80 protein-coding genes (1 of these 80 only partly in view) are annotated in these 88994 nt (G+C 69.0%); 33 read left to right on the top strand and 47 right to left on the bottom strand.

What is annotated here, in order from left to right:
- The first annotated feature begins 319 nt into the window (after positions 1-319).
- From ehuB to ABNF93_RS23370, 6 genes are all read left to right on the top strand, one after another.
- Entirely contained in the window at positions 320-1234 is a 915-nt protein-coding gene (ehuB, locus tag ABNF93_RS23395; protein ID WP_349330294.1) for an ectoine/hydroxyectoine ABC transporter substrate-binding protein EhuB, read from the top strand.
- 14 nt (positions 1235-1248) lie between these two features.
- Entirely contained in the window at positions 1249-1962 is a 714-nt protein-coding gene (gene ehuC, locus ABNF93_RS23390) for an ectoine/hydroxyectoine ABC transporter permease subunit EhuC (RefSeq protein ID WP_349330293.1), read from the top strand.
- Positions 1963-2023: 61 nt separating this feature from the next.
- Complete coding sequence (gene ehuD / locus ABNF93_RS23385; RefSeq protein WP_349330292.1) at positions 2024-2674, top strand: ectoine/hydroxyectoine ABC transporter permease subunit EhuD; 651 nt, start codon at positions 2024-2026, stop codon at positions 2672-2674.
- The gene (gene ehuA, locus ABNF93_RS23380) at positions 2664-3497 is read left to right on the top strand and encodes an ectoine/hydroxyectoine ABC transporter ATP-binding protein EhuA (protein WP_349330291.1); all 834 of its coding nucleotides are present in this window, start codon (positions 2664-2666) and stop codon (positions 3495-3497) included. Before ehuD ends, ehuA begins: the two co-directional genes overlap by 11 nt.
- A gap of 47 nt (positions 3498-3544) precedes the next feature.
- The gene (locus tag ABNF93_RS23375; protein WP_349330290.1) at positions 3545-4543 is read left to right on the top strand and encodes a D-2-hydroxyacid dehydrogenase; all 999 of its coding nucleotides are present in this window, start codon (positions 3545-3547) and stop codon (positions 4541-4543) included.
- A complete protein-coding gene (locus ABNF93_RS23370) occupies positions 4540-6075 on the top strand; it encodes an amidase (protein ID WP_349330289.1) in 1536 nt (511 codons plus the stop codon). The genes ABNF93_RS23375 and ABNF93_RS23370 overlap by 4 nt, the downstream gene beginning before the upstream one ends.
- Positions 6076-6459: 384 nt before the next feature.
- Here ABNF93_RS23370 and ABNF93_RS23365 read toward each other — a convergent pair whose 3' ends face one another.
- From ABNF93_RS23365 to ABNF93_RS23335, 7 genes are all read right to left on the bottom strand, one after another.
- The gene (locus tag ABNF93_RS23365; protein ID WP_349330288.1) at positions 6460-7722 is read right to left on the bottom strand and encodes a cellulase-like family protein; all 1263 of its coding nucleotides are present in this window, start codon (positions 7720-7722) and stop codon (positions 6460-6462) included.
- A gap of 10 nt (positions 7723-7732) precedes the next feature.
- A complete protein-coding gene (locus ABNF93_RS23360) occupies positions 7733-8569 on the bottom strand; it encodes a carbohydrate ABC transporter permease (RefSeq protein ID WP_349330287.1) in 837 nt (278 codons plus the stop codon).
- A 17-nt stretch (positions 8570-8586) separates the two neighbouring features.
- Complete coding sequence (locus ABNF93_RS23355; RefSeq protein ID WP_349330286.1) at positions 8587-9552, bottom strand: carbohydrate ABC transporter permease; 966 nt, start codon at positions 9550-9552, stop codon at positions 8587-8589.
- Positions 9553-9560: 8 nt separating this feature from the next.
- Entirely contained in the window at positions 9561-10028 is a 468-nt protein-coding gene (locus ABNF93_RS23350) for a hypothetical protein (protein WP_349330285.1), read from the bottom strand.
- 54 nt (positions 10029-10082) lie between these two features.
- Positions 10083-11414, bottom strand: a complete 1332-nt coding sequence (locus ABNF93_RS23345) for an ABC transporter substrate-binding protein (protein WP_349330284.1) — start codon at positions 11412-11414, stop codon at positions 10083-10085.
- A gap of 68 nt (positions 11415-11482) precedes the next feature.
- A complete protein-coding gene (gene dgoD / locus ABNF93_RS23340; protein ID WP_349330283.1) occupies positions 11483-12628 on the bottom strand; it encodes a galactonate dehydratase in 1146 nt (381 codons plus the stop codon).
- On the bottom strand, positions 12625-13452 hold the full coding sequence (locus ABNF93_RS23335; protein WP_349330282.1) for a FadR/GntR family transcriptional regulator: 828 nt from the start codon (positions 13450-13452) through the stop codon (positions 12625-12627). The genes dgoD and ABNF93_RS23335 overlap by 4 nt, the downstream gene beginning before the upstream one ends.
- Before the next feature lie 213 nt (positions 13453-13665).
- On the opposite strand from ABNF93_RS23335, the gene ABNF93_RS23330 reads away from it, so the two are divergent.
- Positions 13666-15699: a glycoside hydrolase family 2 protein gene (locus tag ABNF93_RS23330; RefSeq protein WP_349330281.1), complete on the top strand. Its 2034-nt coding sequence runs from the start codon at positions 13666-13668 to the stop codon at positions 15697-15699.
- Positions 15696-18647 (top strand): discoidin domain-containing protein, encoded by a 2952-nt coding sequence (locus tag ABNF93_RS23325; RefSeq protein WP_349330280.1) that lies wholly within the window; start codon positions 15696-15698, stop codon positions 18645-18647. The genes ABNF93_RS23330 and ABNF93_RS23325 overlap by 4 nt, the downstream gene beginning before the upstream one ends.
- Positions 18648-18704: 57 nt before the next feature.
- Here ABNF93_RS23325 and ABNF93_RS23320 read toward each other — a convergent pair whose 3' ends face one another.
- The 4 genes from ABNF93_RS23320 to ABNF93_RS23310 are packed head-to-tail and all read right to left on the bottom strand — an operon-like array spanning position 18705 to position 20108.
- Complete coding sequence (locus tag ABNF93_RS23320; protein WP_349330279.1) at positions 18705-19097, bottom strand: Scr1 family TA system antitoxin-like transcriptional regulator; 393 nt, start codon at positions 19095-19097, stop codon at positions 18705-18707.
- On the bottom strand, positions 19019-19318 hold the full coding sequence (locus ABNF93_RS35000; protein ID WP_502877612.1) for a helix-turn-helix domain-containing protein: 300 nt from the start codon (positions 19316-19318) through the stop codon (positions 19019-19021). The genes ABNF93_RS23320 and ABNF93_RS35000 overlap by 79 nt, the downstream gene beginning before the upstream one ends.
- A gap of 47 nt (positions 19319-19365) precedes the next feature.
- Positions 19366-19902 (bottom strand): DUF6879 family protein, encoded by a 537-nt coding sequence (locus ABNF93_RS23315; RefSeq protein WP_349330278.1) that lies wholly within the window; start codon positions 19900-19902, stop codon positions 19366-19368.
- A gap of 2 nt (positions 19903-19904) precedes the next feature.
- Positions 19905-20108, bottom strand: a complete 204-nt coding sequence (locus ABNF93_RS23310; protein WP_349330277.1) for a hypothetical protein — start codon at positions 20106-20108, stop codon at positions 19905-19907.
- Between the two features lie 93 nt (positions 20109-20201).
- On the opposite strand from ABNF93_RS23310, the gene ABNF93_RS34995 reads away from it, so the two are divergent.
- Positions 20202-20678 carry a zinc finger domain-containing protein gene (locus tag ABNF93_RS34995; protein ID WP_502877611.1) on the top strand — a complete coding sequence of 159 codons (477 nt, stop codon included), beginning with the start codon at positions 20202-20204 and terminating at the stop codon, positions 20676-20678.
- A 22-nt stretch (positions 20679-20700) separates the two neighbouring features.
- Here ABNF93_RS34995 and ABNF93_RS23305 read toward each other — a convergent pair whose 3' ends face one another.
- The 4 genes from ABNF93_RS23305 to ABNF93_RS23290 form a co-directional block, all read right to left on the bottom strand.
- The gene (locus ABNF93_RS23305) at positions 20701-23064 is read right to left on the bottom strand and encodes a glycoside hydrolase family 65 protein (RefSeq protein WP_349330276.1); all 2364 of its coding nucleotides are present in this window, start codon (positions 23062-23064) and stop codon (positions 20701-20703) included.
- The gene (locus ABNF93_RS23300; RefSeq protein ID WP_349330275.1) at positions 23061-23840 is read right to left on the bottom strand and encodes an HAD family hydrolase; all 780 of its coding nucleotides are present in this window, start codon (positions 23838-23840) and stop codon (positions 23061-23063) included. Before ABNF93_RS23300 ends, ABNF93_RS23305 begins: the two co-directional genes overlap by 4 nt.
- Positions 23841-23942: 102 nt before the next feature.
- Entirely contained in the window at positions 23943-25355 is a 1413-nt protein-coding gene (locus tag ABNF93_RS23295) for an acetamidase/formamidase family protein (protein WP_349330274.1), read from the bottom strand.
- A gap of 257 nt (positions 25356-25612) precedes the next feature.
- A complete protein-coding gene (locus ABNF93_RS23290; RefSeq protein ID WP_349330273.1) occupies positions 25613-26215 on the bottom strand; it encodes a TetR/AcrR family transcriptional regulator in 603 nt (200 codons plus the stop codon).
- Between the two features lie 104 nt (positions 26216-26319).
- On the opposite strand from ABNF93_RS23290, the gene ABNF93_RS23285 reads away from it, so the two are divergent.
- On the top strand, positions 26320-26898 hold the full coding sequence (locus ABNF93_RS23285) for a DUF1330 domain-containing protein (RefSeq protein ID WP_349330272.1): 579 nt from the start codon (positions 26320-26322) through the stop codon (positions 26896-26898).
- A gap of 52 nt (positions 26899-26950) precedes the next feature.
- Here the strand turns inward: ABNF93_RS23285 and ABNF93_RS23280 are convergent, their stop codons facing one another.
- From ABNF93_RS23280 to ABNF93_RS23270, 3 genes are read right to left on the bottom strand one after another with little or no spacing between them, the layout of a single operon-like run.
- Positions 26951-28465, bottom strand: a complete 1515-nt coding sequence (locus tag ABNF93_RS23280; RefSeq protein ID WP_349330271.1) for a xylulokinase — start codon at positions 28463-28465, stop codon at positions 26951-26953.
- A gap of 19 nt (positions 28466-28484) precedes the next feature.
- A complete protein-coding gene (locus ABNF93_RS23275) occupies positions 28485-29528 on the bottom strand; it encodes an NAD(P)H-dependent glycerol-3-phosphate dehydrogenase (protein ID WP_349330270.1) in 1044 nt (347 codons plus the stop codon).
- The gene (locus ABNF93_RS23270; protein ID WP_349330269.1) at positions 29528-30022 is read right to left on the bottom strand and encodes an RpiB/LacA/LacB family sugar-phosphate isomerase; all 495 of its coding nucleotides are present in this window, start codon (positions 30020-30022) and stop codon (positions 29528-29530) included. Before ABNF93_RS23270 ends, ABNF93_RS23275 begins: the two co-directional genes overlap by 1 nt.
- 160 nt (positions 30023-30182) lie before the next feature.
- Here ABNF93_RS23270 and ABNF93_RS23265 point away from each other — a divergent pair, with 160 nt between their 5' ends.
- Entirely contained in the window at positions 30183-31007 is an 825-nt protein-coding gene (locus ABNF93_RS23265; RefSeq protein WP_349330268.1) for a DeoR/GlpR family DNA-binding transcription regulator, read from the top strand.
- Complete coding sequence (locus ABNF93_RS23260) at positions 31004-31840, top strand: hypothetical protein (protein WP_349330267.1); 837 nt, start codon at positions 31004-31006, stop codon at positions 31838-31840. Before ABNF93_RS23265 ends, ABNF93_RS23260 begins: the two co-directional genes overlap by 4 nt.
- Positions 31841-31897: 57 nt before the next feature.
- On the opposite strand, the gene ABNF93_RS23255 is transcribed toward ABNF93_RS23260, so the two are convergent.
- Both ABNF93_RS23255 and ABNF93_RS23250 read right to left on the bottom strand, forming a co-directional pair.
- Positions 31898-32296 (bottom strand): SRPBCC family protein, encoded by a 399-nt coding sequence (locus ABNF93_RS23255; RefSeq protein WP_349330266.1) that lies wholly within the window; start codon positions 32294-32296, stop codon positions 31898-31900.
- A gap of 30 nt (positions 32297-32326) precedes the next feature.
- Positions 32327-32872 (bottom strand): dihydrofolate reductase family protein, encoded by a 546-nt coding sequence (locus ABNF93_RS23250; RefSeq protein WP_349330265.1) that lies wholly within the window; start codon positions 32870-32872, stop codon positions 32327-32329.
- 98 nt (positions 32873-32970) lie between these two features.
- Here ABNF93_RS23250 and pdxR point away from each other — a divergent pair, with 98 nt between their 5' ends.
- Together pdxR and ABNF93_RS23240 are read left to right on the top strand one after the other, a co-directional pair.
- Positions 32971-34428: a MocR-like pyridoxine biosynthesis transcription factor PdxR gene (gene pdxR / locus ABNF93_RS23245; protein ID WP_349330264.1), complete on the top strand. Its 1458-nt coding sequence runs from the start codon at positions 32971-32973 to the stop codon at positions 34426-34428.
- Positions 34429-34620: 192 nt separating this feature from the next.
- The gene (locus ABNF93_RS23240; protein ID WP_349330263.1) at positions 34621-35910 is read left to right on the top strand and encodes an enolase C-terminal domain-like protein; all 1290 of its coding nucleotides are present in this window, start codon (positions 34621-34623) and stop codon (positions 35908-35910) included.
- Positions 35911-35991: 81 nt separating this feature from the next.
- Here the strand turns inward: ABNF93_RS23240 and ABNF93_RS23235 are convergent, their stop codons facing one another.
- Together ABNF93_RS23235 and ABNF93_RS23230 are read right to left on the bottom strand one after the other, a co-directional pair.
- Positions 35992-36789, bottom strand: coding sequence for a GntR family transcriptional regulator (locus ABNF93_RS23235; RefSeq protein WP_349330262.1), 798 nt, complete (start codon positions 36787-36789; stop codon positions 35992-35994).
- A 230-nt stretch (positions 36790-37019) separates the two neighbouring features.
- Complete coding sequence (locus ABNF93_RS23230) at positions 37020-37874, bottom strand: SDR family NAD(P)-dependent oxidoreductase (RefSeq protein ID WP_349330261.1); 855 nt, start codon at positions 37872-37874, stop codon at positions 37020-37022.
- Positions 37875-38060: 186 nt separating this feature from the next.
- Between ABNF93_RS23230 and ABNF93_RS23225 the strand changes: the two genes are divergently transcribed.
- The 9 genes from ABNF93_RS23225 (at position 38061) to ABNF93_RS23185 (ending at position 48723) form a co-directional block, all read left to right on the top strand.
- Complete coding sequence (locus ABNF93_RS23225) at positions 38061-39098, top strand: phosphotransferase enzyme family protein (protein WP_349330260.1); 1038 nt, start codon at positions 38061-38063, stop codon at positions 39096-39098.
- Between the two features lie 76 nt (positions 39099-39174).
- Positions 39175-42396, top strand: a complete 3222-nt coding sequence (locus ABNF93_RS23220) for an AfsR/SARP family transcriptional regulator (RefSeq protein WP_349330259.1) — start codon at positions 39175-39177, stop codon at positions 42394-42396.
- A gap of 147 nt (positions 42397-42543) precedes the next feature.
- Complete coding sequence (gene mscL, locus ABNF93_RS23215) at positions 42544-42948, top strand: large conductance mechanosensitive channel protein MscL (protein WP_349330258.1); 405 nt, start codon at positions 42544-42546, stop codon at positions 42946-42948.
- A gap of 183 nt (positions 42949-43131) precedes the next feature.
- The gene (locus ABNF93_RS23210) at positions 43132-44094 is read left to right on the top strand and encodes an AraC-like ligand-binding domain-containing protein (protein ID WP_349330257.1); all 963 of its coding nucleotides are present in this window, start codon (positions 43132-43134) and stop codon (positions 44092-44094) included.
- A gap of 109 nt (positions 44095-44203) precedes the next feature.
- Positions 44204-44806, top strand: a complete 603-nt coding sequence (locus ABNF93_RS23205; RefSeq protein WP_349330256.1) for a hemerythrin domain-containing protein — start codon at positions 44204-44206, stop codon at positions 44804-44806.
- A 111-nt stretch (positions 44807-44917) separates the two neighbouring features.
- A complete protein-coding gene (locus tag ABNF93_RS23200) occupies positions 44918-45301 on the top strand; it encodes a VOC family protein (RefSeq protein WP_349330255.1) in 384 nt (127 codons plus the stop codon).
- Positions 45298-46197 carry a Rid family hydrolase gene (locus ABNF93_RS23195; protein WP_349330254.1) on the top strand — a complete coding sequence of 300 codons (900 nt, stop codon included), beginning with the start codon at positions 45298-45300 and terminating at the stop codon, positions 46195-46197. Before ABNF93_RS23200 ends, ABNF93_RS23195 begins: the two co-directional genes overlap by 4 nt.
- Before the next feature lie 949 nt (positions 46198-47146).
- Positions 47147-48304, top strand: a complete 1158-nt coding sequence (locus ABNF93_RS23190) for a DUF222 domain-containing protein (RefSeq protein ID WP_349330253.1) — start codon at positions 47147-47149, stop codon at positions 48302-48304.
- Positions 48301-48723, top strand: coding sequence for an HNH endonuclease signature motif containing protein (locus ABNF93_RS23185; RefSeq protein WP_349330252.1), 423 nt, complete (start codon positions 48301-48303; stop codon positions 48721-48723). Before ABNF93_RS23190 ends, ABNF93_RS23185 begins: the two co-directional genes overlap by 4 nt.
- Before the next feature lie 42 nt (positions 48724-48765).
- Here the strand turns inward: ABNF93_RS23185 and ABNF93_RS23180 are convergent, their stop codons facing one another.
- On the bottom strand, positions 48766-49935 hold the full coding sequence (locus ABNF93_RS23180) for a GAF domain-containing sensor histidine kinase (RefSeq protein ID WP_349330251.1): 1170 nt from the start codon (positions 49933-49935) through the stop codon (positions 48766-48768).
- On the bottom strand, positions 49932-50594 hold the full coding sequence (locus ABNF93_RS23175; RefSeq protein ID WP_349330250.1) for a response regulator: 663 nt from the start codon (positions 50592-50594) through the stop codon (positions 49932-49934). The genes ABNF93_RS23180 and ABNF93_RS23175 overlap by 4 nt, the downstream gene beginning before the upstream one ends.
- Before the next feature lie 251 nt (positions 50595-50845).
- Here ABNF93_RS23175 and ABNF93_RS23170 point away from each other — a divergent pair, with 251 nt between their 5' ends.
- Both ABNF93_RS23170 and ABNF93_RS23165 read left to right on the top strand, forming a co-directional pair.
- Positions 50846-51793, top strand: coding sequence for a phosphoribulokinase (locus ABNF93_RS23170; RefSeq protein ID WP_349330249.1), 948 nt, complete (start codon positions 50846-50848; stop codon positions 51791-51793).
- 16 nt (positions 51794-51809) lie between these two features.
- Positions 51810-53399 carry an SDR family oxidoreductase gene (locus tag ABNF93_RS23165; protein WP_349330248.1) on the top strand — a complete coding sequence of 530 codons (1590 nt, stop codon included), beginning with the start codon at positions 51810-51812 and terminating at the stop codon, positions 53397-53399.
- Here ABNF93_RS23165 and cbbX read toward each other — a convergent pair.
- The 7 genes from cbbX to ABNF93_RS23130 all read right to left on the bottom strand — a co-directional run bounded on the left by cbbX (position 53380) and on the right by ABNF93_RS23130 (position 61045).
- Positions 53380-54375: a CbbX protein gene (gene cbbX / locus ABNF93_RS23160; protein ID WP_349330247.1), complete on the bottom strand. Its 996-nt coding sequence runs from the start codon at positions 54373-54375 to the stop codon at positions 53380-53382. The genes ABNF93_RS23165 and cbbX overlap by 20 nt on opposite strands.
- Entirely contained in the window at positions 54375-54842 is a 468-nt protein-coding gene (locus tag ABNF93_RS23155; protein ID WP_349330246.1) for a ribulose bisphosphate carboxylase small subunit, read from the bottom strand. Before ABNF93_RS23155 ends, cbbX begins: the two co-directional genes overlap by 1 nt.
- Positions 54843-54856: 14 nt before the next feature.
- Positions 54857-56302, bottom strand: a complete 1446-nt coding sequence (locus tag ABNF93_RS23150; RefSeq protein ID WP_349330245.1) for a form I ribulose bisphosphate carboxylase large subunit — start codon at positions 56300-56302, stop codon at positions 54857-54859.
- A gap of 54 nt (positions 56303-56356) precedes the next feature.
- Positions 56357-56509, bottom strand: coding sequence for a hypothetical protein (locus ABNF93_RS23145; RefSeq protein ID WP_349330244.1), 153 nt, complete (start codon positions 56507-56509; stop codon positions 56357-56359).
- 40 nt (positions 56510-56549) lie between these two features.
- Entirely contained in the window at positions 56550-57518 is a 969-nt protein-coding gene (locus ABNF93_RS23140; RefSeq protein ID WP_349330243.1) for a hypothetical protein, read from the bottom strand.
- A 251-nt stretch (positions 57519-57769) separates the two neighbouring features.
- Positions 57770-58954, bottom strand: coding sequence for a mandelate racemase/muconate lactonizing enzyme family protein (locus ABNF93_RS23135; protein WP_349330242.1), 1185 nt, complete (start codon positions 58952-58954; stop codon positions 57770-57772).
- A 3-nt stretch (positions 58955-58957) separates the two neighbouring features.
- Complete coding sequence (locus ABNF93_RS23130; protein WP_349330241.1) at positions 58958-61045, bottom strand: alpha-galactosidase; 2088 nt, start codon at positions 61043-61045, stop codon at positions 58958-58960.
- A 170-nt stretch (positions 61046-61215) separates the two neighbouring features.
- Between ABNF93_RS23130 and ABNF93_RS23125 the strand changes: the two genes are divergently transcribed.
- Positions 61216-64089: a hypothetical protein gene (locus tag ABNF93_RS23125; RefSeq protein WP_349330240.1), complete on the top strand. Its 2874-nt coding sequence runs from the start codon at positions 61216-61218 to the stop codon at positions 64087-64089.
- A gap of 17 nt (positions 64090-64106) precedes the next feature.
- Here the strand turns inward: ABNF93_RS23125 and ABNF93_RS23120 are convergent, their stop codons facing one another.
- Both ABNF93_RS23120 and ABNF93_RS23115 read right to left on the bottom strand, forming a co-directional pair.
- A complete protein-coding gene (locus ABNF93_RS23120) occupies positions 64107-67076 on the bottom strand; it encodes an FAD-binding and (Fe-S)-binding domain-containing protein (protein WP_349330239.1) in 2970 nt (989 codons plus the stop codon).
- Complete coding sequence (locus tag ABNF93_RS23115) at positions 67073-68233, bottom strand: pyridoxal-phosphate-dependent aminotransferase family protein (RefSeq protein ID WP_349330238.1); 1161 nt, start codon at positions 68231-68233, stop codon at positions 67073-67075. Before ABNF93_RS23115 ends, ABNF93_RS23120 begins: the two co-directional genes overlap by 4 nt.
- A gap of 140 nt (positions 68234-68373) precedes the next feature.
- Here ABNF93_RS23115 and ABNF93_RS23110 point away from each other — a divergent pair, with 140 nt between their 5' ends.
- Both ABNF93_RS23110 and ABNF93_RS23105 read left to right on the top strand, forming a co-directional pair.
- Complete coding sequence (locus tag ABNF93_RS23110) at positions 68374-69744, top strand: SLC13 family permease (RefSeq protein WP_349330237.1); 1371 nt, start codon at positions 68374-68376, stop codon at positions 69742-69744.
- A 36-nt stretch (positions 69745-69780) separates the two neighbouring features.
- Entirely contained in the window at positions 69781-70551 is a 771-nt protein-coding gene (locus ABNF93_RS23105) for a class I SAM-dependent methyltransferase (RefSeq protein WP_349330236.1), read from the top strand.
- A 30-nt stretch (positions 70552-70581) separates the two neighbouring features.
- On the opposite strand, the gene ABNF93_RS23100 is transcribed toward ABNF93_RS23105, so the two are convergent.
- The 3 genes from ABNF93_RS23100 to ABNF93_RS23090 are packed head-to-tail and all read right to left on the bottom strand — an operon-like array spanning position 70582 to position 71952.
- Complete coding sequence (locus ABNF93_RS23100; protein ID WP_349330235.1) at positions 70582-71049, bottom strand: CBS domain-containing protein; 468 nt, start codon at positions 71047-71049, stop codon at positions 70582-70584.
- A 35-nt stretch (positions 71050-71084) separates the two neighbouring features.
- A complete protein-coding gene (locus tag ABNF93_RS23095) occupies positions 71085-71504 on the bottom strand; it encodes a CBS domain-containing protein (RefSeq protein WP_349330234.1) in 420 nt (139 codons plus the stop codon).
- A 16-nt stretch (positions 71505-71520) separates the two neighbouring features.
- The gene (locus ABNF93_RS23090) at positions 71521-71952 is read right to left on the bottom strand and encodes an Hsp20/alpha crystallin family protein (protein ID WP_349330233.1); all 432 of its coding nucleotides are present in this window, start codon (positions 71950-71952) and stop codon (positions 71521-71523) included.
- A 426-nt stretch (positions 71953-72378) separates the two neighbouring features.
- Between ABNF93_RS23090 and ABNF93_RS23085 the strand changes: the two genes are divergently transcribed.
- From ABNF93_RS23085 to ABNF93_RS23070, 4 genes are all read left to right on the top strand, one after another.
- Complete coding sequence (locus ABNF93_RS23085) at positions 72379-74634, top strand: FdhF/YdeP family oxidoreductase (protein ID WP_349330232.1); 2256 nt, start codon at positions 72379-72381, stop codon at positions 74632-74634.
- Positions 74621-75574, top strand: coding sequence for a helix-turn-helix transcriptional regulator (locus tag ABNF93_RS23080; RefSeq protein WP_349330231.1), 954 nt, complete (start codon positions 74621-74623; stop codon positions 75572-75574). Before ABNF93_RS23085 ends, ABNF93_RS23080 begins: the two co-directional genes overlap by 14 nt.
- Before the next feature lie 200 nt (positions 75575-75774).
- Entirely contained in the window at positions 75775-75930 is a 156-nt protein-coding gene (locus ABNF93_RS23075; RefSeq protein ID WP_349330230.1) for a DUF6131 family protein, read from the top strand.
- Positions 75931-76037: 107 nt separating this feature from the next.
- Positions 76038-76850, top strand: coding sequence for an Fpg/Nei family DNA glycosylase (locus ABNF93_RS23070; protein WP_349330229.1), 813 nt, complete (start codon positions 76038-76040; stop codon positions 76848-76850).
- 104 nt (positions 76851-76954) lie between these two features.
- Here the strand turns inward: ABNF93_RS23070 and ABNF93_RS23065 are convergent, their stop codons facing one another.
- Positions 76955-77587, bottom strand: a complete 633-nt coding sequence (locus ABNF93_RS23065) for a flavodoxin family protein (protein WP_349330298.1) — start codon at positions 77585-77587, stop codon at positions 76955-76957.
- Between the two features lie 57 nt (positions 77588-77644).
- On the opposite strand from ABNF93_RS23065, the gene ABNF93_RS23060 reads away from it, so the two are divergent.
- Entirely contained in the window at positions 77645-78952 is a 1308-nt protein-coding gene (locus ABNF93_RS23060; RefSeq protein ID WP_349330228.1) for an FAD-dependent oxidoreductase, read from the top strand.
- 324 nt (positions 78953-79276) lie between these two features.
- Here the strand turns inward: ABNF93_RS23060 and ABNF93_RS23055 are convergent, their stop codons facing one another.
- From ABNF93_RS23055 to ABNF93_RS23010, 10 genes are all read right to left on the bottom strand, one after another.
- The gene (locus ABNF93_RS23055; protein WP_349330227.1) at positions 79277-81394 is read right to left on the bottom strand and encodes an iron ABC transporter permease; all 2118 of its coding nucleotides are present in this window, start codon (positions 81392-81394) and stop codon (positions 79277-79279) included.
- A gap of 5 nt (positions 81395-81399) precedes the next feature.
- Positions 81400-82395, bottom strand: coding sequence for an ABC transporter substrate-binding protein (locus ABNF93_RS23050; RefSeq protein WP_349330226.1), 996 nt, complete (start codon positions 82393-82395; stop codon positions 81400-81402).
- A gap of 28 nt (positions 82396-82423) precedes the next feature.
- Positions 82424-83269, bottom strand: coding sequence for an ABC transporter ATP-binding protein (locus ABNF93_RS23045; RefSeq protein WP_349330225.1), 846 nt, complete (start codon positions 83267-83269; stop codon positions 82424-82426).
- A 79-nt stretch (positions 83270-83348) separates the two neighbouring features.
- Complete coding sequence (locus ABNF93_RS23040) at positions 83349-84143, bottom strand: IclR family transcriptional regulator (RefSeq protein ID WP_349330224.1); 795 nt, start codon at positions 84141-84143, stop codon at positions 83349-83351.
- Entirely contained in the window at positions 84140-84565 is a 426-nt protein-coding gene (gene pcaC / locus ABNF93_RS23035) for a 4-carboxymuconolactone decarboxylase (protein ID WP_349330223.1), read from the bottom strand. The genes ABNF93_RS23040 and pcaC overlap by 4 nt, the downstream gene beginning before the upstream one ends.
- The gene (gene pcaB, locus ABNF93_RS23030; RefSeq protein WP_349330222.1) at positions 84562-85905 is read right to left on the bottom strand and encodes a 3-carboxy-cis,cis-muconate cycloisomerase; all 1344 of its coding nucleotides are present in this window, start codon (positions 85903-85905) and stop codon (positions 84562-84564) included. The genes pcaC and pcaB overlap by 4 nt, the downstream gene beginning before the upstream one ends.
- Positions 85906-85915: 10 nt before the next feature.
- Positions 85916-86506: a protocatechuate 3,4-dioxygenase subunit alpha gene (pcaG, locus tag ABNF93_RS23025; RefSeq protein WP_349330221.1), complete on the bottom strand. Its 591-nt coding sequence runs from the start codon at positions 86504-86506 to the stop codon at positions 85916-85918.
- Positions 86496-87236, bottom strand: coding sequence for a protocatechuate 3,4-dioxygenase subunit beta (pcaH, locus tag ABNF93_RS23020; RefSeq protein WP_349330220.1), 741 nt, complete (start codon positions 87234-87236; stop codon positions 86496-86498). The genes pcaG and pcaH overlap by 11 nt, the downstream gene beginning before the upstream one ends.
- Positions 87237-87303: 67 nt before the next feature.
- Positions 87304-88488 carry a thiolase family protein gene (locus ABNF93_RS23015; RefSeq protein ID WP_349330219.1) on the bottom strand — a complete coding sequence of 395 codons (1185 nt, stop codon included), beginning with the start codon at positions 88486-88488 and terminating at the stop codon, positions 87304-87306.
- Positions 88485-88994, bottom strand: partial view of a CoA-transferase subunit beta gene (locus tag ABNF93_RS23010; RefSeq protein WP_502877610.1) — the 3' portion only. Its footprint extends 357 nt past the window's final position; only the last 510 of its 867 coding nucleotides appear in the window; the start codon falls outside the window, past its right edge — the gene reads right to left on this strand; it ends in the stop codon at positions 88485-88487. The genes ABNF93_RS23015 and ABNF93_RS23010 overlap by 4 nt, the downstream gene beginning before the upstream one ends.

Below are 88994 nucleotides of genomic sequence, written 5' to 3'. Positions count from 1 at the left end.
GCATCCCGCCTGGCTGCGTTCTCGTCGATCGGCGCACAAGACCAGTGCGCCTTCCTCCTCGGCCTTGCCAGCCGGGCGCGGATACGCCGCTCACTGATCGATCGTGATCCATCAGACACCCCCTAGCAGATTCTCTGCATGGCGATGATCGGATTGTTGACAACAGTACGGTACGCCGATAACTTCCTTCGCACCACAGAGGCCCCGGCGGTGACCCGGGCGGCTGAGCCGGTCGCAGGGTTTGCACTGCGCCTCGCCGAGGAACACCCGGATGTCCAGCTCGTGCCGATTCCCCTCACCACCACAGGGAGAGGCTCACGTGGTCCAGGAACCGTTGCCCAACAATCCGTTACCGCGTCTTGGCCGGCGCGGGTTTCTCCGGCATGCGCTGTTTGCGGGGGCAGCGTCTGTCGCCGTCGCCGGATGCGGGCGCTCACTGGCCGGGACAAACGCCGGTGCCGGCGACACGCTGGCGAGGATCAAGCGCGAAGGTGCGATCAAGGTTGCGTTCGCCAACGAAGCGCCCTACGGCTTCAAGAACACCGGAGGCGACCTGGTCGGTGAGGCCCCCGCCGTGGCGAGGGAGGTCTTCACCCGGATGGGTGTTCCCACCCTGGAAGGGAAACTGGTCGAGTTCGGGTCGCTGATCCCGGCGTTGCAGGCGGGCGCGGTCGACGTGATCGCCGCGGGAATGTACATCACCCCCGAGCGGTGCGGCCAGATCGCCTTCTCCGAACCCGACTACTGCGGCAAGAGCGCTTTCCTTGTCCGCAAGGGAAATCCGGACGGGATCAAGACCTACGACGATGTGGCGAAGGCCGGGATCCGGCTCGGAGTCGTCGGTGGCGCGATCGAGGTGACCTACGCCGAAGGTGCCGGGGTGAAAAACCTCGTGTCCTTCACCGACTCCGCCAGCGGCTTCGAAGGCCTGACGGCCAACCGGATCGACGCGTTCTCCCTCACCAGCATCACGCTACGTTTCCTGCTCGACAACCGGGAGGGGCTCGACCTGGAGGTCACCGAGCCATTCGTTCCGGTGGTCGACGGCAAACCCCAGACCGGCTGTGGGGGTTACGGTTTCCGCCCCGCAGACGCCGACCTGCTGGAGGAGTTCAACAGTCATCTCGGTGACTTGAAGGACAGCGGTGACCTGCTCGAGATCATCGAGCCCTACGGATTCAGCAAGGCCGAGCTTCCGACCGACCAGACGACCAAGAGCCTCTGCTCGGGCTGACAGGACGGATACCCATGCTGTCGACGATGCTCGACTATCTCCCGACGTTGCTGCGCGGTGCGCTCGTCGCGCTCGAGATCACGGCCGGCGCCGCGGCGATCGGACTGGTGATGGCCGTGCTCGCCGGGCTGATGGCCCGGGCGCGGCAGCGAGCGGTCCGGGCGATCGCCCGGGTCTACGTGGAGTTCTTCCGCGGCACCTCGGCACTCGTGCAGCTCTTCTGGCTGTTCTTCGCACTGCCCTTGCTGGGTTGGGAGATGCACCCGATGTTCGCCGGCATAGTCGCGCTCGGCCTGAACATCGGCGCCTACGGTGCCGAGGTGGTGCGCGGTGCGGTCAACGCAGTATCGCCGGGGCAGTACGAAGCGGCGATCGCGTTGAGCTTCTCACCGGCCCAACGGATGCGGCGGATCATCTTCCCGCAGGCGGTCGTGGGCATGATCCCGCCGTTCGGCAACCTGTTGATCGAGTTGCTGAAGGGGACCGCGCTGGTCTCACTCATCACGATCAACGACCTCACGTTCAACGCACAGGTGCTGCGCCAGCTGACCGGCCACACGGTGCTGATCTTCTCGATGGTGCTCGTTCTCTACTTCGTGATGGCCTACCTCATGACGCTCGGCATGCGCTGGCTGGAACGCAGAGCCAAGGCGTCCATCGGCCAGGTACCGGTCGCCACCACGCAACCGGCCGTCAAGACCGTTGTCCGCAAGGAGGTGCCGGCATGAGCGAACGAAGTGAGCGAAGCACGGACACAGCGTGTGGGTTCTCGGCGAAGCGAGAACACGCATGAACTGGGACTGGGGTTTCGTCGCCGAGAACCTGCCGCTGCTGCTGGACGGCCTCAAGATCACCGTGTTCGCCACGATCCTTGGCTCGCTGGTGGCACTCGTGGTCGGTCTGGTCCTCGCGTTGCTGCGCCGGTCCAATGTCCGTGCGGTCCAGCTGTCGGCGACCGCGGTGGTCGAGTTCATCCGGAGCACTCCGCTGCTGGTGCAGCTCTACTTCCTGTTCTTCGTACTCCCCGCCCTCGGTCTCACGCTGCCTGCTCTCGCGACTGGTGTGATCGGCCTCGGGCTCCACTATGCGGCGTACATGTCCGAGGTCTATCGAGCCGGCATCGACGGCGTCCCTCGCGGTCAGTGGGAGGCATGCACCGCGCTGAGCCTGCCGCGCCGGAAGGTCTGGGCCGACGTCATCCTGCCGCAGGCCATTCCGCGGGTCCTGCCCGCTCTCGGCAACTACATCATCGCGATGTTCAAGGACACGCCCCTGCTGTCGGCGATCACCGTCGGAGAAATGCTCCTGGCCGCGAAGACGGTCGGCTCGGAGACCTTCCGTTACCTCGAACCCATCACGATGGTCGGCTTGCTGTTCCTCGTGGTCAGCATCCTGGCCGCCGTTCCCCTGAGGGTATTGGAGCGTCGCTTTGGCCACTGAGACTGCCCACAAACCGGATCAGGCCGCCGGCCGGCACGCCGAGCCATCGAGTGATCCCCTGGTCCGTTTCGACAAGATCATGAAGAGCTACGGCGACAATGTCGTCCTCAACGAACTCGACTTCGACGTCGCGGCTGGTGAGCGGGTGACGCTGATCGGGCCGAGCGGATCGGGCAAGACGACGATCCTGCGGCTGCTGATGACGTTGGAAAAGCCCAACAGCGGCACGATCACGGTCGACGGGGAATGCCTGACCCACATGGAGAAGGGCGGCAGGCTGGTGCCGTCCGACGACCGCTACTGCCGGTCGGTACGCAGGAAGATCGGCATGGTCTTCCAGCAGTTCAATCTCTTCCCGAACATGAAGGTCCTCCGCAACGTCACCGAGGCGCCGTGTCAGGTCCTCGGCCTGTCGACCGAGGAGGCGACCGAACGCGCCAAGGGCCTGCTCGAGCTTGTCGGCATGGGTGACAAGTGCGACTCCTATCCGTCGCAGCTGTCCGGCGGGCAGCAGCAGCGGGTGGCGATCGCGCGCGCCCTGGCGATGCAGCCCAAGGTCCTGCTCCTCGACGAGGTGACCTCCGCACTCGACCCGGAGCTTGTCGCCGACGTGCTCAACGTCCTGCGTGACATCGCCGCGACCACCGACATCACCATGTTGTGTGTCACGCATGAGATGGGATTCGCCCGCGACGTGTCCAACCGGGTCATGATGTTCGACCGTGGTCACGTGATCGAGCAGGGGCCACCGGCGAAGATCTTCTCCGAACCCGAGAACGACCGGACCAAGACCTTCCTGCGTGCCGTCCTGGATGAGCGTTGAGCCACCCCCGCCGGCCGGGACGCCGCAACGCAGGATAATCGCAGGCGATGAGCAGGTCTGCCGCGCCCGTCGTCACGGTGTTGTGTGACACGCATCGTCCGCCGGGCATGGCGGCGGTGGAGGATCGCGCGGACGTGCGGTACGTCCGCGCCGATGAGCTTCGTGACGCCCTGCGCGGCGCGGACGTCTTCTTCTGTTGGGATTTCCTTTCCCCTGCCCTGCGTACGGCATGGCCGGGCGCGGATTCGCTGCGGTGGGTGCAGATCGCGTCGGCGGGGGTCGACCGGTTGCTGTTCTCCGAGCTGGTCGAGAGCTCGGTGGTGGTCACCAACTCGCGCGGGATCTTCGACCGGCCGATCGCGGAATGGGTGCTCGCGGTCGTCCTTGCCTGGGCCAAGGATCTACCGACGACCTGGCGGTTGCAGGAACGCCGGGAGTGGCGGCACCGGGACGCCGAACGCATCGAGGGGCGGTCCGTGCTGGTGGTCGGCACGGGCGGAATCGGCCGGGCGATCGCCCGCCAGCTCCGCGCGGCCGGGATGGTGGTGAGTGGAGCCGGTCGTACGCCGAAACCGGAGGATCCGGACTTCGGCGTGGTCTTCGCGAGCGATGACCTGCGCGAAGTCGTTGGCGGAGTTGACTTTCTCGTCGTCGCGGCACCACTGACCACGAAGACGCAAGGTTTGGTTGACGCCGACGTGCTCGCCCGGATGCGACCCACAGCGCGGCTGATCAACGTCGGTCGGGGGCCGATCGTCGACGAGGAGGCGCTGGTGACCGCGCTGCGGGCGGGGACGATCGCGGGTGCGGCGCTCGACGTGTTCAGTGTGGAGCCGTTGCCTGCGGACAGCCCGCTGTGGAGTGCTCCCGGAACCCTCGTGTCTCCACACATGGCCGGCGACACGGTGGGCTGGCTCGACGATCTCGCGGCGCTCTTCGTGACGAACTTCGAGCGGTGGATGGACGGCGAGCCATTGCGGAATGTCGTGGACAAGCGCCTCGGCTACGTCCCTGGAGCGGACCGGCCACCAGGGGAGGGGACGTGACCGACGACGAGTTGGCCATGAGCAGCGCCACCGAACTCGTGAAGCTGTTCCGTACCCGCAAGGCGTCACCGGTGGACGCCGTCGACGCGGCACTCGCCCGGATCGAGCGGCTCGACACCGCGGTCCATGCGTACTGTCTGGTCGATCCGGACCTCGCCCGGGCGCAGGCGAAGGAGTCCGAGCGGCGGTGGCGCCACGGAGCGCCGGCCGGACTGCTCGACGGCGTACCGGCGTCGGTCAAGGATCTGCTCCTCACCGCCGGCTGGCCGACCCTGCGCGGATCGCAGATCCTCTCCGCCGACGCCGACGGACCGTGGACGGTCGACGCGCCGGTCGCCGCACGCATGCGCGAGCACGGTGCGGTGCTGCTGGGCAAGACGACGACGCCGGAGTTCGGGTGGAAGGGGGTCACCGACAGCCTGCGCTACGGCGCGACAGGCAACCCGTGGGATCCCACGCGGACCGCCGGTGGGTCCAGCGGGGGCAGCGCGGCGGCGGTGGCGCTCGGCATGGGTGTCGTTTCCGTGGGCACTGACGGCGGCGGGTCGATCCGCATTCCGTCCGGTTTCACCGGGACCTTCGGGCTCAAACCGACGTACGGCCGGGTGCCGCTCCATCCCGCGAGCCCGTTCGGGACCCTGGCGCATGCCGGGCCGATGACCCGCACGGTGGCCGACGCGGCGGTGCTGCTGGACGTGCTGTCCGGGCCCGACTCGCGGGACTGGTCGGCGCTGGACCGGCCGTATGACGTGTTCCACTCCTCCCTCGACGGCGGGGTCGCGGGGATGCGGATCGCGTTCAGTTCCGACCTCGGGTACGCCCGGGTTGACGCGGAGGTCGCGGCGGCGGTGCGCCAGGCGGTAGAGGTGTTCGCCGCTCTCGGCGCGGAGGTCGTGGAGGAGGACCCAGGCTTCGCCGACCCGATCGAGGCGTACCACGTGTTGTGGTTCGCCGGTGCCGCCAAGGTCGTGCAGGCCTACGGCGGTGACGACGTGGTGGGCCGGATCGACCCGGGGCTCGCCGAGGTGGTCGAGGAGGGCCGGTCGTTCAGCGCGCTGGACTATCTTGACGCGACAGCCGTACGCATGGATCTCGGCGTTCGGATGGGGCGGTTCCACGAGCGCTACGACCTACTGCTGACGCCGACCTTGCCGATCCCCGCGTTCGCGGCCGGATGCGAGGTGCCGCCGGGCTCGGGCATGCGGCGGTGGACCGAGTGGACGCCGTTCACGTATCCGTTCAACCTCACCCAACAGCCGGCGGCGACCCTCATGTGCGGGTTGACCAGCGACCAGCTGCCGATCGGCCTCCAGGTCGTCGGCCCTCGGCACGCCGACGCGCGGGTCCTGCGGGCCTGCCATGCGTACGAGTCCGCAACGTCATGGCCTCAGCCCCCGCTCACGTCGCCGCCACCCTCCACCCCGCCACCCTCCACCCCGCCACCCCGCCGGCCGCCCCCTCAGCCGGCCGCCCCCTCAGCCACGCCCACCCCTCGTGATCATGGACCGCCCGTAGAGATGCTGGCCCCGTGATCATGATGGTGATCATGAAACTCCGTGGGGCGTATGGCCCCGCCTTCTTTCATGGAACGGTTTCGCTTCATGACCATGAAAGCGGCGGCGTTCGCCGACGAGCCGCAGTCTCACGACGTATCCAGGCCTACGCCCAGCGCAGGGACTGCGCCAGCTGGGCCTGTGCCTGCGGCGGGGCTGGGCCTGTGCCTGCGGCGGGGCTGGGCCCGTGCCTGGGCTGGGCCTGTGCCAGGCTGCGCCTGGGCGGCGCCGGCGCCGGGACCGCGGTCATGATCACGAAGCCGTACGGGACCGTGAAGCCTGACGGGGCTATAGCTCCGCACGGAATTCATGATCACGATCATGATCACGGAACTGGGCCCATGACCGGGGGCGTACGCGGGGTCAGACGTCGGTGATCCAGGAGTTGACCTCGCGCTGCCAGGCGACGTCGGCCCAGAACGGATGGTGCGGCGCGGCGTTGCTGCACAGGATCGTGCCCCAGTATCCGAGCCGCTTGGCCTCGAGCACCGCGAACTCGCAGATGTCCTTGCCCACCGGCCCCTCCTCGAACGTCGTGTGCAGCGGCGTGTAGCCGACGTAACCCTCGCCGATCACCGCCGGTGCGCCGAGCCGCGCGCCGAAGTCGGCGTACGCCTCGAGCCGGCTCCGGATCATCTCTCGCATCGACTCGCGGTAGCGGTGGTAGTGCTCGTAGAGGTAGAGGTCCCACTTCACCGGGTCGGTCCAGTCGTGGGTGTAGACGAGCCGCCGTTGTACGCCGGTGGCCGCGAGCCGCCACTCCTCGTCCGGGAGCCAGTCGTCGTAGGCCGGAGCGTCAGAACGCAGCAGCCGCGTGACGAGTGGCGTCGGGAACTCCGCGTCCGACCACAGGCCCGCCTCGTCGAAGAGTTGCCGCAGGACGCCGTACGCATAGATGTGGAAGTGCGCGACCTGCAGATTGCCGGCGAGGTCGTCCAACCGGTGCAGTGCAGGCTCGGAGTAGCACGCCGTGTGCAGCAGGTCTGGGTGGCGTTTGCGCAGCAGGTCGACCGCGCTCTCGATCAGCGCCCGCTGAGCCGCCACCACGCTCTCGCCCTCCGCGGCGACCTCGGTGAGGCTCGTGCCGGCGTTGTCGACCTCGTTGTGCAGTTCGACGTAGGCGATCCGGTCGGCGAGGCCGTTGTCCTTCACGAAGTCGAGCAGCGCGCTCATCGACTCGGCCAGCGCCGCGCAGCGCCGCGCCGGGGGAATTGCGACAAGCGCTTCGTACTGTGCCGGCGTGGCGAAGAAGCTCGGCGTCTGCTGGTACTCCCAACTCGACACGATGAGGTGGCAGCCGTGGCGTTCCGCTGCCCGGAAGAGCTCCAACAGGTGGGCGCGACCGTCGATCAGCGCGCCACCGGCGTTGTTGTACCAACGCGTACCCTTCCCGAATCCCCTTCCCAGGTTGGCGATCCGCAGCGGCTCCGGCGGGATGTCGCCGCCGAAGAGGGTGTAGGGCATCGCGCAGATGCGGACGGTGTTGTAGCCGCGTTCGACCGCCTCGGCGAATGCCCGGTCGAGGTCCTCGAACGGCTCACCCGGCATCGTCTGGGTGAACCAGCTGAAGTCCCACAGCGAGATCGTCAGCCGTGCTGGCAGGTGGGAGGGAATATCGACGGTCATGAGCCCTTCCTCACTTCACGGTTCCGGCGGTGAGGCCGGCGATGAACTGCTTGGTGGCGAACGCGAACGCGACGAACACCGGGAGTACGCCGATCGTCGTGCCGAGCATCACGGCGGCGACGTCGGCACCTCCGGCGGCGGTGTTGAGCTGGGTCAGCGCCAGTGGCAACGTGAACTTCTCCGAGTCGTTGAGGATGATGAGCGGCATCAGGAAGTTGTTCCAGCTCATCATGAAACTCCACACGGCAAGGGCGGCGAGCCCTGGGCGGATGATCGGCAGCACCACCCGCCAGTAGATCCACAGGTCGCCGGCGCCGTCCATCCGTGCTGCGTCGTAGAGATCGGCCGGCACGGTGCTGTCGACAACCTGCCGCATCCAGAAGACGCCGAAGCCGGTGGCGGCACCGGTGAGGATGAGCGGCCAGTACGTGTTGATCCAGCCGAACTCCTTCATCTCCACGAACCACGGGATGAGCCCAGCCGCAGGTGGGATGAAGAGCGTGAGGAGCACTGAGCCATACAGCACCCGGTGCCCCGGCGCCTCCCGGAAGCGGGAGAACCCGTAGCCGGCAAGGGAACTCACGAGCAGCACCAGCACCGTGTGCGCCACCGAGACGTACGCCGTGTTGCCCAGCGCCCGCACGATGTCAAGGCTGGACTGCAGCCGGCCGAAGTTGTCGATCAGCGCCGTGCCGGGCAGGAGCGGCGGAGGGAACTGGAACACCTCCGAGGTCCTCCGGGTGGCGAGAACTCCCATCCAGTACAGCGGAAACACGAAGAGCAGGGTGGTCATGGCGACCGCGACGGTGATCACGACCCGTGGTGTCCGGTGGCCGACATCGTTCACGAGTGCTCTCCCTCCCTTCAGACCTGTCGCCGCAGCATGCGGGCGTTGATGGCGGAGAACACCAGGATGAGGGCGAAGATGACGTACGACGTGGCCGATGCCAGCCCGAACTTGAACTCCTGGAACGCCGCCTGGTAGAGGTACGTGCCCATCACCTGCGCGGAGTTCGCGGTTCCGTACGTACCACCGGTGAGGACGTACGGCTCGTCGAAGAGTTGGAAGGCGCCGACGGTCGAGGAGATCGCGCTGTAGAGCACGAACGGAATCATCAGCGGCAGCGTGATCCGGAAGAACAGTTGGCTCTCGCCGGCACCGTCGACCCGCGCGGCGCTGTAGAGATCGCGCGGAATCGCCTGCAGCCCGGCCAGGAAGATGATCAGATGCCAGCCGGTCCACCGCCACGCGATGAGCAGGATGATGAGCGGCTTGATCCATCCGGTCGACTGCAGCCACTCGAAGGTGACCCGGTCGCCGGTGAGCGCGCTGAGTGCTGCGTTGACGACGCCGGCGTGGGAGGAGAACATCACGCTCGCGATGATGCCCGTCACAGCCGGAGCGACGAGCAGCGGAAACAGGAACACGACCCGGAAGAATCCCTTGCCCACCAGGACGTACTCGTTGATGAGGTAGGCAAGGAAAAACGCCAGGCCCATCGTCACGACCGTCGAACCGATCCAGATGTAGACCGTGTTGACCATCGCCTTCCGGAACACCGGGTCCTGGAAGAGGATGGCGTAGTTCTGCAGCCAGACGAACTCCGGTGTGCTCAGCCCGTCCCAGCGCACGAAGCTGATCACCAGTGAGGCGAGGATCGGAAACGCGCCGAAGATCGCGAAGAGGACGAAGAACGGCGCGATGCAGAGATAGAACGCGCGGTTAGCGCCCACGCTCGCCCGCAGCCCCCGGCCGCCACGCGGGTCGGGGGCTCGAGACGGTGGTCCGCTGGCCCGGGGGAGTGTGGCTGTCTGGCTGTCAGCTGGCATGGTGACTCTCAACCTGACCGGTTCTCGACCCGACGGTTCGCGTCGCGCAGTGCATCGTCGGCTTTGGCCTTGCCCTTCATGACATCGGTGACCGCATCGGACAAGGCCTGCTGGGCGGCGAAGTCATCGGGGTGCGTGATCGGTGTCTTCATCTCGTTGGACACCACGGAGAAGATCTCGTTGACGTTCTGGCCGGAATAGAACTCGTCGGGCTCGTTCATCCACGGCTCCTCCGTGGCCGACTTCCAGGCGGGATACAGGTCGTTCCGCGCGTCGAGGTTGACGAAGCCTGGTTTCGCCTTGTATTTCGCGACGTTGGTGATCTCGACGCCGGCGACGTCCGGCCCGGCACCGGGCACGAGTGTCGCGAGCAGCTTGTTGTCGTACTGCTCGGTGAGGACGAACGAACCCAACCCAACGCCGGCCGAAAGGCCGAGGAAACGCCGCCGGTCGACCCCTCGAGCCGTCCCGGTCACAGCGCTCACCTCGGACCTACGTGTGGACTGCACTGGCACGGGTGTCACGCCCTCTCAGCCGGAACGCTTCTCGACGCGGGCCCGCGCCGCGGACAGGGCTGACCCGGTCTCGGCCTTGCCCTTCATGACATCGGTGACCGCGTCGGTCAGCGCGTCCTGTGCCGCCTGGTCGTCGGGATGGGTGATCGGCGTCTCCATCGACTCCGAAACCTGCGCGAAGACCTCGTTGACGTTCTGCCCGGCATAGAAGTCGTCGGGCTCGTTCATCCAGTCCTCTTCCAGGGCTGGCGTCCAGGCGGGGTAGAGGTCGTTCTCGCGGTACATCGTCCGCAGGCTGTCGGGGTCCTGGGTGACGAACTTGACGAACTCCCACGCGGTCGCCTTGTTCTCACTGGTTTCGAGGATGCCGATGAAGTCGCCGCCGGAGTTGAACGCGGCATTGCCGTCGTACTCCGGTGCGAGCGTCACGCCCCACGAGCCTGCCGACTCCGGCGCGTAGACGCTCTTGACGAGCCCGCCGAACCAGTTGCCGATGAGGAACGTCGCGACCGTGCCGTTCTTGATCGCGGCTCCCCATTCCTGGCTCCACTGCTCGAACGGCGCGACCAGCCCCGCATCGTAGGCCTGCTTGGCGTAGTCGACGGCGGCCACCATGACGTCCGACGTCAGCTGGGACGCCCCGGACTCGTCGAACATCGAGACACCAGCCTGGGCGCGGATCGCTCCCACGATCGACATCGGCGTGTCGATCAGCCAGCGTTCGTCCTTGACGGCCAGCGCCTTGCCCTCGGCGAGATAGTCGTCCCAGGTCTTGAATGCGTCGTTCACGTCGTCGGGCTCGGTCGGCAGGCCGGCCTTCTCCAGCACGTCGCGGCGGTAGAAGAGCCCGCCCGGGCCGGTGTTCTTCGGCAGGACGAAGGCCCGGTCCTCCTCCTTGTCGAACACGTAGTCCCAGGAGAAGTTCGCGTAGTCGCCGGCGCTCTTCGTCGCGTGGTACGGACCCTCGGCGAGGTTGACGAAGCCCGGCTTTCCCTTGTATTTCGCGACGTTGGTGATCTCCACCATGGCGACGTCGGGACCGGTGCCGGACACCAGCGTGGCGAGCAGCTTGCTGTCGTACTGGTCCGAGGCGAACGCCTGCACCTTGACCTTCGTTCCCGGGTTCTTCTTCTCGAAGATCGGGATGGTCTTCTCGAACGTCTTGTCGTTGTCGGGCCAGGTCCACACGGTGATCTCGCCCCCGACCTCACCGGCGGACTCGCCGCCTCCGCCGCACGCCCCCAGCATCAACGCCCCCGCCCCGATGCCGGCGCTCGCCGACAGGAACCGTCGCCGGCTGAGCCCGTGCGCGGCTCCCGACATCCTGTCCACTGGCCGTTTCCGCATGGTGCCACTCCTTTGTGTGTGAAGCATGTGTGCCTGGCTCATGTGTGGGTGGTGCTCAGGGAAAGGGGTCACCATTCCGCGAGCGAACCGTCGTCGCGGCGCCAGATCGGCGTCCGCCAGTCGGTCGCGTGTTGTGTCGCGCGCTCAACGGTCCGCTCGTCGATCTCGATGCCGAGCCCGGGTCTGTCGAGCCGGTCGATGAAACCGTCCCGGTGGGTCAGCACGGAACGGTCGACGAGGTAGTCGAGCAGGTCGAAGCCTTCCCCGTAGTGCAGGCCGATGCTCTGCTCCTGGATCAGGTAGTTCGGTGTCGCGAAGCCGATCTGCAGGCTGGCCGCCAGGGCGATCGGCCCGAGCGGGCAGTGCGGCGCGACGGCGACGTCGTAGGCCTCCGCCATCGCGGCGATCCGGCGTACTTCGGAAATGCCGCCGGCGTGGGAGAGGTCGGGTTGGATGACGGCGACTCCGGATCCGAGGACTGGCCGGAAGTCCCAGCGGGAGTAGAGCCGTTCGCCGGTGGCGATCGGCACGCTCGTTGCCGCGGCCACCTCGCCGATCCGGTCACTCACCTCCGGCACGACCGGTTCCTCGACGAACATCGGGAGGTACGGCTCCAGCAGGGGCAGCACCCGCCGCGACATGGGCACCGTCAACCGGCCATGGAAGTCCACCGCGATGTCGACCTCGGGACCGACGGTCTCGCGGACGGTCGCGACCCGCTCGACGATCGCCTGGACCTCGGCAGCGGTGTCGATGAGCCGCAGCTGGGCCGAGGCGTTCATCTTGACTGCTGTCATGCCGTCGTCGAGGCGGCGCTTCGCGGCCTCGGCGAGGCTGGTCGGTTCGTCGCCACCGATCCAGCCGTAGACCCGGACGCGGTCGCGCACAGGTCCGCCGAGCAGGGCGTGGACGGGTACGCCGTGCACCTTGCCGGCGATGTCCCACAGGGCCTGGTCGATCCCGGCGACCGCGCTGGAGAGGACCACACCGCCGCGGTAGAAGGCACCCTTCGTGAGCACCTGCCAGTGGTCCTCGATGCACAGCGGGTCCTTGCCGACGAGGTATTCGGCGAGTTCCTCGACGGCGGTCGCGACCGTGCGCGCCCTGCCCTCGACCACCGGTTCGCCCCACCCGGTGACGCCTTCGTCGGTGTCGATGCGGAGAAAGAGCCACCGAGGCGGGACGGGATAGGTACGCAGGGCGGTGATCCTCACCCGGCACCCCCGTCGCCTACGTTCCGGCGCCGTGGCCGTTTCGCTGCCTGCCGATCTCGCCGGCGCTCGCTCCGCTGGCTGCCCCGCTGACTTGCCCGCTTCGCCTCAGGCTGGCCTTCGCGCTGGCCCCCGAGTCGGGTGGAGTCGAGGTCCTGCCGGGCCTTCTCCAGCAGGGCCCGGACGGCCTTCTCCGCGGCGTCGGGATCGCCGTCTCTGACCGCCTCGGCGACGGCACGGTGCGCCGGCACCGGGTCGTCGGCGGGTTTGGCCTCGTGGACCAACTCGTCGCGGGTGGCGAGCCCGGCCTCGATGACGACCTCCATCCGGAGCAGGAGTTCGTTGTGGGTGGCCGTGAGCAGTGCCCGGTGGAACGCGAGGTCGGCGCGTACCTCCTCCGCCGGGACGCCGACGGCCGCGGCCATCTCGTCCAGTGCCGCGTCGAGTGCGGCGAGGTCGTCCTCGGTACGGCGGACCGCCGCGAGCCGGGCACCCGCCGGCTCCACCACCTCGCGTACCTCGTGCAGGTTGTCGAGGAACGCGTCATCGCCCCGGTCGGCGTACTGCCAGCGGATCATGTCGCCGTCGAGCAGGTTCCAGTCCGAGCGGGGACGTACGAACGTGCCGCGCTTCTGCCGCGCGTCCACCAGCCCCTTGGCGGCGAGCACTTTCAGAGCTTCGCGCAGGACCGTACGGCTCACCTCGAGCTCGGTCTCCAGGGCGGCGAGATCGATCGTCTCCCCTTCGGCGAGCTCCCCCGACAAGATGCGACGCGCCATCTCCCGCACGGTCTGCCCGTGCAGGCCTCGGCGCGAGTAGACGGCCACGGTTCTCCCTTGTGAGCGTTGGTTCTGTCGTGCACTTCTGTGGTGTGGAGGCCAGCCTAGAACAAGACATTAATTATGACTACATCTTGACAAGCCCGGTCGGGTTGGCCATGCTCACGGCGCAACATCGACGAAAGCGTTGGTGCCAGCCCCCAGCGAGCTCCGCTCGCCGAGGCCCCGCCCCGCCACGCGCCCGCCCGCAGGAGGCCCGTCATGCGTCCGATCCGCCGACGTTCCATGCTTCAAGCCGCCGCGTTGACCCCGATCGCGGCCTCCATGGTGGCAGGCGCCGCGCCGGCGGCCGCCGCTCCCGCCCTTGACGCGGCTGCGGCAGCGGGGTCCGGTAACCAACCGCCGCCACACGGTGACAGGGAGCCGGCGGGTACCGAGCTTCGTACCATCGCCGGCACCGGGGTGGTGTTCCAGTACGACGCGGTCGTCCCGGCGTTCGACGGCTGGCGTACGCACGAACCCACCAGGAGCTACCGCGACCTCGACCGCACATGGCGGTTCCGCTTCGACCCGGACGGCGTCGGCGAGAGCGAAGAGTGGCAGGGCGCCGGCCACGACGACTCCGGCTGGGACTCGATCGCCGTCCCGTCGGCGTGGGATCTCAAGGACACGCCGGGCTTCGGCGGGTACGACGGCAGCCGGTTCGGCGAGGGCACGGCCTTCGCCGACGGCTACGCGTGGTACCGCACCTCGATCTCGGTCCCGGGCGACTGGGCGGCACGCCACGTCCGGCTCGCGTTCCTCGCCGTCAACTACCGCGCCGACGTCTGGCTCAACGGCCAGCACCTCGGCGCGCATGAAGGCGGGTACGCACCGTTCGCGCTGCCGACAGGTGACGCCCTCCGCCCGGGCCGGGTCAACGTCATCGCGGTCCGGGTGCACCGGCTCGCCTCGTGGGAGGACTACACCCAGCCCAGCCCTTCGATCACCGACCCGTACGCCATCCCCTGGAAGCCGGTCGACTACTGGCCGTACGCCGGGATCACCCGCTCGGTCTGGCTGGAGGCGGTGCCAACCATCACCGTCGCGAAGGTCCTCCTCGCGGCCGCTGACGGCGAGCTGGAGGTCCGTGCGGTGGTGGAGAACCGGCGCGACGAGGCGTTCACCGGCCGGGTCGTCCTCGACGCAGGTAAGGGGACCGGCGCGAAGCCGGTCAGTGTCCCGGTGGACGTCCCAGCGGGCGGCGTGGCGGTCACGCGCATCCAGACCGGCATCCCGGACGCCCCGGCCTGGAGCGCGGAGCGTCCCGCCGTCCTGACCGCGACGACCAAGCTTCTCGCGGCGTCGGGAACGAGTCTCGTCGACCAGCTGAGCGATCGCTACGGCATGCGGGCGGTCGAGGTCAGCGACGCCAAGCTGCTCGTCAACGGCAAGCCCGCGTTCCTCAAGGCGCTCAACTGGCACGAGGAGACCGCGGCACACGGACGGGCGATGACCCGCACCGACTACGACCGCGAGCTCGGCCATGTCCTCGCCACGAACTCCAACGCGGTCCGCAACACGGTCTACACGCGCCACCCCTACGCCTACGACTGGACCGACGCGCACGGCGTCTACGTCATGGACGACATCGACAACATGTGGGTCAACGCCGCGCAGGAGAAGCTGCAGACCGAGCAGTACGGACTGTCCAGGGCGATGGCACTCACGATGGCGTGGAACAACCACAACCACCCGTCGGTCGTCTGCTGGTGCCTGCAGAACGAGTCCGAGATCGACGGCAACGGTGCGCCGATCTACCGCGCCTGGCTCGCCGACATGAAGGCGGCGGTCAAGGCCGTCGACCTCACCGCGCGCCCCGTCACGTGGGCGTCGCACACCACCAACGACCCGGCGTTCGACATCGCCGACATCGTGGGCTTCAACGAGTACTTCGGCTACTTCTACGGCAAGAACGAGGACCTCGGTCCCGCGATCGACGCCGTACACGCGAGGTATCCCGACAAACCGATCATGATCACCGAGAACGGCTCGTGGTCGTTCTTCGGCCACCACGGCCCGGAGACCGAGGTCGGCACCGAGGAATGGCAGGCGATGAACTTCCGCTCGCACTGGGCACAGGTGGCGGAACGTAAGGACTACGTCGCAGGCTACTTCTTCTGGGTACTGAAGGACTACAAGACCCGTGCCGGCTACAACCAGGAATACAACGGGATCTCGGAGATGGGTGCACTCGCCTTCGACGGGACGACGAAACGCCTTGTCTACCACAACATCAAGGACGCAGAGCTGTGAGCCTCACATCGCGGGTCCAGTCGCTACGGTTGGTCGTCGGTGTCGTCTCGCTGGCGGTCGCCGCGCTCTCCATGCCCCTGACGGGCGTGTCGGCAGGGGTCGGCGCCGCATCGGCCGCACGGTCGGCGAACGCCGCCGCGCCGCAGACCATCAGCCTCGACGGTGAGGATCTCGGTCGGGCCTTCGACGGTGTGGGTGGGGTCAGCGCAGGCGGATCGTCGCGCCTGCTGATCGACTACCCGAAGAAGGAACGGGACGAGATCCTCGACTACCTCTTCACCCCCAACTACGGAGCCGCCCTCGACCTCCTCAAGGTCGAGATCGGCGGTGACGTCGACGCCACCGTGGGCGCCGAGGCCAGTCACATGCGGACGGCCGACGAGGTGGACTGCACCCGCGGCTACGAATGGTGGCTGATGCGGGAGGCCGCGAAACGCAATCCCGACATCAAGTTCTACGGCCTGCCATGGGGGGCGCCCGGCTGGTTCGACGGAGGTTACTGGTCGCCGGACCGAGTCGACTACCTCGTCGCATGGGTGGAGTGCGCGCAGGAGAACGGCTTCACGATCGACTACCTCGGCGGCGCCAACGAGAGCGGCTTCAACCGCGACGTCTACGTACGACTCGCAGAAGCCCTTGCGGAGAAGGGTTTCGGTGACATCAAGATCGCCGCCACCGACAACCACAATCCACCGAACTACTGGTTCGCCGCGCCGGAGATCGCCGCTGACCCCGAGTTGAACGCCGCCATCGACATCCTGGGCGAGCACGACGTGTGTGAGTGGCGGACGCTCCAGCGCCAGTGTCACGTCAGCGACGCGGCCCGCGCGCTCGAGAGGCCCTTGTGGGACAGCGAGAACAGCACTCAGGACTACGACGTCGGCGCGGAACCACTCGCCCGGGCGATGAACCGGCACTACATCGATGCCGACGTCACCGGAAACCTCAACTGGGCGTTGATCTCCGCGTGGTACGACAACTTCCCGATCGGCGGGACCGGCCTGATGCTGGCCGAGCGCCCGTGGTCGGGCTTCTACGAGGTCGGCCCCAGCATCTGGGTCGACGCGCACACCACACAGTTCACCGAGCCCGGGTGGCACTATCTCGACAGTGCGAGCGGCTACAGCGCGGAAGGTGCGAGCCACGTGGCGCTGCGGTCGGCCGACACCGACGACTACAGCGTGGTGATCGAGACACTCGACTCCGGTGAGGCCGAGACGCTGCGGTTCGAGGTGACCGGCGGGCTCTCGGACCGCCCCGTGCACGTGTGGTCGACGAACCTCTCGACCCCGAGCACCGCCGACGACTTCGTACGTCAAGGCAGCGTTGACGCGGCCGATGGTGCGTACGAACTGACCGTCGAACCCGGCCACGTGGTCACGCTCTCGACGACGACCGGCCAGGCGAAGGGCACCGCGGCGGCGAACGCGGATCCTGGTGCGCAACTGCCGATGCCGTATGCCGAGGACTTCGAGCACGTCGGAAGTCTCGGCCTGGCGCGCTACGTCGCCGACGTCCACGGCGGGTTCGAGGCGGCCCGGTGCGCTGGTGGGCGCAACGGCACGTGCTACGAGCAGCAGGTCACCCAGCAGCCGATCACCTGGCACAACACGAACATGCCGCCCACGACGATCGTCGGCGACCCGCGCTGGTGGGGCGACTACGAGGTCGGCGTCGACGCGCTGCTCGAGAAGTCCGGGCACGTCGAACTGCTCGGCCGGGTCGACAGCCAGCAGCACAACGCGGCCGGCTACCACCTGCGCGTCGCGGACACCGGCGAGTGGCGACTCTTCACCCAGGACCTGCAGGGACGCGACCGGACGCTCGCCTCGGGATCCGTGGCGGCCGTCGGCACGGGGACGTGGCACCGGCTTGCGCTGCGGTTCCGCGGGGAGCAGGTCACGGCACTGCTCGACGGCGACGAGCTCGCATCCGTCGAGGACGCGGACCACACGACGGGGCAGGTGGGGTTGCGGGTGGGCGGGTGGCAACGGGCCCAGTTCGACAACCTGCGGGTGGTGCCGACGGGTCCGCGGCCCTCGTTCGTACGCCATACAGACATGACCGCGACGGCAACCAGCGAACACACGGCGAACGACTTCGGCCACAACTACGTGGCCGAGCACGCGATCGACGACCGGCTCTGGTCCACGTGGCGGTCGGCGTTGTCGCCGGTCGAGCCGCTGCCGCAGGCGATCACCCTCGACCTCGGGGAGTCGACGACCGTGGCAGGTGTGGCGTACACGCCAGCCGTCACCCCGGTCGCCGGGGGAATCACCAGCTACACCGTCTCGACGAGCAAGGACGGCAAGTCGTTCACCAACGCCGCGAGCGGGCACTGGGCCGGGACCTACGCCACCAAGACAGCGCCCTTCGACGAGCCGGTGCAAGCGAGGTACGTCCGGCTGGAGGCAACCGACGTCAACGGCTGCCCACGGGCGCCGACGGTGGCGGAGCTCAACGTGTCGAGGACGGAGCTCATTCCGCTGGGCGAGGGGGAGCCGCCGACCGACCCCGACCCGACGTATCCCCACCTCGTACCACAGTCGCAGATGACTGCGACCGCGACGAGCCAGCAGCCGGGATACGAAGCGGGCAAGGCGATCGACGGCAACTGCGGCACGATGTGGCACGAGTCGTGGAGTCCGTACACGCCGCCGCCGCAGTCGCTGACCCTCGACCTCGGTGGTACGTACGACACGACTGCACTGGTCTACCAGCCGCGGCAGGACGGCAACGTCAACGGCGTGGTCACCGACTACGAGGTCGCGGTCAGCGCCGACGGTGAGACCTTCACTCCGGTCGCCGACGGCACCTGGGCCGGGGACGCGACGACGAAGACGGCGGAGTGGTCGGCGACGTCGGCGCGATACGTCCGGTTGACGGCCCGCAACGGAGTCAACGGCCACATCTCCGCCGCCGAGGTCAACATCGCCCACACCGGCTGACCAGCGGCCGCATAGGACCTCGTTCGGATGGGAGCTCCCTCGGCAGTGCAGCGTGCTTCACTCGCCGTTGCTGTTGTCGAGTGCGACTCGCGCCCTCGCGATGATCCGATGTGCGGCCGGACCGAAGGCCGCCGCCCCCTCCAATCGCTGCCATGCTTCGACGTAGGTCGCGATCTCAGACGTCTCGGTCAGTCGAAGCTCGGCAGCCGTCGTCTCGATCCGAACGAGCCGCTCGTCGAAGATCCAGAAGCAATGTCCAGGAACGGCCGTGAGCGGAACACCCAGCGGCACGATTCCTAACGGCGTTCTCGAGATTCCCACCGCGCCAGCAAGTCGATCGAGCTGCGCCACCATCACGTCGATCGGACACATCACCATGTGAAGGGCGGCTTCCCAGACGAGAATTCGGATACTCCGATCAGGATCGGAGAGGACCTGCTGACGCTGCAAGCGTGCCCGAACGCCCTCGTCGAGGCGTAGTGCGTCTCCAGGTGCCGCAAACGCGCCACCAGTTCGACCTCGGTTCCCGCTTGTCCTACTGCGTGAGCCCAAGCGCGAAGGTCTCGCACATGAGGAGTTTGCTTACCGTGTTCGAGTTTGGAGACCTTCGACCGGGGCCAGCCCAGGCGTTCGGCGACCTCGCGTGCGGACAAGCCGGCCTCGGCACGCATCTCCCGCATGCGCGCGCCGAGGCCCTCTCGTGCCGTCTGGTAGTTGCTCACGTGCGTATTGTTGTTCGCTCTCTGTAGTGGTCAAAGGTCTCGGCGTGGTGCCATGCGGCATCACGCCAATAGCAATGACGCACAACGATCGACGGGGTTTCGTCGAGAGTGACACCGAGGAAGCGGTCTTGCTGGCCGAATTCGAGCCGGGCCACGAGGCGTGAATCGAAAAGCCAATAGTCATGGGTCGGAAGATCGAGTTCGGGAGCCTTTCGCCTGTCGAGATAGCGAATGTCTTCACCGGCGGCCAGATTGTGTGGTGTTCCCCACAGCTCGAATCGCAGGTAGTCCGAAGGTGGGTCGTCTATCAGCCGGACCCGTTCGACGCGCTTGCCATGACCGGTCTGCTCCCGCATGAGGTCAAGCCACGGCTCGAACCAGTCCAACCCAGGGTCTTCGCCCGCGAGAAACCGCGGAAAGGCGTCGTCCTCCTCACTGCTGCCGTAGGAGGTTCGTACCTCGAGGCGATATGCGGTGTGCTCGAAGCGGCGAAACAGATCGACAAAGGCCTCGCCGCTCACCAGGTTTCCCACTGTTACTTCTTCGGAGCCCAATGATGATTGAGCGAGTCACGTGGTACGACGACAAATGTCTCACCGTCCAGAACATCCCGCACGCCAGCAAGAGCCTCGGTGTCGGTGAGGCGTTGGCCCTGCACCACGATGTCGCCGGTCTCCAGCTCATAGAGGGCGGGACAGCCACCGACCTGGCTGTCTGAACCCAAGAACCTGATCTTCATCTCAGCTCCTCCCGTGATCGTCCCCGTCACTGCTGACGGTATTGATCGTCACGTGGATGAGCCAGGGGCGTCAGGAGAAACTTCGAGAAACTGATGTCGTATCGACCAAGAGCAGCTCCTAGCGTGCGCTGTGCGATGCAGCGGTTGGTCGACGTCGAGCTCGTCGTTCACTGCGTGTCCTGGCCGCCGTGTCGCAACCATCAGCTACACGTGCGGCGGATCCGACGTGGTCGCCGAACGATGGCTCTCGAGGAGACCACCGATGCGTCCCGTTGCCTGGAAGGCGATCGCGTTCTTGATGTTTGTCGCTGTTGGCGTCATGGTGATGGCAAGGTGAACGACGAACATGTCGATCCCATCGACTCTGGCCGTCTCGATTGGATCTGGGATGGCGGCCTCAGCAAGCACGGCTACACGGACGCCGACCTGGCGACGACGGCCCGCGTCCTGTCACGGCGGTGTCCGAGATGCGATGCGGAGATAGGAGCATGGTGTCGCACCGCAGCGGGCAACACTCTGGCCAGTCTCGATCTCCAGCACATAGCGCGCAGGCTCATATGGCATCAGTAGGCACGTGACCTGGGCTACTCGGTCAGCGCGGCAGCACCGGCTTGCGGCGGAACGGCGCCCGCCCGGGAGGTTGCTCGGGCGGAGTGCGACGCGGCGTCGGTGGGATGGGTCGTGTGACGGGCGCGTCCGGAGTGAGGATGAGCGGTTCCCCGTGGTGGCCGATCTCGATCGACGGACCGCCCAGCAGCGAGTACGTCGCCTCCTCCGGATGGATCGCCACCCGGATCTGGCTACCGGTGAAGCACATCCGGAACGTGATGGCCGCCAGCTCCGGCGGCAGGCGCGGCGTGAACGTGAGGTTCCCGCCATGGTCGCGCATGCCGCCGAACCCCGCCACCGTCCCGATCCACGCGCCGGCAAGCGACGCGATGTGCAGGCCGTTGTGGACGTCGTGCTGGGTGTCGTGCAGGTCGGCGAGGGCCGCCTCGGCCAGATAGTCGTAGGCAAGATCGAGGTGACCCACCTCGGCGGCGAGCACGGCCTGGGTGCTGGCCGACAGGGACGAGTCCCGCACCGTCAACGCTTCGTAGTAGTCGACGTTGCGGGCCTTCTGCTCCGGCGTGAACGCGTCACCGCGCAGGTGCATCGCGAGCATCAGGTCGGCCTGCTTGACGACCTGTTTGCGATAGAGATCGAAGTACGGATAGTGCAGCAGCAGTGGGTAGTTCTCCGGCGGCGTACCGGCGAAGTCCCAGTGCGCGTGGCTGGTGAAGTCCTCTGCCTGGGGATGCACCTGGAGGGTCTTGTCGTACGGAATGACCATCCGGTCGGCGGCGTCGAGCCAGGCGGCGATCTCCTCCTCGTCGACATCCAGCTCGCGGGCGACACGGGGGAGGCGTTCGCAGCGGATGCCCGCCTCGCGGAGGTTCTTCTGGGCCATCAGGTTGGTGAAGACGTTGTTGTCGACGACCGCGGTGTACTCGTCAGGGCCGGTCACGCCGTCGATCCGGAAGCCCGCGTGCGGATCGTGGTGCCCGAGCGACATCCACAGCCGAGCGGTCGCCACCAGCAGCTCCAGCCCGTAGTTGGCTTCGAACTCCTCGTCCTTCGTGGCCGCGAGGTAGCGGGCGGTCGCGTCGGCGATGTCGGCGTTGATATGGAACGCCGCCGTGCCCGCTGGCCAGTAGCCGGAGCACTCCTCGCCGTTGATCGACCGCCACGGGAACGCCGCGCCATTTTGGCCGAGCTGGGCCGCCCGGGCCCGGGCCTTGTCGAGCGTGGCGTAGCGCCACATCAACGCGCTCCGCGCCGCCGCCGGCACGGTGTAGGTGAGGACGGGCAGGACGAACGACTCGGTGTCCCAGAACGCATGCCCGTCGTAGCCGGGCCCGGTCAGGCCCTTCGCCGGGATCGCGCGGGTCTCCCCACGGGCGCCGGCCTGCAGGACGTGGAACAACGCGAACCGTACCGCCTGCTGCAGCTCCGCATCCCCCTCGATCTCCACGTCCGCGGAGGCCCAGAAGTCGTCCAGGTAGGCCCGCTGCTCGTCGAGCAGACCCTGCCAGGTCGTCCGCCTCGCACCGGCCAGGGCCGCCTCCACCTGTGAACACAGGGCCGAGGTCGACCGCTGACCCGACCAGCCGTAGGCGACATACTTCGTGACCGCGAACCGCTGGCCCTCCGGCACCTCGACCGCCACCGTGAGCCGGGCCAGGTCACCGTCGGCCTCGATCTTCGTGCGTACTCCGTCGGGCGTCTCGATCTCGTGGTCCATACCGGCGGCCATCCGCAGCCCGGATCGGCGGGTGTGGTGGGACAGCACCGCGCTGTAGTCCACGGCGGCCGCGAAGTCTGCGACCAGTGGAGCCTGGAGAATTGCCGCGACGCGAGGGTCGTCCGACTCCGGTTCGATCGCTTCGTTCGCCAGCAGGTCCGACTGCACGACCAGCTGCATCCGGCCGTCGAGCGGTTCGACCTCGTAGCGGAGGGCGGCGACCGCGCGTTGCGTGAACGACACCAGTCGCTCGCATCGGATCCGCACCCGCCGCCCGGTGGGCGACTCCCAGTCCGTACGCCGTCGCAGCGTGCCGGAACGGAAGTCCAGCTCCCGGGTGTGGAACGGCGCGGAGCCGTAGCGCATGTCCAGTGGTTCGTCCTCCACCAGCAGCCGGATGATCTTGCCGTCGGTGACGTTCACCACCGTCTGGCCGTCCTCCGGGTAGCCATAGCCGGCTTCGGCGTACGGCAGCGGACGGCGTTCGAAGAAACCGTTCAGGTAGGTGCCGGGCAGCCCGCGCGGTTCGCCCTCCTCGAGCGATCCCCGGAACCCGATGTGGCCGTTGGACAGCGCGAAGGTGGACTCGGTGCGCTTCAGGGCGCTGACGTCGAGGGTGCGCCAGCGCAGCTTCCACGGCGAGACCTCGTAGCCGCGCGGTGGGCCGCTCACCGGTGCACCGCGAGGAGTTCGGCGAGGTCGGACACCACCAGGTCGGCACCGTGGGCCCGGAGCGCGTCGGCGTGGTGGGTGCGGTCCACTCCCACCACGAGCCCGAAGCTGCCCGCGCGTCCGGCCTGCACGCCAGCGAGGGCGTCCTCGAAGACCGCCGCCTGCGAGGGCGCCATGCCCAACGCCTCGGCGCCGCCGAGATAGGAGTCGGGCTCCGGTTTGCCGCGCAGGCCACGTTCGGTGATCACCACGCCGTCGATTCTGGCCTGGACGAATTGGCTCAGGCCGGCGGTGTCCAGGATCAGCTCGCCGTTGGCCGAGGACGTGACGACCCCGACCGAGAGCCCGGCGTCGTGGACGGCCTGCAGATAGCGCACCGACCCCGGATAGGCCGTGACGCCGCGCTCCTTGACGATGGCCAGGAACAGCGTGTCTTTCCGGCTGCCGATGCCATGCACCGTGTCACTCGTCGGCGAATCGTCCGGACTGCCCTCCGGCAGCTGGATTCCACGCGAACGGAGAAACCCCCGCACGCCGTCGTCGCGTGGCCGGCCGTCGACGTACTGCAGATAGTCGCGTTCGCTGAACGCCGTGAAATCGGCACCGTCGCGCCGGGTGAGAAACGCGTCGAATGTCTGCTTCCACGCCTGTCGGTGAAGGCTCGCCGTATTGGTCAGGACCCCGTCAAGGCCGAACAGGCAGGCCGCAATCCCCGCAGGCAGACCGATCATCACGCTCCCCATGATGCCCGCGGTGGCGACCGGGGAACAGGACAACGAGGAGATCGTGCCGGCCGGCAAGGAAACGACGCCGATCTGGTGTCGTTCGATTTCTGATGAGGTGGAGGGCCCAGGTCCGGCGGCGCGCGTGGAGCGCGATCAGCTGTCGAGATCGATGAAGTGCGCCTTCTGGATCACGCCGTGCACCCCGACAGTCCGGTCGACGACCTGGGAGATCTCGAAGTTCGCCGCCGCCGACAGGTAGGCGTAGGCCACCGCCCGATCCATCCCCAGGTCGTGCTCGAGGAAGTCGAGCGCGTTGACCACCGCCCGCCGCATGGCGATGTCGAGATCGTTGACCTGGCCGTTCTGCGATCCGTCCGGATCCGACAGACCGACCAGCACCCACGCCTGCGGCGTCTCGACGAACGGATAGGCGTACGAAACGGACGGCACGTCCGGCGAGCCCGGCTTGTGGACCGTCAGCTTGAACGTTCCGCGCAGCGAGCCTTCCATCGCCGTCAACGCGACCTCACCGTTGCCCATCGCCATGTGCGGGTCACCGATGTAGAAGAGCGCGCCTTCGGCGAACACCGGCAGGTAGAACCGCGAACCCACGCCGAGCAGGTTGATGTCGATGTTTCCGCCGCCGAGCGTGGGCGGGATGGAGTTGAGCTCCGGCGCGGTGAGAGCGTCGGCTGACGCGAAGGCCACGCCCATCATCCCCATGAACGGATCCAGCGGGAAGACCACCTCGCCCGAACGCCCCGCCGGCAGGACGCCCGTCAAGGTCCCCTTGCCTTGGCTGCGTACGGGCGTGAACGTCGACACGTTGCCGTAGCTTGTCGGGTCCCCGGTGTCGCGGCCGTCGGTCTCGACCGGCGGCATGATCTCGTCCATCGTGATGCCGGCGGGCACCGCTCCCCCGGGCAGGCGAGGCAAGGCGCCCTTGCCGTGCCGGCTCGACACCACGCCGTAGGGCACCCGGGGCACCATCGACAGCATCTGTACCTCGAGCACGTCGCCAGGCTCGGCGCCGTCGACATAAACCGGCCCGGTGACCACGTGTGGGCCATCGACGTCGAAGTTACGCATCGTCCGCGAGTAGTCGGCCGCGATGGCGACCGCGTCGTCGAGCACCTTGTCGCGACCGACGCCGTGGCTGGCGAAGTATTCGACCGGGTCGCGGCCCTGGTCTTCCAGGATGCCCTCGTGCGACACCGCATCGATGGTCACCGTCTCACCCGACCGCATGCGAAGGACGGGTTCGCTGCCAACGGCCGGTACATATCCCCAGCGCACTTCGTCCGGCCGCGCGGGGACATAGTGCTTCCCGGGGATCGGCCCCTTACCGGGTTGGAGAATTCCTCCCGGCAGGCCGGTCGGCGACGCCTGCGGCATCACGGCCGAGACCGGTGCCGCCGCGTGTGCCACGCCGCCACCGAGCACGGCCGATCCGGCGGCAGCGGCACCCAGTCCACCGACCGCTCCAGCCGCTCGGAGAAACTCACGCCGACCCAGCTGGTCGATGAGTGCCTGTCGTACCTCGTCGGCGTTGTCCGCTGTCTGCATGTACGCCCTTCCCTGACGCGAATCGGTCGAACGAACGTCAGTGCGCGTCATTGCCCGCTGAGCTGTTTGAGGGCACTGGGCTGTTCGATGCGCACTGGCGGTCTCCACCAGGGTTCCTAACAACCGAAGGTTTCACCGATGCTGCGCGGGTGTTGTGCGCGCATAACGGTCGACGATCCCGAGCGGTGCGACCTGGCCGGCACCGGTCGAACATCCCCACGTCCACGGCCACCATCCACGGCGTGCCGCTTCGACGGTCAGGCCTTCTCCTCCGGACCCGCCGCGAGCATGCGGGCCGAGCGGGTGACGAGGTTGTCGATGAACGCCCGGGAGGTCGGCTGCCTGGTGACCAGGACCCGGAGGTAGATCGGCGCCAGCAGCGACTCGACGGCGTCGGTCGGGCGGACCTCGCGGGTGGCGAGTCCGCGTTCCTGCGCTCGCCGGACGACCTCGGCGGTGTGCGCGAACAGGCTCGACCAGTAGCCCGCGGCCGCCTCGGCGAGGCGCGGGTCGGTGGTGCCGGCGATCAGCGGAAGCATCGCCTTCGAGATCGGCGCCTCGAGCGTGGCGACGACCCGGCGGGCGACGCGTGCCAGGTCGCGCCTGAGGTCGCCGGTGTCAGGCAGGGGCGTCTCCACGGGTGTCAGCGCGATGAGCAGGTCGGCGATCAGGCCCTCCGTCGACAGCCACCTGCGGTAGATGGTCGTCCGGTGGATGCCTGACCTGCGGGCCAGCTCGTCGATGGACAGCGCGGCGGTGTCGCCCTGCTCCAGCGCCTCACGCACAGCCGCGAAGACCCGCTCCCGCACCTGGGCACTCCGCCCGCCCGGGCGGCTGCGTACCTGGTCGACGCCTTTCATGGTCACCCACCCTAACACTACAGATGTTGCACTAGTGCGTCGCTGGTAGGTACCCTCGCTTGTCGCTACAGATGTCGCATTAACAGGTGAGAGAAGGAATGATCATGAGTGAGCCCCGTGAGACCTACTACCAACTCGTCCTGATCTGGATCCGCGACGCCGCGATGTTCGGCGAGTACCTCAGCCAGCTTCCGCCGATCGTGGCGAAATACGGCGGTGCGGCGGATCGGATCTTCCAGCCGCTCGGCGTTTCCGGCGATGCGCTGACGCTCCCCCACGCGGTCAACTTCGTTCACTATGACGACAAGGAGTCCTACCGACACTTCGGGGAGGATCCGGAGTTCAGGCAGATCGAGCCGTTGCGCAGCGGGTCGATCGACATGCTGGCGTTCGAGGGCTGGTTGACTCGGGCGAACCCGACGTCCGACGGGTTCGACGACCGGATCTACGCCATCGACCTGGAGTTTTCCGACAAGACGTCGCAGCCGTCGCACGAGGACACGGGGCGTGGAGTCGAGGTGGAATACGTCCTGAGGGTCGACACCGGATCGGCGGTCTCAGGTCGCACACCACACCAGGTACGGATCGCCTACTCCGCCGGCACCAACGGTGACGCCACGCCCGAGACGTCCACCGGGTCGACGATCCGGATCACCGCCAAACCCCAGACGCTCGCTCCTTAGCCGGCGCATACATAACGACGCGCGGCCCGCGACTTCCCTATGTGCGCGACCCTTAAAGGCTTCCGCCGCATCGAAGCTGCGCAATCCGCGGGAAGAGGTCGCGCAGCCGGGGATAGATCTCGGCGTACACCTCCGCCGCTTCGCGGTAGAGGGCACGCGGCGCAAGGTCCGGTTGACGGACGACCTCGACGTGGGTCATCCGGCCCACGGCATCGTCGACGTCGTCCATGCCGTCGAGCCCGACGGCGGCGGCGGCGAGGATGGCCGCTCCGAGCGCGGTAGTCTCGACCTCGGCGGAGATGGCGACGGGGCGTTCGAGCACATCGGCCAGCAGTTGGGTGAACAGCGGCGACTGCGACGCGCCACCCAGCGCCGTCACCCTCTCCACGCGCTGACCGGTGGACTCCTCGATGCGGGTCAGGCTGAGGCGCTCCTCGAAGGCGAGCCCTTCCAGGACCGCGCGGTACATCTCCGCCCGGCCGTGCTGGTCACTGAGGCCGACGTAGGCGCCCCGGGCGTCGGCGTCCCAGTAGGGGGTCTCGGCACTGGTGAGGTACGGAAGGAAGAGCACACCGTGTGAGCCCGGCGGCACGCTCATGGCCATCTCCTCCATGCGCTTCTCCCGGCCGTCGCCGGTCAAGCCCGACACCATGTCGCGGAACCACGCGATCGAGAGCGCACCCGACGACAGCAACGCCTCGAGCGTGTACGCACCCGCGATCGGGCTGGCGAGAGTCCGGTAGGCGAGGTCGAAGCGGTAGGGGGCCGAGTGGACGCCCATGGTGAGACCGGTGCCGAGATTGAGGTAGGCGTGGTCGGCGGTGAGGACACCCGCGCCCAGGCCGGCACATTGCCCGTCACCGGCCCCAGCGACGACCGGCAGACCGGCCGCGAGACCCGTGCGAGCCGCGGCGGCATCCGCGACGCCGCCGATGATCGAGCCCGGCGCGACCAGCCGGGGCAACCGGTCGACGGTGAGTCCGGCGGTCGCGACGAGGGAGGCCGACCACTCGAACGACGCCATGTCCACCAACGACAACGGATCGGCGGCCGCCCAACTCGTGGCGTTCTCACCCGTGAGCTGCCGCACGAGGTAGCCGTGCACGTCGAGCACCAGCGCGGTCCTGGCCAGCGCGTCCGGCTCGTGCTCGGCGATCCAGGCCAGCTTGTAGAGACTCGGGGTCGTCGACGGCGGCTTGCCGGAGGCCTGGTGGATCTCGTTCGATCCCAGGCGCCTGATCTGCTCGCCCGCCCGGGTGTCGAGCCACAGGATCGCCGGACGTACCTCCGCGCCGTGCTCGTCGAGGCAGACGAACGTCTCACGCTGGTGGGTCAGGCCTAGGGCAACCGGTCGCGTGGCGGTGCCGAGCTTCGCCACCACCTCGGCCAGGGCGTCGGCCGTGGCCTCCCACCAGTCGGCGGCGTCCTGCTCCTGCCAGCCGGGTTGCGGAGAGCGTCGTGCGTACGACCTGCGCGCCTCCACCACCGTCCTGCCGTCGGCGTCGAACGCCACCGCCTTGCTACCGGTCGTCGAACAGTCGACCGCGAGAACGACATGCTGGCTCACGCGTACCCCTCCTCACCAACTAAACCGTCGGGAGTACGGCGTCGGCGATCCGCGCGGCAGGATCCTCGCAGCTGTCGAGCACGTCGAGGATCGCGGTGAACAGCGGCAGCCGCGACCAGACCGCGCGGTCGTGCTGGTCGACCAGCGTTCGGGCGAGCCGGGCGGCCGGAACGCCCTCGACCGTCTGTTCGGCGGCCGTCATCGCGTCCAGGGCGTTGCCGGCTGGTTCGCCACGGCCGATGCGTACGCCGAAGATCTTGTTGCGGCCGGAGAGCCCCGTCACCTCGAGGTCACCGACTCCGGCCAGGCCGGTCGCCGTCTGCGGATCGCCTCCGACCAGGCGGGTGAGGACGACGAGCTCGCGGACGGCCTGGGCGAAGCTCGCCGCCTTGAGATCGTGGTGCGGCTCCTTCCTCCGCTCGCCGAGGCCGTCGGCGATGCCCAGGGTGATCGCGTAGACGTTCTTCATCGCCGCGCAGATCTCCACGCCCGCCTCGTCGGCCGTGACCTCCGCGCGGTACGCGTCGGTGGCGACCGCCTTCACGGTGTCGAGGGCGGTGCCGAGGTCGGTGCAGCCGAATACGGCGGCGGTCCAACGGCTCGCGGCCACCTCGTCGGCCTTGCAGGGACCACCGACCGCGACGATGGGCGGAAGGCTGATGCCGTGCTCGGCCGCGAGGTCGCGCATCGCGTCGGGCAGCAGCCGCACCCTGCCGTGCTCATCGGGCGCGAATCCCTTGCTGGTCAGCAGAAGCGCACGCGTGCGGCTGATGCCGGCGAGGGCGCGTCTGACGACCTCCCGGACACCGACCGACGCGACGGCGACCACCGCGAGGTCGGCACCGTCGAGGGCGTCATCCAACTGGTCACTGGCGAAGAGGCGCGTGCCGTCGGCGAGGACGACGCCGGTGCGGGGATGCGGACGGCCGGCCCGACACGCGTCGAGCAGGTGGTCGTCGAGCCAGGTGCCCCAGAGGTGGACGTTCCACCCGGCCGTACGAAAAGGCGTCGCCAACGCCGACCCCATCGCGCCAGCGCCGAGGATCGACACCGTTCCCGGCATCAGGCGCGGCCCCCAGCGGTCTCGGCGCTGGCCGAGCGGGCCAGCCGGTCGAGCTCGTCGAGTTTGACCACCTTGGGAACCGAGCGGCCGCCTTCGAACTCCGAGGCCAGCCAGGCGTCGACGATCGCGCGTGCCAGCTCCGGCCCTACCGTCCGCGCGCCGATCGTCAGGACCTGGGCGTCGTTGGACTTGCGGGCCCGCTCGGCGCTGTAGGTGTCGGCGGCCTGGGCGGCCCGCACGCCGGGCACCTTGTTGGCCGCGATCGCCATGCCGATGCCGGTGCCGCACAGCAGGAGGGCCCGGCCGTAGGCCCCCGCCGCGACGCGGGACGCCACCTCATAGGCGATGTCGGGGTAGTCGACCTCCTCCCCGGCGGTGGCCGGGCCGTAGAGATCGACGTCGTAGCCGCGTGCGCGCAGGTGCTCGGCGAGCAGGGCACGCAGGGCGACCGCTGCCTCGTCGTTGCCGAGGGCGATCCTCGTGGGTGGGGTCACGGTCGTACTCCCAAAAGTGCGACGGGCGAACGCATCGCCATCGATGATAGATAGTGGCGGTAGCTCACATCATCGGTGTGAAAAACACGTACGACAAGAGTTGCTTCCGACATCGGGCACTGCGTACGGTTGATCACGCGGGGGACGAGAGGAGCGTCCGATGTCGCTGACAGAGCAGACCCGGCTGAGCCAGTTCGATCGGCACAAGGCCATCGCCGAGCAGGTCATCGGCACGGGGACCAGCCGGATCGAGGACCTGGCGGAGCGGTTCGGCGTCAGCATGATGACGATCCACCGCGACCTCGACACGCTCGCCACGCAGGGACTGCTGCGAAAGTCGCGAGGCATCGTGACCGCCGTGGCCACCAGCCTCTTCGAAGCGAGCACGGCGTACCGGATGACGCGGAATGTCGCGGAGAAGCGGGCGCTCGCCCGGGCGGCGTTCGAGCACGTCGAGCCCGGCCAGGCGATCATCATGGACGACTCGACGACGGGCCTCTATCTCGCCGAGCTGCTGCCCCAGCGGCCGCCGATGACGGTGATCACGAATTTCCAGGCCGTGTTGAAGGCGCTCACCGGCCAGCCGGACCTCTCGCTGATCTCGCTCGGCGGGCACTACTACCAGTGGTGCGACGCGTTCATGGGCAACCTCACCATCCAGGCGGTACGGGCGCTGCGCGCCGATGTGGCGTTCATGTCGACGTCGGCCATCACCGATGGCGTGTGTTTCCACCAGGCCGACGAGACGGTGCTGGTGAAGCGGGCGATGTTCGAGTCGGCGAAGCGGCGGATCCTCTATGTCGACCACACCAAGTTCGAACGGCGGGCTCTGCACGCCTTGGCGCCGCTGAGCGACTTCGATGTGGTGATCGTCGACGACCAGACCTCACTCGAGGAACGACGCCGCATCGAACGCGCCGACGTGACCCTTCTCGTCGCTGCCGATGACGACCGGGGCGTTGTTGTCGGAGACAAGTCCGGGTGACAGATTCCATCGTTCCGCCTGAGGGCGAGCACCTGACGACCGGGTGGGAGCCCGAGGTGCCCGCCGACGACACTCTTGTCCGCCAGGCCGTCCTGGTGCACGGATCCTTCGCGGTCGAGGTCGCCCGCTGCGCGGGCCGGCCATGGCGGACCGGCCCGCGATGGTCCGCCGGGTGGATCGGAGACCGGGGCGCCCTGACCAACTGGGTGATCCTGCTGCAGCCACTCACCGATCCGGCGGCCGTCGTGGCGGAGGTGGCGTCGCTGTACCCGGCGCATGTTCCGTACATGCTTGTCAGCGCCTGGCCCACGACGGACCTGCGCGCGTACGGCCTCCTTCTGCTGGGGCATCCGCCGCTTATGGTGCGCATGCCCGGGTCGGTTCCGGCTACCGCGGCGACGCCACGGGAGGGCGTGGAGATCGCCGACGTACGCACCGCCGACGACCTCGCCGTCGCCGAACGCGTACTCGTCGAGGGATATCCGATGCCCGAACTCCAGCCGCTCCGTCCTGGAGACCTGCTCGCCCCGGCGATCCTCGACGGAACGACCCGCGTCTGGCTGGCCACGGTCGATGGCGAGCCCGCCGCGGTGGCGGCGGCACACCAGCACGCCGGCGTGACGATGGTGGAGTACGTCGCCACGCTGCCGCGAGCGCGCGGGCGTGGCGCAGCGGCGGCGGTGACGTGGGCGGCGACCCTCTGCGAGCCGACCCAGCCGGCCGTGCTCCTCGCCAGCGACGACGGCCGGCCGGTGTACGAACGGATGGGGTACCTAGCGATCGAGCGCTGGACCGCCTGGCTGTATCCGGGCGGGTCGGCTGGCGAGGGCTGAGGAAGACCCGCGGCGCTTCGCCGGATTCCGCCGATCACCGCGGTCCGGGGCCGCGCGTCACGTGTGCTCCGCCATGCGGTCCAGCATTGCGTCCGCGGCGGCGACGTCAGCCGGCCCGGCTGCCGGTCCTTCGTACAGGTACGCGAGTTCGGTGCCCTCCGGGATTTCGGTGAGGGTGATCGTGACGCGTTCGTCCTCGCCGGGATAGAGGACCACTTTCTCCATCGGATCCAGGTCGCCGAAGCCGACGACGAAGGGGACCTGCGTGGTGTCGGCGTCGGACACCATCACCGCTCGGATCTCCCCGCCCGGCCGTGAGTCGATGCGGACCCTGTCCGCGGGGGTGGTAAAGCCCGGTACGACGAACCAGTGGGAGAACGCGACTGGGTCGACGAAGAAGTCGTAGACCCGCTCTTTCGGGGCGGAAAGTGTGCGGCGCAGGATGTAATGGCCCATGGAGGTTCTCCTTTCAGGCAAGTGAGCGGGTCATGACGGCTTGCGGAACGAGAGCACCACCACGCCGTTGTCGAAGGCCTGAACGTTGGACGTCTCGAGCCGGGCGTGGAGTCCAGCCTCGAACAGGACGTCGTTCTCGTCGCCGACACCCGCGAGCACCGGGTGCACCCACAGGTGCAGTTCGTCGAGAAGGCCGTTGCGCAGCAGGGTCTTGGCGACCGGTCCGACCCCGTGCATGAGGATCGAGCCGCCCTCGGTCTGCTTGAGTTTGCGGACCTCGTCGACGAGACCGCCCGCGAGCACCTGTGTGCCGTGCCATGTGGGGTCGCTGAGCGTCGAGGACGCGACGTACTTCGGTATCGCGTTGATCCGGTCGGCGTAGTCCCCTTCGCGCGACGGCCAGGCGCTGGCGTATACCTGGTAGGTGTTGCGTCCCATGAGCAGCGCGTCGGCTTCCTCGAGTTGGGCCAGCGCGAGCTGGTCGCTCTGGTCGCTGAGGTAGTCGAAATGCCACTTCTCCATATGGTTCACCACGCCGTCGAGCGATACGAAGGTGGAGTTGACGATCTTTGCCATGACTGGTTCCTTCCGGTTCGTTCGGACAGGACGATTTTCCCGACGCTCTCGGGGATCATGAAGGTCCAATCTTGGCCGCGGCGAGAGGACCAGTTTCGATGCCGGAAGGCAACGGCGTGACGCGTGGGTACGGACCGGGCCGCCTGTCTGAGGACCTGCTCGTCGAGCTGGACGAGACGTCCGCGGAGCCGCTGCACCGCCAGATCGAGGCGGCCATCCGCGCCGCTGTCCGGCAGGGACGGCTGGCGCCCGGGACCTCCTTGCCCGCATCGCGGACGCTCGCCGCGGACCTCGGCGTCTCTCGCGGCGTCGTTGTCGAGGCATATCGGCAGCTGGGCGGCGAAGGCGTCCTGATGAGCACCCCGGGCGGCTACACCCGGGTGGCCGCCACGACGCGCGATGCCGGTCAGCGGTCCGCCCGAATCACCCACCCGAGCACCGACATCGATTTCGGCTATGGCCGCTGCGACCCGGGCAGCTTTCCCCGCCAGGTCTGGCTGCGATCGCTGCGCAGGGTCTTCACCCAAACGCCGCACGACCGGCTCGCCTATCCCGACGGGCACGGCGCCCCGGAGTTCCGGCAGGCCATGTCGGCCTACCTGAACCGGGTGCGCGGCCTGCAGGCCCACCCCGACAACGTCGTGGCCTGTGCCGGGTACGCCCAGGCGGTCAACCTGACCCTCGGCGTGCTGGCCCGGCGCGGCGCCGCGCGGATCGCCGTGGAAGACCCGTGCATGGACGACGACGTCCTGCCCACGTCCCGGGCACTGGGTCTGGAGATCGTCGGGATCCCGGTCACCGACGGCGGCTGGGACCTGGCTGCTCTCACAGCGAGCCGGGCCGACCTGGCGGTGCTGACCCCGTCGCACCAGTGGCCGATCGGTTCGGTGATGAGCGCCGGCGCCCGATCGGCGGTCGTCCGGTGGGCCCGCAGGACCGGCGCCTACGTCATCGAGGACGACTACGACGCCGAGTTCCGCTACGACCGGCCGGCGGTCGGCGCCCTCCAGGGCAGGGCGCCGGACCGGGTGATCTACGTCGGTTCCGCGAGCAAGACCCTGATCCCCGGCTTGCGGCTCGGCTGGATGGTGCTTCCGGGCGACCTCGTCGCGGAAGTCGCGGACGCCAAGCTCCTGGTCGACCGCGGGTCGCCGACCATCGACCAGCTGGCGATGGCGGACTTCGTCGATCGCGGAGAACTCGACCGGCACCTGCGCAAGATGCGACCGGTCTACAAGGGGCGCCGCGACGCCCTGGTCCGGACGCTCGGCAGCCGTCTTCCCGGTCTGCGGGCAGCCGGGACGGAATCCGGGCTGCACGTCGTGACGTGGGTCCCCGACGGTGTCGACGAGAATGCGATCGTCAGTGCCGCGGGTGCAGCAGGCGTCCGGATCGGCACGGTGGGAGCGTATCGGCGCAGCCCTGGCCGGCCGGGCCTGATCTTCGGATACTCGGCGTTGACCGAGCGGCGCATCGAGGCCGGCGTGGACCAGCTGACCGCGGCCCTGCGCCCCGCCGGCTTGGACGAGCCCCTGACCATGACGTTGCAAAAGTGACGGGTGCCGACCGGAAACCTGTGGGAGGAGGGTGCCCCTCACGCGGACCTATTGGGCAGGGTGACCCTCATGCAGCGCCCAGTTGGATCAGGGTGGCCCTCACCGAAAGTTACGAGATGCACCCAAATTGGGCGACTAGTATGGTAGCTCTTCGCCAGTCGGAGTACGGAAATCGTGGAGGGTGAAGAGCCGTTGAAGATCACCGACCTGCGGGCCACCACGATCACCGTTCCGCTGCAGGCCCCGCTCCGCCACTCCAACGGCGCGCACTGGGGACGGTTCGTGCGTACGATCATCGAAGTCGACACGGACGAGGGGATCACCGGTCTCGGCGAGATGGGTGGTGGCGGGCAGGCGGCCGACTTCGATGGGCTGAAGCCGTATCTCGTGGGGCACGATCCGTTCGAGCTGGAGGCGCTTCGGTTCAAGATCGCCAATCCCACGGCGTCGCTCTACAACAACCGGACGCAGCTGTTGGCCGCGATCGAGTTCGCCTGCCTCGACCTCTGTGGCAAGGCGCTCGGTGTCCCGGTGCACAACCTGCTCGGCGGGAAGGTCCGCGACAAGGTACCGTTCGCGAGCTATCTCTTCTTCCGGTACGCACATCCGGCGACAGGCCAAGGGGAGATCTTCACGCCCGACGGACTGGTGCAGCACGCCAAGGAACTCAAGGAGAGGTACGGATTCACCACCCACAAGCTCAAGGGTGGCGTCTTCGAACCCGCCCATGAGCTGGCGTGCTTTCGGGCCCTCGCCGAGGCGCTGCCGGACGACCGGGTCCGCTACGACCCCAACAGCGTGCTGTCGGTGGACGAGGCGATCAAGTTCGGGCGGGCGATCGAGGACCTCAACAACGACTTCTACGAAGATCCGACGTGGGGCCTGCACGGCATGCGTCAGGTGCGGGACGCGGTAGCGATCCCCCTTGCCACCAACGCGGTCGTCGTCAACTTCGAGCAGCTCGCGACGAACCTGCGCGATCCGGCGGTCGACACGATCCTGCTGGACACGACGTTCTGGGGAGGAATCCGCGCCTGCATCAAGGCGGCGGGCGTCTGCGAGACGTTCCAGCAGCAGATCTGCGTCCACTCCTCCGGTGAACTCGGCATCCAGCTCGCCACCATGCTCCATCTCGGCGCCGTCCTGCCGACGCTCACGTTCGCGGCGGACGCGCATTACCACCATCTCGTGGACGACATCATCGTGGGCGGCAAGATGACCTACCACGATGGCGCGATCGCAGTGCCCACCGGACCAGGTCTGGGTGTCGAGCTCGACCGCGACCGGCTGGAGCACTATGCCGACCTCTTCCGTCGGCTCGGCAGCTACGCCTACGACCGCGACGCGCTGCGCCCGAGCTGGTTTCCCCTTATTCCCAACAGCTCCTGGGCGCGGCCGGAGTCCGCGGACACGTCGTCGATCCCCGGACTGGCGGAGCTCGCCGAGCTTCCTCCACCGCCGCCGGGCCCGTCCACCACGTGACCACGCGCCCGGCCAACTGGTCTGGGCATAGGGCAACAAGGGCATTCGACGTACGGCCGGACTCCTGCTGACCGCGGGTGCTCAGCGGCGGCGTCGAGACGCCGCCTTCGTGGCGGTCCGTTTGACTGGCCGCGGGGCCGGCGCCTCCCTCACCTCGTCCTCTTCCTCGTCGAGAACGAAGTAGTCGGGGTGCTCCTGCTCGAGCGGTTCGAGGATGTCCAGCGCGATCCGCAGATGGTGACTCAGCACCTCGTCGGCCTTCTTGCGCTGCTTGGAGGTGACGAAGTCCACGATCGCGCGGTGTTGGGTGAGGAGTTCGCCGAGGATGGTCGGATCGGGCAGACTCAACATGCGTACCCGGTCCAGGTGCGCCTTCGCCGACGACACGATCGGCCACACGCGCGGGTGGCCGCCGATCTCCAGCAGAGTCCGGTGCAGGGCTTCGTCCGTGGCGAACCAATGGTGCAGGTCGCCCTTGCGTCCGGCCTCCTCCTGCTCGTCGAGCAGAGCGCGGAGGTAGGCCTCGTCGGTGGCGGTGATGTTCTTGATCGCGTGGGGCAGTGACGCGCGTTCGAGGGTCTCGCGGATGAACTGGATCTCGATGACGTCGCGCACGCTGATCCTGGAGACAAAAGTCCCTAGCTGGGGCGCGACCTCCACGAGGTTCTCGTCGGCGAGCCGGATCAGTGCCTCGCGTACCGGGGTACGGCTCACGCTGTGCCGGGCGGCGAGCTCGTTCTCCGACAACGCCTGTCCAGGAAGAAGATCGAGGGAGACGATGGCCCTGCGGAGCAGCGCGTAGACCTGTGATCGCGTACTTGCGCTGCGGAGCACGTCGAGCTGTGCCCGTCGGGGACTGCGCAGCGCCCGTCCGGCCATGAGGTCGAGCCACCTTTCCGCTGTACCGCGTTCTCCCCTGGCGATGGTAGAGCACCACACTGGGTGGCTCGCCGTCAGCCGGCTCGTCGCAGTGCCCCGCTCATCGCCTCGACGTCAAGACGATCTTGCCTCGCGCCAGCTGTGCGCGGGTGAGCACCGACGACCGACCAAGGGTTCGCTAGATGACCAATTCCAAGGGGAGTCGCCTGACTCGCGGCTCCCCGCGTCATCTAGTGCACCGTCAGAACGCCGCCCTGGCTGGCTGCCATCCCGCCATCCGCTGCGTACGTCGCGCCGGTGACGTAGGACGACGCTCTGCCGGCGAGGAACGCCACCACCTCGGCGATCTCCTCGGCCCGGGCGATCCGCGGTTGGGGCGTGTCCGGAAGGTCGGCCGGCCTGTCGGGTTCGGCGGGCGGCTCCGGGGCTGGGGTCCGGCCGGGATCGCTGGTCAGTAGCAGGGGAGTGTCGACGGGACCCGGTGCCACCGCGTTGACCCGGATCCGGTCGGATGCGTGATCCACCGCCATCGAACGCACGAGCGCGTCGACACCGGCCTTGCTCACCGAGTAGCCGAGCACCCGGCGGGCGGGAGCCCGGCCCTGCACCGACGAGATGGCGACGATGGTGCCGCCGCCGCGCTCACGCAGGAGAGGGATGGCGAACTTCGCCGCCCGGTAGATGCCGGAGAGGTTGACGTCCAGGACGGCGTGCCAGTCCTCCTCGGTCGTGTCCTCCGCCGTGCCGTAGGTCTGGATTCCCGCGCTGCAGACGAGGATGTCGAGCCCACCATGGCGTTCGACCGCCTCGGACATCAGCCTGCGCATGTCGTCGGCCGAACGGACGTCGGCGACAACTCCGGTCACGTTCACGCCTTCGACATCGGACGCGGTCACCGTCCGCGGGTCGTGGCTGCAGTAGACCACCGACGCTCCACCGGCCGCGAGCCGGTCGACCACGGCCCGGCCGATCCCGGTGGACCCGCCGGTGACGACCGCGACCATCCCGTCGAAGTCACGACTCTCGCCGCCAAGGTTCTCGGCGCGTCGGGGCCTGGTGCCGCCCGAGGTGGCGGTGGCGGTCATGGGCGACTCCTTGTCGCGACGGTGCGTGGCGTCGATCAGGCCGCGGAGTGTGTGGTGCAAGGGATATCGCTGGTGCGACGCCGTGCAGGTGCACGAGGATACGGTCCTTGCGTGTCGAGCCTTCGCGAGAGTTCTGCATGCCTGCGCGGGGTGACTGTACCGCCGAGAGCCAGGGAGTGGTCATCGATGTCCGGACCGCCTGCGGCCGAGCTCGTCGCCGAGCACTTCGGGCTGGGGCCGGCCACTGGTCCGATGGTTCCCGTCCGGCACGTGAGCCAGGAGACCTGGCGGCTGGACACGACGTCGGGCTCCGCGCTGGTCAAGCGGTTCTGGGAGGGCCCGGAGGTGCCGTGGCGCGCCGACCTCGAACGTGCGATGGACATCGAACGCCAGGCACTGGACGCCGGCGTCGACACCGTGGAACCGATCCAGCCACCCGCGCCCCAGTTCGGCGCGGCCACGGCGATCGACGGGCACGGGGTGTTCCGTGCCTATCCGTACCTCGAACACCGCCCGCTCGAGCCCGGCGACGAGATCGCCGGCTGGCTGGGCACCACGCTGGCCCGGATCCATCAGCTGCAGCAGCTGGCGGAAACACCTGAACTGTCCTGGTGGTACGGCCAGTTCACGCCGCTGCCGCCCGAGCGGTGGAACGAGTGGCTGGGCGAAGGGCGCGCGCAGAACCGCCCCTGGGCAGCCACTCTCGCCGACCGGCTCGGCCTGATCCACGAGCTGGGTGCCCGGATCCTCGACGTGTTCACCGCGACCGGCCCGTACGTCCTGACCCATCGCGACTTCGAGCCGTGGAACGTCCTGATGACGCCGACCGGTGAGGGCGGCGGGGCGGCTTGGCGGCCGGTGCTCATCGACTGGGACGTCGCGGGCCCCGACAGCGCACCGTTGGAGGCCGCGCACGTCGCGACCGTCTTCGCGATGCGGGGCCGCGACCGCCCGGACGTCGCGCTCGTCCGGCAGACGTTGACGGCGTACGAGGAAGCCGGCGGCCACCCCGTGCCGCGCCGTCCGGACCTGCTGGTTCGACTCCTCGGCATGCGGCTCTCCAAGCTCCGGCAGTGGGTCGAGGTCGCGCTCAGTCCCACCGGCGTGGAGTCGGCAGACCGCGCCGACCGGGAGGTCCTCGACCGCCTCGAGCGCCTGCCTGCCCAGGTCGCCGACGTCTCGGAGTACGCCCGCGTCCTGTCCCGTTCGCCGGGTCTGGGTTGAGCCAGCTGCCCCGGTAGTTGCGTACATCTCCACAATGAGAGGTCGGTACGAAGATAGGCCGGAGGGAGGCTGCGCAGTGCGCATCCGGGTCCTCGGCCCGCTCGAGGTCGGCACCGCTGAGGGCTGGCGGCCCGTCACCGCGGCGAAGTGGCGCTCGCTGCTCGCCCGCCTCGTCGTCGCGGACGGCCAGGTCGTTCCCGTCGATCAGCTCGCCGAGGAGCTGTGGCCGGAAGACCAGCCACGCGGTGCGGTCAACCAGATCCACGGCTACGTGATGAGGCTCCGGCGCGCACTCGGTGACGGCGACGCGACCGTGCTGCGGACCAAGGCGCCCGGCTACGAGCTCCGCCTCCCGCACGAGGACATCGACGCCGGCCGGTTCGACCGCCTGGACGCCGAAGGGCGCGCGGCACTTCGCGACGGGGACGCCGACGCCGCGCGGCGGCTCCTGGCGGAGGCGCTGGAGCTGTGGCGGGGGCCGGCCTTCGCCGACGTCTCGTCGACGCCGATCATCCGGACCGCGGCGGATCGGCTCGACCAGCGGCGCACGTCCGCCGTGGAGACGCGGATCGACGCCGACCTGCTCCTCGGCAACCACGCGGACCTCGTGGGGGAGTTGGAGGCCCTGACGGAAGCCGATCCGTACCGCGAACGGGTGTGGTCCCAGCTCATGCTCGCCCTCTACCGGTGCGGCCGGCAGGCGGATGCCCTCGCCGCGTACCAGCGGCTGTGCCGCCTCCTGCGGGACGAACTCGGCGTCGAGCCGAGCCGGCCGGCGCGGAAGCTGCACGAGCAGATCCAGCGCGCCGACCCGGATCTCGAGCTGCCGCCGCACCGGCCACCAGGGGGTTCCAGAGCGCCGGCGGCGGCCGCGTCGCCACAGGAGCCGGTGCCACGCCAGCTTCCGAACGGTCTCACCGACTTCACCGGCCGCGACGCCCAGCTCGGCCAGCTCGACGACCTTCTCGCCGACCGCCGCCCGCCGTCCCACGCCGTGGTGATCACGGCCATCGCGGGCATGGGTGGTATCGGCAAGACCTCGCTCGCGGTGCACTGGGCGCACCGCGTGGCCGGGGAGTTCCCCGACGGTCAGCTCTTCGCCGACCTGCGCGGCTACGCGCAGTCGCCGCCGCGAGAGCCGGGTGACGTGCTCGCGGGCTTCCTCCGGGCCATGGGCATGCCGCCGGACCAGGTGCCGGTGGACATCGACGAGGCCGCGGCCCTCTACCGGTCGCTGTTGGCCGACAAGCGGATGCTGGTCGTCCTCGACAATGCCAAGAGCGCCGAACAGGTACGCCCGCTGCTGCCAGGCAGTGCGTCCTGCCTGCTTCTGGTGACGAGCCGCGACCAGCTGAGCGGGCTCACGGCCCACCACGGCGCCGGACGCCTCGATCTCGACCGGCTCGACGTCGCCGAGTGCCTTGCCCTGCTCACCCGGATCCTCGGAGAGCGTCGGGTGGCGGGGGAGCGCGCCGCCGCCGTGGATCTGATCGACCTGTGTGCCCAACTTCCCCTCGCCCTCCGCCTCGCCGCGGCCGACCTGGCCGCGGAGCCCCATCGACCGATCGCGGCGGTGGTGGCCGAGCTCTCGCACGGCGACCGGCTCGCCAGGATCGGGATCGAGGGAGGGCAGGACAGCTCGCTCAGGGCCGCGTTCGACCTCTCCTACGAGCGGCTGGGGACACCGGAACGGCGGGCGTTCCGCCTCGCCAGCCTGGCGCCCGGTCCCGACTTCAGCGCCGAGGCGGTCGTCGCGCTCGCCGCCGTTCCGGTCCGCGAGGCGAGGCGGCTCCTCGGGCGGCTGGTCGCGGGCCACCTGCTCGAGGTGCGCCCGCCGGGGAGGTACGCGTTCCACGACCTGCTCCGGTTGTACGCCACGCAGCTGCTCGGCCCGGACGAACGGGTGGCGGCAACGACGCGGCTCTTCGGCTGGTACCTCCACACCGCCGCAGCTGCCGTGGCCGCGGCCTTCCCGCATGTCGTACGGCTGCCGGCCACCGTCTCACCACCTCCGCCGGAGCTGCCCGACGTTCCCGCGGCGGAGTTCGACGATCGGGACGCCGCGGCCGGGTGGCTCGAGGCCGAGCGGGTCTGCCTGGCGGCCGTCGTCCAGGCCGCCGCCGAGCCTGGAGTCGCGGACCGCGTACCGTCCTGGCTCCTCGTCGACGTCCTCCGCAGCTTCTACTTCTTCCGCCGGCACCCCGGCGACTGGATCACGGCCGGTCAGCTCGCCCTGGCGGCGGCCACCCGCGACGGCAGCCGAGGCGGGGAGGCCGCTGCCGAGCTCAGTCTGGCTCAGGCGTACCGCTGTGTGAGTGACTACGCCGCGGCGAAGACGCACGGCACCCGTGCGGCCGCCCTGTGCCACGAGGTGGAGTGGCCGGAAGGAGAGGCGGTCGCCTACAACGAGTTGGCCGTCGTCGAGTTCGAGCAGGGCCGCTACCGCGCGGGCGCCGAGCTGCAGGAGCGCGCCGTGGTGATCGACCGCCAGGTGGGTAACCGGGAGTACGAAGCGCGGCACCAGCTGAACATCGGCTCCGCCCGCCTCTACCTCGGCCAGCTCGCCCTCGCCGCCGACCGGTTCGAGCTGACCGTGGAACTCGCCTCGGAGACCGAGTCGCCGCAGCTGCACAGTGCCGCCCTGTCGAATCTCGCGGAGGTCTACCGCTGGCAGGGGAGACTGGACCAGGCGCGGCACTGCCTCGACCGAGCCCTCCGCATCCAACGCGCAGCCCGCTACGACTCCGCGCTCCTGGTGACGACCGCCAACCTCGCCAACCTGCACGGGGACCTCGCCGACCTCCGTGGGGACCCGGCCCACGTCGAGGAGGCGGAACGGCACGCGGACACGGTGTCACGCTTGGCCGAACGCATGCAGAGCAGCCGGGTGGACGGCTGTGCCCTGGTGTTGCAGGCCGACGCCGCGCTGCGGCGCGGGGATCATGCCGGCGCGGTGGCGTACGCGCAGAAGGCGGAACACATCTTCACCGAGGGCGGAAACCGGCTCGAGCTCATCGACGCGCACCTCGCGCTCGGCCATGCGTACCTTCGGCTCGGCAACCCCGACGAGGCGCTCACCGCCGCCCGGGCGGCGGTGGACACCGCACGGGAGATCGACGCCCGCGGCTACGAGGGCAAGGCACTGACGTTGCTCGCCCGGGTTCAGCTCGCGGGAGGCGGCGATGTCGAGTGCGTCGCGGCCACCGCGCGACAGGCGCTGGCGATCCACCAGGAGACAGGGCACCGTCCTGGCGAGAGCCAGACCCGCGCGCTGCTCGAGACCCTCACCGAAGGCTGACCGGGAGCCAAGGACGCCGCAGGTCCGGCCCTCTACCGCCGAGGAGTCCACCTGCGGCCACGACGTTTGCGGAAAGCGATGATCCGGAAAGGCTTCAGATCATCGGCAGGCATGCGCGCTCGAGAACGAGGAAGCCAGGAGACGGTCATGCTCAGAGGATTCAAAGAGTTCATCATGAGGGGCAACCTGGTCGAGCTGGCCGTGGCGTTCGTCATGGCCGTGGCGTTCGGTGTCGTCGTCACCAAGGCGGTCGACGTCATCATGAGCCTCATCGGCATGATCGGGGGGCAGCCGGACTTCAACGCCTGGCGCCCCGGCGGGATCCCCCTCGGCGCGCTGATCACCGCGATCGTCTCCTTCCTCATCCTCTCGGCGGTCGTCTACTTCCTGATCGTCGTGCCCTACAACAAGCTCAAGGAGCGCCAGGCGCGCGGGGAGGAGCCGGCCCCTCCGGCCGATGACATCAAGCTGTTGCAGGAGATCCGCGACATCCTCGCCTCCCGTGACCAGTCCGGCAGTGGCAGTGGTAGTGGCAGTGGTAGCGGTAGGTAGTGGCACCGGCGTCTGAGCGACCCGCTCCGGCGGATTGAACCCACGCCCGCACCTCGTCCGTACGCCCCAAGAGAGGGGTGGCGGCGCGCTGGCACCCCAGGCAGACTGCCGAGCGGGACAACAGCGTCGTCGGACGTCCGTTCATGGCAGACTCACAGGCCGCGACGCACGGTGGAGGTGGGCATGAGCATGGTGCTGCGCACCGACGATGTGCCGGTCGCTTCGCGACCTGACTACTGGCAGGACGTGGTCGACAACACAGCGGTGCCGTTCGAGGGAAGCTTCGTCGACGGGTCGGACTACAGCTGCTCGATGGTCGTCGGCAGCGTCGGGGCGATCGATGTCGCGGACGCCACGATGCCCCCCGGGGTCTGCCTGCGTTCCCCGGCGCGGATCCGCCTGTCAGACCCAGACGTCTACCGGATCGATGTCCTGCGGGTCGGGCGGTTGATCATCCAACAGGACGGCCGGGAGTGCGTCCTCGGCCCGGGCGACTTCATGCTGTTCGACCCGTCGCGGCCGGCCCGGATCATCCATTCGGCCACCCGCCACGTCGCACTGACGATCCCGCGCATGATGCTGCCACTGCGGAGCGACGACGTGACCCAGCTGACCGGTACGCGCATACCCGGTGACCACGGGATCGGCGCCCTCGTCTCGTCCCTCGCACTCCAGCTCCCCCGCTACCTCGACGACTGCGCCGCCTCCGAAGGTGTACGCCTGGGCACCGCGGTGGTCGACCTGCTCACCGTGGCGCTGACGACCCGGCTGCGGCGGACCGCCACGGTCGAACTCGGCACCCGGCAGCAGGCGCTGCTCCACCGTGTCCATGCGTTCATCGAGCAGCGGCTGGCTGATCCGGAACTCTCTCCGAGCGCCATCGCGGGCGCGCACTACATCTCGCTGCGCTACCTGCACAAGCTGTTCGAGGCGCAGGACGTCACTGTGGCGGGGTGGATCCGACAACGCCGGCTCGAACGCTGCCGGCGGGACCTCGCCGACCCCGCACTGCGGACGAGACCGTTGAGTGCGATCGCTGGCCGCTGGGGTTTCGGTAGCGCGGTGCACTTCAGCCGGGCGTTCCGCTCCGCGTACGGTGTGCCGCCCAGTGAGTACCGCAAGCAGTGCGAGGCGCTGGCCAGCTGAGCCTTGTGCGCGATCCGTCGAGAGATGTGCGCTGCACTGACAGTCCGCTGGCCGTTCCAGGCCGCACGCTGGACGTCGGATGTCGTCCAGGAGGCGGGAGGTACGCGAAATGGCGCAGGACACGGGTGAGGCGGGTTGGGCGCTGACCCGGCTGGTGAAGATGCATGCGGGAATGCGCGATGACCTTGCCCTGCTCCGCCGCGCGGTCGCGGTGATCACCGAGGACGGCCAGGACCTGGCCGACGCGGCGGCGGTGCTCACCCACCTGTCCTTCCGCCGGCCCGGCTGGACGCTGCGCCGCTACTGTGCCAGCTTCTGCAGGTTCGTCCACGCTCACCACGACGTGGAGACCTCGATGCTCTTCCCCGCATTGCTCCAGCAGCAGCAGGATGCGGGAGACACGGAGTTCAAGCAGGTGATCGACCGCCTCGACGCCGACCACCGCGCGCTGACCGACGACCTCGAAGAAGCCGAACGTGTCCTCGCCCGCCTCCCCGGCGACGAGGCGGCAAAGGCCGCGGCCGCCGGGGCGTTGGTGCGGCTGGCAGACCGCCTGACCGAGCATCTCGACTACGAGGAGACGAGTCTCGCGCCGGCGCTCAACCGGATGTCACGTGTCTTTCCCGAGGACGCCTTCCCGGCTCCGCCGTCGGAGCACTTCGGGATTTCCAGGTCATCGGTTCTCGAAACCGACCACGCAGGGCAGGATTAGGGGGTGTCCGGCCGTTTGGCGAGGTCGCGGGCTTCGTCGCGGTCGAGGTCGTCAATGTCGTGAGACGCTCTGGACATCCCCGAAGATGTCTGGGCATGGGGAGGAGCCACGATGCCGGTCCAGTTCAACCACACCATCGTCCACGCCAAGGACAAGCGCGAGTCTGCCGCCTTCCTTGCCGACATTCTCGGCCTGGACGCACCCACGTCGTACGGGCCGTTCATGGTCGTCCAGGTCTCCAACGACGTGTCGCTCGACTTCGCCGACGACCACGGGCCTGTGCACCCGCAGCACTACGCCTTCCTCGTCGAGGAGTCGGAGTGGGACGAGATCTTCGGCCGGATCCGCGAGCGCGGGCTGGACTACTGGGCTGACCCGGGACGAAGCCGGCCGGGGGAGTTCAACACCAACGACGGCGGCCGGGGCGTCTACTGGGAGGACCCGAACGGTCACTTCCTCGAGATCATCACCCGTCCGTACGGCAGCGCCGGTTGACGGCGCCAGCTGGTCCGGACGCCGTCGAGCCGGAGAGTGGGCCCCATGTGCATGGGTCGGACGCGCCTGGCGCCTGGGACTTGCGTAGACCGGAGTTCCCGGATCCGGCCGACCCGGAGCTGGGGTCGTCGGCCTATGCCCAGGCCGTACGGCTCGGCACCACGATCGAGACCTCCGGCCAGGGCGGCTGGACGAGGACCCGCGACTACCCGCCGACGGTGCACGGTGAGGTCGTCCAGGCACTCGACAACGTAGCGAGCGTTCTGGCAGGCGCCGGCGCGTCGTGGGACCACGTGACCGCGGTGCATTCGTACCACGTCATCGACCGCGACTGGGAGGCCGAGGTCGACGCGGTGATGAGCGCCGAACTCCGCACCCGCATGCCGTCGCATGCACCGATCTGGACGAGGGTCGGCCTGCCCAAGCTCGGACCGCGCATGCATGTCGAGGTCCGCGTGGCGGCCGTCGCACCACAGGGCTGGAGTGAGATGACACGACCGGAGTTCTTCGTGACACCCGGCTACGGCGAGGCCCAGCTTGCCCGCCGCTACTCTTCGCAGGCGGTACGGGTCGGCAACCGCGTCGAGACCGCGGGGCAGGGTGGGTGGTCCGACGACGGGGAGTTCCCGGAGGGCCGGCACGACGAGATCGTGCAGGCGTTCGACAATGTGGAACGCACGCTGCGTACCGCGGGGGCGTCATGGACCGACGTGATCAGCCTGCAGTCGTACCACACCCAGCTCGACGACGACGAGTTCGGGAGCATGAGCGGCGAGCTCCGCGCCCGTATCCCCACCCACGCGCCGATCTGGACCGCCGTCGTGGTCAGCCGCCTCGGTTATCCGAAGATGAGGGTCGAGATCGCCGCCACCGCGATCGTCGGGGCCGGGGAATGAGCCGCGGGTGGCCCGCTCGCGGCGCCCGACGGTGAAGTACAGCTGGACGAGCAGCATGCACCCGAACGCCTCGATCGTGCGTACGCCATAGCCCGCGATCTCACCCACCAACCCGTCGACTGGGCGGGACGCGAGAAGCGACAACAGGATCGGCGTCAGCACCAGGCCCGCGTACCAACCAACGCGGAGTGCGGCAGGCGACGGCCGCGCTCCCGGATCGACGATCGACCGGTCGACCACCCACAGGCCGATGGGTGCGAGGACCAGGACACCAAGTGCCTCCGCCAGGTGGATGACGGGCGCGGTCTGGCTGGTGGCCGCCACGATCACGAGCGTGGCGAGGGTGATGCCGACGGCGACCCGCACCGGAGGTGGCCGCCGCGCCTGGAGCGCCGGGATGAGGACGGCGGCGACGAGGAACGGCTCGTTGAGGGTACGGAAGCGGCTCGGCAGGTCGCCCACGAGGAGAACTGTCGCGGCGAGCAGGCACGCGGCCGCAGTCGCCGTCGTGACCACCCAGCGCCGGCGGGCGGGCCGGCTGACGAGGTGTGGTCGGGCGAACTCGATCCAGGCGGCGAGCAGCATCGCCAGCAGCAGGGCTTCGCTGTTGCGCGCGGCCGGTCCGGCGATCCACTCCGGCAGTGTCGCCGGCCAGACCTCGAAGGCGATCCCTACCAGGACCGCCGCCTGGCCGCCGTAGAAAAGGCCCACCCGCATGGGCATTGGACCCTCGCAGGCACCGTTGCAGCGCCGTTGCTCTGTTGCCGTTGCTCCTACTGGGCCCGCGACTGGGGGGCGATGCGCAGGGACCTTCCTGGGAGGCGGTCTTGACGCTGGTGTTGGCGGGTCTCGCGTGCTCGTAGTCGTTGGCAGGTGGTGGGCTGAATCCGTTGAAAACAAGCCTGTTCTGGAGGAGCAGTGGTGACCTATCAATGGTAGAATCGCTGGTATGTTCGATCGTCGTGGGGATCCGGATTTCTCGGTGTTGGCTTCGGCGGCGCCGGGTCCTGAGCTTGGTGCGGTGTTGGCCGGGATTGACACTGCGGCGGTGAATGGTCATGTGCGGGTGTTGGTGATGGCGGCGTGGGAGCGGCAGGTGTCGTGGGCGTCGGCGCGGTTGTACGAGGTGATGGCGCATGTGGCGCGTTCGCCTGCGTGTGAGCCGGATTCGCCGCCCGAGCTGGATCGGTGTTTCGGTGAGTTCGCCTCGGCTGAGGTGGGTGCGGCGTTGTGCATGTCACCGGGGTCGGCCGATCGGGAGTTGTCGTTCGCGTTCGAGCTGACTGAGCGGTTGCCGTTGACGCGTGCGGCGCTGACGGCTGGCCGGATCAGCGTGGGGAAGGCGCGGTCGATCGCGGATGAGACGAGTTGGCTCGCCCCGGAGTTGGCGGGGGTGGCGGAGGCGTTCATCCTCGCCGCTGACGCTGGCGCGTCAGGGTTGACGCGGGCGCAGCTGGTGCGGCGGCTGCGGCGCAAGGTGTGTGAACTCGACCCCGATGGTGTCGAGGCGCGGCGCAAAGAAGCGCAGCAGGGTCGGCGGGTCCGGTTCGGCGCCGGTGTGGACGGGACGGGGACGATCGAGGGTCGGGACCTGCCGTTGGCGGGGACCGCCGCGGCGAGGGTGTTCATCAAGGCCGCAGCCAAGCGGATCAGGGCCGGTGGTGATGTGCGGACGTTGGCGCAGATCGAAGCCGACGTCTACCTCGACCTACTCCGCGGCCGCCACCCGGCCACAGCAGAACGTGACGATGACACAGCCACCCCTACCGGCTCCGACATCCCCGCCCAGGGCGAGGGCCCACCCGCCACCGGAAACGCCGCGCCGTCCACCAGCGGCGGCGACGAGGCGGCAGACCCGACCGGCAATCCACCTTTGTGTGACGACCCTGCCCCGGGCGGCGACGCTGGCGGTGCAGGTGGCTGGGGCGGGTTGGGTCGCGATACCGAGGTGGACCTGGATGATCCGGGTGACGGCGGGGATCGTGTCGAGGCCGGTGATGAGCAGCTGGTCGGCAGGATCGAACTCGTCGCCGACCTGCAGACCTGGCTCGGACTGGAATCACGTGCGGGAGAACTCGCCGGGTTCGGCGCGGTCACCCCCAGGTGATCAACGACATCAAGAAAGCCGCAGCAGGCGGGTTCGAGTACTGCCGCACCGTCACCGTCGACGGCAAAGTCGTCTACCACCAGGCCAGCAGCCGACGGTACAAACCTACTGCCACCCAACGCCGCCTCATCCAAGCGATGCACCGCACCTGTAGCCAGCCCGGCTGCTCCAGACCCGCGATCGCCTGCGACCTCGACCACACCATCGAACACCGCCTCGGCGGACCTTCCTGCGCCTGCAACCTCGCACCCCTGTGCCGACGGCACCACCGCGCGAAACACGAAGCCGGCTGGTGGTGGACCCAGAACCAACCCGGCCGCCTCACCACCCAAAGCCCCCTCGGCCACACCTACACCGTCCAACCCTCATCACCACCCAGCGCCGACCCAACCGAACCCGCCGACAGCACGCCCTTCTGAGGCGAGGCTCGTGGGTGCGGTGTGGAGACGCCCTGGCTCCGGTCACGTGAGGGAGACGCGCGCGGTCACCGTCGTACCCTCGCCGACTCGCGAAACCACAAAAAGCCGACCACCGATCAGCTCGGCACGTTCGGCCATGCTCCGCAGGCCATATCCACCGTCGGCTCGCGGTTCCCGCCCGTTGCCAGACGATAGCTGTCCAGCTTCATCCCAGCCCCGGCCATCGTCGGCGACCACCAGTGCCACGTCTTCGCCGGTACGCCGTAGCTGGAGCCGGACGGTCGAAGCGTCTGCATGCTTGACCGCGTTCTGCAGCGCTTCCTGCGCGATGCGGTAGAGCGCGATCTCGACATGCTCGGGGAGCGCGCATTCGTCGACGTCGACGACGACCTCGATCCCCGCTATCGACCGGGCCAGGCTGGCAAGGCTGTCGGCGAGGCCGAGGTCGTCCAGAACGGGTGGTCGCAGGCCGTTGATGGCCGCCCGCGCCTCGTCCAGCGTGAGGCGCGCGAGCGTACGCGCGACAACCAACTGCTCGGACGCGAATGCCGGCTCCGCGGTCAGCGCGTCAGCAGCGGCGTCGAGGTGGAATCGGAGGCTGCAGAGGCGCTGGGTGATGCCATCGTGGATGTCGGCGGCGAGTCGGCGCCGTTCCGCTTCCTGCGCAGCGATCGCCTGCTCGGTGAAGCGTTCGTGGGCGCGTTCGCGAGCAGCGAGTCGGCGCCGCAGGTGGCCGGCATGAGTTCCACTGGCGATCAGGCTGCCGATCGACGTGAGCAGCCGGATGTCCCCATCGGTGAAGTTGCGCCGGGGCCGCGTATAGACACTCAGCGCGCCGACAACGCCGCCCGGCGAACTCGTCATCGGCACCGAGACCATCGACATGTACGCCTCACCATCAGGATCCAGGCCCTCCCGACCGGCGTCCGGCAGCGCTTCGCCGAGCCGGATCCTGACCCGTCCGACCCCTCGGTCGTACGGTGGAGTCGCTCCGCGAAGCGTCAACCACTGCCAGGCGGCGTCGAGCCCCCCGGCGTGGCGTCCGGCGCCTACAGGCTGTGAGGCTTCGAGATCCAGGTCGTCAAATGCGAAGAGGAGACATGCGTCGGTCCCGGTCGCGGCAGCGATCAGTGGCGCCATCCGCGGGGCCAGGTCCTCCAGCGAAAGCCCCGACGAGGCCACCTCGATGATGTCGACGAGCGGCGCAGTCACTGAAAGATCCCCTCGCGGAGCGCGACCGCGACGGCACCTGCACGGTCGTTCACGTCGAGCTTGCGGAAGATCCCGCGGACGTGACTCTTGACGGTTTCCTCACCGACGACAAGCTTGCCTGCGATGGCCCGGTTGGAGAGTCCCGCGACAACCAGGGCGAGAACTTCGCTTTCGCGTTGGGTGAGGCTCAGATGGGCGCCCGGCCAGAATTCGCCGGCCTGTAACCGGGCGGCCGCGGCGACCGCTCTGCCGGCCATGCTGGGATCAACGACGGTTTCGCCTTCTGCGGCACGTTCGAGCTGCCTGACGAGTTCCTCCCGGTCGATGGATTTCAACAGATAACCCGCCGCACCTGCCCGGAGTGCCTGGAAAAGATACTGCTCGTCGTCGTACGCACTGAGCAGGACCACGCGCCGTCCCGGGTCGGATTCGACCAGGCGTCGACACAGATCGAGTCCGCTGGCCGACCCGCGCAGGCGTACGTCTGACACCACGACGTCAGGATCCAGCGCGGCGATCAACGGCTCCGCGTCGTCGGCATTCACCGACTGCGCGACGATGCGTACCCGCCCACGAAACCGGGCGAGAAGGGCTTTCAGCCCTTCGAGGACCATTTCATGGTCGTCAACCATGACAAGCCGAAGCGGCTGGTTGCCCATGAGATGAGCGTATGAGCGTGGCTGCGAGCCCGAATGGAAAACGAGTGACACGGGACTACCGAGGACCCCTACCCCGTGGGCACCCTCGCGCGGGGGATCCGGTCCCATCCGGCCTGGCCTATGGTCGAGTGCAAGCCGTGGCGGCGCAGGCCTGTGGCCGAGGGACGAAATGTTCCCAACGCCCGCGCGTAGGAACGTACATTCGGTGGTGTCGGCCGTCGTCTGTCATGGCTCACGGGGGAGGAGACGACATGCCGCACAAGCTGATTCGGATGCAGCGTGGGCGTCACCAGGCGGGCCCGGGACGACCCACGATGCTGGCCATCGCCGGCGACAGTGCGGCGGGAAAGACCACGCTCAGCAAGGGACTCGCGAACCCACTGGGTCCCGAACGCGTCACCCGGATCTGTGTCGACGACTATCACCGGTACGACCGGCAGGAACGCAAGAACCTCCCTTTCACGGCGTTGCATCCCGAATGCAACTATGTCGAGATCATGGAGCAGCACCTGCAGCTCCTCGCGACCGGGCAGCCGATCCTCAAACCGGTGTACGACCATGACACCGGCCAGCTGGCCAGGCCCGAGCTCGTCGAGCCGCGGGAGTTCGTCATCGTCGAAGGCCTGCTGCCGTTGCACTCGAGGCTGACCAGGGCGTGTTTCGACATCACCGTCTATCTCGACCCGCCGGAGGACATCCGTCGGCAGTGGAAGATCAAGCGGGACACGCAGAAACGCGGCTACGGAGTCGAACAGGTGCACGCGGAGTTGGAACGCCGCGAGCCGGAGTCCGCTGCCTTCATCCGTCCACAGCGCGCCGTCGCTGATCTCGTCGCCCGGTTCGCGCCCGTGGCGGGCAGGTACGACCCACCGGGAACGCCGTTGTCGGCCGAGCTGATGTTGCGCCCGACGATTCGGCATCCGGATCTGCGCCGGATCCTTGCCGAGAGCGACCAGCGTGCGCTTCATCTCAGCCTGGCAAGGGATGAGGACGGGCTGCCGGTCGACGCGCTGCACGTGCACGGCTATGTGCCGCGTGAGGAGAGCCGGGTTGTCCAGAAGGCGATCTGGTCGCGGCTCGGTCTGGAAGGCGGCGAGCCGGTGGAGATGTTGGGCGACCTCGGTAACGGTGACCGCAGTGAGGCCCTCGCCATCACCCAGCTGGTGTTGCTCTACCACCTCCTGACGGCGGTCCGGTAGAGACGCGGGACGAGTCATGGCCCCCGCCACCTCGGCCCAGTCCACGTCTGCCCAGTCCACGTCCGCCCAGTCCACGTCCGCCCAGTCCACGTCCGCCCAGTCCACGTCTCCCACCCGTGCGACGACCCTCGTCACCGGAGTGACCGGCTACGTGGGCGGGCGGCTGGTGACGGAGCTGGTGGACCGAGGCACGCAGGTGCGCGTCCTCACCAGGTCGACCGACCGGATCCGCGAACGCCCGTGGTTCGGCGACGTCGAGGTCATCGAGGGTGACGCCAACGACCCCGACACTCTGGCCCGGGCCCTCACCGGTGTCGACACCGCGTACTACCTCATTCATGCGATGGGGAAGGGACGCCGGTTCGTACGACGGGACCGCAGAACGGCGACCCGCTTCGCACGTGCGGCCGAGCGGGCGCACGTCGGGCGGATCGTGTACCTGGGCGGGATCATTCCCACGGAAGCGGCGAAGCTGTCCCCGCATCTGCGTTCGCGGGAGGAGGTCGGGCAGATCTTCCTCGGGTCCGGCGTGCCGACGGTCGCCCTTCGGGCGGCGGTGATCATCGGTTCGGGTTCGACGTCGTTCGAGATGCTGCGGTACCTCACCGAACGCCTGCCCGTCATGACCACGCCTCGGTGGGTACGCAGCCGGATCCAGCCGATCGCGATCCGAGACGTGTTGTGGTACCTCGCGGAGTGTTCCCGGCTGCCGCCCGAGACCAACCGAACGTTCGACATCGGCGGTCCGGAAATCCTCACGTACGAAGAGATGATGCGGAGATTCGCGGCGATCGAGGGCCTCCGGCGTCGGTGGATCGTGCCGCTGCCGGTGCTGTCGCCGAAGTTGTCGAGCTACTGGGTCGGTTTGGTGACGCCCGTACCGAAGGGGATCGCGAAACCGCTGGTCGCGTCACTGCGGTATGAGGTGGTCTGTCACGACGACGACATCGCCGGTCACCTCGGCGAACCACCGGGCGGCCGCCTCGGCTTCGACGCGGCCGCATCCCTTGCCCTGGAACGGACTCGCGGGCTCGCGGTGGCACTCGGATGGTCGTCAGCCGCGGACGCGGCCGTCGCCACACCGAGCGATCCACTCCCGACCGACCCGGCGTGGTCCGGTGGCAGTCTCTACGTCGAGCAGCACAGCCGGCCGGTCAAGGCGTCCCGGGATGTGCTGTGGTCGACCATCGAGGGAATGGGCGGCGACCGTGGTTGGCACCACACGACGGTCGCGTGGCAACTGCGTGGCCTCGTGGACCGGCTGGCCGGCGGAACCGGCGCGCGTCGCGGCCGGCGGGACCCGGATCGGCTGCGGGTGGGTGATCGGGTGGACTGGTGGCGGGTCGAGGTTCGCGAGCCGGATCGGCTGTTGCGGTTGCATGCCGAGATGCGCCTGCCCGGCAACGCCTGGCTGGAACTGCAGATCGACGACGACGGAACATCACGGCGCCTGGTGGAGCGGTCGGTCTTCGTCCCGCGCGGCTTGGCCGGGCACGCGTACTGGTGGCTCCTCAAACCGTTCCACGGACTCGTCTACGAGATCATGTTGCGCGATGTCGTGCGTACGGCCGAGTCGGCGTGCACGGCTATCCCGGCTGGTCGGTGAAGACGCGGCTGGCGAGGAAGTCGTCGGGTTCGAACCGCATCAGATCGTCCTTGTGGTACGTACGTCCGGTCGCGGCGACGAGGCGGTTGGCCTGCCGGAGCCGGGCGCGTTCGAGTGCGTTGCGGACGCTGCGGGCGTTCGCGAAACGGGGCTGGCGCATCCGGCGCTGGAGGTAGTCGCGGAAGACCGCCTCGGCGGCGTCGGAGAGCCGGTAGTGCTCCTTGTTCAACATGAGCTGCGCGATGGCCACCAGCTCGTCGAGGTCGTAGTCGGCGAAGTCGAGGTGATGGGCGATCCGCGAGCTCATACCGGGGTTGGAGCCGAAGAACGAATCCATCCGGTCCTTGTAGCCGGCGAGGATCACCACGAGATCATCGCGATGGGACTCCATGACCTGCAGGAGGATCTCGATCGCCTCCTGGCCGTAGTCGCGTTCGTTCTCGGCGCGGTACAGGTAGTAGGCCTCGTCGATGAACAGCACGCCGCCCATGGCGCGCTTGATGACCTCCTTGGTCTTGGGTGCCGTGTGACCGACGTACTGACCGACGAGATCGTCGCGGGTGACGGCGACGAGGTGGCCGCGTTGGATGCTGCCGAGCCGGTGCAGGAGTTCGGCCATCCGGAGGGCGACCGTGGTCTTCCCGGTGCCCGGACTTCCGGTGAACGACATGTGCAGACTGGGCTGCGACGCGCTCAGGTCGAAACGCTGGCGGACCCGGTCGACCAGCAGCAGCGCGGCGATCTCGCGGATTCGGGTCTTCACCGGCGCCAGGCCGACAAGCTCCTGGTCGAGGGTGTCGAGGATCTCGTCGATGCCCGAGGCCTGACGTTCGGCGGCGAGGTCCACCTTGGCGTCGGCGGGAAGTCGCGGCGGCGGAGTCGCCTCACGATCGCCTGTGTCGCCAGGCTTCGCCGGCGACACGCCATGTGTCGGCATGCCGAAGCTGGCGCGCTCCTGCGCGTCGCCGGCGGTCATCAGCCCGGAGCCGCGGGCGGGTGGCCGTCGTGGCCGTTGCCTGTCGTGGAGACGTAGCGGTCGCCGGCAGGACGGTCTGCCGCGTACGGATGAAGGGTGTAACGGATCCTGCGGTCAACTGTCTCTTGACGCTCGACCCGGAAGCCTGGTTCGTGACTGGGGCGGTTGACGATGAACGACAGCGCGGTGGTCTGCCGGTGCGGCCGGGAGTCGTAGGCGTTGACCCGGATGTAGCGCTGAGGGTAGGCCTTGCGACAGGCGTTGACCTCATACAGCACGCCGGCCGCGTCGTTCATGTCGAACATCGGCAGGCCCCACATGTCCCAGTAGTTGTTGCGGGGGTGCGGATCGTCGGTGAACTCCACCGACAGCGCCCAGTCGTGGTCGAGTGCGTACTGGATCTGCTTGGAGATCTCCTCGTCGGTGAGGTCGGGCAGATAGGAGAACGTGCCTTGGGTGATCCGCATGGACTGGCCTTCCCTCACACCGACGTGGGCGTCTCGACGACATCGGGCGTGTCGGTCGACTCGTAGGTGAAGCTGATGTCGCCCCAGGTCGTCAACGCGACGTCGAGCTCATGGCTGCGCTTCGCGGCGTCGCGCAGGATGTCCTCGCCTTCGGCGAGATAGTCGCGGCCTTCGTTACGGGCCTTGATCATCGCTTCGAGGGCGACGCGGTTGGCGGCGGCGCCGGCCGCGATTCCCATCGGGTGGCCGATGGTGCCACCACCGAACTGGAGTACGACATCTTCGCCGAGGTGGTGCAGCAGCTGGTGCATCTGGCCGGCGTGGATCCCGCCCGACGCGACCGGCATGACGCCGGGCATCGAGGCCCAGTCCTGTTCGAAATAGAGGCCTTTGACCGGATCGGGCTCGACGTGGTTGAGCCGCAACGTGTCGTAGAACCCCGCGACGGAGTTGGGGTCGCCCTCCAGCTTGCCGACGACCGTACCGGCGTGGATGTGGTCGACACCGGCCAGGCGCATCCACTTGGCGATGACGCGGAAGCTCACCCCATGCGTCTTCTGCCGGGTGTAGGTCGAGTGGCCCGCCCGGTGCAGGTGGAGGATCATGCCGTTGCGGCGGGCCCACTTCGCCATCGACTGGATCGCGGTGTAGCCGATGGTGAGATCGATCATCACGATGACGCTGCCGAGTTCCTTGGCGAACTCGGCGCGTTCGTACATGTCCTCCATCGTCGCGGCCGTGACGTTGAGATAATGACCCTTGATCTCCCCGGTCTCGGCCTGCGCGCGGTTGACCGCCTCCATGCAGAACAGGTAACGGTCCCGCCACCGCATGAACGGCTGGGAGTTGATGTTCTCGTCGTCCTTGGTGAAGTCCAGCCCACCGCGCAACGCTTCGAAGACCACTCGGCCGTAGTTGCGGGCCGAGAGCCCCAGCTTGGGCTTGACCGTGGCGCCGAGGAGCGGGCGTCCGTACTTGTTGAGGTACTCGCGTTCCATGACGATGCCGTGGGCGGGCCCCTGGAACGTCTTTGTGTAATGCGGCGGAATGCGCATGTCCTCCAGCCGCAGTGCCTTCAACGCCTTGAAGCCGAACACGTTGCCGATGATCGAGGAGGTGAGATTCGCGATCGACCCCTCCTCGAAGAGGTCGAGATCATAGGCCACGTAGGCGATGTACTCGCCCTCCTTGCCCGGGACCGGTTCGACCTTGTAACACTTGGCCTGGTAGCGGTCGTACGCCGTGAGCCGGTCGGTCCAGACCACCGTCCACGTCGCCGTCGACGACTCGCCGGCGACCGCCGCGCCGGCCTCCTCGGGCGGGACGCCAGGCTGGGGACAGATGCGGAACGCCGCCAGGATGTCGGACGGTTCCGGCACGTAGTCGGGTTGCCAGTAACCCATTTCGGCGTACGGAATCACTCCGGCGCCCCAGCGCTGCATGGTGTCGTCCGACGTCATAGGTGCTCCTCGAAGACGTGGGGCGTGCTCATGCAGGCGTACCCGGACAGTCGATCAACTATGCGCCAGAAAGTGGTCGACGTGGGTCTCGTCGATCACGCGGACAAGGGTGGCGACGATCCAGTCGAGCATTCGAAGGTGGTCGGGCCCGTCGCCGCCGACGTCACCGAAGTCGGGCGCTCCTCCGGGTGTTGGTGTGTCAGACACTGCGGGTGTCGGATGCTGCGGGTGTCGGATGCTGCGGGTGTCAGGCGCTGAGTGTGTCGAACCGTGGCGGGAAGTGCTGCTCCCAGCGCGGGTCGAGGGTGGCCGGAAGTCGTGGATAGGCACGACCCGCGAGGCTGTCGTGGATACGGTGGAGCGTGTGCAACGGCGTCCGGAAGACATCCTCGGCGGTGAGGACGATGACGTGCCAGCCCATCTCGCGAAGCAGGTCGCGAGTGCTGAGGTCTTGTCGCCACTTGCGCCGGCGCCGGTAGTGCAGTTCACCGTCGTACTCGATCGCGATCTGCTGTGCGCGGTACAGCAGGTCGGGGGTCGCGACCCATTGGCCGTACTCATCGAGGATCTCGCGGCCTGGTTCGGGGCAGGGCAGGCCAGCGAGCACGACGAGCAGTCGTACGCGGGTTTCCATCGGCGAGTCGACCCGCGGGCGCACGAGAGCCGCCGACTTCCTGGCGAGCGGGACGCCACGGCGGCCGTTGGCAGCGGAGGCAGCCTCACGGAGGCGCTCGGCGGTCGTGAAGTGTCGCCGCACCATCGCGTCGCCGAGAACCGTCAGATCGACAAGGGAAAGCTTGCCCGCGAGGTCGAGGAAGGTCCGCTCCGGTGTCGTCACCGCGAACCCCGCAAACGACTGCGCGGTGACCGACAGGGACCGATGCGTGACGATGCCAGGGACTCGCCGCCGCTGCAGCTCCTGGGGGAGGGTCACATGGATCGCCGGCTCGTCCGGGACCGGTAGGTCACCTAGTTGTGCGGCGGTGTGGTGACTGAAGACAGCCGCGTCAGGGAGCAGGAGCCGCGCGGCACCAGCACGGAGCCGTACGGAGTCGGGGGTACCTGCGCCGACGTAGACGCCTCGAAACACGCGCCGGAACCGCTGACCGCGCACAACGTCCTCGGACAGTCCGAGCTGTCGTGCCTCCCGGAGCAGGAAGGGTTGGTCCGCCAGGTATGCGGGAACCGCCTGGTCCGGCCGGTGCGGTGGCGACACAGAGACGATCATGCCCCCGACCACCGACAAGCCCCGACCACTGGCTGCCCCCGAACACCGGCGAACCGTCCCGAGATCGTGGTTCATGATCAAGAGGCGGAAACCTGGCAATTTCGGGCTCATTTTCCCCGTTTCGTGCCTCTTGATCATGAACCGCGGCTGGCGTGGCCGACCCGCTCCGCCGGCCGCTCACGCCGGCCGCGGGCCCTGCCACGGCCGGCCGCGAATCGGCCACGCCGGCCGCGAACCGGCTACAACTCCGGCGTCTGGTAGAGCGTCCTGCCGGCGACCCGGATCTCGGCGTCGACGAGGTACTGGCGTACGGCGTCGGGCTGCACGCTCACCGCCAGTCCCGGCGCTGCCGGCACGACGATCTCGCCGTTCGCATCGGGGAGCAGGTGATCGGCCGTCAGAGCCATCGCCAACGCGGACGCCTCCACCGGGTACTCACACAACGACACGTCCCTCATCCCCGCGAAGGGTTGCAGCGAGGCCGACAGTGCCAGGTGCGAGGTGAAGGTGTGGTTGACGAACTGCACCCCGCGTTCGGCGGCGTACGCAGCCACCCGCGCGGCCGGTCCGATCCCGCCGATCCGGCCGGTGTCGACCTGGACGTACCCGATCCCCGCATGGTCGACCTGATGAATCGCCTGGTGTGGGTCATGGGCACCTTCGCCAGCGGCGAGCGGCACCCCTGGTGTCATCGCCGCCAGTTGGCGGTACGCACCGAACGCACCGGAGACGAACGGCTCCTCGAGCCAGCCGACCCGCGCGTCCGCGAGTGCGGGGAGTCGCAGCGCCGCCGCGTCGATGTCCTCGCCGAACACCGTGCCCGCGTCGACGAGCAGGCTCCGATCGGGTCCCAGGCCGTCTCGGGCAGCGTGGATGTGGGCGGCGTCGTCCTCGACGGTCCCGCGACCGAAGGCACCCCATCCGAACTTCGCGGCCCGGAATCCCTGCCCAGCAACGGAAAGTGCCTTCGCGTACGTCTCCTCGGGGGTGTCCCCGAACAACGCCGAGGCGTACGCACGTTTCGGCAACGCCCGCCCGGCACCAAGCAACTCGTACACCGGAGCGGCGAGCCGCCGACCGAGCAGGTCCCACATCGCGATCTCGATACCCGACAGCGTGTGGTCGGCCTGCAGCAGGTCGAGGCTGTTGGCCTTGACCAGCTGGGAGATACGAGAAATGTCGGCCACGTCGCGCAGCGGCTGCCCCAGCACCGAGGCAAGGACGGGTTGACAGGCGCTGTGCGACATCGGCGCGACCAGGCCCGCGATCGAGGCCAGCGGCGACGCCTCGCACTCGCCCCAACCGGTGTGGCCGCCGGCGCGCACGCGGACCAGCAGCATGTCCTGGCTACCGTCGCCGATCGCGCGGATCTCCGGCATGGCGAGATAGAAGAAGTCGACCGCCTCGATCGTCGGCGTAGCCACCGCTCAACGCCTCCTGATCTCGACGAGCTCCGAACCTTCCACCGGCAGGGCGAACTCGAGCCCGACCGCCATCAGGTCCTCGCCGGTTCGCACGTCGTGGCGGTCGGCGTCGTGCCAGTGCACGTCGTAGGCCTGTGCCGGGTCGAGCGCGTGCAACCGGACCGCCCGCGACGGTTCAAGCGACCCCGGCAACCGGAAGGCCAGGACCAGGTGGGCGGAGTCGTCGGGCACGGCGTACTGCACCGCCGCCCACCGCTCGCCCTCCCCGAACCGCCGCGGCGATGCGGTCAGCCGGTGCAGGTCGGCGGTGTGCACGTAAGGCCGGACGAGCTCCTGGTAGGTCCGCACCGACGCGCGGAGCCGTTCGCGCACCCAGTCCGGCAGGTCGACCAGGCCGATCGAGAGGCCGGTGCCACCGAGCATCGCTATCCGCCGGTAGTAGTCGAGCTGGTGCGGTGCGAGCGCCGGATCCCGCGGGTCGAACGTCTGGTGGCGGTGGTCGCCGTACCACTCGCAGAACCCCCAGTGCAGCAACTGGTTCGGGGCCACCATGTGCGAGGCGCCCCACAGCAGCTGTAGTCCGTGCTCGGGCCAGTCCGGATCGCTGAGGAAGGTCAGGTGCGTACGCCGGAGGATGCCGAGGTCGATCCGCAGCCCGCCGGAGGAACAGTTCTCCAGGACGAGATCGGAGTGGTCGGCGCGTACGACGTCGAGCAGGCGGTAGTAGCCGGTGTAGTGCGCGAAGAGCCCGTCGTGCGCGCCGTGGCCATGGTCGGTGCGGTTGCAGCCGAGGCCGGGGTCGAGGTTGAAGTCGAGCTTGATCCAGTCGGCGCCGTGCACGCGGACCAGCCGGTCGAGCGTCTCGCGCGCCCAGTCCCACGCGGCCGGATTGCCCAGGCAGGCGTAGCCGAGCGGTTCGCCGTCGCGGAGCGCGGGGAGGTCGGGCCGCCGCGTGGCGACGGCGGCCTTCGGCCCGAGTGCCTCGATCTCGCACCACAACCCGAAACTCATGCCGCGCGCGTGCACGTGGTCGGCGAGCGAGCGCAGGCCCGACGGGAAGCGCACGGTGTTGACCTGGTCCCAGTCGCCGCGGATGTCGGTCCACTGGGAGGTCGCCTCCGCCGGCCCGAACCACCCGGCGTCGAGCGTGCACACCTCGGCACCGAGCTCGGCGGCGGCGTCGGTGTTGGCGGTGAAGACGGCCTCGTCGATGCTGTGGTCTTCATACGTCCACCAGTGGTTCCACTCGACCGGCAGCCGGTCGGCGAGTGCGGAGCGCGGGATCCAGTGCGCCCGCGCGGCTCGGGCCAGCGCGATGGAGGCGGTGTCGAGATCGCCGCCGTAGCCCAGTGCGAGGACGACAGGGGGCGCGGTGACCGTCTGGCCCGCGTCCAGAGCCGTCGCGAACCCGGTGTCGTGCAACCCCCCGGTGAGGACGAAGCTCGCTGGGTCCTCTGCCTGCTCGAAGCGGACGACCCAGTTCCCGGACCACGCGACCCCGCCACACAGCACGGCACCGTCGGCCGCGCGGACCAGCCCGAACCACGGATGCTGGTCGGCCGACGAGCGCCCGCGCAGTGTGCCCAGCGTGCGGGAACCGGCGAGTTTCTCCCGTACGCCGTCGAACTCCAGTCCCCATCCGCTCGTGTGCGACAGAAGGTCGAGATCGCCGCCGGCCAGGGCGAGCCCCAGCGAGTCGATCCGTTCCACGGTGACGGGCTGCGCACCACGGTTGGTGACGCTCGTCCAGGTCTCCACGACGGGCAGGCCGGGGTAGCGCCGGACGTGCCAGTCGATCGCCAGGTCAGGGCTTTCGCCCGAGGCCCACCGGCAGGAGATCCGCTCGTCGACCGCCCCGCCAGCGCTGGGCGTCACCTCAGGTTCCCCGACCTCGAGGCCGGGCGCGTCTCCGGTGATCGTCACGCCGTCCACGATGACGGTGAAGACCGGCCCGCGGTTCTCGACCGTCCACGACTGCTGCCCGTCGAGCGCGAGTCGCTGCGTGAGCAGACCGTGTGTGGCCGTGGACAGTGCGTACGTCATCGACCGGGCCGGCCCGCGGCAACCTCCGGTCGTCATGGCGCTGGACATGGCGGCCTCCCTCCGGGCCCTGCATGGTAGTCCCCGGCGCCGGCCTCAGGCCGGGCTTGCCGGAACCGCGAACCGGTCACGTCGCGACCGACGTAGTCCACCCGAGGTTCACGTCGCTCGCTACCGGGGTTCTGCAGACCGCAGCCCCGACCGAAGGTTCTGGGGGTCCGATGTTCTCCATCAGGGCAGGGTTGTGGGGACTGGCGGTCGCCGGTCTCGTCGCCGCGACCGCGCCGGCAGCGACGGCCAGCTCGGCGGCGCTGTCGGAGGCCGCGGGCGCTCCGCGGGTCTGGGAGGTCGAGCCGTCGAGCGTCACGGAGGTCGGATACGTCCTGAAGAAGGGCCAGACGGTCACGGTCGAGACGACCGGACTGTCCTCGGGCGCCGACCCGGTGGTGCACCTGCTGGACCGTAACGGCCGGCAGGTGGCCATGGACGACGACAGTGGACCGGGACAGGCGGCTCGACTCACCTACACCGCCCCGCTGCGTGCGCCCTACTACGTCGTACTCCGGGCGGCCTCGAGCGCGACGGCAGGTAGCGGGACCCTCGTGACGACGAGAGGACAGTTCCGTTCGGAGCGGCCGGTCACGTTCAGTCGGTGGTCGCCGACCTATCTCGCCAGTCTTCGTGGTGGGGAGAAGATCACCAGCGTTCCGCTGCCGGGAGTGAGGTCCACCGCGCACCGGCTCTACCTGTTGGGTCGCGACGGACGCACCATCGAGCGGAGGGACGTCGGCGCTGCCGGCGCGGAGCTCGTCCTGGACGCACCGCTCGGCAGTCGCTCGGTCGTCCTCGCAGGCGCGAGCACGACCAGCACCACCACAGAGCGCGCTCGCCTGGTCCGCAACGATGCCGCGCTCTTCGCTGCCGACGCCGACGGCGACGGTCTCGGCCGCGAGTTGGAAGTCGCTCTCGGGACGTGCGCCACCCGAACCGACACCGTGCCTGGCGTCGACTGCGCGTCGATCGCGGATCTGCGCGACACCGACGGCGACGGCATCTCCGACGGCCTCGAGACGGTCGGCGGCACGGTGACCCGCGACGGCGTTTCCGAACGACTCCTCCTTCCGCGCTGGGGCGCCAACCCCCGGCACAAGGACCTCTTCGTCGAAGTCGACTTCATGCGGCGTACGAAGCAGGAGAACGACGACGAGACCGAGCTCAGGATGCTGGTGAGTGTCGCCCGGAAGTTCGCCGACCAGTACGGTGACGCGCTGACCACGAGCCCGTCCGCGCGCGCCGCGCACGCCGCCTCGCTGCGTAACCCCGACGGCAAGACAGGTATCGCCGTCCACCTCGACACCGGGCAGGAGCCTGAGACGGCCGACGACGCCACGATCTACGGCGACTGGGGTGGCTACTCCGCGGTCGACGCGATCCAGGTCGACGGGTCGTACGTCGGAGTCAAGGCATCGAACGCCTGGAAGACCGCGATGAAGCCGACGCGCCGGGGAATCTTCCGGTACGCCCTGGGCTACGGGACCGGCGGCGGCCAGACCGGCTTCGGCCTCACCGCGTCGTACAACTTCAACAGCTCCTTCGTGGCGCCGCACGAGACGGGCCACTCACTCGGGCTCGGCCACGGCGGCCTGCTCGGCGCCGAACCGGACGTCAACTGCAAGCCCAACTACCCGAGCCTGATGAACTACGCGTTCGACTCGGGCGAGGCCGGGTTCGCGGACGGCTCGACGACGGACGGACCCGCGCTCAACAACGCGGCGCTGAAGGAGTCCGGTGTCGCGAAGGGCGCCTCGGCGGGGTTCTTCGACCGGCTCGAGAGCGTCTACGGCTACGACGTCGACCGCGCGGGCGGCCACGTCGACTGGAACCGCGACGGCGAGTTCGCACCGGTGGGGACGACCGTGCGGGCGTACGCGAACCTCGCGCTCGGCGGTGGCGGTTGTGAGTTCACGCGCTGGAACAAGGTGCGGATTCCCTACACCTACACGTATCTGCCACCGGCGCTCGCCCGGCTCGACGGGAAGCTGCAGATGATCTACCCGTGGGGCGGCGACCTGAAGTACGCCGACTCCGACTCGACCTGGAACTGCCCGAAGCCCACTCCCGGCGACTGCGCCGGAGGCACCTGGTCGCGTGGCAAGTCGCTGGCGTTGCCGACCGATGCGGCGGCGGCCGACGCGGTCACGGTCCGGACCGCGGGCAAGGAGGAGATGCTCATCGTCGCCAACGGACTCGACGGCAGCCTGTGGCAGCGTTCGCTGATCGCGGAGAACGGCAGCATCAGGCGGACGCCGTGGCAGAAGCTCGCCGGCAGCGCGAGTCGTGGCGGTCCCTCGCTGGCGCTGGGATCCGGCGGGACGGTCTACCTTGCCTACACCGACCCGGGCGGCGAATACCGCGTTCAGCGGCGTACGCGTCATGGCGGGTGGAAGGTCCCGCAGCCGTTCGTCGCGGCGAACGGGGACACGCTGGCTCGGCCGGCCGACTCCCGGTTCTCACCCGCAGTCGTGGAGGCGACGCTGGCCGGCAAGCGCCGGATCTACGCACTGCTCGCGGACGAGTCCGACCGTCTCGACCTGTGGCGCCTCGACCCCCCTTCGGGCCGCTGGGAGAACACCGACCTGCTCGACACGCATCCGAGTGCGGTGAACTACCGTCCGGCGATGGCATGGGTTCCGCCAGGTCCGACGAGTGCGGTCGGCCGGCTCCACATCGCATACTCCTCGGGCAGCAGCGCGGTGGTGCGGACGATGATGTCGTACGTCGATGTCGAACGGCTGCCCAACCGGGTGGTGAAGACCCCGCGGGTCGGCATCGCGACGTACTTCGACAACGTGTGGCGGACGGCCAACGGCGTCGATCTCTTCTTCGAAGAAGGAGTGGATTCGAACCTGCGTGCCGTCCTCGCATTCGCCAACGAAAAGCAGCTCACCCAGCTCTGGTTCCACCCGAAGGCCGACGGCATCAACGACACCACCTACACCAACCACAACGACTGGGCAGTGCTCGGCCGCAACCTCTGCGGTGAGCTCGTGAACCCAGGCGGCCTTGTCGACAACCCGGTTCGGTGCGGTGGGTGAAACGTGCATGTTGCCGGCTACTGGACGGCCGCACGGACGAGCTCGAGCGGGTGCCAGGCCGCGCGGTCGGTGCCGTGCCTGATCTGTTGCCGGCACGACACGCCGGTTGCCGCGACAACGGTCTGGTCGGCCTCGGCCTCGATCGCGGGAAACAGCCGGTCGCTGCCCACCGTCATCGACAGGTCGTAGTGCTCGGACTCGAACCCGAAGGAGCCCGCCATCCCGCAGCAGCCGGCGTCCAGCTCGACCACCTCGACGCCGGGAACTCGCCGCAGCAGGGTGATCGTCGCCGTCGTACCCACCTCGGCCTTCTGGTGGCAGTGGCCGTGGTAGAGGATCCGCCGGCCGGCGAGCCACGAGTCGCCGAGCCGCAGTGCACCGGAGTCGATCGCTTCGACCAGCAGCTCCTCGACCTGGCGGACCCGGCCAGCGACGTCGGCCACGTGAGGGTCGTCGGGGAGGAGTTTGCGGTGTTCGTCGCGCAGCGTCAGAATGCAGGACGGTTCGCACCCGACAATCGGGGAGCCGGGTGCGCTGGTGGTCGCGAGCTGTTCCGCCAGGGCGGCGGCCTTCCGCTTCGCGTCGTCCAGCATGCCCTTGGAGTAGCTGGCCCGGCCGCAGCAGCCCTTGTCTTCCAGGCGGACGACGAAACCCGCGTGCTCGAGCAGCTCGACCGCGGCCCGTCCGATCGCCGGCTCGGTGTAGGTGGTGAACGAGTCGGCGAGCAGCGTCACCTCGCCCCGTCCGGCGTCAACCGGTCCTTGCCTGGCGTGCCCGCGGAACCAACGGACCAGGGATGGCCGGTCGTACGACGGAAGCGGGCGGCGCGCGGTGATACCGAGCGTGCGCTCCAGCAGGTGGCGCAACGGGCGGATCCGGCTCACCAGGTTGGACACCGGCGCTGTCGCGGAACCGAGCCGGTTGAGCGTGCGGATCGCACCGAAGATCCGCGAACGCAGGGGGGTGCCATGCAGGTCGTGGTGGTGGGCGACCGCCTCGGCCTTCAGCGCGGCCATGTCGACGCCGAGCGGGCATTCGCTCTTGCAGGCCTTGCACATGAGGCACAGGTCGAGGATCTCGTGTAGGCGTTCGTCGCCGAGCGCCTGCACGGGGTCGGGCTCGGAGAGGGCCGTGACGAGCGCGTTGGCCCGGCCGCGGGTCGCGTGCTCCTCCTCTCGGGTCGCGACGTAGGACGGGCACATCGTTCCGGCGTCGGTCTTGCGACACAGGCCGATGTTCATGCACCGGTCGGCCGCGTCCCGCATCCCGCCGCCCACCACGTCGAACGTCAAGCGGGTCTTGACGGTCGGTGCCGGCGGCAACGCGGCGTCGCGCAGGTGCTCGGTCATCGCCGGGGCGTCGACGATCTTGCCCGGGTTCATCCGGTTGTCCGGGTCGAAGAGCCCTTTGACCGTACGCATCGCGGCGTACAGCTCGTCGCCGTAGAGCTCGCGGTTGAACTCGCTGCGCGCGAGACCGTCGCCGTGCTCGCTGGAGTTGACGCCGCCGTACTCGCGGACGAGGTCCTTCACCTCCTCCGCGACCGCGCGCATCGCCTCGACCTGCTCGGGGAGGCGTACGTCGACGAACGGCCGGATGTGCAGGCACCCCACCGAGCAGTGCCCGTAGAAGCCGGCTGTCAAGCCGTGCTTGTCAAGGATGTCCGCGAACCGCCTCGTGTAGGCAGCGAGGTGTTCGGGCGCCACGGCCGTGTCCTCGACGAACGCCAGCGGACGTCGGGTTCCGCTGCCGGCGGCCATCAGCAGGCCGAGGCTGGACTTGCGGACCTTGAGCAGCGCGCCCTGCTGGGCAGGGGTTTCCGCACGCAGTGTGTGGTAGCCGTGGCCGTGCCTCGACCACCGCGCGGTGAGCCGGTCGAGCTGGCCGAGCAGCTCCTCCTCGTCATCACCCGTGAACGACACGAAGAGCAGCGCCGCCGGATCGCCGACCAGAATCGTGGCGAGATCGGCGTACTCGATCTGCGCCCGCGACAGGTCGAGGATCGTGCGGTCCATCAGCTCGACAGCCGACGGGTCACACGCCATCGCGTCCTCGGTCGCCTCGACGGCGGCGATGGTCGAGGCGAAGTGGCCGACGGCGATGACCGTGCGGCGTGGTTTCGGCACGAGGTCGACCAGCGCTTCGGTCGCGATGACGAGCGTGCCTTCCGACCCGACGACGAACTTCGCCAGATCGAACGCCGGCGGCGTCAAAGCGAGTCCGGCCGCCAGCCGGTCCAGCCGGTAACCGCCGGCGCGTCGCCAGTACGCCGGGAAGTCGCGCGCGATCGCGGACTCGTGCGCGGACAGCAGCGGTGGCAGCTCCCGACAGAGGCTGCCCTCGAGCGTGTCAAGACGTGCTTGACGGGCACGGTGCGGCTCGTCCATCGGCGCGAAGTGTGCCGTCGACGCGTCGGAGAGCACAACCGAGAGTTCGCGGACGTGGTCGATCGTCATGCCGTAGCGCACGGATCCGCTGCCGGCCGAGTTGTTGCCGATCATCCCGCCCAGCGTTGCGCGGTTGCTGGTCGACGTGTCGGGCCCGAACATCAGGCCATGCGCGGCGGCGGCCCGGTTCAGCTGGTCCTGCACGACGCCCGGCTGCACGCGGGCGACGCGGGCCTCGGCGTCCAGGCCGACGATGCGGGTCATGTGCCGCGACAGATCCAGCACCAGCCCCGGCCCCACCGTCTGCCCCGCCAGGCTCGTGCCGGCACCGCGCGGGAGCACCGGCACGTCGTAGGTCCGCGCGACCGCGACCGTAGCGGCCACGTCGCCCGCGTGCCGCGGGAAGGCGACGCACAGCGGGGTGATGGCGTACATGCTCGCGTCGCGGGAGTAGAGCGCCCTGGTGTAGTCGTCGTCGCGCACCTCGCCGTCCAGGTCGCGCCGGAGCCGCACGGCGAGCTCACGCGGCAGGTCCGCTGCCAGGTTTGGCGCCAGATTTCGGCCCGAGTCTCCGGCCGGGCCCCGGGCGGCAGCCGTCATGGCTGTTGCAGCCGGGTGAGGGCGGCGTTGATGCCGGACGGATCGATCGGTACGCCCGCCGCGACCAGCCCCATCTGCACGCCCGCAAGGGTTCCGGCGAGCATGAGGTCGTTGAAGTGGCCGAGGTGCCCGATCCGGAACACCTTGCCGGCCAGCCCTCCGAGGCCGGCGCCGAGCGACATGTCGTAGCGGTCGAGGATGACCGACCGGATCTTGTCGGCGTCGTGGTCCTGCGGCACGAGGACCGCGGTGAGTGCGCCGGAGTGCTCGCGTTCGTCCGCGCACAGCACTTCGAGACCCCAGGCCCGCACGGCCGCTCGCGTCGCCGAAGCGTGCCGCTGGTGTCGTGCGTACACCTCGGGAAGCCCTTCCTCGGCAAGCATCCGCAGCGCCTCGCGCAGCCCGTAGAGGAGATGGGTGGCGGGCGTGTAGGAGAAGAAGCCGCGCCGGTTGGCTTCGAGGATGGGCCGCCAGTTCCAGTACGACCTGGCCAACCCGGCGGAGGCCGAGGCCGCGAGTGCCTTCTCGCTCACCGCGTTGAAGCCAAGGCCTGGCGGCAGCATGAGGCCCTTCTGCGAACCGGCGATCGTGACGTCGACGCCCCACGCGTCGTGGTGGTACTCGATCGACCCGAGCGAGGAGATGGTGTCGACGAGCAGCAGGGCGGGATGCCGAGCCGCGTCGATCGCCTGCCGGATCTCTGCGACCCGGCTGGTCACACCCGTCGACGTCTCGTTGTGGACGACGAGGACGGCCTTGATCTCGTGGCCGGTGTCGGCTGACAGCTTCTCGGCCACGATCGCCGGGTCGACACCGTGCCGCCAGTCGCCGGGTACGAAGTCGACGGCCAGGCCGAGGTCGCGTGCCATGTCCTTCCACAGCGTCGCGAAGTGACCGGTCTCGAAACCCAGCACGGTGTCGCCCGGGCTCAGCGTGTTGACGAGTGCGGCTTCCCAGGCGCCGGTCCCGGAGGACGGGAAGATGACGACCGGCTGCGTCGTACCGAAGACCGGGCCGAGGCTGGACAGCACCTCCGTACCCAACGCGGCGAACTCCGGACCGCGGTGGTCGATGGTCGGGGCCGACATGGCCCGCAGCACCCGCTCCGGTGTGTTCGTGGGACCCGGGATCTGCAGGAAGTGGCGACCGGTCGGCATCGTGAGGATCCTCCCTTGACGGTCGATATGAGATAGAACATACTCCCCGGAACGGAAGTCGAATTTCGCATTCTGGACAAGCACGCTCGCCGCCGCGAGCTACCCCCGACTGCTCGCGACTGCCGATCCGAGAGGTTCACATGTCTGTCGAACTCATCTCGATCCTCATCCTCGCCGTCATCTTCGTGATCGCGACCGTACGGCCGATCAACCTCGGCGCCCTCGCCATCGTCGCCGCGTTCCTCCTCGGCATCGTCGTGCTCGAAGGCGCCGACCTCGAGGAGAAGACCGACGCGGTGTTCGCCGGCTTCCCCGGCGACCTGTTCGTGATCCTCGTCGGCGTCACGTTCCTCTTCGCCATCGCGAAGGGCAACGGCACCGTGGACTGGATGATCCAGGCGTCCATCCGCGCGGTCGGTGGCCGCGTGGGGTTGATCCCATGGGTGATGTTCGGGATCACGGCCTGCCTCACCGCGATCGGCGCCGTCGTACCGGCGTCCGTCGCGATCATCGCGCCCATCGGGATGGGGTTCGCCGTCCGCTACAGGATCAACCCGATCCTGATGGGCCTGCTCATCATCAACGGCGCGAGCGCGGGCGGGTTCTCACCCATCAGCATCTTCGGCGGCATCACGAACGGCGTTGTCGACAAGGCGGGTCTGCCGGGCAACCCCACGCTGCTCTTCCTCGCGTCGTTCTTCTTCAACCTCGCGATCAGCGTGTTCGTGTTCTTCTTCTGGGGCGGTCGTGAGCTGCTCGGCCGGCGCGTCGACCCCAGCGCCACCGAGGCTGACGCGCCCGCCGAGGCGGGTGCCGGTGGCCACTCGGCGCCAGCCGGCGAGCCGGGCACAACGGCGACCCTCACCTCAGGACGTACGCAGCAGACACACGAAGTGCCGGCGGACATCGGGCTCGACCGGGACCGCGCGCTCACGCTGGTCGGCCTCGCCATCCTCGCTATCGGCGCGTTGTTCTTCAGCCTCGACGTCGGCATGCTCGCCATCACCGTCGCCGCGATCCTCACGCTCCTCTCGCCCGACTCGGCCAGGAACGCCGTCAGCCAGGTCGCGTGGCCGACCGTCCTGTTGGTGTGCGGGATCGTGTTGTACGTCAGTCTTCTCGAGACGATCGGCACCATCACGTGGCTCGGCGAGGAGGTGGCGACGATCGGCGCTCCGTTGCTGGCCGCGCTGATCATCTGCCTCATCGGCGGTGCGGTGTCGGCCTTCGCGTCGACGACCGGCATCCTCGGTGCGCTGATCCCGCTCGCCGTGCCGTTCCTCACCGGCGACAGCTCCATCGGGGCGGTCGGCCTGATCACCGCGCTGGCAATCTCGTCGTCCGTCGTCGACTCGAGTCCGTTCTCGACCAGCGGCGCCCTGACGGTCGCGAACACGCCGGAGGAGCATCGGGACTACGTCTACAAGCGCCTGATGCGCTGGGGTTTCAGCATGGTGATCGTCGTCCCGCTCACGACGTGGCTCATCTTCGTCGTGCCCGGCTGGCTCTGATCGAATTCCAGGTATCCGGTCGAATAGGGTCTCGGCATGGACGACCACACCCGGCGGGTGCAGCAGGAGTTCGCCCGACAGGCGTCGACCTTCGAAGACGCAGACCTGAACACGGCGTTCACGTCCCGACTGCGTGAACTGGTGGAGTTCGCGGCCCCGGTGGCGGCCGACATCTGTGTCGACGTCGCGTGTGGGACCGGGCTGGTGGCCAGGGCGCTGGCACCGGTGGTCCGGCAGGTGAGCGCGGTCGACATCACCCCGGAGATGCTGACGACCGGCAAGCGGCAGGCCGATGCCGAAGGGCTGTCCCACATCGTGTTCCAGGAAGGCGACGCGATGGCGCTGCCGTTCGTCGACGCGTCGTTCACCTTGGTGGTCACGCGGTTCTCGCTGCACCAGGTCGCGGCCCCCGCCCTGCTGGTCGCCGAACTGGCGCGGGTCTGCCGCCCCGCACCGGACGGCCGGGTGATGGTCGCGGACATGGTGCGTCGCCCGGACGTCCCCGGCGACCCGGACCGGATCGAGCGGCTCCGCGACCCCTCCCACGGCACGATGCTCACCGTCGACGCGATCGCCGGGCTGTTGGCCGCACACGGTCGAAAGGTCAACAGGAGCGAGGTTCTCGACGTCCGCCGGCCGTTGCGGCAGTGGGTGGAGCAGGCCGGGACGCCGCGCGCCGCGGTGGCGCGGATCGAGGAGGAGTTCGCCGCCGAACTCGCGGGCGGGCCGGCGACCGGCATGCGCCCGGTACTCGTCGACGGTGCGCTGTGGTTCACCCAAACCTGGGCACACATCCTCGCGGCATAGGACCGTCCGGTCGGTCGGGTGGGGTCCAGCTCATTGCTCGGAGTCGGCGGGCTCCTGTGCCAGGACGGACAGCAGGTCGTCCGTGGTGAGGATTCCGACGATCTGATCCCCGTCATTGACGACGACGGCGTCGCCACACCGGTGAAACATCTCCGCCGCCGCCTCGCTCACGGTCCGGTCGACCGACACCGCCGGCGCGGGCTTGCGGGCGACGTCGCCCGCTGCAGGTGGCCGGCCGTGCAGCGACCAGGCAGCCAGCCGCCACACGACGTCGGTCTCGTGCAGCAGACCGATGCAGCGTCCCTTGTCCATCACCGGGAGATGGTGGACGCCGGCGCCGACCATCAACTGCAGGGCCGCGTCGACCTCCGTCGACGCGACGACTGCCAGGACGCGCGAGGTCATCACGTCCCGAACGCGTCGCCGGCCGAGAAGGTCGTTGGCTGCGCCGGTGAGGGTCTCACCCTCACGCGGTCCGGGCATGGCGGCCTCGGTCATGGTTCCTCCTGGTGGACGGCGCCACGATCGCGCCGCTACGCGTCGGCGCAGATGGCCTCGACGAAGTGACCGACCCTGTCCTCTGGAAGATTCCGCCCCAGGTCCGCCTCGGCGATCATCCCGACCAGCCGGCGGTTCTCCAGGACGGGCACCCGGCGGACCCGGTGTTCCTCCATGAGGTGGAGCACCTGATCGACGTCGCTTTCGGCGTCGATCGTGTGCGGAGTGCCCTGCGCGAGTTCGCCCGCGGTCATGTCGGCCGGGTTGCCACCGGTGGCGACACACTTCAGCACGATGTCGCGGTCGGTGAGAATTCCTTGCAGTCGATCGTCTTCACCGCAGATCGGGAGAGCGCCGACGTCGAGGTCACGCATTCGGCGCGCCGCGTTGTCCAGCGTCTCGTGCTCCCCGACACATTCGACGCCGACGTGCATGATGTCGCGTGCCTTTGTCATGAGGACCCCCTTCGGATCACCCTCTGCTGATCGGGATGTGTCTTGCCGGCGCTTGCTCTTCGCCGTCTCTCACGCCCACGCGGACCTCGAGAATCCCGTTGTCATACGTCGCCCGCACGTCTTCCTCGTCAGCTCCACGGGGAAGTTGGACGGAGCGTTGGAACGTGCCGTAGCGGAACTCCGAGCGGTTCACGTCCTTTTTCACCTCGCGACGTTCGACCCGCATGGTCAGGGTGCCGTTCGCCACCGAGATGTCGACGTCCTTCGTGGGATCGATACCAGGCAACTCCGCCCGCAGTACGTACTGTCCCTCGTCGCTGTAGTCCTCCACGCGAATGGCCTGCCTGCCGGTGAACTGCCTGAGAAATGGCTTCGGGCGAAGCTCCTCCTCGACCCGCGAGAACAGTCCACTCCCACGTGTCGATCCATGTTTCGACAACGATGTCACTGCGACCGCCTCTCCTCCTGGCTTGGCGCACAAGGCATCTGGGCACCATCCGGCACCACCTCGCCTCTTCAGGGCACCGCACGGGACGGATCAAGTGAAGAGGCGAGCGGGGGGATTTGTGGGGGACCTTCGCCCGCTTGGCTGGCTTGTGGGCACGGGTATCTCCGAACGCGACCACGATGCAGGCGAATCCCCACCTGCGAGATCGGGCCGAGGCGCGACAAACCCGGCTCATGGGGCAAATGTCGCTCATGCGCGACCTCACCCGATTGACCGGACCGCTACACCACGGCGTTCGTCATCGTGACCGGGCTGCTGGGCGCCGGGCTGTACGCGTTCCTCGCGAAGATCCCCGGGCCTGTTCGCGACCTGAGGCCAGCTACCCTCGGAGGGCGATGTTCCCGCCGCCAGGCCCGAGGAGTGCCGATGCGTAGGCGCGAGAAGTGGATCGATCCCGCCAACTGGGCCAGCCTGAAGCCGTTGGGCATCGGTGAAGGGCGGCCCAACAACTACCGGGAGATCACCAAGGCGATCGGGGACAACCGCGACCAGCTGGGCTATGCGTGGCGCATCCTGCGTGAGGGCACCTGTGACGGCTGTGCCCTCGGCACCAAGGGGATCCGTGACTGGACGATGCGCGAGGTCCATCTGTGCAACGTCCGGCTCCGGCTGCTCCGGCTCAACACCATGCCGGCGTTCGATGCGGCCACCGTCGCCGACGCCGGTGCGCTGGGCGGGATGCGGAGCGCCCGGCTGCGCGAGCTCGGCAGGATTCCGTTCCCGCTGATCCGCCGTCAGGGCGATCCCGGGTTCAGCCGGATCTCCTGGGACGAAGCGCTCGACCTCGCGGCCGGCAAGCTCCGCGACACCAACCCGGACAGGTTCGGCGCCTACCTGACGAGCCGCGGGACGCCGAACGAGAACTACTTCGCCGCCCAGAAGGCGATCCGGGCGCTCGGCGGCAACTCCATCGACAATGCGGCCCGGATCTGCCACTCGCCGAGCACGTTCGGCCTCAAGGAGGCGCTCGGTGTCGCGGCCACCACCTGTTCGTACTCCGACTGGATCGGCAGTGATCTGATCGTCTTCGTCGGATCCAATGTCGCGAACAACCAGCCGGTCGCGATGAAGTACCTCTACCACGCGAAGAAGGCCGGCACCCGGATCGTGTGCATCAATCCCTACCGTGAACCCGGCATGGAACGCTACTGGGTGCCGTCCAACATCGAGAGCGCGGTCTTCGGCACCAAGATCACCGACCGGTTCTTCGGTATCAATGTCGGCGGCGACATCGGCTTTCTCAACGGTGTCGCCAAGCACATGATCGACAACTCCTGGATCGACCGGAACTTCGTCGACCACCACACGACGGGCTACGCCGACCTGGTGGCGACGCTGGACGGCCAGTCCTGGGAGGACCTCGAAGCCACGGCGGGCACGTCACGTGCGGAGATGCGCGCGCTCGCGGAGATGCTGCACCATGCCGAGACGGCCGTCTTCGTGTGGAGCATGGGCGTCACCCAGCACGAACACGGCGAGGACAACGTACGCGCACTCATCAACCTCGGCCTGACGAAGGGATTCGTCGGCCGGGACAAGTGTGGCCTGATGCCGATCCGGGGGCACTCCGGCGTACAGGGTGGCGCCGAGATGGGTGCGTACTCCACGGTCCTGCCGGGCGGAGAGCCGATCACTGCTGAGGCGGCGGCGAAGTTCTCCGACCTGTGGGGTTTCGAAGTCCCGAGCAAGCCTGGCTTGACAGCGACGGACATGATCGACGCCGCCCACCGGCGCGAGTTGGACGTGCTGATCAGCTCAGGTGGCAACTTCCTCGAGGTGCTGCCCGACCCGGACTACTGTCACGAAGCGCTTGCGCGCATTCCGCTGCGGATCCACATCGACATCTGCCTGTCGAGCCAGATGCTGGTCGACCCGGCCGAGACCGTGCTGGTGCTGCCAGCCCAGACGAGGTACGAGATGGTCGGCGGAGTCACCGAGACGTCTACCGAACGACGCATCATCTTCTCCCCGGAGATCCGCGGTCCGCGGATCGAGGAGGCGTGGCCGGAGTACCGCATCTTCGGCGAGTTGGCCGCGCGGACCCGTCCGGAGATCGCCGATGCGGTCCGTTTCGACGGAACACCTGCCATCCGGCGGCAGATCGCCGCCGCGGTACCGCTCTACGCGGGGATAGAGAAGCTGAACGCCTTCGGCGACGCGGTCCAGTACGGCGGTCCGCACCTGTGTGCGGACTGGAAGTTCCCGACCGACGATGGTCGCGCACACTTCTCCACGGTCGGGTTGCCCGACCTGTCCCGGCCGGATGGCACGTTCGTCGTCGCCACCCGGCGTGGCAAGCAGTTCAACAGCATGGTGCAGGAACGCAGGGACGCCCTCACCGGCGCCGAGCGCGAAGCGGTCCTGATGAATCCCGACGACGCCGACCGGCTCGGAGTTTCCGACGGCGATCCGATCGTGCTGCGCAGCGACGCCGGTACCCTCTCCGGCCGGGTGCTCCGGGCGCCCATCGCTCTTGGCAACCTCCAGGTGCACTGGCCGGAAGGCGAGGTGCTGCTCGACCGGTCCCGACGCTCGCCCCAGGCGAGGATCCCGGACTACAACGCCGTGGTCAGAGTCGAGCAGGTCGAGCAGGTCGAGCAAGTCGAGCATGGACACCGCTGAGCGACTCCTGCGGCTCCTGTCGTTGCTACAGGTTCGCCCGCACTGGCCCGGCGAGGAACTCGCCGCCAGAGTCGGGGTGACCACCCGCACGCTCCGCCGCGACGTAGCCCGGCTGCGCTCACTCGGCTATCCGGTCGATGCCGACCCGGGCGTCGGTGGTGGCTACCGGCTGGGCGCCGGGGGACGGCTACCGCCACTGCTGCTCGACGACGACGAAGCGGTGGCGATCGTGGTGGGACTGCGCAGCACCACCGCGACCACCATCTCCGGCGTCGACGAAGCAGCGGCGGCGGCACTGGCGAAACTCGAAGGTGTCCTGCCGGTACGCCTGCGCGAACGGGTGAAGGCCTTGCAGGCAAGCACGATCCGGCTTCCTGGGCCGCAGGTTCCGATTGTCGACCCGGACGTCCTCAGCGTGGTGGCGACCGGGTGCCGTCGGGGCGAAGGTCTGCGGTTCACCTACTCCGACCATCAGGGCCGCGCGACGCAGCGCTCGGTGGAGCCGTACCGGATCGTGCACACCGGTCGCCGGTGGTACCTCGTCGCGCGTGACCGTGACCGTGACGCGTGGCGGACGTTCCGGATCGACCGGGTGGCCGGGCCGTCGCTCACCGGGCACCACTACACGTTCGACGATCCGCCTGATCCCGTTGCGCATGTTGCCGAGGGGACGGGGATCGCGCCGTACGACATCGAGGCCCGGATCCTGCTGCACTCCGACTACGACACGGCCGTGCGGTGCTTTCCGGCGAGCATCGGTGTCGTCGAGCGCGGTGACGAGGAGACGTCGATCCTGCGGGTCGGGTCCGTCGAATGGGCGCCGCTCGTCGACTTCGTGTGCCGGATTCCCGGCGACTTCGAGATCCTCGACCCACCTGAGCTCCGCGAGCGGGTCGCCGAACGCGCGGCCCTGCTGATCCGTGCGTCGAAAAAGGTATAAGGGCGACGACGGGAAGAACGTCGGAGTTGCCGATGCTCGTCCTGGTTGATGCGTCGGCAGTGCCGAGTCCTGGGCGTTTCCTGTTACCAGGAAGGTTTATGTATAGCTCAAACGCGCCCGGGGAACCCGCAGAACACCTAACGTGGTTTTCGGGGCCTCGAGAGCCCGGAGGCCCGTCCCCAACGCATAAGGGGTGTGCGGTGATCATTCTCGGTATCATCTTGCTGGTCCTCGGGTTCGTCCTCGGAATCTCCATTCTGTGGACCATCGGAGTGATCTTGCTCGTCATCGGCGTCATCTTCTGGATCCTCGGCGCGGTTGGCCGTCCGGTGGGAGGCCGGCGCTACTGGTTCTGACTCCTGACGCCACTGGGCCTCCGGGACGACAAGCCCCGGGTGTTGTCGGCATCCCGGAGGTCCCTTGTGTGCGGCGCAGGACGGCGCGGGGGTGGAAGGCTTGAGGAGTGCCTGAGCTTCCTGATGTCGAGGGGTTCCGGAGAATTCTGGCCGAGCACGCGACCGGGCGCCGGATCCAGGCCGTCACGGTCGAGGATCCTGGCGTACTCCGCGACACGAACCCCCCAGCACTTGACGGCGCGACGCGCGGGCGGATGTTCGCGCACCCGGACCGGCGCGGCAAATGGCTGATGGCGCCGCTGCGAACGCCCGGCCAGAGGCACCGCTCGCGCGATCCCACCGTGATCTTCCACTTCGGCATGACCGGCGGTCTCGTCTGGACCGGCCGAATCCACGACGAGCCGCGCCATCGCGACGACCGGGTCGTCTTCTGCTTCGCCGAAGGTGAACTGCGCTATCGCGACCTCCGCAAGTTGCACGGCATCCGACTCGTCCAGGCCGACGACGCGCTCGCCCCGCTCCTGTCGCGGCTCGGGCCCGACGCGTGGACGGTAACGGCCGAGGACTTCGACCAAGCCCTGGCAGGGCTACGCCGGCAACTCAAGCCCGCCCTCATGGACCAGGCCGTGCTCGCCGGTCTCGGCAACCTGCTGGTCGACGAGATCCTCTGGCGGGCCCGCCTGCAGCCGCGCCGGTCGACGAGCGACCTGACGGGTGCCGACCGCCACCGCCTGTACCGCCAGATGCGGAACGTCCTGCGGCAGTCGATCGATCGCGGCCGCGTCCCCGGCTACGCCCGGTGGCTCACCGGCTGGCGCGACGACGAGGACGCCCCGTGCCCGCGCTGCGGCACCCCGCTTCGCCGAAGCAGAGTGGGCGGCCGCACCACCGTCTGGTGCCCGCACTGCCAACCCGAATGAGCAGGCTGGGGTGGGCCTTCAGTCGTCTTCGAAGTCCTTGTTCGTCCGACCGGACAGCACCGAATGCAGCTGCGTCCTCTCCCGCTTACGGCGACGATCGGCCCTCACTCGCTCGGCGGTGCGGACATCGGCGCTCCCGACATCGCCTGGGCGACGGCGTGCAGGTTGCGCGCCATCGTGCGTCCCGTCCGCTCCGACCAGGCGTGCCCGTGCGCGGTGTCGGCGTACGACGGACCAGGCCCCGGTCCCGCGTTCCAGTAGGTCCACGCCTGGCCGGGCACCGTGTAACCGAGGTCCACGAGAGCACCCGCGATCTCGCTGATCACGTGGTGTGCACCGTCCTCGTTGCCGGTGACGACGACCCCGGCGACCCGGTTGTACGCGACCGGCCGGCCCTCGGAGTCGGTCTCGGACAGCATCGCGTCCATGCGTTCGAGGACCCGTTGGGCGATCGACGACGGTCGGCCGAGCCACGTCGGGCTCGCGATGACGAGGATCGCCGACCGCAGCAACAGACCGTGCAGGCGTGGCCAGTCGTCGCCCTCGCCCAGGTCCGTCTCGACGCCGGGCGGGATCCGCAGGTCGACGACCTTGACGACCTCCACGCTGACGCAGAGGCGTTCGAGCTCGTCGACGACGACCTGGGCGAGCAACGCGGTGTTGGACGGCTGCGGAGACGGCTTGAGCGTGCAGTTGAGCACCACGGCGTGCATCGCCTCACCCCCGCCCGGTCCCATACCCACCGACGTTGGGCTGGAACGTTTGCGTACGCCAGTACTGGGCAGTCCTCGCGGGTGAGCTGCTGTATTGCCGGATGTGGGCCGGCCGGCGCGATGCTCGGCCTGTTGCTCGCCCGGGCAGGCGTCGACGTCGTCGTGCTCGAGAAGCATGCCGACTTCCTGCGGGACTTCCGGGGCGACACCCTGCACCCGTCGACGCTGGAGCTGATGGACCAGCTGGGACTCGCCGAGAAGGTGCACGCGCTGCCGCACTCGAAGGTCTCCACCGCAACCGTGCGGGCGGGGGGCGAGGAGGCGCAGGTGGTCGACCTGACGCAGCTGCGGACGCCCTTTCCGTACATCATGTTCGTACCACAGTGGGACTTTCTCGACCTGATCACGGCGGAGGCCCGGCGCTATCCGCACTTCCGGCTGCTGATGGAGGCCGAGGTCGAGGGTCTGCTGGAGGCCGGCGGCCGCGTCATGGGGGTGCGTTACCGGGTTGCTGACGGCGGCCACCACGAGGTACGCGCCGAGCTCACCGTGGCTGCCGACGGGCGCGACTCGACGCTGCGGGCCGCCGCCGGGTTGCGGCCGAAGGACAACTCCGCGCCTCTCGACGTGTTGTGGTTCCGGATCTCCCGCCGAGAGGACGACCCGGAAGGTCTGTCGGTACGCATCGGCGCCGGTGAGTTCGTCGTCCTGCTCAACCGGTTCACGTACTGGCAGGTGGGTTACCTGATCCTCAAGGGCACGCAGGAGAGGGTCCGCGCCGCCGGGCTGGAGGCGTTCCGCCGGTCGTTGGCGCGACTTGTGCCCGAGGTCGCCGACCGGGTGGGCGAGCTCGCCGACTGGGACCAGGTGAAGACCCTCTCGATCCGGTCCAACCGGCTGCCCCGGTGGTACCGTCCCGGACTGCTCTGCATCGGCGACGCCGCGCACGCCATGACCCCGGTCGCCGGCGTGGGCATCAACCTCGCCATCCAGGACGCCGTGGTGGCGGCCAACGTCCTGGTCGAGCCGCTGCGGTACGGCCGGGTCTCCGTACACCATCTCCGCTCGGTCCAACGCCGGCGCGCCATCCCGGTCCGGATCGTCCAGGCGTTCCAGTCGGCGATCCAGAACCGGCTCCAGACTCCCGTGCTGCGCGCCGGGACCGCCCAGGACGGAGCAACCCGGGACAGGACGGCCCAGGAGGGAGGCACCGTGCGGATGCCGCGCGCGCTCGCGTTGGCCGGACGGATCCCCGTGCTGCGCCGGATTCCTGCGCGACTGGTCGGCAAGGGAGTGTGGAGAGTACGCCTCAGCCGGCGCCTCGAGGCGCTGTCGACTCCGCTTCCGGATTCGCCGACAGCGTCTCGGGACGAGGGCGCGGCCGGGTAGCCACAGGGCCGTCAGCTACTCCCGAAGTCGGTGAAAACGATCACGCTGAGAATCAGCGCACCGATGAACACCAGGCCGCCGAGCACGATCAGGCTGGCGACGACCATCCTGGAGATCCTCCAGCCGTTGCGTGGCTTCGGCGCACGCCGCTTGCCATGAGCACCCATGAGCGTGTCTCCGTTGCGAGAGTGGGCAGAGACCTACGGGTGTCGAGCCTGGTCGTTGTGGGCGGGTGGTCGCATGAGTCGGACTACTCGGATCGCGGGTGAGTACGCCGACCGGCTACGCACCGTGCTCGCGTTGGGGGCGAGGGAGGCTCTGGACTCAGGCGCGGGAGCGCCAGAGCAGCCAGACGAAGTACGGCGTACCGATCAGCGCGGTGAGCAACCCGGCCGGTATCTGCGCGGGGGCGATCACGAACCGCCCGATCGTGTCGGCGAGGCTGACCAGCAGCGCGCCGAGCACGGCCGCGACCGGGATCACCCGGGCGTGCCTGCCGCCGACCAGCGCCCGGGCGGCGTGCGGCGCGACGAGGCCGACGAAGCCCACCACGCCGACCGCCGACACCGCGGTCGAGGTGAGGATGGCCGAGCCGGCGAGGGCGATCAGCCGGGTGCGTTCCAGCCGTACGCCGAGAACGCGGGGCGTGTCGTCGTCGAGCGCCATGAGGTCCAGGTCCCTGCGGACGACACACACCAACGGCGTCAGGACCACCAGCGCGATGACGAGGGGCAGCACCTGCGGGAAGGTCCGTCCGTAGGTCGAACCGGACAGCCAGATCAGCGCCTTCGACGTGTTCCACGGATCGGTCGCGACGATGATGAACGTGGTGAGAGCGGCGAAGCCGGCCGAGACGCCGACGCCGATGAGGACGAGCCGGTCGGAGTTCAGCCCGGTGCGCCAGGCCAGTGCGTAGACGAGAGCGAACGCCACCACCGCTCCCGCACCCGCAGCCGCCGACATCAGCCAGATGCCGGCCAGGGGCGCGAGGGTCAGCAGGGTCACGGCACCCACGCCGGCACCCGCCGTGATGCCGAGGATGCCCGGTTCGGCGAGAGGGTTGCGGCAGACACCCTGGACGGTCACGCCCGCGATCGCCAGGGCGACACCAGCCAGCACGGCCGCAGCGACCCGCGGAAGTCGGGTGTCGAGGACGAAGCTGGTCTTCGGACCGGCCACACCGGCGAGCCAGTTGCCGATGTCGCCGGTGAGGAGCAGCGTGTCGCCGAGCAGCGCACCGGCCACGATGGCTCCGACCGCCGCGGCCAGGCCAGTGCCCAACACCACCCAGAACCGCACCCGGCTGCGCCCGGCCTTCGTCCGTGCGGCCGGCGGCTGCCTGGTCGGCCCGGAGTCGCGGTGCCGGCGGGCCAGCCCGACGAGCACCGCGGCCCCGACCATGCTGGTGATGACACCGGTCGGGATGTCGACGCCGCCCTGCCCGCCCATGAACGTCCGCAGCGTGACGTCGGCGCCGATGACGATGAGCGCGCCCGCGACACCCGCCAACGGAAGGAGCACGCGGTGGCGGAGGATCCCTGGCACGAGCGGTGCGGCCAGCCGGACGATCGCCGGTGCGCACAGGCCGACGAAGCCGATCGGGCCCGCCACCGTCACGGCGGCGGCCGTCAGCAGCACGGCCAGGACGGTCACCATGAGGCGGGTCCGCCGTACGCCGACGCCGAGCACCGAGGCGGCGTCGTCGCCAAGGGAGAGGATGTCGAGCCGGTGACCGAGCACCAGCAGCCCGGCGACACCGGCGAGCAGGACCGGCGCCATCTGCGTACTCGCGTTCAGGTCCGCCTGGATCAATGATCCGCTGCCCCAGGCGAAGAGCCCTTTGGTCTCCTCCTCGAACAGCAACAGCAACAACATGGTGAGCGACGCCAGGGCCAGCGCGGTCGCGGAGCCGGCGAGGATCAGCCGAGCCGGGCCAGATGCACCGCCGGCGGACAACAGCAGGACGAAGCCCGCCGCGCCGAGACCGCCGAGGAAGGCGAGCCCACCGGCCGGGAGGACGGGCAGCGACAGGCCGAACGCCGCGGCGGCGGTCACCATGAGGTGGGCGCCCGCGTTCACGCCGAGGGTGTCCGGTGAGGCGAGCGTGTTGCGGACCAGTGACTGGAGGGACGCACCGGCGACGCCCAGGGCCACGCCGACGATCAGGCCGGCGGCCAGCCGGGGCAGCCGGGAGGCGATGAGCACGTTCCAGGCGTTCGTGTCCTCCTGCCCGAGGGCGAGCCGGAGCAGGTCTCCGGCGCCGATCTCGGACGTGCCCTGGACGAGATGGACGACGCTGAGCGCGGCGACGGCGGCGAGACCGAGTACGGCGACGACGGCGACGCGGGTGCGGCGCAGCGGACCAGTCGCCTCGCCGCCCGGTGTGGCCCGCCGCCGTTCGTCTGGCGGGCCTGCCGGGACTGCCGGCGAGGTGCGTTCCACCTGGGTCAAGGTGCGAGCGCCTTCACTACCTGGTCGATGAACGAGATGCAGGACCGCGGGCCGCCGAACGTCCACGTGCCGTCGTCGAGCTTGTAGAGCTGCTTGTCCTTGACGAAGGGCAACGAGGTCCAGATCGCGTTGTCCGCGAGACCTTCGGCGAAGACGTCGTCCTCGGAGGCGCTGTAGAAGAAGTGCACGTCCTTCAGCCCGGTGAGCCCTTCGACGTCGGTCTGGCCGAGACCCCACGTCGGGTCGACCTTGGCCTTCCACTGGTTCTCGAGGCCGAGCTCCTCGGCGATGTCGGACATCAGCGAGCCCTTTCCGAACATCCGGATGCTGACCGAGCTGCCCTCCATCCAGCCGTCGGCCATGGCGAACCCTTCGCCCGCGACGCCGGCCGCAGCCAGCTTCTTCCGCCCGGCGGCGAGCGCCTCGTCGAACTCCGCGACGACCGTCGCCGCCTTGTCCTCCTTGCCCACCGCCTTGGCGATGAGGGTGAAGTTCCCCTTCATCTGGGCGATGTTGTTGCTGGCGTCGCTACCCTCGATGACGATCACCGGCACCTGCTCCTCCAACTGCCGGATGAGCGCTTCGCCGCGGTCGGGCTCCACGATCACGACGTCGGGCTCGAGGGCGACGATCGAGTCGACGCTCGGCTCGCCCCGGCTGCCGACGTCCTTCACGGAGTCGTCGAGCTGTACGGCGGCGTTCCAGGTGGCGAAGCCCTTGGGGTCGGCGATGCCGACCGGCATGACGCCGAGAGTCACGAGGTCCTCGACCTCGCTCCACTCCAGGGCGATGACCCGCTCCGCCGGCCCGTCCTTCAGGGTCACCTTCTTGCCGCGGGAGTCGGTGACGGACACGGGTGCGGCCTTGTCGGCCGGGGTCGCCCGGTCGCCGGGGGCGGCCGCCTCCTCGGTGGTCCCGCAGCTGGCGAGCAGGAACACGCTCGACACGAGCGCGATGAGAACACCCGTGACGGGCGTACGACGCGATGTCATGACAGTCCTTCGGTGTGGTTCGCGATGCTCAGACGGATGTCCGGGCTCGGTGGGTGTGCCGTCCGACCGGCTGGGTGGTCAGCAGGTGGGTGTCCGGGTCGATGCGTACGTCGATCCGGATGCCGTAGGTCTGGGAGAGCTGCTCGGCGGTGAGCACCTCGCCGGGTGGGCCGCTGGCGGCGACGCTGCCGTCGTCCAGCAGGACCACGTGGTCGGCGACTTCGGCGGCATGGTTGAGGTCGTGCAGGACCACGCCGATGGCGACGTCGTGCGCGTCGGCGAGGTCACGCAGCAGGTCGAGGATCTCCATCTGGTAGCGCAGGTCGAGAAACGTCGTCGGTTCGTCGAGCAACAGGACGCCGGTCTGCTGGGCGAGGGACGTGGCGAGCCAGACGCGCTGGAGCTCACCGCCGGAGAGTTCGTCGACCGCGCGGTCGGCCATGCCGGCGGTGCCGGTGACCTCCATGGCCCAGGCGATGGCGGCAGGCCCTTCCGGGTCGTGCGTACGCCAGCGACCGCGGTAAGGGTGCCGGCCGTAGCCCACGACGTCGCGCACGCTGATTCCGGTCGGAGTCGGATGCGTCTGGGCGAGCAGCGTGACCCTTCGGGCGAACTCCTTGGCCGAGAGGGCGAGGGCGTCGGCATCGCCCTCGAGGAGGACCTGTCCCGACGTGGGACGGTGTAGGCGTGCCAGCGAACGCAGGAGCGTGGACTTGCCGCTGCCATTGGGCCCGACAAGTGCGGTGACCTCGCCGGCGTGCAGGCGGATGGAGGCACCGTCGACGACCTGGTGTCCGTGGTAGCCGAGGTGGAGGTCCACCCCACGCAACCCGGCGGTGGTGGCGCGCGGGTGTTGCTCTCCGGCATCGTGCACCCGGTAAGGTTAGCCTAACCTCCCACCCGTGAAGCAACCCCCGTTCCAGTGCGGATGAGGGGCTGGTTGAAGGGTCCCCTCATCCACCAGGGCGGGCACCGAGGTCAGCCTCCACCTTGCGGGCGGCGGCCTGCAGCGGCGGGAGCAGCTCGCGGCGAATCGTGTCGGCGCTGCCCCGGCTGGCGCGGGCCGAGACGTTCATCGCGGCGACGACCGTTCCGCTCGGGTCGTGCAGCGGGACCGCCATCGACCGCAGTCCCTCCTCCAGTTCCTGGTCCACCACGGCGAAACCCTGCGAACGGATCCGCGCCAGCGTGCTCCGCAGCCTCGCCGGATCGGTGATCGTCCGTCGGGTGATGGGCTTGAGCTCGGCGGTCGCGAGGTACTCCTCCAGCCACTCGGCCGGTTGATGCGCGAGCAGCACCCGCCCCATCGACGTGGCGTACGCAGGGAACCGCGTCCCCACGCTGATCGCCACCGTCATGATCCGCTTGGTCGGGACGCGGGCGACGTAGACGACCTCGTCACCGTCCAGCACCGAGACCGAGCACGACTCGTGCACCTGGGCGACGAGTTCCTCCATGTGCGGCTCGGCGACCTCGGGCAGCGACAGGCTCGACAGGTAGGCGTATCCCAGTTCGAGGATCCGCGGCCGCAGGCCGAACCGCCGACCGTCCGTGCGTACGTAACCCAGTTCCACCAGCGTCAGCAGGAACCGTCGGGCGGCCGCGCGGGTCAGCCCGGTCAGCCGGGCGACCTCCGACAGCGTCAGCTCCGGATGGTCGGCATCGAACGCACGGATCACGGCGAGTCCGCGTTCGAGGGACTGGACGTACTCCGTCCCTCTCGCGGGTGTCTCGCTCTCCTCGCTCACGCGTCCTTCTCCTCCCGCAGGACCCGCTGGGCGATCGCGAACGCCCGGTTGGCTGCCGGGACCCCAGCGTAGATGGCCACCTGCAGCAGCACCTCGGAGATCTCGGCCTGGTCGAGTCCGTTACGCCGGGCGGCCCGGACGTGCATCGCCAGTTCGTCGTCGTGGTGCAACGCCGCGAGGATCGCGAGGGTGATCACGCTGCGGGTACGCCGGTCGAGACCCGGGCGGGACCAGATCTCACCCCAGGCGTACCGCGTGATGAGGTCCTGGAAGTCCGCGGTGACCTCGTCCGTGCGCGCGATGGCCCGGTCGACATGGGCGTCGCCGAGGACCTCCCGGCGTAGGGCCATGCCCTGTTCGTAGCGCACCCGGTCGCGGTCGTTGTCACGGCTGCCGGTTGTGCCGTTGCCGTCCACGCTCATCCCTTCGTCGTCGTCCGCTCGCGGTGCGCGGCCAGCGCCCGGTCGATGAGGGCGTCCGCCGAGCCCAGCCAGCCGACCGGATCGAGGGCTTCGTCGATGTCGACCGGGCTCAGGTGCTGGCGGATGTCGTCGGCGGCGAGGAGGTGGTCACGAAGGGGTGTGCCGGTACGCAGGGCGGTGCGGGCCAGCTCGCCGACCCGGTCGTGGGCGGCGGTACGCCCGAGCACCGTGGCGAGCCGGGCCGCGACACTCTCCGCCATGACGAGCCCGCCGGTGGCGTCGAGGTTCGCCCGCATCCGGTCGGTGTCGACCTCCAGTCCGCCGAGCAGCCGGTGGGTGCGGCCGGCCGCCGAGCCGGTCAGGCGGACCAGGTCGCGGAGCGGTTCCCACTCGGCGTGCCAGGCGCCGGTGGCGCGTTCGTGTGCGTGCAGGGCGGTCGCGTGGAGGGTCGCCACCAGGCCGGGTACGCGGTGGGCCGCGGCGAGGATGAGAACGGAATCGACCGGGTTGCGCTTGTGCGGCAACGTCGACGACCCCCCGCGCCTCCCGCCCTCGGCGACCTCGCCGACCTCGGTCTGCGCCATGAGGGAGACGTCGAGTGCGACCTTGCCGGCGGCCGCCACCACGCCGCCGAGCGCGGTCGCGACGTCCAGCCAACGTTGCCGGTTCGTGTGCCAGGGAATCGTCGGGACGGCCAGGCCGAGCCGGGCGGCGAGCCGTTCGAGGACGGTCAGCCCATGCGTGGGACCGAACGCCGCGAGCGTGCCGGCGGCGCCGCCGAGCTGGACCGCGAGGTTCCGGCGTACGTTCGCCAGGCGGTCCATGGCCACGTCGAGACCCGTCAGCCAACCGGCGGCCTTGAGTCCGAACGTCGTCGGGAGCGCCTGCTGGCCGAGGGTACGCGCCACCATGAGGGTCCCGCGATGCTCCTCCACCAGCCGCGCGCAGGCCGACGCCGCGGCGTCGAGCGTCGGGACCAGCACGTCCACACCACGCGTCACGACGAGGACGAACGCGGTGTCGAGGATGTCCTGGCTCGTCGCGCCGTGGTGCACCCACGGCCGGGCCCCGGGAGGAACCTGGGCAGTGAGGGCGCGAACGAGGGGTACGACGGGATTGCCGGCGCCCTCGGCGTCCTCGCCCAGGCGCGCGATGTCGAAACGGTGCGGCTCGCACGCGGCGGAGATCGCCTCCGCCGTCTCGCGGGGGAACAGCTCCGCGTCGGCCGCCGCGTGGGCGAGCGCACTCTCCACGTCGAGCATCGCCTGCAGGACGGCGGTGTCGGACACCGCCGCGTCGACCTCGGCGTCCCCGAACAGCGGACCGAACAACCCGGGCACCCCAGGTCCGTCAGACCGCGAAGAAGCAGGTCTCATTCGCACCCTGCAGCCTGATGTCGAAGCGAAGCCCGTCCTCGTCCTTCTGGGCGACCAGCGTGGCGCGGGCCGCGGCCGGCAACGCCGCGAGCACCGGGTCGGCGGCGTTCGCTTCCTGCTCGTCGGGGAAGTAGATCCGGGTCACCAGCCGATCGAGCATCCCGCGGCCGAGAACCGACACGGTGAGGTGCGGCGCCTCGAGGTCGCCGTCCGGGCACGGCAGGCACCCCGGCTTGACCGTCAGCACCCACCAGCGGCCGTCGGTGTCCGTCGGGCTGCGGCCGAAGCCGCGGAAGCCCGGCACGGTGGGTGGACACGCGCCGCGCGGGTCGTCGGGGTGGTCGAAGCGTCCGGCCGGGTCGGCCTGCCACGTCTCGACCAACGCGTCGGGGACGGGTACGCCGGCGCCGTCGACGACCTGGCCGCCGATCCGGACGGCATCAGGCGTCCCGGCGGGGACGACGTACGAACCGTCGGACCACGGCAGGCCGAGGGAGAGGTACGGACCGACCGTCTGCGACGGCGTGATCCCCCACCGGGTAAGGGATCCAGCGTCACTCGTCATCGTCGTCCTCCTCCTCGAACGGCGTCGCCTCGCGGCCGCGCAGCACGATGTCGAACGAGAACGCGAGCGCCCACTCCGGCGTCGTACGGTCGTGGTCATAGCGGGAGACCATCCGCTGCCGCGCGCCCTCGTCGCGTACGGACAAAAAGATCGGGTCCTGGTCGAACAGCGGATCGTCCGGGAAGTACATCTGCGTCACCAGCCGCTGCGTGAACGCCCGCCCGAACAGCGAGAAGTGGATGTGCGCCGGCCGCCAGGCGTTGGGGTGGTTGCGCCACGGATAGGCGCCCGGCTTGATGGTGAGGAACTCGTACCGTCCCTCGGCGTCGGTCATCACCCGACCCGCGCCGGTGAAGTGCGGGTCGAGTGGCGCCGGCCAGGTGTCGAGAGCGTGGCGGTAGCGGCCGGCGGCGTTGGCCTGCCACACCTCGACCAGGGTGTTCGGGACGGGCCGGCCGTCGCTTTCCAGGACCCTGCCGTGCACGAGGATCCGCTGGCCGAGCGCCTCGCCGCCCGGGTGCTGGCGGGTCAGGTCGTGGTCGAGCTCGCCGATGCGTTCCTCGCCGAGCAGCGGTCCCGTCACCTCGGTGAGCCGCTGGGGCAGGACGACGAGCGGGGCGTGCGGGAAACGCAACCCGGTCGACTTGTAGCCGGGCGAGTCCAGCGGGGGATGGGCCCCGGTGGCGGGCTCGTACCTCGGCAGGACGAGGCCGGTCTGCTGGTGCGTCATCCTCGCGCTCCCGTCACTGTGGATCGACCGTGCGGACACGTGGGCTGCCTGGGCTGGCGCGTCGGGATCATGGGCTCTCCAGGATGACGGCGAGGCCCTGGCCGACGCCGATGCAGAGCGCGGCCAGGCCGCGTCCGCCGCCCCGGCGGTGCAGCTGCCACGCCAGTGTCCCGAGGATGCGCGCGCCGGAGCAGCCGAGTGGATGCCCGAGCGCGATCGCTCCGCCGAGCGGGTTGACGATCTCGGGATCGAGCTCGCGCCATTCGGCGAGGCAGGCGAGCGACTGGGCCGCGAACGCCTCGTTCAGCTCCACGACGTCGAGGTCGGCCCAACGCAGGCCGGCGCGGCTCAGCGCCCGTTCGGCGGCATGCACCGGCGCGATACCGAAGAGCTGCGGCTCGACGGCGGCGACACCGCGCGCGACGATCCGCGCCAACGGCTCACGGCCCGCCGCGGCCGCACCGTCCGCGTCGCCGATGAGCAGCGCCGCCGCGCCGTCGTTGAGGGGTGAGGAGTTGCCGGCGGTGACGGTTCCGTCCGGCCGGAACGCCGGCTTCAGGGCACCGAGCGCCGCCATCGAGGTGTCCGCCCGGATGCACTCGTCGCGTTCGAGGGCGGTGCCGGGCATGAGCGTCACCTCCTCGGCGAACGCCCCGGCCTCCCACGCGGCAGCCGCCCGCTGGTGGCTCCTCAGGGCGAAGGCGTCCTGGGCATCGCGGCCGACGGCGTACTTCTCGGCGAGGATCTCCGCGCCCTCACCCAGCGAGACCGTCCACTCAGGCGGCATCGCCGGATTGACGAGGCGCCAACCGAGCGTCGTCGAGACCAGCGTCTCGTGCCCACGCGGATAGGCCCGTTCCGGCTTCGGCAGCACCCACGGCGCCCGGCTCATCGACTCCACGCCACCCGCGATGGCGAGCGACGCGTCGCCGAGCGCCACCGCGCGGCTCGCCTCGACCGCCGCCTCCATTCCCGACCCGCACAGCCGGTTGAGCGTCGCGCCGGGGACGGATGTCGGTAGGCCGGCGAGCAGGACGGCCATCCGGGCGACGTTCCGGTTGTCCTCGCCGGCGCCGTTGGCATCGCCGAGGAGTACGTCGTCGATGCGGGCGGGGTCGAGCTGCGGACTCCTGCGGACGACCTCGCCGACGACGTGGGCGGCCAGGTCGTCCGGGCGTACGCCGGCCAGGGCGCCGCCGTGCCTGCCGATCGGCGTACGAACGGCATCGAGAATGTAGACGTCCCGGCTCACCGCGTACCACTCCGTTCGGCCGGTCGGGTGCTCGGCGTCGTCGGCGTGGACTCCGTGGTCGGCCTGGGCTGTGTCGTGCCGTGGCCGCCGCGCATCGTGGCCATGAGGGTACGCAGGACGGTGAGTTCCCGCTCCGTCGGCGGTTCCGTCCGTTCGACCTGCGTCGCGACGGCGAGGTCCCATCCGGTCGCCGCGCGGGCCTCGTCGACACTCACGCCGGGATGCAGGTGGGTGAGGGTGAGTTCGCAGGTCTGCGGATCGGGTTCGAGGATGCCGAGGTCGGTGATGACGAGTCGGGGTCCCGCGCCGGTGAGGCCGAGCCGCTGCCGGTCGCCCGGGCCGGTGCCGAAGCCCACGGAGGTCACGAAGTCGAGCCGCGGGACGAACGTCCGCTGGGTCTGGCGTACGACGACAACCCCCTCCTGGCAGGACGCCGCGATCTCCGGCGCGCCGCCGGCTCCGGGCAGGCGGACCTTCGGGTTCGCGTAGTCGCTGCCGATCATCGT

The sequence above is a fragment of the Actinopolymorpha sp. B9G3 genome (assembly GCF_040120725.1).
In the GTDB taxonomy this organism is placed as follows: Bacteria; Actinomycetota; Actinomycetes; order Propionibacteriales; family Actinopolymorphaceae; genus Thermasporomyces.
The sequence above is the reverse complement of the archived record's forward strand: the minus strand, read 5'-3'. Positions and strand labels throughout refer to the sequence as shown.

Bases quoted from the DNA above. Each gene is read 5' to 3' on its own strand.
- ABNF93_RS23345 (WP_349330284.1), bottom strand. From the start codon at position 11,414: ATGCGGAAACGGCCAGTGGACAGGATGTCGGGAGCCGCGCACGGGCTC.
- ehuD (WP_349330292.1), top strand. From the start codon at position 2,024: ATGAACTGGGACTGGGGTTTCGTCGCCGAGAACCTGCCGCTGCTGCTG.
- ABNF93_RS23190 (WP_349330253.1), top strand. From the start codon at position 47,147: ATGTTCGATCGTCGTGGGGATCCGGATTTCTCGGTGTTGGCTTCGGCG.
- ehuC (WP_349330293.1), top strand. From the start codon at position 1,249: ATGCTGTCGACGATGCTCGACTATCTCCCGACGTTGCTGCGCGGTGCG.
- ABNF93_RS23255 (WP_349330266.1), bottom strand. From the start codon at position 32,296: ATGGGCCATTACATCCTGCGCCGCACACTTTCCGCCCCGAAAGAGCGG.
- ABNF93_RS23150 (WP_349330245.1), bottom strand. From the start codon at position 56,302: ATGACGTCGGACGACACCATGCAGCGCTGGGGCGCCGGAGTGATTCCG.
- ABNF93_RS23120 (WP_349330239.1), bottom strand. From the start codon at position 67,076: ATGACGGCTGCCGCCCGGGGCCCGGCCGGAGACTCGGGCCGAAATCTG.
- ABNF93_RS23200 (WP_349330255.1), top strand. From the start codon at position 44,918: ATGCCGGTCCAGTTCAACCACACCATCGTCCACGCCAAGGACAAGCGC.
- ABNF93_RS23225 (WP_349330260.1), top strand. From the start codon at position 38,061: ATGTCCGGACCGCCTGCGGCCGAGCTCGTCGCCGAGCACTTCGGGCTG.
- ABNF93_RS23065 (WP_349330298.1), bottom strand. From the start codon at position 77,587: ATGGGACCGGGCGGGGGTGAGGCGATGCACGCCGTGGTGCTCAACTGC.
- mscL (WP_349330258.1), top strand. From the start codon at position 42,544: ATGCTCAGAGGATTCAAAGAGTTCATCATGAGGGGCAACCTGGTCGAG.
- ABNF93_RS23355 (WP_349330286.1), bottom strand. From the start codon at position 9,552: ATGCCAGCTGACAGCCAGACAGCCACACTCCCCCGGGCCAGCGGACCA.
- cbbX (WP_349330247.1), bottom strand. From the start codon at position 54,375: ATGACCGCCGGCGACGCGCAGGAGCGCGCCAGCTTCGGCATGCCGACA.
- ABNF93_RS23250 (WP_349330265.1), bottom strand. From the start codon at position 32,872: ATGGCAAAGATCGTCAACTCCACCTTCGTATCGCTCGACGGCGTGGTG.
- ABNF93_RS23330 (WP_349330281.1), top strand. From the start codon at position 13,666: ATGCGTCCGATCCGCCGACGTTCCATGCTTCAAGCCGCCGCGTTGACC.
- ABNF93_RS23170 (WP_349330249.1), top strand. From the start codon at position 50,846: ATGCCGCACAAGCTGATTCGGATGCAGCGTGGGCGTCACCAGGCGGGC.
- ABNF93_RS23205 (WP_349330256.1), top strand. From the start codon at position 44,204: ATGGCGCAGGACACGGGTGAGGCGGGTTGGGCGCTGACCCGGCTGGTG.
- ABNF93_RS23285 (WP_349330272.1), top strand. From the start codon at position 26,320: ATGAGTGAGCCCCGTGAGACCTACTACCAACTCGTCCTGATCTGGATC.
- ABNF93_RS23155 (WP_349330246.1), bottom strand. From the start codon at position 54,842: ATGCGGATCACCCAAGGCACGTTCTCCTATCTGCCCGACCTCACCGAC.
- ABNF93_RS23110 (WP_349330237.1), top strand. From the start codon at position 68,374: ATGTCTGTCGAACTCATCTCGATCCTCATCCTCGCCGTCATCTTCGTG.
- pcaH (WP_349330220.1), bottom strand. From the start codon at position 87,236: ATGACGCACCAGCAGACCGGCCTCGTCCTGCCGAGGTACGAGCCCGCC.
- ABNF93_RS23050 (WP_349330226.1), bottom strand. From the start codon at position 82,395: ATGACATCGCGTCGTACGCCCGTCACGGGTGTTCTCATCGCGCTCGTG.
- ABNF93_RS23125 (WP_349330240.1), top strand. From the start codon at position 61,216: ATGTTCTCCATCAGGGCAGGGTTGTGGGGACTGGCGGTCGCCGGTCTC.
- ABNF93_RS23115 (WP_349330238.1), bottom strand. From the start codon at position 68,233: ATGCCGACCGGTCGCCACTTCCTGCAGATCCCGGGTCCCACGAACACA.
- ABNF93_RS35000 (WP_502877612.1), bottom strand. From the start codon at position 19,318: ATGCGTGCCGAGGCCGGCTTGTCCGCACGCGAGGTCGCCGAACGCCTG.
- ABNF93_RS23265 (WP_349330268.1), top strand. From the start codon at position 30,183: ATGTCGCTGACAGAGCAGACCCGGCTGAGCCAGTTCGATCGGCACAAG.
- ABNF93_RS23175 (WP_349330250.1), bottom strand. From the start codon at position 50,594: ATGGGCAACCAGCCGCTTCGGCTTGTCATGGTTGACGACCATGAAATG.
- ABNF93_RS23085 (WP_349330232.1), top strand. From the start codon at position 72,379: ATGCGTAGGCGCGAGAAGTGGATCGATCCCGCCAACTGGGCCAGCCTG.
- pdxR (WP_349330264.1), top strand. From the start codon at position 32,971: ATGCCGGAAGGCAACGGCGTGACGCGTGGGTACGGACCGGGCCGCCTG.
- ABNF93_RS23100 (WP_349330235.1), bottom strand. From the start codon at position 71,049: ATGACCGAGGCCGCCATGCCCGGACCGCGTGAGGGTGAGACCCTCACC.
- ABNF93_RS23230 (WP_349330261.1), bottom strand. From the start codon at position 37,874: ATGACCGCCACCGCCACCTCGGGCGGCACCAGGCCCCGACGCGCCGAG.
- pcaG (WP_349330221.1), bottom strand. From the start codon at position 86,506: ATGACGAGTGACGCTGGATCCCTTACCCGGTGGGGGATCACGCCGTCG.
- pcaC (WP_349330223.1), bottom strand. From the start codon at position 84,565: ATGAGCGTGGACGGCAACGGCACAACCGGCAGCCGTGACAACGACCGC.
- ABNF93_RS23235 (WP_349330262.1), bottom strand. From the start codon at position 36,789: ATGGCCGGACGGGCGCTGCGCAGTCCCCGACGGGCACAGCTCGACGTG.
- ABNF93_RS23095 (WP_349330234.1), bottom strand. From the start codon at position 71,504: ATGACAAAGGCACGCGACATCATGCACGTCGGCGTCGAATGTGTCGGG.
- ABNF93_RS23130 (WP_349330241.1), bottom strand. From the start codon at position 61,045: ATGTCCAGCGCCATGACGACCGGAGGTTGCCGCGGGCCGGCCCGGTCG.
- ABNF93_RS23290 (WP_349330273.1), bottom strand. From the start codon at position 26,215: ATGAAAGGCGTCGACCAGGTACGCAGCCGCCCGGGCGGGCGGAGTGCC.
- ABNF93_RS23165 (WP_349330248.1), top strand. From the start codon at position 51,810: ATGGCCCCCGCCACCTCGGCCCAGTCCACGTCTGCCCAGTCCACGTCC.
- ABNF93_RS23105 (WP_349330236.1), top strand. From the start codon at position 69,781: ATGGACGACCACACCCGGCGGGTGCAGCAGGAGTTCGCCCGACAGGCG.
- ABNF93_RS23365 (WP_349330288.1), bottom strand. From the start codon at position 7,722: ATGACCGTCGATATTCCCTCCCACCTGCCAGCACGGCTGACGATCTCG.
- ABNF93_RS23080 (WP_349330231.1), top strand. From the start codon at position 74,621: ATGGACACCGCTGAGCGACTCCTGCGGCTCCTGTCGTTGCTACAGGTT.
- ABNF93_RS34995 (WP_502877611.1), top strand. From the start codon at position 20,202: ATGTCGTATCGACCAAGAGCAGCTCCTAGCGTGCGCTGTGCGATGCAG.
- ABNF93_RS23375 (WP_349330290.1), top strand. From the start codon at position 3,545: ATGAGCAGGTCTGCCGCGCCCGTCGTCACGGTGTTGTGTGACACGCAT.
- ABNF93_RS23275 (WP_349330270.1), bottom strand. From the start codon at position 29,528: ATGCCGGGAACGGTGTCGATCCTCGGCGCTGGCGCGATGGGGTCGGCG.
- ABNF93_RS23295 (WP_349330274.1), bottom strand. From the start codon at position 25,355: ATGCAGACAGCGGACAACGCCGACGAGGTACGACAGGCACTCATCGAC.
- ABNF93_RS23210 (WP_349330257.1), top strand. From the start codon at position 43,132: ATGAGCATGGTGCTGCGCACCGACGATGTGCCGGTCGCTTCGCGACCT.
- ABNF93_RS23310 (WP_349330277.1), bottom strand. From the start codon at position 20,108: ATGAAGATCAGGTTCTTGGGTTCAGACAGCCAGGTCGGTGGCTGTCCC.